This window comes from Streptomyces sp. NPDC058637 (genome assembly GCF_042717325.1).
Lineage (GTDB): Bacteria > Actinomycetota > Actinomycetes > Streptomycetales > Streptomycetaceae > Streptomyces.
Genome location: NZ_JBHXRD010000031.1, coordinates 1 through 96,269, shown reverse-complemented (window position 1 = coordinate 96,269; position 96,269 = coordinate 1). Strand labels below are relative to the sequence as shown.

Genomic DNA, 96,269 nt, shown 5'->3' with positions numbered 1-96,269 from the left:
TGTCCGGGGGTGCCGAACAGGTAGAGGATCAGGTCCTGGTCCAGGGTGATGCGTCCGAAGTCCATGGCCACCGTGGTGGTGGTCTTGTCCCCGGTATGGGTCAGGTCGTCGATGCCCGCGGACGCGGACGTCATCACGGCTTCGGTGCGCAGCGGGTTGATCTCCGAAACGGCACCGACAAACGTGGTCTTACCCACGCCGAAGCCCCCTGCCACCACGATCTTCGCCGAGGTAGTGGAGCGGGCCGCTCCGCCGCTAGAGCTTGCGAAGTCCACTGAGCACCCTTTCGAGCAGTGTCACATCTGGTTGGCCGCCGGCGGTCTCGTCGCCGCCGGGCTGATGGATAGCGACGAGTCCGGCCTCGGCCAGGTCGGCGACGAGGATCCGGGCAACGCCGAGAGGGATCGAGAGAAGGGCCGACACCTCGGCCACCGACTTGATCTCGATGCAGAGCCGGCAGATCCGCTGGTGCTCGGGCAACTGCCCTTGCAGCTTGGACAGATCCGCCGTGGTGCTGACCAGCGCCTCGATGGCGAGCTGGTAACGCGGCCGGGTCCGGCCGCCGGTCATGGCGTACGGACGGACCAGCGGGTTGTGCGCCGCGGGCCGCGAGGGCTCGGGCTCGTGCCGCTGGACCGGCTGGATGTGCGACGGCGGAGCGTCGTACCGCTGTGGCTGCTGCTGCGGCCACGACGGCTGCTGGGGCTGCTGCTGCGGCCACCCGCCCTGAGCGTCCTGCTGCTGGTACGGCCGGTACGGCTGATAAGAGTCGTTCGAACCTTGTCTGCCGGGTACGGAGGAGCTGCCGAAACGGTTGTCACCTTGCTCACCCGGGACCCGCTGACCACCCTCGTACGGGTGTCCACCTGTGGGTGCTGTCACGTTTCCTCCTCCGACTGCCGGTCGCCATCCCAGTGGTGCCGCGCCACCGCACCCTATGGGGCGGTGACGAGAAACGCACTGTCTGTCTATTAGTTAAGAAGACTTCCCTGGAGTTCGGCACGGAGATCCGGCGTGAGGACGCTCCCTGCGCGATCGACAAGAAGTGCCATTTCGTACCCGACCAGGCCGATATCGGCATCCGGGTGGGCGAGCACGGCGAGCGAGGATCCGTCGGAGATGGACATGAGGAAGAGGAATCCCCGCTCCATCTCCACAACGGTCTGATTCACGGCGCCGCCCTCGAAGATCCGGGAGGCACCCGCCGTCAGCGACGTCAGACCGGAGGCGACCGCCGCCAGCTGATCGGCACGGTCACGCGGGAATCCCTCGGACATCGCCAGCAGGAGTCCGTCGGCGGAGACCACCACCGTGTGCGACACCCCGGGGGTGTTGTCCACGAAGTTGGTGATCAACCAGTTGAGATTCTGCGCCGCCTGGCTCATCGGGCTCACACTAACGCTCCTGGTTGTAGGTATTACTGCTGTCCGAACCCGCGGTACGTCCCCGCAGCACGCCACGGCGCAGGTTGCTCAACCTGCCCCGTACGTCCTCGGGAGCGCGGGAGACCTGTGGGCCGCCCTGCTGGGTCTGCTCCGCGGTGCCCTCGACCAGGTTGGCCTTGGGTACGCGCCGGGGGAGCCCGGACGGGGTGATTCCGCCCGCCTTCGGCTCCTTGAGCTTCTCGGCCTGCTTCCAGCGTTCGTCGTTGGTCGAGCGCCAGTCGTCGGTGCCTTGCCCGTCCGCCTGCGGCTCCGGCTGCTGTTCCTGCTGCTGCGGGGGCCGCTGCCGCTGTTCCGGCGGGGCAGGCTGATCGTTTCCTCTACCGGTGGGCTGCCAGTGCTGCTGCCCGGCACCCCGGCGCGGGAGACCCGCGTCGGTCAACTCGGGGCCGGCCTTCGGCGCCGGGTCCGGACGGTCGAAGCCTACGTGCTCCTGCGGCTCCTGGGGAGCACTCGGCAGGGATTCCGCTTCGGGCTGCCCGAGGGCGTTGTACCCGCCCTGGTACGTGCCCTGATCCGCCCAGTCGCCCTGGTTGGGCGGGTCGGGCCGCGGCGCGAACGGGTCGGCGTACTGCTCCTGCTGGACCTCCGGAGCCGCGTACGCGGCTTCCGCATAGCCGTTCTGCTGGGGCTGCTGGGGCTGCTGCGGGGCCTGCTGCTGGTAACCGCCCTCGGGGGCGTACTGGTCGTAGCCGGCCTCGTACCCCTGTGGTGCGTAGCCCTGCTGCTGCTGGGCGTACGGCTCAGGAGCGTACTGCTGCTGCCCGAACTGCTCCTGGGCGTAGGGCTGTTGCACACCCTCGCCCGGGAACGCCGGACGCTCGCCGCCCGTCTGTGCCTCCAGCGCGGCCCGTCGCTCCTCACGCATCAGCGAGCGGTTGACCGGGTCCAGCTGCGGGGAGTCCGCCGCCGGGGTGTCGTAGCGCGAGTCGTCGAAGCCGAGCTCCGCCGCCGTACGCATCGGCAGCTGCTGCGGCATCGGGTCGAAGGCCTGCGGCTGCGGCTGCTGCTGCTCGGCCATGATCGAGGAGACGGTGAAGTCACCCTGCGGCGCGGATTCGCCACCGCCACCGTGGGTGATGGCGTCCGGCAGCATGACCAGCGAGGTGGTCCCCGCCTGCTCGCCCGAGGGGCGCAGCTGGACGCGGATGCCGTGCCGGTCGGCCAGCCGGCCGACCACGAACAGGCCCATGCGCTGGGACACCGCGGCGTCCACGGTCGGCGGATTGGCCAGCTTGTGGTTGATGTCCGCGAAGTCCTCGGCGGTGAGGCCGATCCCCTTGTCGTGGATCTCGACCATGACGCGGCCGTCGGGCAGCCGGGTCGCGGTCACGCGCACCTTGGTCTGCGGGGAGGAGAACGTGGTGGCGTTCTCCAGGAGCTCGGCCAGCAGGTGCACGAGGTCGGTCACGGCCTGGCCGTGGATCTCGCTCTCCGGTACGCCGGTGAGCTCGATGCGCTCGTAGGACTCCACCTCGGAGGAGGCGGCCCGCAGCACGTCGACCAGCGGCACCGGCTGGTTCCAGCGGCGGCCGGGCTCCTCGCCTGCGAGAACGAGGAGGTTCTCGCCGTTGCGGCGCATGCGGGTGGCCAGGTGGTCCAGCTTGAAGAGGCTCTCCAGCTGGTCCGGGTCGGCCTCGTTGTTCTCCAGGTCGGTGATGAGGGTCAGCTGGCCCTCGATGAGCGACTGGTTGCGGCGCGACAGGTTGGTGAAGATCGCGTTGACGTTGCCCCGCAGCATGGCCTGCTCGGCCGCCAGCCGGACCGCCTCGCGGTGCACCTGGTCGAAGGCGCGGGCGACCTCGCCGATCTCGTCCTGGGTGTTGATCGGGATCGGCTGCACCCGGGTGTCCACCCGGCCGGGCTCGGTCCGCGACAACTGGTCGACGAGCATCGGCAGGCGCTGCTCGGCGATACCGAACGCGGCGGAGCGCAGCTGCCGCATCGCGCGGCTCATCTGGCGGGCCATGAGACCGGCGATGACGAAGGCCGCCAGCAGCGAGATGATCACGATCGTGGCGTTGATGAACGCGTCGTTGCGGGCACTGGAGGAGATCTCCGCGGCCTCGGTCACGGCCTTGTCGACGAGCTCGTTCTCGACCGTGGTGTAGCCGTCGAACTTGGCGGTGGCCGCGGCCATCCAGGTCTCCGGGGTGATCCCCTTGGCCCGCAGCTGCTCGGGGTTCTTGCCCAGGCCGATCTGCTGGGCCATGCCGTCGAAGACCGAACCGTCGATGCTCGGCGGCATCACGAACGGCTCACCGGTCGCGTCGGCCTGCGCCTTGGCGGACTTGAGCTCCTTGGCGCCCTCGGCGGCCTTGCCGGCCATGACCTCCTTGAGCCGGGCCGCGTCGGCCTCCGTACCACCGGAGACGAACTCGCCGAGGGCGATCTGCTCCAGGTAGTTGTACGAGCCGAACGCCTTGACCTGGTCGTTGAACTTGCCCTGCTCCTGGCTCGGGCGCACCAGCAGGTGCATGCCGATGGAGCGCTGGAGCGACTCGGCGGCCTTGGCCAGCTCGATCGCGTAGACGGTCCGGCCGTAGCTGGTGATGTTGCCCGTACCCAGGCCGAGCTCGTTGGAGAACTCCATCAGCGAGTGCTGGACCTTGGTGTAGCCCTCTTCCGTCTTCACCGGGTCCATCGCCTCGGCGTAGGCGGCCTTGCGAAGCTCGGGGAGCAGCGGCTCCTCCAGCTGGAACAGCTTGAGGCGGCGCTCCAGGCCCTGCTTCTCCGGCATGCCCTTCACGGCGGAGGCGAACTTCTCCGCGGCGTCGTCCGTCGTGGCGCGCACCCGCTCCACCTCGGCGGCGGTGCGCTTGTTGGACAGCAGCGGCTGCGCGGTGAGGTCACGCTCGTTCAGCAGCGCCTGCCCGTACTCCGAGGCCGCGCGGACGACCTGCGCCGTCTTCTCGGCGTCCTGAGCCTCGTTCCAGGTGTCGATCGACCCCTTCACCTGGAAGCCGCCCATGATCAGGCCGACCAGGGCGGGTATCAGGAGGATCGCGTTCAGCCGGGTGGGCACCCGCCAGTTGCGCGGTGAGAGCCGACTGGTGCTGCCACCTGCCGGCGCCTCCTCGGACGTGCTCGCAGGCGACACCGCAGCGCGCGGCGGCGGGGTGAAGTTGCCCCGCTCCGGCTGCGCCGCGGAGCCCTCGTTGCTTCGCCTCACTCGACCAACAACCTCTCGGCGTCGGCACCAACGTTGTGCCGGATTATTCGTTCAGGGCCGTACTGCTCGGTAGTTCGAGGCATTGCAGCATGCGGAAGGGCCGCGTTCCAAACAGTCGGAATGCTCAATTCCGGGTGGCCTATGTCTCGCATAAAACGGGCATAAAGAGCGAGCCCCGTCAAAAGGCGGGGCTCAAGTGAGCGCAGTGGTACCGGCCGGATGCGTCGGGTGGTGTTGTGGTTCCAATTCTCTGTCGAAATGTTATGAACACGGGGGCGGATCGTGTCGTAGGACACAGCCCGCCCCCGCTTGACTACAACAACTTCCGTAGATCACTACCGACTTGCGGTCACTTGAGCCGGGCCATCAGCGCGTGCTCCACCAGCGTGATCAGACCGCTCTTGGCATCGGCGCGGTGACGGGCGTCCGTCGTGATGATCGGTGCGTCCGGCCCGATCTGCAGGGCTTCGCGCACCTCGTCGGGGGTGTAGGGCTGGTGTCCGTCGAAGCCGTTGAGGGCGATGACGAAGGGGAGGCCGCTGTTCTCGAAGTAGTCGACGGCGGGGAAGCAGTCGGCGAGGCGGCGGGTGTCGACGAGGACGACGGCGCCGATGGCGCCGCGGACCAGGTCGTCCCACATGAACCAGAAGCGGTCCTGTCCGGGGGTGCCGAACAGGTAGAGGATCAGGTCCTGGTCCAGGGTGATGCGTCCGAAGTCCATGGCCACCGTGGTGGTGGTCTTGTCCCCGGTGTGGGTCAGGTCGTCGATGCCCGCGGACGCGGACGTCATCACGGCTTCGGTGCGCAGCGGGTTGATCTCCGAAACGGCACCGACGAACGTGGTCTTACCCACGCCGAAACCGCCCGCCACGACGATCTTCGCCGAAGTGGTGGCGCGGCCCGTGCCGCCACTAGAGCTTGCGAAGTCCACTGAGCACCCTTTCGAGCAGTGTCACATCCGGCGCGCCGCCGGCCTCTCCGTTGCCCGGCTGGTGGATGGCCACCATGCCGGCTTCCGCCAGGTCTGCCACGAGGATCCTGGCCACACCCAGGGGCATGGACAGCAGGGCCGAGACCTCGGCCACCGACTTGACCTCGCGGCAGAGGTGGCAGATCCGCTGATGCTCCGGGAGCAGGGTCCCGAGGTGAGCGGGGTCTGCTGTTGTGCTGACCAGCGCCTCTATCGCGAGCTGGTAGCGCGGCCGGGTCCGGCCGCCGGTCATTGCGTAGGGACGGACCAGCGGCTGGTCGCCTTCACCGTCGTACGACGCGTGGTGCAGAGCGCCGTACGGATCAGGTGAGGCGGGTGGCGGGGTCATGAATCCTCCGGGCGTGACAGCAGGGTGTCGCCTTGCCGTCTGAAGGGGCCGGTGAGGGGGCTGAAGCGGCCGGACGGGTGAGGGTTTCGAGTAGTACCTGGGGGGAACGTGTCAAGTGTCCGCTGCATGGCCGCCTAGTGGAGCAGACTGCCTTGTAGTTCGGCGCGGAGGTCGGGGGTGAGGACGGTTCCCGCACGGTCGACGAGGAGGGCCATCTCGTATCCGACCAGGCCGATGTCCGCGTCCGGGTGGGCGAGGACCGCCAGCGAGGATCCGTCGGAGATGGACATGAGGAAGAGGAATCCCCGCTCCATCTCCACAACGGTCTGGCTCACGGCGCCGCCTTCGAAGATCCGGGAGGCACCCGCCGTCAGCGACGTCAGACCGGAGGCGACGGCCGCCAGCTGATCGGCGCGGTCACGCGGGAAACCTTCGGACATCGCCAGCAGCAGGCCATCCGCGGAGACCACCACCGTGTGCGACACCCCTGGGGTGTTGTCCACGAAGTTGGTGATCAGCCAGTTCAGATTCTGCGCGGCCTGACTCATGGGGCTCAACTAACGCTCCTGCTGGTGAGTGGGGCCGAGTTGGAAACTGCCGGTAGACGGACCGTTGTTGGCCTGTCGTCCCTGCTGGATGCCCCGGCGGAGATTGGTCAGACGGCCGCGTACGTCATCGGGCGCACGCGAAACCTGGGGTCCGGACTCATGATTCTGCTGCTGAGCAGTGCCCGGCACCAAATTGGCACGTGGAACACGGCGCGGAAGTCCGGACGTTGTGATGCCGCCCGCGGCGGGCTTCTTGACGCGTTCCGCCTGCCGGACGAGTTCGTCGTTGGGCGAAGCGCGCCAGGAACTGGTGGCGGCCGTGTCGGCCGCGCCACGGCGCGGCATGGGCGGAGCGGGGATACCCGCCGCCTCCTCGGGGGCGGCCGGTGCCTGCGGCTCCGCGGCGGGCGGCTGACCGCCCTGCTGCACACCGTGGAACCAGTTCGTCTCCAGCGTGTCGTACAGCGGTGTACGCCCGTCGCCCGGACCGGCCGGCGGCAGTGCCTCGGGCAGCGCCGGACGGTACTGCGGCTCGGGTGCGGCAGGAGCCGGCGGGCGCGGTGCGCCGAAGTCCGAGTCGTCACGGTGACGCGGCGCGGGCATCTGCTGGTGCTGCTGGGGCCGGTCACCGAAGCCCTGGTTCTGCGGCGGCGCGTTGAAGTCGGGGCGCGCGAACTGCGCGGTGCTCGCCGCGTCCGGTACCTGGGGTACCTGGGGCGCCTGCGGTGCGGAGAAGTCGGGGCGGGCGAACTCGGCCGTGGCACCGGGGCCCTGACGGTCGTTCATCGGCGGGCGCTGGTTCGGCGCGTCGAAGGAGTGCTGCGGGGCGGAGGTACCCGGGCGGGCGAACCTGCCGGAGTCGGGCTCCTCGTGACCACGCGGGGCGTCCAGCGGCGCACCCTGATCCTCGACGCCCCAGCTCGTGTTCTGCGGACGCTGCGGCTGGGGGTTGCCGCCGGGCAGCTCGGCCCGCGGCGCGCCGGGCGGCGGCAGCTGACGGCCGGGGCCGCCGGGCTGCTGGAAGCCGCCCTGGTCGCCCTGGCCGTGCTGGGCCTGCTGCGGCTGCGGAGCCTGCCGTGCCGGCGGACCGCTCTGCTGGCCGGGCCGGTTGGGCTGACCCGGACCGGAGTGACCGAACAGGTTGGGCCGGTTCGGGTCCGTACCCGCCGGGTCCTGCTGACCGCGTGCGCCCATCCGGGCACCGCCGCTGAAGGCACCGGAGAGTCCGCCGCCCTGACGCGGGCCCTCGGGCCTGCCCTGGTTCGGCAGACCGGGGGCCTGACCGGGGCCCTGGGTGCTCGGGCCGGGGAAGCCGCCCGGCTGCTGCGGCTGACGGGGACCGCCGTCGCGTGAGGGCAGCGCGGCCCGCGGACCGGAGCCCGCACCGACCTGCCCGCGCGGCCCGGAGGCGGAGCCCAGACCGTTGGCGGGTGCCGCGGGGGCACCGCCGAGACCGGGACGGCCCGCGCCGGGAGCGCCGCCGGCGAGGAGCCCGCCGGGAGCACCGGCCTGCTGGCCCGGGCCCTGCTTGGACGGCGGCTGCTTGCCGCCCTGCGCGACCTCCATGGGCAGCATGACCAGCGCGGTCGTACCACCGGAGTCGGAGGGACGCAGCTGGATCCGGATGCCGTGACGCAGGGACAGCCGGCCGACCACGAACAGACCCATGCGGCGGGAGACCGAGACGTCCACGGTGGGCGGCGAGGCGAGCCGCTCGTTGATGGCCGCCAGGTCCTCGGGGGAGAGGCCGATACCGGTGTCGTGGATCTCGACGAGCACACGTCCGTCGGGCAGGGCGTGACCGGTGACCCGGACCTTCGTCTGCGGGGAGGAGAACGACGTGGCGTTCTCCAGCAGCTCGGCGAGGAGGTGCACGAGGTCGTTGACGACCCGGCCGGCCACTTCGGTGGCCGGTACGGCGGCCAGTTCGATGCGCTCGTACTGCTCCACCTCGGAGGCGGCGGCACGGAGCACGTCGACCAGCGGCACCGGACGGGTCCAGCGGCGGCCCGGCTCCTCGCCCGCGAGGACGAGGAGGTTCTCGCCGTTACGGCGCATACGGGTCGCGAGGTGGTCGAGCTTGAAGAGCGAGGACAGCTGGTCCGGGTCGGCCTCGCGCGACTCCAGCTCGGAGATGAGCGAGAGCTGACGCTGGATGAGGCCCTGGCTGCGGCGCGAGAGGTTGGTGAACATCGCGTTGACGTTGCCTCGCAGCAGCGCCTGCTCGGCGGCCAGTCGGACCGCCTCGCGGTGCACGTCGTCGAAGGCCGCGGCCACCTGGCCGATCTCGTCCCGGGTGTGCAGGCCGACCGACTCGACGGAGGTGTCGACGTCCTGCGGGTCGGTCTCGGAGAGCTGCTTGACGAGCTCGGGCAGCCGGTCCTGGGCGACCCGGGTCGCGGTGTCCTGCAGTCGCCGCAGCGAGCGGATCATGGACCGTGCCACGACGAAGGCGCCGACCAGGGACACACCGAGGACGATGAGGATGACCGCACCGTTGAGGAGGGCGTCGCGCTGCGACTCGTCGCGCAGTTCGCGGGCCTTGGTCTCCATCTCACCGAGGAGGGTCTCCTCGATGGTGTTCATCGCCCCGATCTTGTTGGACGCCTGGTCGTACCAGTCCATGTACGTACGCCGGGTGCTGCCCTGCATGCCCAGCGGGCTGTCGAGCACCTTCTTCGCGTACATGTCCGCGGAGTTGATCTCGGGGTTGCCGTTGTCCAGCGAGGCGAGGAGGTCCGTGGCGTCGGCCCCGGTGCTGGCGTAGGTCGTCTCGAACGTCTTGCGCGTCGTGTCTTCCTTGTTGAGCGCGTTGCGTCCGAAGGTCTTGTCGTTCTCGTCGAGGTCCGCCTCGCCGTTGCCGTCCGGCAGGGCCGCGGCGATGATCGCGCGCTGGACCGACGCGTACTCCTTGGAGGCCGAGAAGGCCGCCAGGGCGCGGGTGCGCTTGATCATGTCCGGGTTGCTGGTCGCCTGCGCCATGTCCTGCGAGAGGCTCAGCAGCGAGGTGATCAGCTGGCTGTACCGGTCGATGGTGTTGAGGCTGGGGGCGCCCTCGGCGTACGCGTCCTTGCGGATGCTGACGATGTCGCCGAGCTGGTTGCCGATCTGGCTGACGCTGGAGTGGATGCTGTCCAGCGCCTCGTCGCCCGGCGTGTTGCCGATGTCGTCGGTGGCGGCGAAGAAGGCGTCCTTGGCCCGGTCGGTCCGCTTCCGGGACTCGCTGACCTTGAAGTCGGTGGCCTTCACGCCGTTCGACAGCGGGCCGGCCGACTTGTCGCGCTCCTCCTGGAGCGCGTTGGCGAGCGCGGTCGCCTGCTTGGTCATGTCGGTGAGGATCCGCATGTGCTCCAACTGGTCCATGTCGTTCATGGACTCGTTGATGCGCATGCCGCCCAGGGTGGTCGCCGCGACCACGGGGAGGGCCAGCAGGGAGACCAGACGCGTGCTGATGCGCCAGTTGCGCAGCGCCAGCCGGGAGCCGGTGCTGGTGGGGCCGGTGGCCTTGGCGGGTGTGGGCGTCTCCGCGCCCGCGCTCGTCGTGCCCGGTCGTTGTGCGCGGTCGCCGTTGTCACCGGCTGCGGCCGGCCCGGGGTTCTGGGCGTGCTGGGGCGAGGAACCGCGGTCCGTCACGCCGCGCGGCTCCTGTTCCGCCGGAGCGGTGCCATCCCTCTTGAAACGTCCCTGCACTAGCGTCGCAACCTCTGGACCAGGCGTCCCTCCGCGTACTGCGGGCGGAACGGTGTCGGCGTCGTGGGGCGCTGGACGCGCCCCATGGTGGTCGTGAGTGACCGGCGTACTTCCCCCTCCCGCCGCCACTCGGCGCTGCGTCGCGCCCTGCGCGCCGGGCCTGAAACCCGCGGCGGTGCGTGGAATTCCAGCACAGTGGGGGATCTCCAACAAGGCCCACGTACCGGGCTGTGACCTGGATGACACGGTGTGATGGGTGAGTAACAAGCAGTGGAGCGTGTTCAGGTGTAAATCGTACGAATAGGGTCGGGTGTTCCGGGGGTGCCTGGTGTCCCAGACGGCATGATCGGGAGCGGAATGAGAGATTCAATGACGCATTGTCTGATTTGTTTCAGGCGATCGACTGCCCGTAATGGCGTTTTTGTCCGCTACTTCGTGAGCAAACTCACATCATGATCGCCGTCTCATCCCCGCTTGTGCGGGGAATCGGATGTTTAGCCTGGCGCTTTACAGGGATAGCGAATCCGACAACCCGCGCCCCCTCCGGGCGGCGCCCCAGCGACAAGGGTCCATACGGCAGATGAAGACGACGATGACGTTCCGCAACATTGCCAACCCCCGGCGCACCACGCTGGTGCACCTCAAGGACGCCGAGGGGCTGCAGAGGCCGCAACAGCCGGAGCACGCCGTCGACCTGCCCACCCAGACGGCCAACCCCCGCCGCACCATCCTCATGGAGGCCCCCGCCTCCGCCGCGGCCGCGGGCTGACGCGCGAGGCTGTCCCCTCCCACCCGCGCGGGTGCCTCGCCCGACGCGGACCGCCCCGCCCCGCCCGACGCGGTCCGCCCCGCCTCGCGGACGAGGACCGCCCGTCCTGTCGCGCCGCCCGGCACGCACGCCGGCGGTGCCGGTCGGAAAGCCCTGGTGGCTCGACTGCGAGGGCTTCCGTCCGCCTCGCGAGCGCACGCCCCGGACGACGCTCCTCATGGGGGCGGTCCGCGCCGGGCGAGGCGCTAGCCTGGAGCGTCAGTCTTCAGCCAGCCAGCAAGTGAGGGGCGACAGCAACCCGTGCGCATCGCCAGGTTCTCCATCGACGGCAATGTCGCCTTCGGCGCGGTCGAGGGCGACAGCCCCGACAGCCTCGTCCTCGACATCATCAAGGGCATCCCGTACGCCGACTTCGAGCTCTCCGGGACCAAGGTCCCGCTCAGGAAGGTCCGGCTCCTGCCGCCCGTGCTCCCCAACAAGGTCGTGGCCATCGGCCGCAACTACGCGGAACACGCCGCCGAGCTCGGCAACGAGGTCCCGGATGTCCCCATCGCCTTCTTCAAGCCCACCACCTCGGTGATCGGCTCGGGCGACGCCATCGAGTACCCCTCCTTCTCCGAGGACCTGCACCACGAGGCCGAGCTGGCCGTGGTGATCGGCCGCATGTGCCGCGAGGTCCCGCGCGAGCGCGTCAAGGACGTCATCTTCGGCTACACCTGCGCCAACGACGTGACCGCCCGCGACGTCCAGCAGCGCGAGAAGCAGTGGGCCCGGGCGAAGGGCTTCGACACCTCCTGCCCGCTCGGCCCCTGGGTGGAGACCGACCTCGACCCCGGCAACCTGGCGATCCAGGCCACCGTCAACGGCGAGCAACGCCAGCTGGGCCGGACGAGCGACATGATCCGCTCCATCGAGGACCTGATCGTCCACATCACGGAAGCCATGACGCTGCTCCCGGGCGACGTGATCCTCACGGGAACCCCCGCAGGGGTCGGGCCCCTGCACGTCGGCGACGAAGTCGCCGTCACCATCGAAGGCATCGGCACTCTCACCAACAAGGTGATCAAGCGTGGATAACGGACCCGTCCCCAAGCTCTCGGCTTCGCTCGACCAGGGGAGGCCCCCTCGCGTACGTTTCTGTCCCTCCCCGACCGGCAACCCCCACGTGGGCCTGGTCCGGACAGCCCTCTTCAACTGGGCATTCGCCCGGCACCACCAGGGCACCCTGGTCTTCCGCATCGAGGACACCGACGCGGCCCGTGACTCCGAGGAGTCCTACGAGCAGCTGCTCGACTCGATGCGGTGGCTCGGCATGGACTGGGACGAGGGCCCCGAGATCGGCGGCCCGCACGCCCCGTACCGCCAGTCGCAGCGGATGGACCTCTACAAGGACGTCGCCGGGAAGCTCCTGGCCGCCGGTCACGCGTACCACTGCTACTGCTCCACCGAGGAGCTCGACGCCCGTCGTGACGCGGCCCGCGCGGCCGGCAAGCCGTCGGGCTACGACGGCCACTGCCGCGCGCTGACCGCCGAGCAGACCGCGGCGTACGAGGCCGAGGGGCGGACCTCCATCGTCCGCTTCCGGATGCCCGACGAGGCGATCACCTTCACCGACCTCGTCCGCGGCGACATCACCGTCCAGCCGGAGAACGTCCCGGACTACGGCATCGTCCGCGCCAACGGCGCCCCGCTCTACACGCTCGTCAACCCGGTCGACGACGCGCTGATGGAGATCACCCACGTCCTGCGCGGCGAGGACCTGCTCTCCTCCACCCCGCGCCAGATCGCCCTCTACAAGGCGCTCATCGAGCTGGGCATCGCCAAGGAAACCCCCGCGTTCGGCCACCTGCCCTACGTCATGGGAGAGGGCAACAAGAAGCTCTCCAAGCGCGACCCGCAGGCCTCGCTCAACCTGTACCGCGAGCGCGGCTTCCTGGCCGAGGGTCTGGTCAACTACCTGTCCCTCCTGGGATGGTCGATCGCCGAGGACCGCGACATCTTCACCCGCGACGAGCTGGTCGCCGCGTTCGACATCGCGGACGTCAACGCCAACCCGGCACGCTTCGACCTGAAGAAGGCCGAGCACGTCAACGCCGAGCACCTGCGGATGCTCGACGTGAAGACCTTCACCGAGGCCTGCGGCCCCTGGCTGAAGGCCCCCTTCGCCCCCTGGGCGCCCGAGGCCTTCGACGCGGCGCAGTTCGCGGAGATCGCCCCGCACGCCCAGACCCGCGTCACGGTCCTGTCGGACATCACGGCCAACGTGGACTTCCTCTTCCTGGACGAGCCCGTCGAGGACGAGGCGTCCTGGGCGAAGGCCATGAAGGAGGGCTCCGACGCCCTGCTCGTCACCGCCCGGGCGAAGCTGCTCGCCGCCGAGTGGAACGCCGAATCGCTCAAGGCCGCGGTCCTCGCCGCCGGTGAGGAGCACGGCCTGAAGCTCGGCAAGGCGCAGGCCCCGGTCCGCGTCGCCGTCACCGGCCGCACGGTCGGCCTGCCGCTCTTCGAGTCCCTGGAGATCCTGGGCCGCGAGAAGACGATCGGCCGCATCGACGCGGCGCTCGCGAAGCTCACCGTGTGACTGTTCGGCGCGCACCGGAGGCCGGGAACCCCTCGGGGGTCCCGGCCTCCGGCCGTTCACGGCACCGGCCCGGCGCGGCGGTAACGGAGTGTGGGTGTCCGGCATCACCGCGTTCCGGGGCGGGTAGATTCGAGGGCATGGCGATTCGCGGGGTCCTCTGGGACGTGGACGACACGATCTTCGACTACGCGGGGTCGGACCGCACCGGCCTGCTGCGGCACCTCCGGGCGGAGGGGCTGGCCGACAGTGACGAGGACCACCACAGCCGCTGGATGCGCATCGCCTCGGTCCACTGGGCGCGCGTGGCCGCGGGGGAGTCCGACTGGTACGCGCACTGCCGGGACCGGGTCCGGGAGTTCCTGGACGCGGAGCTGAGCGACGCGGACGCCGACGCGTGGTTCACGCGGTACGTCGGGCACTACGAGAGCTCCTGGGAGCTCTTCCCGGACACCGTGCCCGTGCTCGACGCGCTGGCCGGCACGCACCGGCACGCGATCCTGTCCAACTCCTCCGTCGACCACCAGGAACGCAAGCTGCGCGCCCTCGGCGTGCGCGACCGCTTCGAGGTGCTGCTGTGCGCGCGGGAGCTCGGCGTCTACAAGCCCGACGCCAGGGCCTTCCGCGCGGCCTGCGAGGCGCTGGAGCTCGACCCGCACGAGGTGGTCTACGTCGGGGACGAGCCGGACATCGACGCCGCCGGAGCCGTGGCGGCGGGCCTCACCGGGGTGTGGCTGGACCGGCGAGGGCGGGGCGGACGGCCCGAACTCGTACGGATCACCGGCCTCGACGAGCTCCCCGGGCTGCTGGCAGGCAATACCCGTTTTGGAGCGCCGGACACCTTCAGGTAATGTTCTTCCTGCGCCGCCCGAGCGGGCCGAAAGAACCGGCCGGGAAGCGCAGACAGAAACAGAACCCTCAGGGGTTGCGTTTCAGTGGGCTATGGTGTAATTGGCAACACTACGGTTTCTGGTACCGTCATTCTAGGTTCGAGTCCTGGTAGCCCAGCGCAAAACCAAGTAGCAAGCCCCCGTTGTGTAGCGGCCTAGCACGCTGCCCTCTCACGGCAGTAGCGCCGGTTCGAATCCGGTCGGGGGTACAGATCCTTCCCGCGAGAACATCTGGGTCGCACCCACGTACTCGATGCAGGATCGCTAGGGCCCCCGTTGTGTAGCGGCCTAGCACGCTGCCCTCTCACGGCAGTAGCGCCGGTTCGAATCCGGTCGGGGGTACTTGTCACACCATGGGCTATGGTGTAATTGGCAACACTACGGTTTCTGGTACCGTCATTCTAGGTTCGAGTCCTGGTAGCCCAGCGCAAGACCCAAGTAACAAGCCCCCGTTGTGTAGCGGCCTAGCACGCTGCCCTCTCACGGCAGTAGCGCCGGTTCGAATCCGGTCGGGGGTACGACAGCTCGACACGAAAAGGCCCTTCACCTCGGTGAAGGGCCTTTTCGTGTGCCCCTCAGCGCCTATACCGTTGCGCTGCCTCCTTCGCCTGGGCCGGCCGGCGCGACGCCGGCAGCGGCTCGGACAGCACGGCCGACGCGACGGCGGCCTCCACCCGCTCGCCCTCCGTGGGGAACTCCTCCACGGAGCCCAGGTCCCGCATCGCCACCCGCCGCATGACACGGGCCTGTTCGACGAGGTACTCACCGTCGCAGGGGTGGCCGAGCCGGATGAGCGTGGCCACCGAGCCGACCGGTGAACGGTGTGCGGGGGCGAGTTCGCCGAGTTCCTCCGCCGTCGGCCGGCCCAGCTCCGCGAGCATCGCGGCCACTTCGGTGCGCGCGGTGGCCGTCTCCGGGGCGTCCTCGTCCGGTGCCGGACCGTGCGGCAGGGCCCACAGGGCGGCGCCCAGGCGGATCGTCAGACCGAGGGACTCGTCGTCGACATGGGCGGGCACCTCGCGGGCCGTGGCCACCGGGAGGCGGCCGGCCTGGAGCAGCGCCCGCACCAGCCGCAGCCGGCGCAGAGGGCTCTCGTCGTAGTCGGCCTGGGTCGCGCCGATCCGGACGCCCGCCGGGAGCTGCCCCTCACGCAGGTAGTACTTGATCGTCGCGGTCGACACGCCGCTCCGCCCGCCGAGTTCCGGCAGTCGCACCCCTGCGCCCAGCGACACTCTCCGGCAACGGGGGTGCGGATGTTCGTGAAGCCGAATCCTGGCCGGACGACCGCGGGGGCCGAGCGCGAGGCAGTCGTCCTGCTGATCGGCATGCGATACCGCGCGTGCTCAGGGAGTTGGGCGGGGACCCGGGCCGGGGCCTGCTCGGCCACACACCGCTGTCCGGCCCGCGCCGGACGTACCGCGTCGTCCAGTGCAGGGAGGCGAGGGAGGCGAAGGAGAGGCCGTACGCGTAGGGGGAGAAGTCCCGCACCGCGTGGGGCTGTGGCACGAGAGCCGCATCGTGCCGGAGGGGGCGTACGAGTCGGTCCACGCCGACGTGCCGGCCTGGGCCTGGTCCTCGCGACGGGGGTCCTGCCGATCGAGAAGCGGAGCCGGCGGGCGGCGGACCGTCCCGCGCATCGCACGTCCGGGGAGTGGTCACCGGGACGTCGGGCGTGCGCCGGGAGGGGCGTCGGAAGTCGGGGGGCCGCCACGGCGTTGGGGCAGCCTTCGGAGAGGGGACGGGCGTGACCTGGGTGCTCAGCCGGTGCGGCGCAGGGCCTCGCTCAGGCGGGCGGCGGAGTCGATGACCGCCTGGGCGTGCATCCTGCCCGGGTGACGGGTCAGCCGCTCGATCGGTCCGGAGACGGAGACGGCGGCGACCACCCGGTTCGACGGCCCGCGCACCGGCGCCGAGACCGAGGCCACGCCCGGCTCGCGCTCACCGATCGACTGGGCCCAGCCCCGCCGCCGTACGCCCGAGAGGGCCGTCGCCGTGAAGCGGGCACCCTGGAGGCCGCGGTGCAGCCGCTCCGGCTCCTCCCAGGCCATCAGGATCTGGGCGGAGGAACCCGCCTTCATGGTGAGCGTGGAGCCGACCGGCACGGTGTCCCGCAGTCCGGACAGCCGCTCCGCCGCCGCGACACAGATCCGCATGTCGCCCTGCCGGCGGTAGAGCTGCGCGCTCTCGCCGGTGATGTCGCGCAGGTGGGTGAGTACCGGCCCGGCCGTCGCCAGGAGACGGTCCTCGCCTGCCGCGGCCGCGAGCTCCGCGAGCCGGGGACCGAGAATGAACCGGCCCTGCATGTCCCTCGCCACCATGCGGTGGTGTTCGAGTGCCACGGCAAGCCGATGTGCCGTGGGCCTTGCGAGCCCTGTCGCCGCGACCAGCCCGGCGAGGGTGGCCGGACCGGACTCCAGGGCGCTCAATACCAGAGCCGCCTTGTCGAGAACGCCGACGCCGCTAGAGTTGTCCATACGACGATACTCGCGTCTCACTCTGTGAAACGCAAGTTCAATTTTCCCCGGAAGTTGCGAACCTGTACGTGCGGCCACACGAAGGCCCGTAGCCACCGCCCCGCTCGGGGGTCCGGACGGCGGCGCACCGAATCTCTAGTTGGGCCGGCGAAGACGCCGGCCGGAGGGAAAGCGATGGGTAGGACACTCGCGGAAAAGGTCTGGGACGACCACGTCGTCCGGCGCGCGGAGGGCGAGCCCGACCTTCTCTTCATCGATCTGCACCTGCTGCACGAGGTGACCAGCCCCCAGGCCTTCGACGGCCTGCGGCAGGCGGGACGCCCCGTCCGGCGCCTCGACCTCACCATCGCCACCGAGGACCACAACACCCCGACCCTCGACATCGACAAGCCGATCGCCGACCCGGTGTCGCGCGTCCAGCTGGAGACCCTGCGCAAGAACTGCGCGGACTTCGGCGTCCGGCTGCACTCCCTGGGCGACGTCGAGCAGGGCGTCGTGCACGTGGTCGGCCCGCAGCTGGGTCTGACCCAGCCCGGCACCACGGTCGTCTGCGGCGACTCGCACACCTCCACCCACGGCGCGTTCGGCGCACTGGCCTTCGGTATCGGCACCAGTCAGGTCGAGCACGTCCTGGCCACCCAGACGCTGCCCCTGGCCCGCCCCAGGACCATGGCGATCACCGTCGAGGGCGAACTCCCCGACAGCGTCACCGCCAAGGACCTGATCCTGGCGGTCATCGCCCGGATCGGCACCGGCGGCGGCCAGGGCTACATCCTCGAATACCGCGGCTCCGCCATCGAGAAGCTCTCGATGGAGGCCCGGATGACCATCTGCAACATGTCGATCGAGGCCGGTGCCCGCGCGGGCATGATCGCCCCGGACCGGACCACCTTCGACTACCTGCGGGGCCGCGACCACGCCCCGCAGGGCGAGGACTGGGACGCCGCCGTGGCGTACTGGGAGACGCTGCGCACCGACGACGACGCCGTCTTCGACGCCGAGGTCGTCATCGAGGCCGCCGAGCTCGCGCCGTTCGTCACGTGGGGCACCAACCCCGGCCAGGGCGCGCCCCTGTCGGCCAACGTCCCCGACCCCGCTTCGTACGAGGACGCCTCGGAGCGCAACGCCGCGGAAAAGGCCCTGGAGTACATGGGGTTGACCGCCGGACAGCCGCTGCGCGAGATCAACGTCGACACCGTCTTCGTAGGTTCCTGCACCAACGGCCGCATCGAGGACCTGCGCAACGCCGCCGCGATCCTGGACGGCCGCAAAGTCGCCGACGGCGTACGCATGCTGGTCGTCCCGGGCTCCGTCCGGGTCGCCCTGCAGGCCGTGGAGGAGGGCCTGGACAAGGTCTTCACCGCCGCCGGCGCCGAATGGCGGCACGCGGGCTGCTCGATGTGTCTGGGCATGAACCCCGACCAGCTGGCTCCCGGCGAGCGCTCCGCCTCCACCTCGAACCGCAACTTCGAGGGCAGGCAGGGCAAGGGCGGACGCACCCACCTGGTCTCCCCGCAGGTCGCCGCCGCCACCGCCGTGCTGGGCCATCTGGCCTCGCCCGCCGACCTGTCCGACGCCCGTACGCCCGCCGGAGTCTGAGAGCCATGGAAGCATTCACCGCACACACCGGCCGGGCCGTCCCGCTGCGCCGCAGCAACGTCGACACCGACCAGATCATCCCCGCGCACTGGCTGAAGAAGGTCACCCGCGACGGCTTCGAGGACGGGCTCTTCGAGGCCTGGCGCAAGGACGAGAACTTCGTCCTCAATCGCCCGGAGCGCGAAGGCGCCTCGGTCCTGGTCGCCGGACCCGACTTCGGCACGGGCTCGTCCCGTGAGCACGCCGTCTGGGCCCTGCAGAACTTCGGCTTCAAGACGGTCATCTCGTCCCGTTTCGCCGACATCTTCCGCGGCAACTCGCTGAAGAACGGTCTGTTGACCGTCGTCCTCGACCAGCAGGTCGTCGACGCGCTGTGGGACCTGACGGAGGCCGATCCGACGGCCGAGATCACCGTCGACCTGGAGAAGCGCCAGGTCCTCGCCGAGGGAATCACCGTCGACTTCGAGCTCGACGAGAACGCCCGCTGGCGACTGCTGAACGGGCTCGACGACATCAGCCTCACCCTTCAGAACGAAGCGGACATTGCGACTTACGAGGCGGCCCGGCCGACTCACAAGCCGCGCACGCTCAACGCCTGAGCAGCGCTTTTCCCGAACTGCGCCCCCTGCCTCCCGGCAGGGGGCGCAGTCGCTTGTTGAGACCCCCTCGGGCGACAACTCGCCCCAGATGGCACAATCGGTGCATGGAACGCGACAGCCAACTCGAGCTCTATGGCCTCGTCGCCGACCGATTGAAGGAAGCGCACTCAAGAGTGCGCGCGCTGCAAGTCCCGGAGAGCGTAAGGATGGCGCTGTCCCGGAAGCTGCTGGTCGTCACGGCCGCGGCTAAGCACGATCTCCCGGACGCGGCAAGGCGTCTGGACCGGTTGATGAAGGACCTCGACGAGGGCCGATTCCCCGAAGGTGACTGACTCTGCGGAACAGCGCAGCGGTCGACTTCGTTGCGGCACTAGGGTGATTAGCCCGTTTCGTGTTTGATTTGCGGTATATATCTGCCTAACGTGCGAAAAAGCCTGGACAGTATCGTTCCGGCAATGTCTCCGAAGGGGAAGACGTGAACAAGGCGCAGCTCGTAGAAGCGATTGCCGACAAGGTCGGCGGCCGTCAGCAGGCCGCTGACGCTGTCGATGTGGTGCTCGACGCGATCGTCCGTGCGGTTGTCGCGGGGGATCGTGTCTCGGTCACCGGCTTCGGCTCGTTCGAGAAGGTCGACCGCCCCGCCCGGTACGCCCGCAACCCGCAGACGGGTGAGCGCGTCCGGGTCAAGAAGACGTCCGTGCCCCGCTTCCGTGCGGGACAGGGCTTCAAGGACCTGGTGAGCGGCTCGAAGAAGCTCCCCAAGAACGACGTCGCGGTGAAGAAGGCACCCAAGGGCAGCCTCTCCGGAGGATCTTCCACGCGTACGACGGCGAAGGCCGCGGCGAAGAAGGCCACCGCCAAGAAGGCCACGGCGCGCAAGACCACGGCGGCGGCAGCGGCGAAGAAGACCGCACCGCCCACGAAGAAGACCACGGCGCCCGCGAAGAAGACCACCGCCACGGCGAAGAAGACCACGGCGACGGCGACGGCGAAGAAGGCGACGCCGGCGAAGAAGGCGACGACCACCAAGAAGGCGGTCGCCACCAACACGGCGCCCGCCAAGAAGACCACGGCGAAGAAGGCGCCCGCGAAGAAGACCACGGCACGCTCGATCACAGCCAAGAAGGTCACCGCACGTAAGAAGTGAGACCGGGCACCGCTCGTTCCTCACACGCGCCGGGCCGGGCTCCCCTCGGGGAGCCCGGCCCGCGGGCTGTCCGGACACAGGAAGGGCGGTTCAGAAGGTCTGCAGCGTCACCAGGGTGATCCGCAGCGCCTCACCCGTGCCCTCGGTCTCGATCCGCACCCGCTGGCCCGGTCGCAGCAGCCGCAGACCGCCCGCGTCGAAGGCGGGGGCGTCGAAGTCCACCGGGGTGCCGTCGTCGAGCAGGACACTGCCGGTGCGGGTCTCGGAGTCGTACGTGAACGAGGTCGCCTGCACGGGCAGAACCCTATCGGTCCGCGACGTGCGCCATCCAGCGCTCAGCCCCGCGGTGTACGGCCCCACACCCAGCGCCAGCGCCGCCCGCAGGTCGTCGCCCGTGTCCACGTCCCTGCGGACCGAGTCGAGGCCGGGAGCCGAGATCTCCACCGCGCCCGACGCCAGATGCCTGGCACGCGACGGACCACCGAAAGCCGGCCGCAATTCCGCACCCGGAGCCGCCGCAAGAAATGTGGTGCCGATTTCCTGTGCATCGGTGACAAATGCGCGCGGGAATGCGGAGCTGAAATCGAGCACACGCGCCAATTCCTCCGGGCGCAGCGCGGGCAGATCCGCGTTGAGCGCCGCCACCGCGGCACCGGGGCGCCCCGCGCGCACCGACCGGGCACCGTGCTCCAGAGCCGCGTTGAGACCGGCCGCAGGCGCGTCCGCCACCGTGCGCGCGCCGAGGGCGGCCAGCGCGGCACCGGCCGCCGGGTCGTCCGTGACGACCACCACATCCCGCACCGCCGGGCAGGAGAGCGCGGCGGACACCGTGTCCTGGGCGAACGCCAGGGCCAGCCGCGGACGCAGATCCTCACCCGCCGCCCGCCCCAACCTGCTCTTGGCCCGTGCGAGCGGTTTCAGCGGGACGACCAGGGACCAGAAGCCGGTCGGGTCGGTGTTCGTGGCGATCTCCCCCTCCGTACGCGTCGAGACTTATTCTCGCCTGCCGGTACGACAACCCGGAGGTCCGCCCCCGTAGGCGAGGCGTACGGTGTTCTCCACACAGCAGGTCCCGGGCGTACGACATCACCACCGTGAGCCAGGCAGACAGGTCAGTTCCTAGAGAAAGGCGTCCGAGTGTCCCGCCGTAGAATCGGCTTCTGGTACCGGCTGGCGGCCGCCATCGCAAAACCGCCCCTGGTGGTTCTGTTCAAGCGGGACTGGCGAGGAATGGAACACATTCCCGTCGACGGCGGATTCATCACCGCGGTCAATCACAACTCGTATCTGGACCCGCTTTCGTACGGGCACTTCCAGTACAACACCGGACGGGTACCGAGGCTCCTCGCGAAGGCCGGACTGTTCAGGACGCCCTTTGTCGGAATGATGCTGCGTGGCACCGGACAGATCCCCGTGTACCGCGAGACGACCAATGCGCTGGACGCTTTCCGTGCCGCCGTCGCCGCCATCGAACGGGGCGAATGCGTCGCTTTCTACCCGGAGGGCACCCTCACCCGCGACCCCGACATGTGGCCGATGGCCGGCAAGACCGGCGCCGCCCGTGTCGCGCTGATGACCAAGGCCCCCGTCATCCCCGTCGCGCAGTGGGGCGCCAATCTCGCGATGCCGCCGTACGCCAAGGAGAACAAGCTCCGGCTGTTCCCCCGCAAGACCCTCCAGGTGCGGGCGGGACCACCCGTCGACCTCTCCCGCTTCCACGGGAGCGAACCGACACCCGAGGTGCTGCGCGAGGTCACCGAGGTCATCATGGCCGCGATCACCGCCCAGCTCGAGGTGGTACGCGGCGAGAAGGCGCCCACGGAGCTCTACGATCACCGCAAGGCCCGTGCTGAACAGCGGCGCAAGGCAGAAGGAAAGGGACCCACGTGACGCACCCCGTAAGAGCGGCCGTCTTCGGAACCGGTTCATGGGGTACGGCCTTCGCCATGGTGCTCGCCGACGCCGGCTGCGAGGTCACCCTCTGGGGCCGCCGTGCCGAGGTCGCCGAGGCGATCAACACGACCCGTACCAACCCGGACTACCTGCCGGGAATTGAGCTCCCCGCCACGGTCCGGGCCACCACCGACGCCGCCGAGGCGCTGCGCGGCGCCGACTTCGCGGTCCTGGCCGTGCCCTCGCAGACGCTGCGCGCCAACCTCGCCGCCTGGGCACCGCACCTGGAACCCCGCACCGTGCTCGTCTCCCTGATGAAGGGCGTCGAACTCGGCACGGCCAAGCGGATGAGCGAGGTCATCGAGGACGTCACCGGAATCACCCCGGACCGCATCGCCGTCGTCACCGGTCCCAACCTGGCCAAGGAGATCGCCGAGCGCCGGCCCGCCGCGGCCGTGGTGGCCTGCTCGGACGAGTCCGTGGCCCAGCGCCTCCAGGCCGCCTGCCACACCCCGTACTTCCGCCCCTACACCAACACCGACGTGGTCGGCTGCGAACTGGGCGGCGCCGTCAAAAACGTCATCGGCCTCGCCGTGGGCATCGCCGACGGCATGGGCCTCGGCGACAACACCAAGGGCTCGCTCATCACCCGCGGCCTCGCCGAGACCACCCGGCTGGGCGTCGCCATGGGCGCCGACCCGCTGACCTTCTCCGGACTCGCGGGCCTCGGCGACCTGGTGGCGACCTGTTCGTCCCCGCTGTCGCGCAACCACACCTTCGGCACCAACCTCGGCCGCGGGATGACGCTCCAGGAGACCGTCGCCGTCACCAAACAGACCGCCGAGGGCGTCAAGTCCTGCGAATCCGTAAGGGATCTGGCACGCAGGCACGGGGTCGACATGCCCCTCACCGAGACGGTCGTCGGCATCGTCCACGAGGGCAAGCCGCCGATGGTCGCGCTCAAGGAACTGATGTCGCGCAGCGCCAAGCCCGAGCGACGCTGACTCATCCCTTACCAGCAGGTACGCTCATCGCGATATGAGCAGCCAGAACCTCCCCCAGAGCCCTGAGAGCGCCGTGAGCTCCGAGCAGAGCTCCGAGCAGCGCCGTAAGCCGCGTGTGGCGGTCGTGTTCGGCGGCCGGAGCTCCGAACACGGAATCTCCGTCGTCACCGCCGGTGCCGTGATGAGCGCCATCGACCGGACGAAGTACGACGTCCTGCCGATCGGCATCACCACGGACGGCCGTTGGGCCCTCACGGCCGACGACCCTGCCCGCATGGCCATCACGGACCGGCGGGTACCGAACGTGGACGAGCTGGCCGAGTCCGCGCGCGGGGCCGTCGCGCTCTCCGTCGACCCCGGCAACCGCGAGGTCGTGTACAGCGAACCGGGCGCGGTGCCCACGGTGCTCGGCGAGGTCGACGTCGTCTTCCCCGTGCTGCACGGCCCGTACGGCGAGGACGGCACGCTCCAGGGGCTCCTGGAGCTCTCCGGAGTGCCGTACGTCGGCGCCGGTGTCCTCGCCTCGGCGGTCGGCCAGGACAAGGAGTACATGAAGCGGGTGTTCACCTCCTTCGGGCTGCCGGTCGGCCCGTACGAGGTCGTGCGCCCCCGCGAGTGGGAGTCCGACCGCCCCGCCGCCCGCAAGCGCGTCATGGAGTTCGCGGCCGAGCACGGCTGGCCGCTGTTCGTCAAGCCCGCCCGCGGCGGCTCCTCGATGGGCATCACCAAGGTCGACGACGCGGCCGGGCTCGACGAGGCGATCGAGGAGGCCCGCCGGCACGACCCCAAGTTCCTCGTGGAGTCCCTGCTGCGCGGCCGGGAGATCGAGTGCGGCGTGCTGGAGTTCGAGGACGGACCGCGCGCCAGCGTGCCCGCCGAGATCCCGCCGGTCACCGCGCACGACTTCTACGACTTCGAGGCCAAGTACATCGACTCGGCGGCCGGTCTGGTACCCGCGCCGCTCACCGAGGAGCAGACCGCCGAGGTACAGCGGCTCGCCGTCGAGGCCTTCGAGGCCGCCTCCTGCGAAGGCCTGGTGCGCGCCGACTTCTTCCTCACCGAGGACGGCACGTTCGTCATCAACGAGATCAACACCATGCCCGGTTTCACGCCCATCTCCATGTTCCCGCGCATGTGGCAGGAGACCGGGGTGGACTACCCGGAGCTGGTGGACCGGCTGGTCCAGGCGGCACTCGCCCGCTCCACCGGGCTTCGCTGACCCTCGACGCCCGCGCCTCCGCCCCCGCACACCCTGCGGGGGAGAGGCGACTAGAGGCTTTCGGGAACCGTCTCTTCCACAGGTACGGCGAACGCCGACAGCGGGGTGATGTCATGGGCGTACTCCACCCCGAGTGTCACCTCGACGTACGCCTTGCGGTACGTGGTCGTGAACCGCGGACCGGCGTCATCCGGCTGCTCCAGCAGCCAGTTGACGCCGTCCGCGTCGACGCCCTCGGACTGGGCGTCGTCCATCTTCGCGGGCCGGGGGACGCCGCAGCGCAGTACGATCGCCCCGTCCCCCCAGCCGGCGGTCAGCACCGAGTCCGGTCCGGGGTCACTCCGTTCCAGGCCGACGACGGTCTTCGGCAGCGCCTTGTGCAGCTCCCCGCAGTACGCGGCGGCCTCCGGCGACGGCGTGGGAACCGCGACCGAGGGCTGCCCGGCACAGCCCGCCGCGGCCAGGACGGCCAGGGCGGCGGACGGGACGAGAAGTGCGGAGCGGCGGGACCGGCGGCGGGTGTGCGTCACCGGACCAGCGTAGACGGGGGTCAGAGGTGAACGACCGGGCAGGTCAGGGTCCGTGTGATGCCGTCCACCTGCTGGACCTTGGCGACCACCATGCGGCCGAGCGCGTCGACCGTGTCGGCCTGCGCGCGCACGATCACGTCGTAGGGGCCTGTGACGTCCTCTGCCTGGATCACTCCCGGAAGTCTGGCGATGGTCTCGGCGACGATCGACGCCTTGCCCACCTCTGTCTGGATAAGGATGTACGCCTGTACCACGGAACCTCCAGGGCGGCCACGAGGATCATGTGGGGGAAAGGGACGCCACGTTATCGCGTCGCCGAGGGCCACGGGGAGACCTGCGGGCCGGTCGGCGCTCCCAGCGTGGCGCCCGCACCGCAGAAGTTGACGTATCTCCTGACGGTACCGACAGCAGTGAGGGCTCGCGACCGCGAGCCCACCGGAGCGGAAGAGGGACAGCGATGCCCGTACGTCCCCGGGCTGCCGGCTCCCGTCGTCAGCCTGTCCACGGTCCGGACCTCCGGCCGCTGAAGCAGCCCGGACAGGTGTCCGGTGCGATAAATGAGAGGTGAGTCTCGGTGAAGGGAACCGTGGGCGAGTTGGGGGAGTTCGGGCTCATCAGAGAGCTCACTTCCCGGCTCACCACCACTCCGGCGGTACGGCTGGGACCCGGCGACGACGCCGCGGTCGTGGCCGCTCCCGACCGCAGGGTCGTGGCCAGTACGGACATCCTGCTGGAAGGGCGGCACTTCCGCCGCGACTGGTCGACGGCGTACGACGTCGGCCGCAAGGCCGCCGCGCAGAACCTCGCCGACATCGCGGCCATGGGAGCCGTGCCCACCGCCCTGCTCCTCGGCCTCGTCGTCCCCGCCGACCTCCCGGTCACCTGGGCCGCCGAGCTGATGGACGGGCTGCGTGACGAGTGCCAGGTCGCCGGTGCGGCCGTCGTCGGCGGCGACGTCGTCGGCGGGGACACCATCACCGTGGCGATCACCGCGCTCGGCGACCTGCGCAACCACGAACCCGTCACCCGGGGCGGCGCACGGCCCGGGGACGTCGTGGCCGTCACCGGCTGGCTCGGCTGGTCCGCCGCCGGATTCGCCGTGCTCTCCCGCGGGTTCCGCTCGCCCCGCGCCTTCGTGGAGGCCCACCGGCGCCCCGAACCGCCGTACCACGCGGGCCCCGCGGCGGCCGGACTCGGCGCCACGGCCATGACCGACGTCAGCGACGGGCTCGTCGCCGACCTCGGGCACATCGCCGAGGCCAGCCAGGTCCGGATCGATCTGCGCTCCGGGCTGATCGACATCCCCTCGCAGATGTCCGACATCGGGCAGGCCGTCGGCGTCGACCCGCTGCAGTGGGTGCTCACCGGGGGGGAGGACCACGCGATCGTGGCGACGTTCCCGCCGGACGTGAAGCTCCCGGCCCGCTGGAGGGTGATCGGCGAGGTCCTCAACCCGTCCGCGCTGCCCCAGGTCACCGTCGACGGGGCGCCCTGGACGAGCAAGGGCGGCTGGGACCATTTCGGCTCCATCGAGGACGCCCAGTAGATTCCCGGACATGACCGCACCCACCGCCGTACCTCCCCGCGTGCTCACCGTCGCCGGATCCGACTCCGGCGGCGGTGCGGGCATCCAGGCCGACCTGAAGACGATGCTGGCGCTCGGCGCCCACGGCATGAGCGTGCTGACCGCGGTGACCGCCCAGAACTCCCTGGGTGTGCAGGGCGCGTGGGAACTCCCCGCCGAAGCCGTACGCGCCCAGTACCGCAGCGTCGTCGACGACATCGGCGTACAGGCCGTGAAGACCGGAATGCTGGCGTCGGCCGTCCTCGTCGACACCGTCGCCGGACTCCTCGCGGAGACCGGCGTCCCCGTCGTCGTCGATCCCGTCGGGATCTCCAAGCACGGGGACCCGCTGCTGGCAGCCGAGGCACTCGACTCCGTACGCACCCGGCTGCTGCCCGTCGCGACGGTGGCCACCCCGAACCTCGACGAGGTGACACAGCTCACCGGCCTCACGGTCACCGACGAGCCGGGCATGCGGCGGGCCGCCTCCGAACTGCTCTCCTACGGGCCGCGCTGGGTGGTCGTCAAGGGCGGTCACCTGCCGGGCGAGGCCGTGGACCTGCTGACGGACGGCAGCGAGGAGCACTGGCTGCGCGCCCCGAGGCACGACAACCGGCACACCCACGGCACGGGCTGCACCCTGGCCTCCGCGATCGCCTGCGGACTCGCCGCCGGCCAGGACGTGCCGACCGCGGTACGGGCCGCCAAGGCATACGTCACCGGAGCGATCGCGGCGGGATTCGCCCTGGGGGGCGGGATAGGCCCCGTCGACCACGGCTGGACGACCCGCGCCCGCTGACCGCCACCACGGCGCCGGGCTGCTCTGCGCCGGGCGGCCGGGCACAGCAAAAAGCCGGTCCACCGAGGTGGACCGGCTTTTTGGGCAACCGGAAGGCTGCGCTACGACGAGACGTCAGCGCGCGACCTTGCCGGCCTTGATGCACGAGGTGCAGACGTTGAGCCGCTTCGGCGTCCGACCGACCACGGCACGCACGCGCTGGATGTTGGGATTCCAGCGACGGGACGTACGGCGGTGCGAGTGCGAAATGCTGTTGCCGAAGCTCGGCCCCTTGCCGCAAACGTCGCAGTTGGCAGCCACGGGTCACTCCAAAGACTTCAGATGCACTTACAGTGAATTCCGGCGCGCCCGAATCATTTTACTGAAGTGGCGGCACCGGGGGAATGGCCCGGCTCTCACCGGGCAACCGAAGCAGCATACAACGCCTGCGTCGGGGATACGAAACTACCACGGGTTGCCGGGCCCCCCGCCCCACCCCTGTCCCCGCCCGGGGCATCGCGCGAGGACTACTCTGCGGTGCAGCCAGCCCCGCCACGGCCGTCCCGAGGAGGACCAACGGTGCCGCAGTCCCCCGACGATCTGGACGCCGTCGCGGTGCGCACCTGGTGCTCACTGGCGCTGGAGGCCCTGGGCCGTGAGCGCGAGGCGATCGACGCCATCAACGTCTATCCCGTCGCCGACGGGGACACCGGCACCAACCTCTACCTCACCGTGGAGTCCGCGGCGGCGGCCGTCGAAGCCGTCTTCGCCGCCCACGAGACCGGCTCCACCGTGCCCGCCCGCCCCGACGCCGTGCGCGCCATGGCGCACGGCGCCCTGATCGGCGCCCGCGGGAACTCCGGCACGATCCTGGCCCAGCTGCTGCGCGGCATGGCGGGGGTGCTGGCAGAGGCGGGTGACGCGGACCACCTGCGCAGGGCCCTCGCCGAGGCCGCCGCCGCCGCACGGTCGGCCGTCGCCCACCCCGTCGAGGGCACGGTGCTGACCGTCGCCACCGCCGCTGCCGAGGCCGCGGGGGCCACCGCCGCGACCGCCGGACTCACGGCAGTGCTCGAAGCCGCCCACGAAGGGGCGCGCACCGCGCTGGCCGCGACCCCGGGCCAGCTCGCCGTCCTCGGCCGCGCCGGAGTCGTGGACGCGGGCGGACACGGGCTCGTGACCGTGCTCGGGGCGCTCCTCGAAGCCGTCGGCGGACAGGCCCCGCCGCGCACCCCGCAGCTCGCCCCGGAGACCCTGCCCCCTACCGGCGACCGCGCCCAGGAGGGCGCGGCCAGCGGGCCCGCCTTCGAGGTGATCTACCTGCTGGAGGCCCGTGACGACGCCGTCGACCGGCTGCGGGCCAGACTGGACGCGCTGGGCGACTCGCTCGTCGTGGTCGGCGGCGACGGCCTGTGGAACGTCCACGTCCACGTCGACGACGCGGGGGCGGCCGTGGAGGCCGGGGTCGAGGCGGGCCGGCCGTACCGGATCCGCATCACCCACTTCGCCGCCGACCGCGTCCGGGCGCACCGGGAACCCGTCCAGCGCGCGGTCGTCGTCGTGGTCCCCGGCGACGGACTCTCCGCCCTCTGTACGGAGGCCGGGGCGACCACCGTGCTGGCCCGCCCCGGGGAGCCGCCCGCCAGCGGCGAACTGGTCGACGCGATCCGCCGGGCCCATGCCCGCGAGGTCGTCCTGCTGCCCAACGACGCGGACCTGCGCCACACCGCCGCCGCTGCCGCCGAACAGGCCAGGACCGAGGGCGTCCGCGTCGCCCTGGTCCCCACCCGCGCCGCCGTCCAGGGCATCGCCGCGCTCGCGGTCCACGAACCGGACCGCGGCTTCGACGAGGACGTGGTCGCGATGACCGCGGCGGCCGGTGCCACCCGGTACGCCGAGCTGGCCGTCGCCGAGAGGCAGTCGTGGACCATGGCCGGCATCTGCCAGGCCGGCGACACGCTCGGCCTGATCGACGGTGACGTCGCCGTCATCGGCGAGGAGGTCGAGGGCACCGCCCGCACCGTCCTGGACCGGATGCTGTCGTCGGGCGGCGAGCTCGTCACCCTCGTCCTCGGCGAGGACGTACCCGACGCGCTGGCCGACGCCCTGGGGGAGCACGTCCGTGAGGGCTACCCGGCCGTCGACACCGTGGTCTACCGGGGCGGCCACCAGGCCGCGCCCCTGCTGATCGGCGTCGAATAGCCGGTGCCCGGTGCGGCGCCCCGCGGCGGTGTCAGTGGCGTGGTGTGCAATGGACCACGTGTCCGCGTTCGATGAACCCCTCAAGAAACTGCTCGGCGGAGCCACCGCGAAGGTGATGGCCGAGCACCTCGACCTGCACACGGTCGGCGACCTGCTGCACCACTACCCCCGGCGCTACGAGGAGCGGGGCCGCCTCACGGCGCTCACCGACCTCCCGCTGGACGAGCACGTGACGGTCGTCGCCCAGGTCGTCGACGCGCGGATCATGATGTTCAACAACGGCCGCGGCAAACGCCTCGAAGTCACCCTCACCGACGGCAGCGGCAGACTCCAGCTGGTCTTCTTCGGACACGGCGTCCACAAGCCGCACAAGGAACTGCTCCCCGGCCGGCGGGCGATGTTCGCGGGCAAGGCATCCGTCTTCAACCGGAAGATGCAGCTCGCGCACCCCACGTACCAGCTCCTCGACGCGCGGGACGAGGACGAGGCGACCGAGGCCGTCGACGCCTTCGCCGGGCAGCTCCTGCCGATCTACCCGGCCTGCAAACAGCTCGACTCCTGGCGGATCGCCAAGGCCGTCGACACGGTCCTGCCCAGCGCGCGGGACGCCGTCGACCCGCTGCCCGGGACACTCCGGGAAGGACGCGGATTCGTCCCGCTGCCCGAGGCCCTGCTCAAGATCCACCGCCCGCACACCAAGGCGGACGTCACGGCCGCCCGGGAGCGGCTGAAGTGGGACGAGGCCTTCGTCCTCCAGGTCGCGCTCGCCCGCCGCCGCTACGCGGACACCCAGCTCCCCGCGGTGGCCCGCGGATCCGTCCCCGGTGGACTGCTCGACGCCTTCGACGCCAAGCTGCCCTTCACGCTCACCGAAGGCCAGCGGAAGGTCACCGGAGAGATCTTCGCCGACCTGGCGACGGAACACCCGATGCACCGGCTGCTGCAGGGCGAGGTGGGATCGGGGAAAGCACAGCCGTTCGACGCGCTGGTTCTGACCCCCGAGGGCTACAAGCCCATGGGGACCGTCGTGCAGGGCGACGAGGTAGTGGTTCCCACGGGGGAAGTCGCCGCAGTCGACGGGGTCTTTCCCCAGGGGGAGCGGGATGTCTGGCGGCTTGTTCTCTCCGACGACACGGTGGTCGAAGCCGATGACGAGCATCTGTGGATCGTCGGGACCAGCTGTGCCTGGGCACGCGGGGAAACGCCCAAGGTGATGACGACCCGCGAGATCAGGATGGACACGTCCAAGGCCAACGGGTCGTCCAAGTGGTATCTCCCGTCCGCCGCACCGGCGGATCTCACATCGGGGTCGGAGCCGCCCCTCGACCCCTATGTCTTCGGATTGCTGCTCGGGGACGGCTCGTTCCGTCACAACCTGCGTCTGCCCACGGCCGACGACGAGATCCTGATGGCAGCGCGATCCGCACTGGCACCGGACTGCGAGCTGCTACCCGTGCCGGGTTCGGCGTGTGACTACACCATCCGGATGACGGGGGTCAGGAGCGGATCGCGAAGGAACCCGGTCATCAGCGTGCTGCGTGCGCTGAATCTGTGGGGGGCTGCATCGCACCGCAAATTCATCCCACCAGTATTCAAGAACACGACGATCAAGCATCGGCTCGCTGTCCTGCAAGGGCTCATGGACACGGACGGGACCGTGGACGCTCAGGGGATGTGCGTCTCGTTCTGCTCGGCCTCGCGGCAGTTGGCCGACGACGTGGCCTGGCTCGTTCGTTCACTCGGTGGGCGCGCCAGGGTGCATCCGAAACAGTCGGCCTTCAACGTATCGATCGCCATGCCTGCCGAGTACGTGCCGTTCCGACTCACTCGCAAGGCCTCACGCATGCGGACCCGACCGAAGTCCAACACGTTCCTGCGTGGAATCCGCTCGGTCGAGTACGTCGGGCGAAAGCCGGTCCAGTGCATCAGCGTCGCCCACCCGAGTCACGCGTACGTCACCGATCACTTCACGGTCACCCACAACACGATGGTCGCCCTGCGCGCCATGCTCACCGTCGTCGACGCGGGCGGCCAGGCCGCGATGCTCGCCCCCACCGAGGTGCTCGCCCAGCAGCACCACAGGTCCGTCACCGAGATGATGGGCGAGCTCGCCGAAGGCGGGATGCTGGGCGGCTCCGACCGGGGCACCAAGGTGGTGCTGCTCACCGGGTCCATGGGTGTCCCGGCCCGTCGCCAGGCACTGCTCGACCTGGTCACCGGCGAGGCCGGGATCGTCATCGGCACGCACGCGCTGATCGAGGACAAGGTGCGCTTCCACGACCTCGGCCTGGTCGTCGTCGACGAACAGCACCGCTTCGGCGTGGAACAGCGCGACGCCCTGCGCTCCAAGGGCGAGCAGCCGCCGCACCTGCTCGTCATGACGGCCACACCCATCCCCCGTACGGTCGCGATGACCGTCTTCGGGGACCTGGAGACCTCCGTCCTGGACCAGCTCCCGGCCGGCCGCTCGCCCATCGCCAGCCACGTCGTCCCCGCCAAGGACAAGCCCCACTTCCTCAGCCGCGCCTGGGAACGCGTCCGCGAGGAGGTGGAGAACGGCCACCAGGCCTACGTCGTCTGCCCCCGCATCGGGGACGACGCCGACGAGGCCGCCGAGAAGAAGAAGGGGAAGAAGCGGGCCGACGCCCCGTCGGCCGCCGTCGACGCCGAGAAGCGTCCTCCGCTCGCCGTGCTGGAGATCGCTGAACAGCTCCGCGAGGGCGCTCTCGCCGGCCTCCGGATCGAGGTGCTGCACGGCAGGATGCACCCCGACGACAAGGACGACGTGATGCGCGGGTTCGCCGCCGGGCAGGTCGACGTCCTGGTCGCCACCACCGTCATCGAGGTCGGGGTGAACGTCCCGAACGCCACCGCGATGGTCATCATGGACGCCGACCGCTTCGGCGTCTCCCAGCTGCACCAGCTGCGGGGCCGCGTGGGGCGGGGCTCGGCACCCGGCCTCTGCCTGCTGGTCAGCGAGGCCCACGAGGCGAGCCCCGCCCGCGCCAGGCTCTCCGCCGTCGCCGCCACCCTCGACGGCTTCGAGCTGTCCAGGATCGACCTCGAACAGCGCCGCGAGGGCGATGTCCTCGGCCAGGCCCAGTCCGGCGTCCGCTCCTCCCTGCGCGTGCTCAGCGTCATCGACGACGAGGAGGTCATCGCCGCGGCCCGCGAGGAGGCCGTCCGCGTCGTCGCGGACGATCCCGCGCTGGAGCGGCTCCCCGAGCTGCGCACCGCGCTGGACGCGCTCCTGGACAAGGACCGGGAGGAATACCTCGACAAGGGGTGACCGGGGCCGGATCCGCACCGACGCCATATCGTGGGGAGTACGGCACGCGTCCCGTCCTGCGTGCCGCCCGCGACCCTAGGACCAGACACCCATGACCCGCGTGATCGCCGGATCGGCCGGCGGACGCCGCCTGGCCGTACCGCCCGGCACCGGCACCCGCCCCACCTCCGACCGTGCGCGCGAGGGCCTCTTCTCCACCTGGGAAGCGCTCCTGGGCACCCTCGACGGCATCCGTGTCGCCGACCTGTACGCGGGCTCCGGCGCCGTCGGACTGGAGGCGCTCTCCCGCGGGGCGGTCCACGCGCTGCTCGTCGAGCCCGACGCCAGGGCAGTCCGGACCGTCCGTGACAACGTCCGCACCCTGGGTCTCCCCGGCGCCGAGGTCCGTGCGGGCAAAGCGGAGCAGATCGTGACAGGACCGGCTCCCGCGGACCCGTACGACGTAGTGTTCCTCGACCCGCCGTACGCCGTCACCGATGGCGATCTTGGCGAGATACTGCTCACACTCCGTGCTCAGGGGTGGCTCACGGGCGATGCGCTCGTCACGGTGGAACGGAGCACCAGAGGCGGGGAATTCGACTGGCCCGAGGGATTCGAACCACTGCGGTCCCGCCGCTACGGCGAGGGGACGCTTTGGTACGGTCGCGCCGCCTCTACGTGCGAAGACGCACGATGACCGCATCGGAGAGCGAGGGAACCACGTTGCGCCGCGCCGTCTGTCCGGGGTCGTTCGACCCCATCACCAACGGACATCTCGACATCATCGGACGAGCCTCGAAGCTGTACGACGTCGTGCACGTCGCCGTGATGATCAACCAGTCCAAGAAGGGGCTGTTCACGGTCGACGAGCGGATGGAGCTGATCCGCGAGGTCACCGCCGACTTCGGCAACGTCGAGGTCGAGTCCTTCCACGGCCTGCTGGTCGACTTCTGCAAGCAGCGCGACATCCCGGCGATCGTGAAGGGCCTGCGGGCCGTGAGCGACTTCGACTACGAGCTGCAGATGGCCCAGATGAACAACGGGCTCTCGGGGGTCGAGACGCTCTTCGTGCCGACGAACCCGACCTACAGCTTCCTGTCGTCCTCGCTGGTCAAGGAGGTCGCCACCTGGGGCGGCGACGTGTCCCACCTGCTGCCGCCGCCGGTCCACACCGCCCTCGTGGAGCGTCTCGGCCAGAAGTGATGTGCTGACCGCCCGTCACCAGGTGTCGGACGGGCGGCGACTGGCCTTACAGTCGTCCCGTCCGTCTCCAACAGCAGCAGAGAGTGGCGAGCACACGGTGGACGTGCAGAAGAAGCTCGACGAGATCGTCGAAGCGGTCGGGAACGCCCGCTCCATGCCCATGTCGGCGTCCTGCGTGGTCAACCGCGCCGATCTGCTCGCGATGCTGGAGGAGGTCCGGGAGGCCCTGCCCGGCTCGCTCGCCCACGCCGAGGAGCTCATCGGCGGCCGTGAGCAGCTCGTCGAGCAGGCCCGGCAGGAGGCCGAGCGGATCGTCGAGTCCGCCCGGGCCCAGCGCGGCTCGCTGATCTCCGACACCGAGATCGCCCGGCGGTCCCAGGCGGAGGCCGAGCGGATCCTGTCCGAGGCCCGCAGGGAGGCCGACGAGGTCCGTGGTGAGGCCGACGAGTACGTCGACAGCAAGCTCGCCAACTTCGAGGTCGTCCTCACCAAGACCATCGGCTCCGTCGACCGCGGCCGGGAGAAGCTCCTGGGCCGCGGCGAGGGGCTCGACGCCCAGGGCTACGAGGACCCGGACTTCGCCGAGGCGCCCGAGCGCAGCGCGGACCCCGAGACGCTCAGGCGGCGCGCGGACGACTACGTCGACACCAAGCTCGGCGCCTTCGAGGCCGTCCTGGCCAAGACGCTGGAGGCCGTCGGCCGGGGCCGGCAGAAGCTGCACGGCCGGGTGGCCACCGACGACCTGGGCGCGCACATGGCGGCCCAGGACGCCGCGGGCGGGCACCTGCGCACCAGCGACGAGGACCACTGGGCGGGTCTGGCCGAGATCTCCACCCCGGAGCCCCCGCAGCCCGTCTACGCGGAGCCCGCGCAGCCGGACTACGCGCCGGTGGCGGACTACCGGGACCCGGCGCAGGCAGGGTTCCCGGTGCCGGCACAGCCGGACTTCCCGGTGCAGGCCCAGCCGGAGCCGCAGTACGCCCAGACGTACGCCTACCAGGACCAGCCGCTGCAGGCCGACCCGTACGCGGGCTACCAGCAGCAGCCCGACCCCTACGCCGGCTACCAGCAGCAGGGCTACGACCCGAACCAGCCGCAGCAGCAGGAGTACGGCTGGCAGCAGCAGGCCCAGGTGCCCGCGCAGGGCGAGAGCGCGCTCGACGAGACCAGCCTGTTCGACACCGGCATGATCGATCTGGAACAGCTCCGCCGGTACGAACAGGAGCGCTGAGCGCCGGCCGCCGGAGGGCGGCCGGACCGGATTGGGAGCTGGGCGTCACGTCAAGTATCCTGGATCCTCGGTCGCGCGTATGTCCGCGATCCCGGCTGCCCGCTTTCCCTCCGGATCGAGGGCGGTCGCTCCGGAAGCCGCACATTGCACATGATTTTCGAAAGCAGGAAAAGCCCTGAACGGTCACCTCGACCACCGCAACCCCCTCGTGTTCGATACGCGCGAGCTGGGTCGGCGTCCCGGTGCCCTCAAGCGGCTCACCCGCTCGGTGGAAGCACCCAAGGACCTCGGTATCGACGGGGTCATCGGTGTGCCGGAGAAGGCACCCCTGGTGCTGGACCTCCGCCTCGAATCGGTCATGGAAGGGGTGCTTGTCACAGGCACCGCCCGTGCGACGGCCGAGGGGGAGTGCGTAAGGTGTCTGGAGCCGCTGCGCCTTGAGGTCGAGGCGGACTTCCAGGAAATGTTCTCGTACCCTGACGCCGATGACCGGAACCGCAGCAGGACCGCGGATCCGGTCGACGACGCCGAGGACGACGAGGACAGGTTCTTCCTCGAGGACGGCTTGTTCGACCTCGAGTCTGTGCTGCGTGACGCGGTGGTGCTCGCACTGCCGCTGCAGCCGGTGTGCAAGGAGACCTGTGCCGGCCTGTGTTCCGAATGCGGAATCAGGCTGGACGAGAATCCGGGCCACCACCACGAAGCCGTCGACATACGTTGGGCGGCACTGCAAGGACTCGCCGATACCGTTCAGGACGGCGAGAAGGACAACATGGGCGGCGCCGAACCTGGCGTCGACGAGAAGCAGGAGAAGTAGCCGTGGCTGTTCCGAAGCGGAAGATGTCGCGCAGCAACACGCGCCACCGCCGGTCGCAGTGGAAGGCTGCGGTCCCCACCCTGGTTTCGTGCGAGCGTTGCCAGGAGCCGAAGCTCCAGCACATTGCGTGCCCGAGCTGCGGCACCTACAACAAGCGCCAGGTCCTCGAGGTCTGAGCGGCTGGTGAGAGGCACGATGTCTGAGTTGTCCAGCGCCAAGAAGCAGGCAGACAACGTCAACACAGCCTCGTCCCACACGCTTCTGGAAGGGCGGCTCGGGTATCACCTCGAGTCCGCCCTTCTGGTGCGTGCGCTGACCCATCGTTCGTACGCATACGAGAACGGCGGTCTGCCCACCAACGAGCGGCTCGAATTCCTCGGGGATTCGGTGCTCGGCCTGGTGGTCACGGACACGCTGTACCGCACCCACCCCGACCTGCCCGAAGGCCAGCTGGCCAAGTTGCGGGCCGCGGTGGTCAACTCACGTGCACTTGCGGAAGTGGGCCGCGGCCTAGAGCTCGGCTCCTTCATCCGGCTCGGCCGCGGTGAAGAGGGTACGGGTGGCCGGGACAAGGCTTCCATCCTCGCCGACACCCTGGAAGCGGTGATCGGCGCCGTCTATCTCGACCAGGGCCTCGATGTGGCCTCGGAGCTGGTGCACCGGCTCTTCGACCCACTGATCGACAGGTCCTCGAACCTCGGTGCCGGCCTGGACTGGAAGACCAGTCTCCAGGAGCTCACCGCGAGCGAGAGCCTCGGAGTCCCCGAGTACCTCGTCACGGAGACCGGTCCGGATCACGAGAAGACCTTCACCGCTGCCGCTCGCGTCGGTGGTGTCTCGTACGGCACCGGCACCGGCCGTAGCAAGAAGGAAGCGGAGCAGCAGGCGGCGGAATCCGCCTGGCGTGAGATCAGCGCCGCCGCGGAAGCACGGGAGGCCGTGGCGAAAGCCGCTGCCGACGGAGGGGCCGCCGACACCCCTGCCGACCCGTTGCCGACGACGGACGCAGCTCCTGCCTGAACCATTCGAGAGCCCCCCGGTGCCGTGTGCACCGGGGGGCTCTCGCTGTCTTCCCCGTGCCGAAGGAGTCACCGTGCCCGAACTGCCCGAGGTCGAAGTCGTCCGGAGGGGCCTGGAGCGCTGGGTCGCCGGCCGCACCGTCGACGACGTCGAGGTCCTGCACCCACGTGCGGTCCGGCGTCACCTCGCGGGCGGTGTGGACTTCGCGGCCCGGCTGCGCGGCCTGCGCTTCGGCACGGCGATGCGCCGCGGCAAGTACCTCTGGGTGCCGTTGGACGAGGCCGTGCCGTCGGACGACGCCGGGTCCTCGTTGCTGGGGCACCTCGGCATGAGCGGTCAGCTGCTCGTGCGGCCCGCCGGGACCCCCGACGAGAAGCACCTGCGCATCAGGGTCCGTTTCGACGACGCACTCGGCACCGAGCTGCGCTTCGTCGACCAGCGCACCTTCGGCGGGCTGTCGCTCCACGACAACACCCCCGACGGGCTGCCCGACGTCATCGCGCACATCGCCCGCGACCCCCTCGACCCGGCCTTCGACGACGTCGCGTTCCACACGGCGCTGCGCCTGCGCCGTACGACGGTCAAGCGGGCCCTGCTCGACCAGTCGCTGATCAGCGGCGTCGGCAACATCTACGCGGACGAGGCGCTCTGGCGCAGCAGACTGCACTACGAGCGGCCGACCGCGACGCTGACCCGGCCGGGGACGGCGGAGCTGCTCGGCCACATCCGGGACGTGATGCGCGAGGCCCTCGACCAGGGCGGCACCAGCTTCGACAGTCTGTACGTCAACGTGAACGGCGAGTCCGGCTACTTCGACCGGTCGCTCGACGCGTACGGCCGGGAGGACGAACCCTGCCACCGCTGCGGGACACCGATGCGCCGGAGGCCGTGGATGAACCGGTCCAGCTACTTCTGCCCTCGCTGCCAGCGTCCACCCCGCACGGGCTGACCCGCCCGGCCGGGACGGGCTCAGGCTTCGAGAGCCCCGTCGTACCGTCCGCGGGCGTCCAGCACCTCGGGCATCCGGCCCTCCACCAGCTGGATGAGCCCCGCCAGCCGCCCCGCGACCTCGTGGCCCAGCGGCGTCAGCTCGTAGTCGACGCGCGGCGGATTGGTGGGCTGTGCCTCACGGTGCACCAGACCGTCGCGCTCCAGCGCGTGCAGTGTCTGGGAGAGCATCTTCTCGCTGACCCCGTCGACACGGCGGCGCAGCTCGTTGAAGCGGAGCCTGTTCCCGTGCAACGCCCCCAGGGTCAGGCCGCCCCAACGGCCCGTGATGTGCTCCAGCGTCTCCCGGGAGGGGCACTGCCGGGAGAAGACGTCGAAGGGTGGGGTCCCGCCGTCGCGCTCCGTCGCCGCCTCCGCCTCGCTCATGTCCGTCAGCTTACGCCTGCGCAGCGCTTACCCGAGGTGAGCGCTGTACGGCCGTAATCGGATTGTCGGTGGCACGTACTAGCGTGCCCGCAGCGTCCCGTCGATCTTTGTACGCCTGAGGAGCCACGATGCCCGGAGCCGCAGCCACGATGCCCGGAGCCACACCTGAGCCGCCCGCCAGGGATCTGCTCACCCTCATACCCGAGTACGCGGGCCTTGCCCGGGAAGCCACGCTCCTCAACCCGGAACCCGGCGAGCCCGGGGTACGGGAGAGCTCGTTGGGAGGCGAGCTGCTGTGGCCTTCGGACGAGCCGTGGCCGTACTGCGCGCAGGAGGGCCACTGGACGGACGGGCCCGACCCGCGAGACCACACCGGGAACGACCCCGGAGCGGTGCCGATGGTGCCGGTCCTCCAGCTGTTCGCCCGGGACGTGCCGGGGCTGGATTTCCCGGAGGGGAAGGACCTGCTGCAGGTGGTGTGGTGCGCGCTGCTGCACGACGAGGGCCCGGGGCCGGTGGTGCCGCGGTTGTACTGGCGCGACGAGGCGGAGGTCGTGGCAGGGGGGCCGCTGTCCGAGACGCCCGGGGTGAGCGAGGGGGAGTACGACGAGGACAACATGCCGCAACCCTCCACCCTGTCACCGACCACCGTGGAGGACCTGCCGAGCCGGCTCGACCTGCCCAAGGACATGTGGGAGACCTGGGAACCCCGTCTCCGGTCGGCGACGGGCAACGCCACGTGGCCACCCGACTCCAACGTCATCGGGACGAAGGCCGGCGGATGGCCCGCCTGGACGCAGCCCGCGGACTGGCCGGACTGCGAGGCCGGACACCGGATGGAACACCTGCTGACCATCACCGGAGACATCCAGCTGGGCGACTGCGGCGGTGTCTACTTCTTCCACTGCCGTCGGTGCCCCGGCCTCCCGTGGGACTGGCGCTTCGACTGCCACTGACAGCGGCGGCCGGGGAGGCCTACAGGGGCTGTAAAGGTCCGCGGACCCCTCAGAAGCCGAAGTCCTGCGTCCACCAGGGGCCGCCCGAACCCTTGTGCACACCCACGCCGAGCGTCGTGTAGTCGCAGTTGAGAATGTTCGCGCGGTGGCCGTCGCTGTTCATCCACGCGTCCATGACCGCCTGAGCGTCGGCCTGGCCGCGGGCTATGTTCTCCCCGCCGAGACCCTCCACGCCGGCCTTCGCGGCGCGGTCCCAGGGGGTCGCCCCGTCCGGGTCCGTGTGGTCGAAAAAGCCGCGTGCGGCCATGTCCTCGCTGAAGTCCTGGGCGAGCGCGGTCAACGAGGCCCGGGGGGTGACGGGACTGCAGCCGACCTTGGCACGCTCCTGGTTGACCAGGGCGAGCACCTGCGCCTGCGCGGAGGTGTCGGCCGGGGCCTCGGTCGTACGGCTCGGCGAGGGGGAAGCGGTCTTCGGAGCGGCCGGGGCCCTGGTGGCCGGGGCCGAGCTCTTCTGCGACGCGGTCGGGGCCTTGGCCGGCGCCGGTGCCTTCGTCCTCTTCTTCTCGGCCTGCTTCGAAGCGGTGGGCGAAGGCTTCTTGCTCGGGGTGGCGGAGGCGGACTTCGAGGGCGCCGCGGAACGCTCGCCACCCCGGGTGGCCTGCGCGGACGCGGAGGCCGACGCCCGGTCGGTCGGCTCGGTGGAGGAGCCGCCCTGGGTCAGCAGGTCGGGGGCGCCGCCGGCGCGGACCTGGTCGGCGGAGGTGCCGCCGCTGACGCTGTAGGTGTCGCCGCCCGGCAGCAGACCCGATGCGACGGCGACCGCACCCACGGCCACCACCGCGGACACACCGAGAAGACCCGTGCGCAGGGGCGCTCCGGCCCGCTTCTTCCGGCGGGCACCACGGTGCCCGCCTGCCACGCCCGCCGTCTGCTCAGCTGCGGGGGCTGCGCCTGCGCGTCGATGGCGTCCCATGCGCGTGCCTTCCTCGTGCTCGGCGGCGTCGCTGCGACGTCACCGTGTTCACCGTCTGTCTCACCCGTTCGGGTGAGGCTATTGCGACGGGACTGTACGCCATGACGTATTGGGCCGACGTGCCCCTCGGGCAATTGGCCGGTTAGCGTTCGAGCATGAACGAAGACGCACGACTCGTCGTATGGGTACGCGGCCGAGTACAGCAAGTAGGCTTCCGCTGGTTCACCAGGGCAAATGCTTTGGAGATCGGAGGCCTCACCGGCTTCGCCCTCAATCTCGACGACGGGCGGGTGCAGGTTGTCGCCGAGGGGCCGCGTGAGAATTGCCACCGTCTCCTCGACTGGCTCGCATCCGACGACACACCCGGCCACGTGGACGGCGTGACTGAGATCTGGGACACCCCGCGCCGCGTTTACGAGGGATTCGCGATCCGTTGAGACCGGCCCGCGAAAGGGGGCCCGGATCCGTTCCGTATCCGGGGTGCGGTGAGGGGTGACGGAGAAGGCCCGGAAGGCCGCGCACCCGAAATGACCTGCGAAAGTCCCCGGCGGCGGGGCATGGTTGCCAAGAAGTGGATGTCATGCCAGGCTGCGGCATTGACGAAGATCTCCACACCCTTCGGGACCCCGCAGGAGAGTCGCGCCGCATGATCGTCCGGCCGCGCGCCCCCGGGACACCCGGCTACACGGCGTGTGATCGTGTTGACCGTCAAACTTTTTGGTGAGACGCTGAAAACCCCGCGCACCTTAGCTGTTCGGCAGTGTTGGTAGCAGTAGAACCGCAGTGGTGACAGAGCACTGCCGAGCACCGCGGGTGCGATTCCCTCACGACCCACACCGCATCGGTCGGTCACTCAGTGTGGAGGACCATCCATCATGGCAAAGGCGCTTCTCGGTTACGTCGGCGGTTCCGACCCGCGACTCCTCGCCGAGATGCGACGGCTCCAGAAGCGCGTCCAGGACCTGGAATCCGAGCTCGTACGGATCCAGGACGAGAACGACGCGCTCAACGCCGCCGCTCAGCACCAGGAGTCGCTGCTCGACAGCATCGACATCGACGTACCTCAGGCGGAGCCCGCGCTGACCTGACCCATCGCCCCGCCGGGGCCGGTCGGGCCGCTCGTGCCAGCCGCTTGAGATCACCGCCGGAATGTCTTCGTCACGGATCGCTGTCCTGGAACACACCGCCGTCCTCGAAAGCCGTGGACCGCACGTGAACCGGCCCGTCCGCGATCCGTCACGCAGGACTGTGTGAGATTCAACTGTGCGAGATCAAAAGGGACGCTTCGGCGTCCCTTCTTTCTTTCCCCCGGCCCGCCCCCGGTGTATCGCTCTTCGCTTACCGTCTGATGTGCCCTGCACCTTCATCAGCGAAACCGAGAGTGAAAGGTAGAGTCCGGCGGCGTGCACCTCAAGGCCCTGACCCTGCGTGGTTTCAAATCATTCGCCTCCGCCACGACCCTGCGGTTCGAACCGGGGATCACCTGCGTCGTCGGGCCCAATGGGTCCGGCAAATCCAATGTGGTGGACGCGCTCTCCTGGGTCATGGGGGAGCAGGGGGCCAAAAGCCTGCGCGGCGGCAAGATGGAAGACGTGATCTTCGCCGGCACCACCGGCAGACCACCACTCGGCCGGGCGGAAGTGTCGCTGACCATCGACAATTCCGACGGTGCGCTGCCCATCGAGTATGCCGAGGTGACGATCACCCGGATCATGTTCCGCAACGGCGGCAGCGAATACCAGATCAATGGCGACACCTGCCGGCTGCTCGACATCCAGGAACTCCTGTCGGACTCCGGCATCGGCCGCGAGATGCACGTCATCGTCGGGCAGGGCCGGCTGGACTCCGTACTGCACGCCGATCCGATGGGGCGCCGCGCCTTCATCGAGGAGGCGGCGGGTGTGCTCAAGCACCGCAAGCGCAAGGAGAAGGCGCTGCGGAAGCTGGAGGCGATGGGCGCGAACCTCGCCCGCGTCCAGGACCTGACCGACGAACTCCGGCGCCAGCTCAAGCCCCTGGGCCGTCAGGCGGCCGTGGCCCGCCGGGCCGCCGTCATCCAGGCCGATCTGCGGGACGCCCGGCTGCGGCTGCTCGCCGACGACCTGGTACGCCTCAGGGAGGCACTGCGCGGCGAGATCGCCGACGAAGCGGCCCTGAAGAAGCGCCGGGAGGCCGCGGAGGCCGACCTCAAGGCGGCGCTCGCCCGCGAGGCGGACCTGGAGGACGAGGTACGGCGGCTGGCGCCACGGCTGCAGCGCGCCCAGCAGACCTGGTACGAACTCTCGCAGCTGGCCGAGCGCGTGCGGGGCACGATCTCGCTCGCCGACGCCCGGGTGAAGAGCGCCACCGCCGCCCCGGAGGAGGAGCGGCGCGGGCGGGACCCCGAGGACATGGAGCGCGAGGCGGCCAGGATCCGCGAGCAGGAGGCGGAGCTGGCGGCCGCGCTGGAGGCCGCGGAACACGCGCTGGAGGATACGACCGCGCACCGGGCCGAGCTGGAAAGGGAGTTGGCCGCCGAGGAACGCAGGCTCAAGGACGCCGCCCGTGCCATCGCCGACCGGCGTGAAGGGCTCGCCCGGCTGAACGGGCAGGTCAACGCCGCCCGCAGCCGTGCCGGTTCGGCGCAGGCCGAGATCGACCGGCTGGCCGCCTCCCGCGACGAGGCACGGGAGCGTGCCGTTGCCGCGCAGGAGGAGTACGAGCAGCTGAAGGCCGAGGTCGACGGGCTGGACGCGGGCGACGCGGAGCTGGCGGAGCGGCACGACACGGCCAAGCGGGAGCTCGCCGAGGCGGAGTCGGCGCTCGGCGCCGCACGGGAGGCGGCCACCGCCGCAGAACGCAAGCGCGCCGCGGTCGCCGCCCGCCACGAGGCGCTCTCCCTGGGGCTGCGCCGCAAGGACGGCACCGGAGTCCTGCTCGGCGCGGGGGACCGGCTGCCGGGACTGCTCGGGCCGGCCGCCGAGCTGCTCACCGTGACTCCGGGGTACGAGGTCGCGGTGGCGGCCGCGCTCGGTGCCGCCGCCGACGCGATCGCCGTACGGGACCCGGCCACGGCGGCCGACGCGATCCGGCTGCTGCGCAAGCAGGACGCGGGCCGTGCGGCGCTGCTGCCGGCGGGCACGGGTGCCGGGCAGGTACCGGCTCAGGGCGACGGGCCGGATCCCGCGCACGCCGTGGACCAGGTGCCCGCGCGGAGTCCGGGAGCCCCGCACGGCACCACGGGCGAGGAGGCGCGGCGGCGGCAACCGGTTCCTGCCGTGGCCGCTCCGGCCGTCACCGCCGAGGGACCGGACGCGCCCGCCGTCTCCTCCCTGGTGCGGGGTCCCGCCGAACTGATGGGGGCCGTACGGCTGCTGCTCCGCGACATGGTCGTCGTCGGCACCCTGGAGGACGCGGAGGACCTGGTCGACGCCCATCCACAGCTGACCGCTGTGACCGGCGAGGGCGATGTGCTGGGCGCGCACTTCGCGCACGGCGGATCCGCCGGGGCACCCAGCCTGCTGGAGGTGCAGGCCTCGGTCGACGAGGCCGCCGCCGAGCTGGCCGAGCTCGTCGTGCGGTGCGAGGAGCTCGCCGGGGCCCAGCGGCTCGCCGCCGAACGGCGCCAGGAGGGGGCCGCCCGTGTGGAGGAGCTGGGGGAGCGGCGCGGGGCCGCCGAGCGGGAGAAGTCCGGGGTGGCCCAGCAGCTCGGCCGGCTGGCCGGGCAGGCCAGGGGTGCCGCCGGGGAGGCCGAGCGGACGACCGCCTCGGCGGCCAGGGCCCAGGACGCCCTGGAGCGGGCGACCGAGGAGGCGGAGGAGCTCGCGGAACGCCTGCTGGTAGCGGAGGAGACCCCGGTCGAGGAGGAACCGAACACCTCCGTACGGGACAGGCTCGCCGCCGACGGTGCCAACGCGCGCCAGACCGAGATGGAGGCCCGCCTCCAGGTCCGTACCCACGAGGAACGCGTCAGGGGACTCGCCGGGCGGGCCGACGCCCTCGACCGCGGCGCCCGCGCCGAGCGTGAGGCCCGCACCCGCGCCGAGCAGCGTCGCGCCCGGCTGCGCCACGAGGCGGCCGTGGCCGCCGCCGTGGCGTCCGGCGCCCGTCAGCTGCTCGCCCACGTGGAGGTCTCCGTCGTACGGGCGGGGGAGGAACGGGCCACGGCCGAGGGCGCGAAGGCGGAACGCGAACGGGAGCTGGCGGCCGAACGGGGGCGGGGCCGCGACCTCAAGCACGAACTCGACCGGCTGACCGACTCGGTGCACCGCGGCGAGGTGCTCGGCGCCGAGAAGCGGCTGCGCGTGGAGCAGCTGGAGACGAAGGCGCTGGAGGAGTTCGGTGTGGAGCCGGCCGGGCTGGCCGCCGAGTACGGGCCCGGCCAGCTGGTTCCACCGTCCCCGGCCGCCGACGGCGAGGAGCTTCCGGAGGACCCGGAGCATCCGCGCAACCAGCCGAAGCCGTTCGTCAGGGCGGAGCAGGAGAAGCGGCTCAAGGCGGCCGAACGGGCGTATCAGCAACTCGGGAAGGTGAATCCGCTCGCCCTCGAGGAGTTCTCGGCGCTGGAGGAGCGGCACAAGTTCCTCTCCGAGCAGTTGGAGGACCTGAAGAAGACACGGGCCGACCTGATGCAGGTGATCAAGGAGGTCGACGAACGGGTCGAGCAGGTCTTCACCGAGGCGTTCCGGGACACCGCCCGTGAGTTCGAAGGCGTCTTCTCACGTCTTTTCCCGGGCGGGGAGGGCCGGCTCGTCCTCACCGATCCGGACAACATGCTGACGACCGGACTGGATGTCGAGGCCAGGCCGCCTGGCAAGAAGGTCAAGCGGCTCTCGCTGCTGTCGGGAGGCGAGAGATCCCTTACGGCCGTTGCCCTCCTGGTCTCCATCTTCAAGGCCAGGCCGAGCCCCTTCTACGTCATGGACGAGGTCGAGGCGGCGCTCGACGACACCAATCTGCAGCGTCTGATCCGGCTCATGGAGGAGCTCCAGGAGAGCTCCCAGCTCATCGTGATCACACATCAGAAGCGGACGATGGAGGTCGCCGACGCGCTGTACGGCGTCTCCATGCAAGGTGACGGGGTCTCCAAGGTGATCAGCCAGCGGCTGCGCTGACGGCCTGCCGCGCCGGGTGTGGTGTGCTCACTCGATCTTCACCAAATCTTCAACACCTGAACGTACCTTGTGCGCGTTCCCGGGTATTCGTCAGTTCGTTCCGAGCCCACCCAGGTCTTGACTTCGAAACTTGAACGCATAACCTCGTCAATGTTGTTTTTACCTTCAAGTGGTGGTCGGTCGTAAGTTGTGCGCCACTGGGAGGGCTCACCCCCCACGCCTGACGTTGCGGCCAGGCATCAGGAGTTTCATGTGACCAGCACAGCGCGCGGACCGGAGTCCGGAGCCCGGGAGGCCCACCCGGACCATCTCGGCCATGTCATCTTCATCACGGCAGCCGCGGCCATGGGCGGCTTCCTCTTCGGCTACGACAGTTCCGTGATCAACGGTGCCGTCGAGGCCATCCGTGACCGGTACGACATCGGTTCGGGAACCCTGGCCCAGGTCATCGCCATCGCCTTGATCGGCTGTGCGATCGGAGCGGCCACGGCGGGACGCATCGCCGACCGCATCGGCCGCATCCGCTGCATGCAGATCTCCTCGGTGCTGTTCACCGTCAGCGCTGTCGGATCCGCGCTGCCGTTCGCCCTGTGGGATCTCGCCATGTGGCGCGTCATCGGCGGCTTCGCGATCGGCATGGCCTCGGTCATCGGCCCGGCCTACATCGCCGAGGTCTCGCCGCCCGCCTACCGTGGCCGCCTCGGCTCCTTCCAGCAGGCCGCCATCGTCATCGGCATCGCGATCTCGCAGCTGGTCAACTACGGCATCCTGCAGATCGCCGACGGCGACCAGCGCGGTGAGATCGGCGGCTTCGAGGCCTGGCAGTGGATGCTGGGCGTCATGGTCGTGCCCGCCATCCTCTACGGGCTGCTGTCGTTCGCGATCCCCGAGTCGCCGCGCTTCCTGATCTCCGTGGGCAAGAAGGACCGGGCCCGGAAGATCCTGGAAGAGGTCGAGGGCAAGAACGTCGACCTCGACGCGCGGGTCAACGAGATCGAGACGGCCATGCACCGCGAGCACAAGTCGAAGTTCAGCGACCTGCTCGGGAGTCGTTTCGGCTTCCTGCCGATCGTCTGGGTCGGTATCGGCCTGTCCGTGTTCCAGCAGCTCGTCGGCATCAATGTCGCCTTCTACTACTCCGCGACGCTGTGGCAGTCCGTCGGCATCGACCCGACCGACTCGTTCTTCTATTCCTTCACCACGTCGATCGTCAACATCATCGGCACGGTGATCGCCATGATCCTCGTGGACCGGGTGGGCCGCCGGCCGCTCGCGCTCATCGGTTCGACCGGTATGGCCGTGGCGCTGGCCTTCGAGGCCTGGGCCTTCTCCGCGAACCTGGTGGACGGCAAACTCCCGACCACCCAGGGCACGGTGGCCCTGATCGCCGCCCACGTCTTCGTCCTCTTCTTCGCACTGTCGTGGGGTGTCGTCGTCTGGGTCTTCCTGGGCGAGATGTTCCCGAACCGCATCCGTGCGGCAGCCCTCGGTGTCGCCGCCTCGGCGCAGTGGATCGCCAACTGGGCGATCACCGCGAGCTTCCCGAGCCTGGCCGACTGGAACTTGTCGGGCACCTACATCATCTACACCTGCTTCGCCGTGCTCTCGATCCCCTTCGTGCTCAAGTTCGTGAAGGAGACCAAGGGCAAGGCGCTGGAGGAGATGGGCTAATCCCCGCTGCCCCTCTCCTCGACACCGGGCACTGCCCCGGTCCGGCCCATGCCGGACCGGGGCAGTGCTGTGCCGGGGTGCCGTCAGTCGTCAGGTGCGTGGCTGGGTGTACGCGTCGGCGGTGCGACGCCGGTCGGTACGCGCGGTGGTCCGCCCGCCGGCACGTCGGAAGGCCACGGGCTCGCCGCCCGTGCGGTCGGCCGGGCGCGGCAGCGGCGCGTACACGCCCGCCGCGACGACGATCGTCGCGGCCCGGCCCGTCCCGCCCGATCCAGGTGGTGGCCGGCGGCCCGGTGAACCACTCGACCCCGGTCCGAAGGACAGCACGGGTGCCGTGGCCGCGACGGCCGGCACCTGCCAGAAGTTCAGTCCGTCGAGGACGGTGAGTCCCGCGCCCACCGTGAGGAGCAGCACCGTCGTGTCGGCCGCCACCCAGGTGGAGAAGAGACCGCGGACCCGGCCGGTGCGCCCGGTGCCGGGGACGGGATCCAGGCCTCGGTTCTCCACGGGCAGCAGCGTGCCTTTACCCCCAAAAGGCGCATAACACCCTTCCGTTCGGTCGGACGGACCCGGGAACCGCGCCCGGACCACGACCGTGGCCGATACTGGACAGGTTATGGAAATCGTCATCCTTGCTGTCATCATCGCCCTGGTCGCGGTCGGCCTGATCAGCGGGCTCGTGGTCAGCAGCCGCAAGAAGAAGCAGCTGCCGCCCTCGGCGCCGTCGAGCACGCCGACCATCACTCCTCCCGCCGAACCCTCCGCCGGTGAGGAAGCCGAGGCGCCGCGCGACGAAGCGCGGCGCACCATCGAGGAGGTCGGCCCGCCCGACGGGACTCCCGTCGGGGAAGCCCCCGTGGTCGTCGAGCCGGAGATCCCCGCGCTCGAGGTCCCCGAGCCCACCGCGGGCCGGCTGGTGCGGCTCCGCGCCCGGCTCGCCCGCTCGCAGAACTCGCTGGGCAAGGGGCTGCTCACGCTCCTGTCGCGCGACAACCTCGACGAGGACACCTGGGAGGAGATCGAGGACACGCTCCTCACCGCCGACGTCGGCGTCGCCCCCACCCAGGAGCTGGTGGAGCGGCTCCGTGAGCGGGTCCGTGTCCTCGGCACCCGTACCCCCGAGGGTCTGCGCGCGCTGCTGCGCGAAGAGCTCGTCGCCCTGCTCGGCCCCGGCCTCGACCGCGCGGTCAGGACGGAGGGGGGCGCCGAGACGCCCGGCGTCGTGATGGTCGTCGGGGTCAACGGCACCGGCAAGACGACCACGACGGGCAAGCTCGCCCGGGTGCTCGTCGCCGACGGCCGCAGCGTCGTGCTCGGTGCGGCGGACACCTTCCGTGCCGCGGCCGCCGACCAGCTCCAGACCTGGGGCGAGCGTGTCGGCGCCCGGACGGTCCGCGGCCCCGAAGGCGGCGACCCCGCGTCGATCGCCTTCGACGCCGTGAAGGAGGGCATCGCCGAGGGCGCCGACGTGGTGCTCATCGACACCGCCGGCCGGCTGCACACCAAGACGGGCCTCATGGACGAGCTCGGCAAGGTCAAGCGGGTCGTCGAGAAGCACGGGCCGCTCGACGAGATCCTTCTCGTCCTGGACGCCACGACCGGGCAGAACGGACTCGTCCAGGCACGGGTGTTCGCCGAGGTCGTCGACATCACCGGCATCGTCCTCACCAAGCTGGACGGCACCGCCAAGGGCGGCATCGTGATCGCCGTCCAGCGCGAGCTGGGCGTACCGGTGAAGCTCATCGGCCTCGGTGAGGGGCCGGACGACCTGGCGCCGTTCGAGCCGGAGGCCTTCGTCGACGCGCTGATCGGCGACTGACCGCGGACACTCACGCGTACGACGGAAGGGCGGTGGACCCGAGGAGGGTCCACCGCCCTTCCGCCGTCACGAGCGGTGGCATATGTACGCCAGGGTGCCGAGCAGCAGCCGTGCCTGCGGGGGAGTCGCGGCCGTGTCCGGGACCGGCGGGCGCAGCCAGCGCACCGGGCCGAGCCCGCCGAGGTCGGAGGGGGGAGCGGTGATGTACGCGCCCGGGCCGAGCGCCCGCAGATCCAGGCCCGCGTCGTCCCAGCCCATCCGGTAGAGCAGCCCGGGCAGACCGGTCGCGGCCCCGGGGGCGACGAAGAACTGCGTCCGGCCGGTCGGCGTCACCGTCACCGGCCCCAGCGGCAGTCCCATCCGCTCCATGCGGACCAGGGCGTTCCGGCCGGCGGCCTCCGCGACGTCGAGCACGTCGAAGGTGCGGCCCACCGGAAGCAGCATCGAGGCTCCCGGAACCTCCGCCCAGGCGTCCGCGGCGGTGTCGAGGGCGGCGCCCGCCGGTACCTCGCGGGCGAAGTCCAACGGATGCGCGCCGGGGGCGGGGCAGTGGGCGTCGCCGCACGAACAGGCTCCGCCCGAGGCCCGCGCACCCGGTGCCACCGCCCAGCCCCACAGTCCTGTGTACTCCGCCACCGCGGTCGCCCCGGCCGCCGCATGGCCGCGTCGCCGCGAGCCGGGACGCATCTCGCGGATGCCGCCGATCGTGAAGTCCATGCCCCCTCCAACGGGTCCGACTCACCGGTGGTTACGACCTGGAGGCACTGAACGTCCTCCGTCGCCACCGTGCACTCGGCAGTGCACGGTGCGGGCATGGGGTGCGCGACCCCGCCGCGCGCCCCTGAATGCTTCACTCCGCTCACCTCTGATCGCGGCATGTCAAGTGAATCGTGGACCGTGCCGAGCGGGTTCATCCGAAGGGGTGGCGAATGGTGGCGTTTCAGCAATCACACTCGCCGGGGCGGTGATCGTGGGATTACCGTCGGTACTCGAACCCTGCAATTGCATGCGCCGACGGGTATGCCCCAGGCAACCCGCTTCTCCGTTCGACGGCGCACAACGTCCGTACGGGCAGCACCGATGCACGGCATTCTGATAGAGGTTCGCGCGACAGGTTTCGGCGGGATGGGGGCGTTCCAGTGAGTGGCAGCGGCGCAGGCGAGACGAACGCCGGGAAGCGCCCCAACGGGCAATTGGGATCCTGGTTCGTGCGCAGCGGCTGGTCCAAGGGCGAGCTCGCACGCCAGGTGAACCGGCGAGCGCGCCAGATGGGCGCCCACCACATCAGCACCGACACCTCCCGGGTGCGGCGCTGGCTCGACGGCGAACAGCCCCGTGAGCCGATCCCGCGCATCCTCTCCGAGCTCTTCTCCGAACGCTTCGGCGCGGTCGTCGCCGTGGAGGACCTCGGGCTGCGCGCCGCCCACCAGTCGCCTTCGGTGGCCGGGGTGGACCTGCCCTGGGCGGGCCCCCAGACCGTCGCGCTGCTCAGCGAGTTCTCCCGCAGCGACCTCATGCTGGCCCGGCGGGGCTTCCTCGGCAGTTCCCTCGCCCTGGCAGCGGGCCCCACCCTCATCGAGCCGATGCAGCGCTGGCTGGTGCCCGTCACCCCTTCGGGGCAGCCCGAGCCGGCGCAGACCTCCACGGAGAGCCGCCCCTCACGGCTCTCCCGCCCCGAACTCGACCTGCTGGAGTCCACCACGGCGATGTTCCGCCAGTGGGACGCGCAGTGCGGCGGCGGTCTGCGCCGCAAGGCCGTCGTCGGCCAACTCCACGAGGTCACCGATCTGTTGCAGGAGCCCCAGCCCGCGGAGACCGCCCGGCGCCTGTTCCGCTGCGCCGCCGAACTGGCCGAACTGGCGGGCTGGATGAGCTACGACGTGGGCCTCCAGCCCACCGCCCAGAAGTACTTCGTGCTCGCCCTGCACGCCTCGAAAGAGGCCGGGGACAAGCCACTGGGTTCGTACATCCTGTCCAGCATGAGCCGCCAGATGATTCACCTCGGACGGCCCGACGACGCACTCGAACTCATCCATCTCGCCCAGTACGGCAGCCGGGACTGCGCCACCGCGCGCACCCAGGCCATGCTGTATGCGATGGAGGCCCGCGCGTACGCCAACATGGGCCAGCCCAGCAAGTGCAAACGAGCGGTCCGGATGGCCGAGGACACCTTCGCCGACGCCGTGCTCGACGACGAGCCCGAGCCCGACTGGATCCGCTTCTTCTCCGACGCCGAGCTGCACGGGGAGAACGCGCACTCCTACCGTGACCTGGCCTATGTCGCCGGCCGCAGCCCCACGTACGCCTCGCTCGCCGAACCCGTCATGTCCCGCGCCGTCGAACTCTTCGGTGACGACGACGAGCACCAGAGGTCCTACGCGCTCAATCTGATCGGCATGGCGACCGTCCATCTCATCAAGCGGGAGCCCGAGGAGTCGACCGTGCCGGCCACCGCGGCCCTGAGGATCGCCAAGAAGGTCAGGTCGGAGCGCGTCAACACCCGGCTCCGCAAGACCGTCGACACCGCTGCCAGGGACTTCGGTGACGTACCCGCGGTCGCGCGGCTCACCGACCTGCTCGCCGAACAGCTCCCGGAGACCGCCGAAGCGGTCTGACCGGCCCTCCTGCCACCGGCCACGACAGCCATCCCGTACAGCCCGACTCGGCTCCCCCATTGCCAGGTCAGCGGGTGGCCGTCGTGGCCGGTTCACCTTTTCGGGGTCATCGCCGCACCGTATGCGGCGCAGCCAGCATGGTAGGCAGCACAACGGCTCCGACACTCGCGGTTCATTCGGACGTAACACATCACGCTCCTTCGTCACTGCGGTGAAACATCGTGCGGCATTCGTGGAAACCGTGCTGCGCGAATCTCATGGCGCATAACCGGCCCGCACCTTTTCACCGTGGTCCCGCACCCCCGCACGTGGCCGCACCGACGACGAGGAGACGCCGATGCCCCCAGGCATCACGACGCTTGCCGCAGACGCCCCGACGCTGTCTGCCGCCAATACCGGGTTCATGCTCATCTGCACCGCGATGGTGATGCTGATGACCCCCGGCCTGGCCTTCTTCTACGGAGGCATGGTCCGCGTCAAGAGCACCCTGAACATGCTGATGATGAGCTTCATCAGCCTCGGGATCGTCACGATCCTGTGGGTGCTCTACGGATTCAGTCTCGCCTTCGGCACCGACGTCGGCTCCGTCATCGGCTGGAGCTCGGACTTCGTCGGCCTCAGCGGAATCGGCGTCACCGAACTGTGGGACGGCTACACCATCCCGACCTACGTCTTCGCGGTCTTCCAGCTGATGTTCGCCGTGCTCACCCCGGCCCTCATCAGCGGCGCCCTCGCCGACCGGGTCAAGTTCACCTCGTGGGCCCTCTTCATCACCCTCTGGGTCACCGTCGTCTACTTCCCCGTCGCCCACTGGGTATGGGGCGCGGGCGGCTGGCTCTTCGAGATGGGCGTCATCGACTTCGCCGGCGGTACGGCCGTCCACATCAACGCGGGTGCCGCGGCGCTCGGCGTGATCCTGGTCATCGGCAAGCGGGTCGGCTTCAAGAAGGACCCGATGCGGCCGCACAGCCTGCCGCTCGTCATGCTCGGCGCCGCCCTCCTGTGGTTCGGCTGGTTCGGCTTCAACGCCGGCTCGTGGCTCGGCAACGACGACGGTGTCGGCGCGGTCATGTTCGTCAACACGCAGGTCGCCACCGGTGCGGCCGTCCTGGGCTGGCTCGCCTACGAGAAGATCCGCCACGGCTCCTTCACCACCCTGGGTGCCGCCTCCGGCGCCGTCGCCGGTCTCGTCGCCATCACCCCCGCGGGCGGTGCGGTCAGCCCGCTGGGCGCCATCGCGATCGGCGTCATCGCCGGTGTCCTGTGCGCCATGGCCGTCGGCCTCAAGTACAAGCTCGGCTACGACGACTCCCTGGACGTCGTCGGCGTCCACCTCGTCGGCGGCATCATCGGCTCCCTCCTCGTCGGCTTCTTCGCCACCGGCGGAGTGCAGTCCGACGCCAAGGGCCTCTTCTACGGCGGCGGCCTCGACCAGCTCGGCAAGCAGGCCGTCGGAGTGTTCGCGGTCCTCGCGTACTCTCTGGTCGTCTCCGCGGCCCTCGCCTTCGTCCTGGACAGGACGATCGGGATGCGCGTCTCCGAGGACGACGAGATCTCCGGTATCGACCAGGTCGAGCACGCCGAGACGGCATACGACTTCAGCGGCGCCGGCGGCGGCGCGGCCACGCGCACCGCACCTCCGGCGCCCGGCGCCACGGCAGCCCCGACGAACAAGAAGGTGGACGCATGAAGCTCATCACCGCAGTCGTGAAGCCACACAGGCTGGACGAGATCAAGGAGGCCCTCCAGGCCTTCGGCGTCCAGGGCCTCACGGTCACGGAAGCCAGCGGTTACGGGCGGCAGCGCGGACACACCGAGGTCTACCGGGGCGCCGAGTACACCGTCGACCTCGTACCGAAGATCCGCATCGAGGTCCTCGTCGAGGACGAGGACGCCGAACAGCTCATCGACGTGGTCGTCAAGGCCGCCCGGACGGGCAAGATCGGTGACGGCAAGGTCTGGAGCGTCCCGGTCGAGACCGCGATCCGCGTACGGACCGGCGAACGCGGCCCGGACGCACTCTGACCGACGGTTCCAGTCAACGGAAAGGCAGCTGGGTGACGAGCACCGAAGTGACCACGGAATCCGAGGACTCGGGACCCAGCGGCTACGCGGCGGCCCGGCTGCGCCTTCTCCAGGAGAAGACGCAGTCCGGGCCGCCGCGCCGTGCGGCCCTCGCCCGCCTCACCGACGACTGGCTGACCGCCCTGTTCACCACGGCCGCCGAGGAGTCGGGCGTCCGGGGCGCGGCCCTCGTCGCCGTCGGCGGGTACGGCCGCGGTGAACTCTCCCCGCGCAGCGACCTCGACCTCCTGCTCCTGCACGACGGCAGCGCCGGCGCCGCGGCGATCGCGGCACTCGCCGACCGAGTCTGGTACCCCGTCTGGGACCTCGGGCTGGCCCTCGACCACTCCGTACGCACCCCCGGCGAAGCACGCGCGACCGCGGGGGAGGACCTCAAGGTCCAGCTCGGACTGCTCGACGCGCGCCCCGTCGCCGGAGACCTCGGCCTGGTCGCGGGACTGCGCACCACCATCCTCGCCGACTGGCGCAACCAGGCCCCCAAACGACTCCCCGCCCTCGACGAGCTCTGCCGGGAACGGGCAGAACGCATGGGCGAGCTCCAGTTCCTCCTGGAGCCCGACCTCAAGGAGGCCCGCGGCGGTCTCCGCGACGCCACCGCACTGCGTGCCGTCGCCGCCTCCTGGGTCGCCGACGCCCCCCGCGAAGGACTCGCCGAAGCCCGCCGCACCCTCCTCGACGCACGCGACGCCCTCCACCTCACCACCGGCCGGGCCACCGACCGCCTCGCCCTCCAGGAACAGGACCAGGTCGCCGGAGCCCTCGGCCTCCTCGACGCCGACGCCCTGCTGCGCCAGGTGTACGAGGCCGCCAGGACCGTCTCGTACGCCACCGACGTCACCTGGCGCGAGGTCAACCGCGTCCTGCGCGCCCGCTCCGTACGCCCCCGGCTGCGGGCGATCCTCGGCGGCGGCGCCAAGGTTGCCCCGGAACGCACCCCGCTCGCCGAAGGCGTCGTCGAGGCGGACGGCGAAGTCGTCCTCGCACGCACCGCCCGCCCGGAGAAGGACCCCGTCCTCACCCTCAGGGCCGCCGCCGCGGCGGCCGAGGCCGGACTGCCGCTCTCCCGCCACCTCGTACGCCACCTCAGGACCGCCGCCCAGCCCCTGCCCGTGCCGTGGCCCCCGGAGGCCCGCGAGGAGCTCGTCACCCTGCTCGGTGCCGGCGAACCCACCGTCGGCGTCTGGGAGGCACTGGAAGCGGAAGGCATCATCACCCGGCTCCTGCCCGACTGGGAGCGGGTCCACTGCAGGCCGCAGCGCAACCCCGTCCACACCTGGACCGTCGACCGCCACCTCGTCGAGACGGCCGTGCGCGCCGCCTCCCTCACCCGCCGCGTCGGCCGCCCCGACCTCCTCCTGGTCTCGGCGCTGCTCCACGACATCGGCAAGGGCTGGCCCGGGGACCACTCCGTCGCCGGTGAGGTCATCGCCCGCGACATGGCGGCCCGCATCGGCTTCGACAAGCAGGACGTCGGGGTGATCGCCACCGTCGTACGCCACCACCTGCTGCTCATCGAGACCGCCACCCGGCGTGACCTGGACGACCCCGCGACCGTGCGGTCCGTCGCCGACGCCGTGGGCAGCGCCTCCACGCTGGAGCTCCTGCACGCCCTCACCGAGGCCGACGCGCTGGCCACCGGCCCCGCCGCGTGGAGCTCCTGGCGCGCCTCCCTCGTCAGGGACCTGGTCAAGCGCGTCGCCGCGCTCCTCGCCGGCGAGGAGCCCGCCGAACCGGAACCGCTCGCGCCCAGCGCCGAGCAGGAACGCCTCGCCGTCGAGGCGCTCCGCACCGGTGAGCCCGTCCTGTCCCTGCACACCCACCCCCAGGCCGTCCCCGAGGACGGCGAACCGGAACCCGTCGGCGTCGAACTCCTCATCGCGGTCCCCGACCGTCCCGGCGTGCTGCCCGCGGCGGCCGGAGTGCTCGCCCTGCACCGCCTCACCGTCCGCGCAGCCGACCTGCGCGCCGTCGAGCTCCCCACCGAGCTGGGCGAATCGGCCGACCTGCTGGTGCTCAGCTGGCGGGTCGCCGCCGAGTACGGATCCCTCCCGCAGGCCGCCAGGCTCCGCGCCGACCTCGTACGCGCCCTGGACGGCTCCCTGGACATCCCGGCCCGTCTCGCCGAGCGCGAGGCCGCCTACCCGAGGCGCCGCGGGGTCAAGGCGCCGCCGCCCAGGGTCACCGTCGCGGCGGCGGGCTCGCGGCTCGCCACGGTGATCGAGGTACGCGCCCAGGACGCCCCCGGGCTGCTGCACCGGATCGGCCGGGCGCTGGAACAGACCGCCGTACGGGTCCGCAGCGCCCATGTGTCGACGCTGGGCGCCAACGCGGTGGACGCCTTCTACGTCACGGGCGCGGACGGCGCCCCGCTGGCCGGGGAACGGGCTGCGGAGGTGGCCAGGGAGGTGCAGAAGGCGCTGGGGTGAACCCCGGCACCGGCTCTTCACGCCATGTGTGACGGAGGCCCGGACCGGGCCGTTCGCCACGAAAAACGGGCGAGGTATTCGCGTTCGGCGGGGTCCGGATACCCTGGAGGGCGATTGACCTGCCACCCACCCCCGACCCTGAGGACCGACGAGCGCCGTGTTCGATACTCTCTCCGACCGCCTTGCCGCGACTTTCAAGAACCTCAGGGGCAAGGGCCGCTTGTCCGAGGCGGACATCGACGCCACGGCTCGCGAGATCCGTATCGCCCTGCTCGAGGCCGACGTCGCCCTGCCCGTCGTCCGGTCCTTCATCGCCAACGTCAAGGAACGGGCGCGGGGGGTCGAGGTCTCCCAGGCGCTGAATCCGGCGCAGCAGATGATCAAGATCGTCAACGAGGAGCTCGTCGGCATCCTCGGTGGCGAGACCCGGCGGCTCCGGTTCGCCAAGACCGCGCCGACCGTGATCATGCTCGCGGGTCTGCAGGGCGCCGGTAAGACCACCCTCGCCGGAAAGCTCGGACTCTGGCTCAAGGGCCAGGGCCACTCCCCGCTGCTCGTCGCCTGTGACCTCCAGCGCCCCAACGCCGTCAACCAGTTGAGCGTCGTCGCCGACCGCGCGGGTGTCGCGGTGTACGCGCCGGAGCCCGGCAACGGCGTCGGTGACCCGGTCAAGGTCGCCAAGGACTCCATCGAGTTCGCCAGGACCAAGGTCCACGACATCGTCATCGTCGACACCGCCGGCCGCCTCGGCATCGACCAGGAGCTGATGCGGCAGGCCGCGGACATCCGCGACGCCGTCAGCCCCGACGAGATCCTCTTCGTCGTCGACGCGATGATCGGCCAGGACGCGGTCAACACCGCCGAGGCCTTCCGCGACGGCGTCGGCTTCGACGGCGTGGTGCTCTCCAAGCTCGACGGCGACGCCCGCGGCGGTGCCGCCCTGTCGATCGCCCACGTCACGGGCAAGCAGATCATGTTCGCGTCGAACGGTGAGAAGCTCGAGGACTTCGACGCCTTCCACCCCGACCGCATGGCGTCCCGCATCCTCGACATGGGTGACCTGCTCACCCTGATCGAGCAGGCGGAGAAGACCTTCAGCCAGGAAGAGGCCGCCAAAATGGCCTCCAAGCTGGCGTCGAGCAAGGGCAAGGACTTCACGCTCGACGACTTCCTGGCGCAGATGGAGCAGGTCAGGAAGATGGGCTCCATCTCCAAGCTGCTCGGGATGCTGCCCGGCATGGGGCAGATCAAGGACCAGATCAGCAACATCGACGAGCGGGACGTGGACCGCACGGCCGCGATCATCAAGTCGATGACCCCGCACGAGCGAGCCGAGCCCACGGTGATCAACGGCTCGCGCCGGGCCCGGATCGCCAAGGGTTCGGGTGTCGAGGTGTCCGCCGTGAAGAACCTCGTCGAGCGGTTCTTCGAGGCCCGCAAGATGATGTCGAAGATGGCCCAGGGCGGCGGCATGCCCGGGATGCCCGGCATGCCGGGCATGGGTGGCGGCCCCGGTCGCCAGAAGAAGCAGGTCAAGCAGGCCAAGGGCAAGCGCAAGAGCGGCAACCCGATGAAGCGCAAGGCCGAGGAGCAGGCCGCGGCCGCCCGCCGCGAGCAGGCGGCGGCGCAGGGCGGCGCCTTCGGACTGCCGGCCCAGGAGGACAAGAACTTCGAGCTGCCGGACGAGTTCAAGAAGTTCATGGGCTGACCTGGCCTGCCTGCCACGGACACCGAAGGGGCGCCTCGCTCGGCGGGGCGCCCCTTCGTCGTGCCGTACGGGCCGTCAGGTCACGCACACCAGGTAGCGGAAGACGTTCGGCATCCAGACCGTGCCGTCGGGCCGCACGTGAGGATGCAGCGCCTCGGCGACCTCCTTCTCCGTCTGGGAGCGGTCCGTCGCCCGGATCGCCGCGTCGAACAGCCCGGTCGACAGCAGACCGCGCACCGCGCTGTCCACGTCCGCGTAACCGAACGGGCAGGAGACCCGGCCCGAGCCGTCCGGCTTCAGCCCGGCCCGCGCCGCCACCTCCTCCAGATCGTCCCGCAACGCCGGGCGCCAGCCGCTCCCGGAGCGCGCGGTACGCGACGACTCGGCGAGACGGGCCGCCACCCGGAGCACCGGTGCGGTGGCGCAGCGCTCCGGCGGTCCCCAGCCGGTCAGCACCACGCTGGCCCCACGCGCGGCCAGCGGGACGGCCGAGCCGATAGCGGGCGCGAGCCCCTCGGAGTCACCGGCCGCGCAGCCGATCGGATTGAACGCGGTGAGCAGGTTGTACGGCGCGTCCCCGGCCGGAGCCGCCGCCGACGGCACCCCGTCCACCAGCCTCGCCCGCGCCGGCGGGGCCGCTCCGGCCGGATCCTGCCCCGGACCGGACACCAGGCGCTCGCGCGCCAGGGCGAGTCGTTCACGGTCGGTGTCGCAGCCGGTGACGCGCGCCCCGCGGGAGGCCGCGATCAGCAGCGCCAGCCCGGAACCGCAGCCGATGGAGAGCATCCGGGTGCCGGCTCCGACCTCGAGCCGTTCGAACACCGCTTCGTAGAGCGGTGCCAGCATGCGCTCCTGGATCTCGGCCCAGTCACGGGCACGGGTACCGGCGTCCACCGTGGCGGACGAGTCCGCATACCTGTGGTGCCGGACGAGCGTTGGTGTCATGGAATGCGCCCCAATCCGCCGAGAGGTCGGTCGTGCCCGAGTGAGGTCCCCCATGTACAGGTGCGCCGTGCTCCGTGCGTCACATGGTGCGTGTGCCGCACTCCGTGCCTGCCGTGCCGTGCGCGCGCCACCTTCCCGTGCGCCCACAGCCCCCGTATGCCAGAGAACTCCGCATCCGCGGTCCCGTCCAGGGGTCGGCCGGGTCGGATGGCATTTGCTCGCGTGCTCCGGTCGTGCGCCCCGGCTCCCGGTCATGGTGGTGGCCGCCGGGAGCGGCACGCCTGCTGCTCGCTCCTCACAGTCTTACCCGACACGCGGGGCGCAGCACGTCGAAGGGCTCCGGGCCCGGTGCCGCACGGGTTCGTGGCGGCCTTTCCGGGCCGGGTAGTGTCGCTCACGGGGGCCCGTCCACAGGCGGTGCGTACGACACGCTACGTACCGTCTTGGTGTGAGCTGTGTGACTTCTCCGCAGATCTGCGCACCCGCCACCCTCCGGACGCATCAGCGGCAACTGACTGGTACGTGCAAATTATTTGGGATGCCCCGGAATAGGAACACCGGAGCCCCCAGGCTCGTTATCACGACGTGAGCACGACACCACCTGTACTTGCCGCAGAGCTGGCACAGGCGTGGGCCGACATTCAGCGGTACCACTCCGAGCTGCCCGATCTCGCCGCGCCAGAGTCCCTGATCGGAGAGTCCTCGTCCGCCTGTGGCGCCGAGCTCTCCTTCGAACGACTGCTCCACGAGGCAGTCCACGGCATCGCCGCCGCACGAGGTGTCCGGGACACCTCGCGGGCAGGCCGCTACCACAACCGACGCTTCCTCGCGATCGCCGAGGAGCTGGGCCTCGACCATGCCGAGGAGCCCCACCCCAGCAGCGGATTCTCGTTGGTGACGCTGAATCCCGAGGCCAAACGCAGATACCGCCCGACGATGGAACGGCTCCAGCGCGCTCTCAAGGCGCACACCGTGGCCACCGCCGCCGACACCAAGCGCTCCTTCCGCGGCCCCGCCGCCCGGCACGGCTCCTCCGGAGGGGGCGTGCGGGTCAAGGCCGTCTGCGACTGCGGACGCAATGTCCGCGTCGTTCCTTCGGTCCTCGCCCAGGCGCCGATCGTCTGCGGCGGGTGCGGCAAGCCGTTCCGTATCCCCGAAGCGGCGGTCGCGGTGGGGTGACCCGATGTGGTGTGGCACAATGGCTAGCTGTACTCGACAGTCGCATAGGACCCCTCTCTCCTCCGACTGACGCGTCCGTCGGGCACTCCGAGTACCGCAACCCCACGTGGCATCTTGTTGTGCCCAACCACGTCATAGACCAGGAGACACCACTTCCGTGGCAGTCAAGATCAAGCTGAAGCGTCTGGGCAAGATCCGTTCGCCTCACTACCGCATCGTCGTCGCCGACTCCCGTACCCGCCGTGACGGCAGGGCCATCGAGGAGATCGGCCTGTACCACCCGGTGCAGAACCCTTCGCGCATCGAGGTCAACGCAGAGCGCGCGCAGTACTGGCTGTCCGTCGGCGCCCAGCCGACCGAGCCCGTCCTCGCGATCCTGAAGCTCACCGGTGACTGGCAGGCCCACAAGGGTCTCCCGGCCCCCGCGCCGCTGCTGCAGCCGGAGCCCAAGGCTGACAAGCGTGCCCTGTTCGAGGCCCTCACCTCGGACGGCGACGAGGCCAAGGGTGAGGCCATCACCCAGAAGGCCAAGAAGTCGGACAAGAAGGCGGACGAGGCGGCCGACGCTGCCGCGTCCACCGAGTCGACCGAGGCCTGAGCATGCTCGAGGAGGCTCTTGAGCACCTCGTGAAGGGCATCGTCGACAACCCCGACGATGTGCAGGTCGCCTCGCGTGACCTGCGCCGTGGACGCGTGCTCGAGGTCCGGGTTCACCCCGACGACCTCGGCAAGGTGATCGGCCGTAACGGCCGCACCGCGCGCGCCCTGCGTACCGTCGTGGGTGCCATCGGCGGTCGTGGTATCCGTGTCGACCTCGTCGATGTGGACCAGGTTCGCTGAAAGAGTTGAACACCGGCCGGGGCCGGGGAGGGCTTTCGAGCCGTCCCCGGCCTTTGTCGTCCCTACATCATCACCGGGAGAAGTAGCGTGCAGTTGGTAGTTGCGCGGATCGGTCGCGCCCACGGCATCAAGGGCGAGGTCACCGTCGAGGTGCGCACCGACGAGCCCGAGCTCCGGCTCGGTCCCGGGGCCGTCCTGGCCACGGAGCCGGCACAGACGGGGCCCCTGACGATCGAGGCCGGCCGGGTGCACAGCGGCAGGCTGCTGCTGCGGTTCGCGGGCGTACGGGACCGTACGGCCGCCGAGGCGCTCCGTAACACCCTGCTCATCGCCGACGTGGACCCGGAGGAACTCCCCGAGGACCCCGAGGAGTTCTACGACCACCAGCTGATGGACCTCGACGTGGTCCTGGCGGACGGTACGGAGATCGGCCGGATCACCGAGATCACGCACCTGCCGTCCCAGGACCTGTTCATCGTGGAGCGTCCGGACGGCAGCGAGGTGATGATCCCGTTCGTCGAGGAGATCGTCAGCGAGATCGATCTGGAGGAGCAGCGGGCCGTCATCACACCGCCGCCCGGCCTGATCGACGAGAGCGAGGCCGTCGTCGCGTCCACGCGTGACGCGGAGGACGGGGCGGACGGCACGACGGCCGACGGGAGCGGCGACGCCGACGCGAACGGCGACGCGGCGAAGGGCGACGCGTGATGCGGCTCGACGTCGTCACGATCTTCCCCGAGTACCTGGAACCGCTGAACGTCTCGCTCGTCGGCAAGGCGCGCTCCCGGGGCAGCCTGGACGTGCGGGTCCACGACCTGAGGGACTGGACGTACGACCGGCACAACACGGTGGACGACACCCCGTACGGCGGCGGTCCGGGCATGGTCATGAAGACCGAGCCCTGGGGCGAGGCCCTCGACGAGGCGCTGGCCGACGGTTACGAGGCCGGGGCGCACTCCCCGGTGCTCGTGGTGCCCACACCCAGCGGGAGGCCGTTCACCCAGGAGCTGGCCGTCGAGCTCTCGGAACGGCCCTGGCTGGTCTTCGCCCCCGCGCGGTACGAGGGTATCGACCGCAGGGTGACGGAGGAGTACGCCACCCGGATGCCGGTCGTCGAGGTGTCCATCGGCGACTACGTCCTGGCCGGCGGGGAAGCCGCCGTCCTCGTGATCACGGAGGCGGTGGCCCGGCTGCTGCCCGGCGTGCTCGGCAACGCCGAATCGCACCGGGACGACTCCTTCGCGCCCGGGGCCATGGCCGACCTGCTCGAAGGGCCCGTGTACACGAAGCCCCCCGAGTGGCGCGGGCGCGGTATTCCGGACGTCCTGCTCAGCGGCCACCACGGCAGGATCGCCCGCTGGCGCAGGGACGAGGCCTTCCGCCGTACCGCCCTCAACCGGCCCGATCTCATCGAGCGTTGCGATCCTGCGGGCTTCGACAAGAAGGACCGCGAGATCCTCTCCATCCTCGGCTGGTCCCCGGAGCCCGGCGGACGATTTTGGCGCAGGCCCGAGGCCGTGGAAGAATAGCTACGCTGTACGTCCGGTGTGCGCCCCTGCCACAGGGGGAACGACGCCCGCCCGATGTGATCAGCATCCGAACTTCACCTCTCCCGTCGATGACCTGTGGCATCGGCGAAGAAAGCAGACAACATGGCTTCCCTGCTCGATGGCGTCAACGCCGCCTCGCTCCGTACCGACCTCCCGGCGTTCCGCCCCGGTGACACGGTCAACGTCCACGTGCGCGTGATCGAGGGCAACCGCTCCCGTATCCAGCAGTTCAAGGGCGTCGTCATCCGCCGCCAGGGCTCGGGCGTCAGCGAGACCTTCACGGTCCGCAAGGTCTCCTTCAGCGTCGGCGTCGAGCGCACCTTCCCGGTGCACAGCCCGATCTTCGAGAAGATCGAGCTCGTCACCCGCGGTGACGTCCGTCGCGCCAAGCTGTACTTCCTCCGTGAGCTGCGCGGCAAGGCCGCGAAGATCAAGGAGAAGCGCGACCGCTGATTCCCCTCCGGCGTCCACAGCGCGGCCGGATAGGATCCGGCTCCGATGGACACGGAAGCACAGCACACGGAGCGCGATCGCTCCTCAGCCCCCGCAGACGGGACGGAGGAGGGGTCGCGCTTCACGCATGTCACGGACCCCGCCGCCGAGACGATGTCCTGGGGGCGGGCGGTGTTCCTGGGGATGCTCTGCACGGTCGCCCTGCTGCTGTTCAGCGCGTTCGTACTGCAGCCCTTCCTCATTCCCAGCCGCTCGATGGAACCCACACTGAAGGTGGGGGACCGGGTGCTCGTCAACAAACTGGCGTACCGTTTCGGCTCCGAGCCACGGCGTGGTGACGTGGTGGTCTTCGACGGCACCGGCTCCTTCGTGCACGAGACGCCCGACGAGAACCCCGTCACCGCCCTGCTGAGCGGGGCGGCCGCGTCCCTGGGGCTGGCCGAACCCGCCGAGACCGACTTCGTGAAGCGGGTGGTGGGCGTGGGGGGCGATCGCGTGGTCTGCTGCGACGAGCGGGGGACGCTCGAGGTGAACGGCAGCCCGGTGGTCGAGGAGTACCTGTACCCGGGCGACAAGCCGTCCGAGGTCGCCTTCGACATAGTGGTCCCCGACGGCACGTTGTGGGTGATGGGCGACCACCGCGGCAACTCGCGTGACTCCCGCGACCACCTGGGACAGCCTGGAGGCGGCATGGTGCCCGTCGAGCGGGTGATCGGGCGCGTCGACTGGCTGGGCTGGCCGCTCGGCAGGATCGGCTCCCTGGAGGGCACCGGCGCCTTCACCGGCATACGGCCGGCGGGCGCCTCGCATGGGTAACCGGGGGCGCGGGCGCGGAGAGCCGGACCCGGACGTCCCGCTGCCCACCGGCAGCCGGCCGACCACGGCCCGCTCGCTGCCGACCCGTGCCGAACGCCGGAAACTGGCCCGCAAGGTGAAGCGCCGCCGCCGCAGGTCCGCGATCAGGGAGATACCGCTCCTCGTCCTGATGGCGCTGCTGATAGCCCTGGTGCTCAAGACCTTCCTCGTACAGGCCTTCGTGATCCCGTCCGGATCGATGGAGCAGACGATCCGGATCGGCGACCGGGTACTCGTCGACAAACTGACACCGTGGTTCGGCTCCGAACCACGGCGCGGTGACGTCGTCGTCTTCAAGGACCCCGGCGGCTGGCTGCGGCAGGAGAGCGCCGACACCCAGGACCCGCCGGTCGGCGTCAAACAGGTCAAGGAACTCCTGACGTTCATCGGACTGCTGCCCTCCGACGACGAGCAGGATCTGATCAAGCGTGTGGTGGCCGTCGGGGGCGACACCGTGAAGTGCTGCGGCACGGACGGGAAGGTCGCCGTCAACGGCGTACCGCTCGACGAGCCCTACCTGCATCCCGGCAACGAGCCGTCCACGCTCCAATTCGAGGTAAAGGTTCCGCAGGGCCGCATCTTCGTGATGGGGGACCACCGGTCCAATTCGGCCGACTCCCGGTTCCACCTCGACGGACCGGGCGGGGGCACGGTCTCGGAGGACGAGGTCGTGGGACGGGCCGTCGTGATCGCCTGGCCGCTCGGTCACTGGCGGAGGCTGGAGGAACCCGGAACGTTCGCCTCGGTCCCCGACGGGAGCGCCGGGACGACGGCTGGGGCCGTCCCGTCGAATAGTGTGTCCTCCCAGGATCGCAACGGAATGATCCTGCTCCCGACCCCTGCGGAACTCCCGCTCGTTATGGGAGTGGTGGGCCTGCGCCGAATCGCGCGTGGGCGGTGGCACGGAGTGAGGAGTGGATGTGGGGGATTTGGCGGTCGGCGCACGATCCGGACACGACGAACCCGAGGACCGGCCCTCGAACGGCGGGATCCCGGTGGACGCGGAGGGTGACGACGGCTCCCGGGACGGCGGTACGGCACAGAGGAAGCCGCGCTCCTTCTGGAAGGAACTGCCGATCCTCATCGGCATCGCGCTCATTCTCGCGCTGCTGATCAAGACGTTCCTGGTGCAGGCGTTCTCGATCCCCTCGGACTCCATGCAGAACACGTTGCAGCGGGGCGACCGGGTGCTGGTCGACAAGCTCACACCGTGGTTCGGCTCGGAGCCCGAGCGCGGCGAGGTCGTCGTCTTCCACGACCCGGGCGGCTGGCTCGAGGACACCGCGACGCCCGAACCGAACGCGGTGCAGAAGTTCCTGAGCTTCATCGGACTGATGCCGTCCGCCGAGGAGAAGGACCTGATCAAGCGTGTGGTCGCGGTCGGCGGCGACACCGTGCAGTGCAAGAAGAACGGGCCGGTGACGGTCAACGGCAAGGCACTGGACGACAAGTCGTTCATCTTCGAGGGCAACAGCGCCTGCGACGACGAGCCCTTCGGCCCGATCAAGGTGCCCGAGGGCCGGATCTGGGTGATGGGTGACCACCGCCAGAATTCGCTTGACTCCCGCTACCACCAGGAACTGCCCGGACAGGGCACGGTGTCCACGGACGAGGTCGTCGGACGGGCCATCGTCATCGCGTGGCCGGTCAACCGCTGGGCGACCCTGCCGGTCCCGAGCACCTTCGACCAGCCGGGGCTGAACGCCGCGGCCGCCGTGGTGCCGGGAGCACTCGGTGTAGCCGGAGCGCTGCCCCTCGTGTTCTGGCGTCGCCGGAGGCTGACCAGCGGGCGTACCGCCGGGTAGGGTGCCGACTCGGATCAGCGATTGTCGATCTTCGATGGGGGAGCGCTGGGATGAGCGGAACAGGACGTACGGACGGCGGCCGCGGCCGGCTCGGCACCATGTTGTCGAACCTGGCCGTGGCCGTCGGCTGTGTGCTCTTCCTCGGCGGCTTCGCCTGGGGAGCGGTGGTGTACAAGCCGTACACCGTGCCGACCGACTCGATGTCCCCGACGGTGAACGCCGGGGATCGGGTGCTCGCGCAGCGGATAGGGGGCGGCGACGTACGCCGCGGAGATGTGGTCGTCTTCACGGATTCGGCCTGGGGCGACGTGCCGATGGTGAAGCGGGTCGTCGGAGTGGGCGGTGACAAGGTCGCCTGCTGCGACGCCGACGGACGGCTGACCGTCAACGGCAAGCCGATCGAGGAACCGTACCTGCGGGCGAAGGGCGGGGCCGCGCTCGTCCCGGCCGACGGTGGGGGCCCCGCCTCCGTCCAGAAGTTCACCGCCGACGTGCCCGACGGGCAGCTCTTCCTCCTCGGGGACGAGCGGGCGACCTCGATGGACTCGCGGGTGCACCTGGAGGACCCGGGGCAGGGGTCGGTACCGCGCAGCGCCGTGGAGGCACGGGTGGATGCCGTGGCCTGGCCCGTGAACGGCATGCTCGACCGCCCGGCGGCCTTCGCGGCGCTGCCCGGCGGGGTGTCGTCCAGCGGGCCGCTGCCGCTGCAGATCGGCGCGCTGGTGGCGGGCCTGCTCCTCATCCTCGGCGGGGCCTCCTACGGGCCGCTCGCGGCCCGTTCCGCCGTCGGGAACCGGGCGGGGGTCTCCTCCGGTGACCGCTGAGGCGCGCGAGGTCGCACGGGTCGTGCTCCTGGACCCGGACGACCGGATTCTGCTGCTCCACGGTTTCGAGCCCGCGGACCCGGCGACGAGCTGGTGGTTCACACCGGGCGGCGGCCTGGAAGGCGACGAAAGCCGGGAGGCCGCGGCACTGCGTGAGCTCGCCGAGGAAACCGGCATCACGGACGTCGAGCTCGGCCCCGTGCTGTGGACGCGCATCTGTTCGTTCCCGTTCGACGGGCGACGCTGGGAGCAGGACGAGTGGTACTTCCTGGCTCGAACGGCACAGACCACCACGGACCAGAAGGGCCTCACGGAACTGGAGCGGCGCAGTGTCGCGGGTCTGAGGTGGTGGACTTCCGCCGAACTTCTCACGACGCGTGAGACGGTGTACCCGACCAGGCTCGCCGGGCTGCTGCGCACGCTGCTCGACGAGGGTCCCCCACGCGTTCCGCTGGTTCTCGCCCCCGAAATCGTCTAATAGGCCAGGGGTGCGGGCGGCTGACGCACAATGGGGGGACGCACGGCTGAAGGGGAACATGCCATGAGCGCCGAGGACCTCGAGAAGTACGAGACCGAGATGGAGCTGAAGCTCTACCGGGAGTACCGCGATGTCGTCGGTCTGTTCAAATACGTGATCGAGACCGAGCGGCGTTTCTACCTCACCAACGACTACGAGATGCAGGTGCACTCGGTCCAGGGCGAGGTCTTCTTCGAGGTCTCCATGGCGGACGCGTGGGTCTGGGACATGTACCGCCCCGCCAGGTTCGTCAAGCAGGTGCGCGTGCTGACCTTCAAGGATGTGAACATCGAGGAGCTCAACAAGAGCGATCTCGAACTTCCGGGCAGCTGAGATCCGGCCATCCGGCTTCCCCACGAAGGCCCCGGCCCGCCCCTGGCGACATGGCCGAATGGCAGGGCGCGGTGAGCTGACGGTCAGGCCCGTGCACGGATCCTCGATCACGACACGGATTCTCGACCACGGCACGGGATCCTCGACCACGGCACGGTCCCACCTGCCCGGGTCGGCCGCCGGCGGGTGAGATCGACCCGTGCGGCTCAGCGGGTCCGGTAGCGCGCGTAGATCAGTCCGCCGGCGAAGGCGCGCTCCTCGACCAGCTCGAGATCGAGGCGCACGCCGTCGGGGAAGAACCGCTTGCCGCCGCCGACCACGCTCGTGGTGATGAACAGGTGGTACTCGTCCACCAGACCGGCCGCGATCGCCTGGGCCGCGAGGTTCGGGCCGTCGACGGTGAGGTCGTGATCAGCCTCGGCCTTGAGCCTGCGCACCGCCTCCGGGTCGAAGGTTCGCTCGATCCTGGTCTTCGCGCTGGACACCGAATCCAGCGTCGTGGAGTACACGATCTTCTCCGCGGCCTGCCAGTCGCGGGCGTACCGCAGGATGTGCGGCGGCTGGTCGGGCTCGGTGTGCGCGGTCTCCCAGTAGGCCATCGTCTCGTACATCCGGCGGCCGTAGAGGTACGTGCCGACGGGGCGGAAGAGGTCGCCGACGAAGGTATGCACCTCCTGGTCCTCGGCCCCGGTGCCGAGGTCGCCCTGTGCCGCCTCGGCGTAGCCGTCGAGCGAGGTGATCATCGAGTAGATGAGCTTTGCCATGGGTCTCCTTCGGGTGCGAGCGCGTCAGGCTGCCTGCGGTCTGCGGTCTGCGGTCTGCGGGTCTGCGGGTCTTCGGGTCTTCGGGTCTTCGGGTCTTCGGGTCTTCGGGTCTGCGGTTCTGCGGTTCTGCGGTCTGCGGGCTGTGACCTCCGTACGGCCCGGAACTCATCGACCGATCGGCCAGCCGGCTGACCGGTCGGGTCCGTCAACCGTCAATCCCGGCTACGCGCAGCGAGTGGCCCACTACGGTCGGAGTTCATCATCGCGGCCGACGTGTCGTGGCCGCGCAGCGACTCACAAAACAATCCCTGGTCGCCTTCCGAGTGGCTGATCCGCCCTCGCGCGGACCTCCGTCCGGGGCTGCCTCACTCGTCCGGGTGGCCGGGATATACACAACGACCGGGTTATCCACCAAGATCCAACAGATCGGGCGGGGCACGTCAGAGTCGGTGCCGGAGGTGGTGCCGATATGAACGCACGGGGGGCACTCGGGCGGTACGGCGAGGATGTGGCGGCGCGGCTGCTGGCCGACGCCGGCATGTCCGTACTGCAGCGCAACTGGCGCTGTCGCACGGGAGAGATCGACATCGTGGCCAGGGACGGCGACGCGGTGGTCGTCTGTGAGGTGAAGACCCGCAGGGCGGGATCCTTCGAGCATCCGATGGAGGCCGTCACACCGGCCAAGGCCGACCGGCTGCGGCGGCTCGCCGAGGTCTGGCTGGACCGGCACGGCGGACCGCCACCGGGCGGGGTCAGGATCGATCTGGTCGGCGTGGTCCTGCCCAGGCGCGGGGCGCCGGTCGTCGAGCATGTGCGGGGCGTGGCCTGATGGGGTTCGCGCGGGCGTGTTCGGTCGCGCTGGTGGGCGTCGAGGGTGTGGTGGTGGAGGTCCAGGCCGACCTGGAGCCGGGCGTGGCGGCGTTCACGCTGGTCGGGCTGCCGGACAAGAGCCTGGTGGAGAGCCGGGACAGGGTCAGGGCCGCCGTGGTCAACTCCGGGGCGGAGTGGCCGCAGAAGAAGCTCACGGTAGGGCTGTCCCCGGCCTCCGTGCCGAAGAGCGGATCGGGTTTCGATCTCGCCGTCGCGTGTGCGGTGCTCGGTGCGGCTGAGCGGATCGACCCGGCGGCGATCGCCGATGTGGTGATGATCGGTGAGCTGGGGCTGGACGGCCGGGTGCATCCGGTACGCGGGGTGCTGCCCGCGGTGCTCGCGGCGGCGGAGGCGGGCTATCGCCAGGTCGTCGTTCCCGAGCACACCGCGGGCGAGGCCGCCCTCGTACCGGGCGTCTCCGTCCTCGGCGTGCGGAGCCTGCGCCAGCTGATCGCCGTGCTCGGCGACGAACCGGTGCCGGACGAGCCCGCCGCCGACCGGGGCCGTCCCGACGCCAGGCCGGCCGGGCTGATGGTGCCGGGTGCGTGCGTCGGCGCGGGACTCGCCGTGCTCGGTACCGCCGGCGCGGGGCACCGGCCCGATCTGGCGGACGTCGCAGGCCAGGCCAGGGCGCGCAAGGCGCTGGAGGTCGCGGCGGCGGGCGGGCACCACCTGATGCTCTCGGGGCCGCCCGGTGCGGGGAAGACCATGCTGGCCGAGCGGATCACGGCGATCCTGCCCCCGCTGACCCGGCAGGAATCCCTCGAAGTGACGGCGGTCCACTCGGTGGCGGGCATCCTCCCGCCGGGCGAACCCCTGGTCACCAGGGCGCCTTACTGCGCACCGCACCACTCGGCGACGATGCAGTCGCTCGTGGGCGGCGGCAACGGCCTGCCGAGGCCCGGAGCGGTCTCGCTGGCCCATCGGGGCGTGCTCTTCCTGGACGAGGCCCCGGAATTCTCGGGGCGGGCGCTGGACGCGCTGCGCCAGCCCCTGGAATCCGGGCACGTGGTGGTCGCCCGGGCTGCGGGGGTGGTGCGGCTGCCCGCCCGGTTCCTGATGATCCTGGCCGCGAACCCCTGCCCGTGCGGTCGGCACACACTGGCCGGTGCGGGCTGCGAGTGCCCGCCCTCCGTGATCCGCCGGTACCAGGCCAGGCTCTCCGGCCCGCTGCTGGACCGGGTGGACCTCCGGGTCGAGGTCGAGCCGGTCGACCGGGCGGACCTGATGGGGCGCGGCGGCCGGGGGGAGACCTCGGCCGAGGTCGCCGACCGGGTGCGGCAGGCCCGGGTGCGGGCCGCCGAACGGCTGGCGGGCACGCCCTGGACCACCAACAGCGAGGTGCCGGGCCATGAGCTCCGCACCCGGCTGCTCGCGGCTCCCGGAGCGCTGATGGCGGCCGAGCGGGACATGGAGCGGGGCATTCTCACCGCCCGTGGCCTGGACCGGGTCCTGCGCGTGGCGTGGACGGTGGCCGATCTGAGAGCCGCCGACCGCCCGGACGCCTCGGACATCGCGGTGGCCCTGGAGCTGCGCACCGGCATCCACCGCGGTGTCCCGATGCACGCCGGTGCCCGGTGAACGGCCGCCCGAGCGCCGAGGGCCTGCCGACTGCGGGAACGCGCACCGTCGAGGGTTCGCCGTCCGTCCCCGCCCCCGTACCCGTAGCCGGTCTGTCTGTCGCGAATGAACCGCCGGCCTCCGGCGTCGCGCAGGCCGTCAGTGACCCTGAGCGGCTGGCGCGGGCCGCCCTGACCCGCGTGTTCGAGCCGGGGGACGAACGAGGGGGCCGCTGGCTCCGGGAGATCGGTGCCGTCGAGCTGATACGGCGTCTCACCGGCGGCGACGGGTCGGCGCGGGCGCTGAGGGGGATGACCGCCGCTCGCCTCGGCGGGTACCGCCTGCGGGCCGCGACGGCCGACCCCGTCCGGGACCTCGCGGACGCGGCCGCTGTAGGCGCGCGGTTCGTCTGCCCCGGCGACCGGGAGTGGCCCACCCAGCTCGACGACCTGGGTGACGCGCGGCCCACCGGGCTCTGGGTGCGTGGGCGGCCGGACCTGCGGTTGTGGGCGCTGCGTTCGGTCGCGGTGGTCGGCGCCCGGGCCTGCACACCGTACGGGGCGCACATGGCGGCGACCCTCGGTGCGGGGCTGGCCGAGCGGGGCTGGGTGGTGGTGTCCGGCGCAGCCTTCGGGGTCGACGGCGCGGCCCATCGCGGGGCGCTGGCCGCGGGCGGGGCGACCCTGGCGGTGCTGGCGTGCGGGGTGGACGTCGCCTACCCCCGGGGGCACGCCGAGCTCATCGGACGGATGGTGGAACAGGGACTGGTCATCGGCGAGTTGCCGCCCTCGGACCATCCGACGCGCAGCAGGTTCATCCTCCGGAACAGGGTGATCGCCGCGCTCACCCGTGGGACGGTCGTGGTGGAGGCCGAATTCCGCAGCGGTTCGCTGGTCACCGCGAGGAACGCGCAGCGGCTTGGCAGGTTCACCATGGGCGTGCCCGGGCCCGCCACCAGCGAACTGTCGGCCGGGGTCCATGAACTCCTCCGGGGTGAGGGCGTCCTGGTCACCGGTGCCGCCGAAATCTGCGAACTGGTGGGTGAGATGGGTGACCTCGCCCCCGCCGGGAGGGGCCCCGTGCTGCCCCGGGACCTGCTCGACGACGTCTCCGCACGGGTCCTGGACGCGCTGCCCGGACAGGGGGCTATCCGCGGGCGGGACGTGGCCCGCGGATCGGGGACCTCGACGGACGAAGCACTCGGGCGGTTGTACGAATTGCACTCACTGGGGTTCGTCGAACGCGAGGGCGACGGATGGCGGTTGACGCGAGGACCGACACGCGATGGGGACGCGCGGCGAGGCGGTACTTGACCCGGGGCATTCGGGTGAAAAGGTGATGCCGACGACCTCGGCGACGCCTGGTCGGGCCTCCGGAGCCGGTGAACGGCGCCGGACCGGGAGGCCGGCCGTATCCGACGACGGAGGAAATGAAACGGAATCACACAGCGCGGATCCAATGTCCGGCGCGCACCGCAACACTTCAGTCACGCTACGCTCACAAGGAATCCGCCCCAGAGACACGTCCCAGCACTTCACGGCAGAACGGCTCAAGGCACCACATGCCCCAGCACACCTCCGGGTCTGACCGCGCGGCAGTACCACCGGCTGCGCGTGGCACTGTGCGCCCTCCAGCCCCTTCCTCGCTCGACGAGTTGTGGCGTTCCTACAAGACCACGGGGGACGAGCGGCTGCGGGAGCAGCTGATCCTCCACTACTCGCCGCTGGTCAAATACGTGGCGGGCCGGGTGAGTGTGGGCCTGCCCTCCAACGTGGAGCAGGCGGACTTCGTCTCCTCGGGCGTCTTCGGGCTGATCGACGCGATCGAGAAGTTCGACATCGAACGCGCCATCAAGTTCGAGACCTACGCGATCACCAGGATCCGCGGCGCGATGATCGACGAACTCCGGGCACTGGACTGGATCCCGAGATCCGTGCGGCAGAAGGCGCGCAACGTCGAACGCGCCTACGCCACGCTGGAGGCCCAGCTGCGGCGTACGCCGTCGGAGGCCGAGGTCGCCGCGGAGATGGGCATCGCGCTGGAGGAACTGCACGCCGTCTTCAGCCAGTTGTCACTCGCCAACGTGGTGGCGCTGGAGGAACTGCTGCACGTCGGCGGTGAGGGCGGCGACCGGCTCAGCCTGATGGACACCCTCGAGGACACCGCCGCCGACAACCCGGTCGAGGTCGCCGAGGGCCGCGAGCTGAGACGGCTGCTCGCCCGCGCCATCAACACCCTCCCGGAACGGGAGAAGACCGTGGTCACCCTCTACTACTACGAGGGCCTCACCCTCGCCGAGATCGGCAACGTCCTCGGGGTCACCGAGAGCCGTGTCAGTCAGATCCACACGAAGTCGGTGCTGCAGCTCCGAGCGAAGCTGGCCGACGCCGGACGCTGAGCCCGGGCGGCTTCGGCCACCCGATCGCGGACACGCACCTCCCGCCGAACACCTGCCGCCGTAGAGTGGAGGCGTGCCCAGGATTCGAGCGGCCTCCGTGGCCGAGCACCGGACCATGCAGCGCGGCGCCCTCCTGGACGCCGCGCGCTCCCTGCTGTCCGAGGGTGGTACGGAGGCGCTGACCTTCCCCGCTCTCGCCGAGCGCACGGGCCTCGCCAGGTCCTCCGTCTACGAGTACTTCCGGTCCCGCGCGGCCGTCGTCGAGGAGCTCTGCGCCGTCGACTTCCCCGTCTGGGCGGCCGAGGTCGAGGGCGCGATGGGCCGGGCCGGCAGTCCCGAGGAGAAGATCGAGGCGTATGTGCGCCGGCAGCTCGATCTGGTCGGGGACCGGCGGCACCGGGCCGTCGTCGCGATCTCGGCGAGCGAGCTGGACGCGGGCGCGCGGGAGAAGATCCGGGCCGCGCACGGCGGACTGATCGCCATGATCGTCGAGGCCCTGGGGGATCTGGGCCACACCGAGCCGAGGCTCGCCGCGATGCTGTTGCAGGGCTCCGTGGACGCGGCGGTGCGCCGCATCGAGCTGGGTGCGGAGGAACCGGGCCTCGTCGCCGACGCCGCCGTGGCCATGGTCCTGCGCGGTGTACGGGGCTGAGCCGGCCGGCACCCCGCACTGCCGCCGCCATGAGCAGCACCCCGAGCGGTCCGTACCCCGCCGATGCGTGCGCCCGCGGCCCGTACCCCGCCGGTCCGTACGCCTGCGCCTCGTACGCCCGCGCGCCGTAGCCCGCCGTGCCGCACCCGCCCATGCCGGGACCGGCCGTGCGTCGCGCCGCGGTGGTCCCCGGCAGCGGTACGCCGAACACCGGCAGCAGTCGGGACGGCCCCCTGTCCAGCAGCGACGGCGGCAGCAGTGACAGCGGATCCAGATAGACCTCGCCGCGCCGCAGCCCCCAGTGCAGACAGCCGGACGCGCAGTGGGACGGCCCCGGCCCCGTCACCCCCACCACCTGCCCCGCGACCACCTCGTCCCCCTGCCCGACCCGCGCCAGGACCGGCTCGTACGTGAAGCGCAGCGGGGGCTCGCCGCTCCCGGCCACCTCGACGGAGAGCACCCCGCGTCCCGCCACCCGCCCGGCGAACGCGACCCGGCCCGGGGCCGCGGCCCGCACCGGTGCACCCGGCGGAGCGGCGAGGTCGACGCCGCGGTGGCCAGGCCCGTACGGACCGGCGGGCGGCTCCCACCCCCGTACGACGAGGGGTCGCCCGGCGAGCGGCCAGGCCCGGTCGCCGACCGGTGCGGGTATCCCCGTCGCGGCCGCTGCCGCCCCGGTGCGAAACCCTCCGGACAGCACCACGAGCAGTGCCGCCAGCACGGTCAGCAGGGCCGTCGCGACCCGCCGGGCGGGCAGGCCGGTGCAGGGCCGTCGCGGGACGGCTCCAGGTGTGAGGTGCATGACGGAACGATCCCCCGGCCGCCCGTTCCGCGGGGATCATGGTCCGGATCTGTGGACAGCCGACCCGTTGTGGACATCGCCGTCACCCGGCACCCGACGGGTCCCGTACACTTCTTCTGGCGATCCGGGTCACCGGGTCGACTTCGCACGCCCCGCCACCTCCCTCTCTGTGGAAGTGGCCGCGCTCCTCGGTCCCTCGTGGCACGGCGCGTCGGGGCGTCAGGCGCGACAGCAATCCTGCGGTCGCGATAACCGAGTACCTCAAGGAGTACGGCCATGGCCGTCGTCACGATGCGGGAGCTGCTGGAAAGCGGCGTCCACTTCGGTCACCAGACCCGTCGCTGGAACCCGAAGATGAAGCGCTTCATCTTCACCGAGCGCAACGGCATCTACATCATCGACCTGCTCCAGTCGCTGTCGTACATCGACCGCGCCTACGAGTTCGTCAAGGAGACCGTCGCCCACGGCGGCTCCATCATGTTCGTGGGTACGAAGAAGCAGGCCCAGGAGGCCATCGCCGAGCAGGCGACGCGCGTCGGCATGCCGTACGTCAACCAGCGTTGGCTCGGTGGCATGCTCACCAACTTCTCCACCGTCTACAAGCGCCTTCAGCGTCTGAAGGAGCTCGAGGTCATCGACTTCGAGGACGTGGCCGCCTCCGGCCTCACCAAGAAGGAGCTCCTGGTCCTCTCCCGTGAGAAGGCCAAGCTGGAGAAGACCCTCGGTGGTATCCGCGAGATGCAGAAGGTGCCGAGCGCCGTCTGGATCGTCGACACCAAGAAGGAGCACATCGCCGTCGGTGAGGCGCGCAAGCTCCACATCCCGGTCGTCGCGATCCTCGACACCAACTGCGACCCCGACGAGGTCGACTACAAGATTCCGGGCAACGACGACGCGATCCGCTCCGTCACCCTGCTCACCCGCGTGATCGCCGACGCCGTCGCCGAGGGCCTCATCGCCCGTTCCGGTGCCGCCACCGGTGACTCGAAGCCGGGCGAGAAGGCCGCCGGCGAGCCGCTCGCCGAGTGGGAGCGCGACCTGCTCGAGGGCGAGAAGAAGGACGACGCCGAGGTTCAGTCCTCCGCCGAGACCGAGAAGGCCGCCGACGCCGAGCCGGCCACCGCCGCTGCCGAGCAGGACGAGGCCTCGGCTGCCGAGGCCCCCGCCGCCGAGACCGAGGCTCCGGCCGCGGACGGCGAGCAGGCCTGACACCCGTCAGTCACGGCTGAAGACGGCGGGGGCACCGGTGCGCAGGCACCGCCCCCGCCGTTCACCCGTGGATCTTTCAGACTTCGAGAGAGAAAACAGACTCATGGCGAACTACACCGCCGCTGACGTCAAGAAGCTCCGCGAGCTCACCGGCGCCGGCATGATGGACTGCAAGAAGGCACTCGACGAGGCCGACGGCAACGTCGACGGCGCCGTCGAGGCACTCCGTATCAAGGGCCAGAAGGGCGTCGCCAAGCGCGAAGGCCGTTCTGCCGAGAACGGCGCCGTCGTCTCCCTCATCTCCGAGGACAAGACGTCCGGCGTCCTGCTCGAGCTGAAGTGCGAGACGGACTTCGTCGCCAAGGGCGAGAAGTTCCAGACCGTCGCCAACACGCTCGCCGCGCACGTCGCCGCGACCTCCCCGGCCGACATCGAGGCGCTCCTCGCCTCGGAGATCGAAGCCGGCAAGACCGTCCAGGCGTACGTGGACGAGGCCAACGCCAACCTCGGCGAGAAGATCGTCCTGGACCGCTTCGCGCAGTTCACCGGCGGTTTCGTGGCTGCGTACATGCACCGCACGATGCCCGACCTCCCGCCGCAGGTCGGCGTCCTCGTCCAGCTGGACAAGGAGAACGCCGAGGTCGCCAAGGACGTCGCGCAGCACATCGCCGCCTTCGCGCCGAAGTACCTCAACCGCGACGAGGTCCCGGCCGAGACGGTCGAGAACGAGCGGCGTGTCGCCGAGGCCACCTCGCGTGAGGAAGGCAAGCCCGAGGCCGCCCTCCCGAAGATCGTCGAGGGTCGCGTCAACGGCTTCTTCAAGGATGTCGTCGTCCTGGAGCAGGCGTTCGCCAAGGACAACAAGAAGTCGGTCCAGAAGGTCCTGGACGAGGCCGGTGTCAGCCTGACGCGTTTCGCGCGCATCAAGGTCGGCATCTGAGTCCGTCCGTGAACAACGGTGGACCCCGATAGGGTCTGGTGCAGTCGTCGGCCGCACCCATGCCGGACGACCGCAGAACTGACGAGGAGGCCATTGCCGCTGAGGGACAACAGACCCACGGCAATGGCCTTCTTCGTATGTGCACGAGGAGAATCTCCATGAACAAGGGCGCGGACGCCACACAGGGTGACCACAAGCGCGACGACGGCAAGATTTCCGGACGCTTCATGCTGAAGCTGTCCGGCGAGGCCTTCGCCGGCGGCGGGGGTCTCGGTGTCGACCCCGACGTCGTGCACGCCATCGCCCGCGAGATCGCCGCGGTCGTACGCGACGGCGCGGAGATCGCGATCGTCATCGGCGGCGGCAACTTCTTCCGTGGCGCCGAGCTCCAGCAGCGCGGCATGGACCGGGCGCGGTCCGACTACATGGGCATGCTCGGCACGGTCATGAACTGCCTGGCGCTGCAGGACTTCCTGGAGAAGGAAGGCATCGACTCGCGCGTCCAGACCGCCATCACCATGGGTCAGGTCGCGGAGCCCTACATCCCGCTCCGTGCCGTACGGCACATGGAGAAGGGGCGTGTCGTGATCTTCGGTGCCGGTATGGGGATGCCGTACTTCTCCACCGACACGACGGCCGCCCAGCGCGCCCTGGAGATCGACGCCGAGGCGCTCCTGATGGGCAAGAACGGGGTGGACGGGGTCTACGACTCCGACCCGAGGACCAACCCCGGCGCGGTGAAGTTCGACGCACTGGAGTACGGCGAGGTCATCGCCCGCGACCTCAAGGTCGCCGACGCCACCGCGATCACGCTCTGCCGCGACAACCAGCTCCCGATCCTCGTCTTCGAGCTGACCACCGAGGGCAATATCGCCCGCGCGGTCAAGGGTGAGAAGATCGGCACGCTCGTGAGCGACCGGAGCACCCGGGCCTGACGGCCCTGAAGGATGGACAACGGCCTGCCGGTCGGACACCGTGCAGGTGAGGACGCGACGCAGGATCCGCAGGGCCCGACGACGCCGGGTCCACTCAAGACACGCAGGAGCACGTGGTGATCGAAGAAATCCTCCTCGAGGCCGAGGAGAAGATGGAGAAGACCGTCGTGGTCGCCAAAGAGGACTTTGCCGCGATCCGTACCGGCCGTGCGCACCCGGCGATGTTCAACAAGATCGTCGCCGACTACTACGGCGCGCTGACCCCGATCAACCAGCTGGCCTCGTTCTCGGTTCCCGAGCCGCGGATGGCCGTGGTGACCCCGTTCGACAAGACCGCGCTGCGCAACATCGAGCAGGCGATCCGCGACTCCGACCTCGGCGTCAACCCGAGCAACGACGGCAACATCATCCGAGTGACGTTCCCGGAGCTCACCCAGGACCGCCGCAAGGAGTACATCAAGGTCGCCAGGACCAAGGCCGAGGACTCCAAGATCTCGATCCGGGCGATCCGCCGCAAGGCCAAGGAGACGCTCGACAAGCTCGTCAAGGACAAGGAGTCCGGCGAGGACGAGGTCCGTCGTGCGGAGAAGGAGCTCGACGACACCACCGCGAAGTACGTCGCACAGGTGGACGAGCTGCTCAAGCACAAGGAAGCCGAGCTGCTCGAGGTCTGATGAACGACTCCTCCTGGGGCGCCCCGCAGGGAGCCGGTTACTGGGGTGCGCCCGAGATGGGGGCCGCTTCGGCGGGTCCTGCATACGATGTGCACGGCGCCCAGCAGACTCGGCCCATGCCCATCGTGCCGGACGTTCCCGACGCAGGTAGAGACGCTGACGACCGCGACGACCGGAACGGGGACGCCGCCGCGCGTGTCGGCGGCCCCCTGTTCCGTGACGAGAAGCCGCAGGAGCCCATGTCCGCCCCGTTGCCGTCACCCCCGCCGCATAAGAAGCGCGCGGGGCGTGATCTGCGTGCTGCCATAGGGGTCGGCCTCGGGCTCGGCGCGGTCGTCGCCGGATCGCTCTTCATCGTCAAGGCCGTCTTCGTCGGTGTCGTCGTGCTCGCGGTGGTGGTGGGGCTCTGGGAGCTCACCTCCCGTCTCAAGGAGCGCAAGGGGATCAACGCCCCTCTCGTGCCGCTCGCCGTCGGTGGCGCCGCCATGGTGGTCGCCGGCTACGTGCGGGGCGCGGAGGGTGCGTGGGTCGCCATGGCGCTCACGGCGCTCGCGGTCCTCGTCTGGCGGATGACGGAGCCTCCGCAGGGTTACCTCAAGGACGTCACGGCCGGTGTCTTCGCCGTGTTCTACGTGCCGTTCCTGGCGACGTTCGTCAGCATGATGCTCACCGCGGACGACGGTCCGTGGCGGGTGCTGACCTTCCTGCTGCTCACGGTGGTCGCCGACACCGGCGCGTACGCCGTCGGCTGGCGCTTCGGCACGCACAAGCTGGCACCGCGGATCAGTCCCGGGAAGACCCGCGAGGGCCTGTTCGGCGCGATCGGCTTCGCGATGGTCGCCGGCGCGCTCTGCACGCAGTTCCTGATCGACGACGGCAGATGGTGGCAGGGGCTCCTGCTGGGTTTCGCCGTGGCGGCCAGCGCCACGCTCGGCGACCTGGGCGAGTCCATGATCAAGCGGGACCTCGGCATCAAGGACATGGGCACGCTCCTGCCGGGTCACGGCGGCATCATGGACCGGCTCGACTCGCTGCTGCCGACCGCGCCGGTCGTCTGGCTGCTGCTGGTGCTGTTCGTCGGATCCAGCTGATCAGGCTCCGTACACACGCCGCCTGACCTGCGGTTCTTTCGGTTGAGGGTCCGTTGTCCACAGGGCGGCGGGCCCTTACTCGTATGTCTGCGACACTGGAAGAACCATGCCTAAGCCCGGAGAACTCCAGTTTGTCGCGCCCCGCGGAGCCAAGCAGCCGCCGCGGCACCTCGCCGACCTCACCCCCGACGAGCGCAAGGAAGCAGTCGCCGCGACCGGCGAGAAGCCCTTCCGCGCCAAGCAGCTGTCGCAGCACTACTTCGCGCGGTACGCGCACGACCCGGCCGAGTGGAACAACATCCCGGCCGGGTCGCGGGAGAAGCTCGCCGAGGCGCTGTTCCCGGACCTGATGTCCGTGGTGCGCCACATCAGCTGCGACGACGACACCACCCGTAAGACGCTCTGGAAGCTGCACGACGGGACGCTCGTCGAGTCCGTCCTCATGCGCTATCCGGACCGGGTGACGATGTGCATCTCGTCGCAGGCAGGGTGCGGGATGAACTGCCCGTTCTGCGCGACCGGGCAGGCCGGCCTCGACCGCAATCTGTCCACCGCCGAGATCGTGCACCAGATCGTGGACGGGATGCGGGCGCTGCGCGACGGCGAGGTTCCGGGCGGACCCGCGCGGCTGTCCAACATCGTCTTCATGGGCATGGGCGAGCCCCTGGCCAACTACAAGCGGGTGGTCGGGGCGATCCGACGGCTGACGGACCCGGAGCCGGACGGCATCGGACTCTCGCAGCGCGGGATCACCGTCTCCACGGTGGGCCTGGTGCCGGCCATGCTGCGATTCGCCGACGAGGGCTTCAAGTGCCGCCTCGCCGTCTCGCTGCACGCCCCGGACGACGAGCTGCGTGACACCCTCGTCCCCGTGAACACCCGCTGGAACGTCCGGGAGGTCCTGGACGCGGCGTGGGAGTACGCGGACAAGTCCGGCCGGCGCATCTCCATCGAGTACGCGCTGATCCGGGACATCAACGACCAGGCGTGGCGGGGCGACCGGCTCGGACGGCTGCTCAAGGGCAAGCGGGTCCACGTCAACCTGATCCCGCTGAACCCCACGCCCGGCTCCAAGTGGACCGCTTCGCGGCCCGAGGACGAGAAGGCGTTCGTCGACGCGATCGCCGCCCACGGTGTGCCGGTCACGGTCCGGGACACCCGTGGCCAGGAGATCGACGGAGCCTGCGGACAGCTCGCCGCCTCCGAGCGCTGAGACCCGGTACGGCCCGGCGAGCCCGGGCCGTACCGGCCGGGCGAGCCCGGTCGGCCGGGCCTCCGGAGAGCGTCGCGCCGCGCCGGTACACAGGGCGCGTCGCACCGGTACGGCTGGTTCACCAGCCGGAATCGGCCGGTGTAGCCTGGTCCGAAAATCAACTTCATATTCCGACAGGGGAGCGCCACAGCGCTGAGAGTGCGGCACCGAGGACAGGTCGGCCGCAGACCCTCTGAACCTCGCCCGGGTCATTCCGGGTAGGAAGTTCGGACATTACTCAAGCTGTTGCGCCCTGCCCGCTCACGGGGCGGTCGGGGCCGCGTCTCTTCCTGGTCAACTCCAGGAGGAATCACATGAACACCACCACGAAGTACGCCGCGACGGCGCTCGCCGCCGCGCTGGGCGTCACCGTGCTCGCCGGCTGCGGCGGCACCGACGGCGACGCCTCAAGCTCCGCGGACTCCAAGACCGTCACCCTGGTCAGCCACGATTCCTTCAGCGCTTCGAAAGCCGTCCTGGAGGCGTTCACGAAGGAGACCGGTTACGAGGTCAAGGTGCTGAAGAGCGGTGACGCCGGCGCCGCGCTCAACCAGGAGATCCTGACCAAGGGCTCCCCGCGCGGCGACGTGTTCTTCGGCGTCGACAACACGCTGCTCTCCCGCGCGCTGGACAACGGCCTGTTCACGCCGTACGAGGCGAAGGGCCTCGACCGGGTCGCGGCGGACACCCAGCTCGACTCCGCCGAGCACCGCGTCACGCCCGTCGACACCGGTGACATCTGCGTCAACTACGACAAGAAGTACTTCGCGGACAAGAAGCTCGACCCGCCACAGTCCTTCGACGACCTGCTGAAGCCCGCCTACAAGAACCTCCTCGTCACCGAGAACGCCGCGACCTCCTCGCCCGGCCTCGGCTTCCTCCTGGGCACGGTCGCCACCTACGGCGAGACCGGCTACCAGGACTACTGGAAGAAGCTGAAGGACAACGGGGTCAAGGTCGTCGACGGCTGGGAGCAGGCGTACAACGAGGAGTTCTCCGGCTCCGCGGGGGGCAGGAAGACCAAGGCCGACCGGCCGCTCGTCGTCTCCTACGCCTCCAGCCCGCCCGTCGAGGTGCTGTACGCCGAGCCGCAGCCCACCGAGGCACCCACCGGAGTGGCTACCGGAACCTGCTTCCGCCAGATCGAGTTCGCGGGCCTGCTGGACGGTGCGAAGAACGAGGCCGGAGGCAAGGCGCTGCTGGACTTCCTGATCGGCAAGCGCTTCCAGGAGGACATGCCGCTGAACATGTTCGTGAACCCGGTCGCGAAGGACGCGAAGCTGCCGGAGCTCTTCACGAAGTTCGGTGAGACCGTCGACGAGCCGACGACGGTGGCCCCGGAGAAGATCGCCAAGAACCGTGAGCAGTGGGTCCAGTCATGGTCCTCGCTCGTCGTGAAGTAGTCGCGCGTCCCCCGCGCGGGGGGAACGCGGTGCGGTTCGGCCTGATGGCCGTGCCCGTCGCGTTCTTCGCGCTGTTCTTCGCCTACCCCGTCGTCGCGATCGTCGGCCGGGGGCTCAGGACGGACGGCGTCTGGCAGTTCGGCCGGATCGGCGAGGTGCTGAGCCGGCCGGACATCCTCGGTGTCCTCTGGTTCACGACCTGGCAGGCACTCGCCTCGACCGCGCTCACCCTGCTGATCGCGCTGCCGGGCGCCTACGTCTTCGCCCGGTTCGACTTCCCGGGCAAGAACCTGCTGCGCGCCGTCGTGACCGTGCCGTTCGTCCTGCCGACCGTCGTCGTCGGCACGGCCTTCCTGGCGGTGCTGGGGCGCGGCGGATTCCTCGACGAGCTGTGGGGCGTGCGGCTCGACACCACGGTCTGGGCGATCCTGCTCGCCCACGTGTTCTTCAACTACGCGGTCGTCGTACGGACCGTGGGCGGTCTGTGGTCGCAGCTCGACCCCCGCCAGGAGGAGGCCGCCCGGGTACTCGGCGCCGGACGTCTCGCCGCGTGGCGGCGGGTGACGCTGCCCGCGCTGGCTCCGGCCGTGGCCGCCGCGGCCCTGGTGGTCTTCCTCTTCACGTTCACCTCCTTCGGAGTCGTCCAGATCCTCGGCGGTCCCGCGTACTCCACGCTGGAGGTGGAGATCTACCGGCAGACCGCGCAACTGCTCGACCTGCCGACGGCCGCCGTGCTGACCCTGGTGCAGTTCGCCGCGGTCGGCGGGATCCTCGCCGTGCACGCCTGGACCGTGCGGCGCAGGGAGACGGCGCTGAAGCTGGTCGACCCGGCGCAGACCGCCCGCCCGCCGCGCGGATTCGGGCAGCGCGCGCTGCTCGGCGGGGTGCTGCTGACGATCCTGTTGCTGATCGTGGTGCCGCTCGGCGTGCTGGTGGAACGCTCCCTGGACACCTCCGGCGGCTACGGCTTCGGTTTCTACCGCGCCCTGCAGTCCGCCGACGCGAGCGGCTCCACCTTCCTGGTCCCGCCGCTCGAAGCCATCGGGAACTCGTTGCGGTACGCGCTGGTCGCGACCGTCATCGCCCTGGTGATCGGCGGCCTGGCCGCGGCTGCCCTGACCCGGCGGGCGGGACCGCTGGTGCGCGGCTTCGACGCGCTGCTGATGCTGCCGCTCGGGGTGTCCGCGGTCACCGTCGGCTTCGGCTTCCTGATCACGCTCGACGAACCGCCCTTCGACCTGCGTACGTCCTGGATCCTCGTACCGCTCGCCCAGGCGCTCGTGGGCGTCCCCTTCGTCGTACGCACCATGCTGCCCGTCCTGCGGGCGGTCGACGGCCGGCTGCGGGAGGCGGCGGCGGTGCTCGGCGCCTCACCGCTGCGGGCCTGGCGCGAGGTCGACCTGCCGCTGGTGCGCCGGGCACTGCTGGTGGCCGCCGGGTTCGCGTTCGCCGTGTCGCTCGGCGAGTTCGGGGCGACGGTGTTCATCGCACGCCCCGACAACCCGACCCTGCCGGTCGCGGTGGCGAGGCTGCTGGGGCGGTCCGGCGAGCTCAGCTACGGGCAGGCGATGGCCCTCAGCACGATCCTGATGCTCGTCTGCGCGGTGTCGCTGCTCCTGCTCGAACGTATCCGCACCGACCGATCCGGGGAGTTCTAGAGATGCTGGCACTGGATTCGGCCACGGTCCGTTTCGGGGAGCGGACCGCACTGGACGCCGTGGACCTGGATGTCGCCGACCACGAGATCGTCTGTGTCCTGGGGCCGAGCGGCAGCGGCAAGTCGACGCTGCTGCGGGTCGTCGCCGGGCTGCAACGGCTGGACGGCGGACGGGTGCTGCTGGACGGCGCGGACCAGGCCTCGGTGCCCGTGCACCGGCGCGGGCTCGGCCTGATGTTCCAGGACCACCAGCTGTTCCCGCACCGGGACGCCGGGGCGAACGTCGCCTTCGGGCTGCGGATGCACGGGGTCTCCCGCGCGGAGGGCGACCGCAGGGCCGACGAACTCCTCGACTTGGTCGGCCTGCCCGGCGCCGGTCGCCGGGCCGTCGCCGCCCTGTCAGGCGGCGAGCAGCAGCGCGTGGCCCTCGCCCGCGCGCTGGCGCCCCGTCCGAAACTGCTGATGCTGGACGAGCCGCTGGGGCAGCTGGACCGCAGCCTGCGCGAACGCCTCGTCGTCGAACTCCGCACCCTCTTCGGCCGGCTGGGCACGACGGTGCTCGCCGTCACCCACGACCAGGGCGAGGCCTTCGCCCTGGCCGACCGGGTGGTGGTCATGCGGGACGGCCGGATCGCCCAGGTGGGCACCCCGCTGGAGGTCTGGCAGCGGCCCGCGTCCGCGTTCGTCGCCCGTTTTCTCGGCTTCGACAACGTGGTGGAGGCGACGGTGACGGGCGCCTCCGCGGACACCGTCTGGGGCAGGGTGCCGGTGCCGGACGGTTCGCCCACCGGCCGGTGCGAGCTGCTCGTCCGGCCCGCCGGGGTACGGATCGGCGGGCCGGAGGCCGGGCTGCGCTGCACCGTGGGCCCGCGCACCTTCCGGGGCCACCACGTCGCCGTGACGCTGCACCCCGGCGACGGGCCGGCGCTGGAGGCGGAGTGCGGGCTGCGGGACACGCCGGACGAGGGCGCCGTGATCGGCGTGACGTTCGACGCGGCGGAGACCGTGGTCCTGCCCCCGGCCTCCCCGCACTGATCCACACCGTCAGCGGGACGGCAGCCTCAGCGGGTGAAAGGGCTCCACAGGTCAGCAGGTCAGCGGCGGGCCGACGCGTCAGCCGGTCAGCCGGGCGAGCGCCTCCGGGGCCTCGTCGACCGTGTCGACCAGTGCGATGCGTGACTCCATCGCCCGCCCCGCCGCCAGCGCGCTCAGCAGCGGCCAGGCCGGCAGCTTCTCCGTCCAGTGGGCGCGGCCCACCAGCACCATCGGCGTGGGTGCCGAACGCGACTCGTAGTAGTTCGGCGTCGTGTTGTCGAAGATCTCCTGCACGGTCCCGGCCGCGCCGGGCAGGAAGATCACACCCGCGGTCGAGCGGGCCAGCAGCCCGTCCTCGCGCAGGGCGTTCGCGAAGTACTTGGCGATGTGGTCGGCGAACGCGTTCGGCGGCTCGTGGCCGTAGAACCACGTGGGGATCGCGACCGAGGAACCCCCGGCGGGCCAGCGCTCCCGGACGGCGAAGGCCGCCGTCGCCCAGTCGGTCACCGACGGGTCGAACGACGGTACCGGGGCCAGCAGCTCGCACGCCTTGACCAGCATCGCGTCGGAGTGCGGCGCCGCGTAGGCACCCAGGTTGGCGGCCTCCATGGCCCCGGGCCCACCGCCCGTCGCCACGGTCAGCCCGCTGCGGGCCAGTGCCCTGCCCAGCACGGCGGCCTCCCGGTACGCCTCGGTGCCGCGCGCCATCGCGTGGCCGCCCATGACGCCCACCACCCGCGCGCCGGTGAGGTGTTCGTCCAGGGCGTCGGACACCGCGTCGTCGTGGAGCGCCCGCAGCATCGAGGAGAAGACGTCACCGTCGGACTTCGTCCGCTGGAACCAGCGGTACGCGTGCGCGTCCGGCGTCACCTCGTAACCACCGTCCGCGAGACCCTCGTACAGCGCGTCGGGGGTGTAGAGCAGACCGCGGTACGGGTCGAAGGGCAGCCCGGGCACGGGCGGGAAGACGAAGGCACCGTCCGCCCGTATCTTCGCCTCCGCGCCGGAATCCATCCGGCAGCCGAGGAAGACCGCGCCCCGGGTGTCGGTCGCCAGCAGCGCCGCGCCGCGGTCCGTCAGGTCGACGGACTGGACCCGATGATCTGTCAGGGCCCCCGCGGCGACGGCCAGGTCGAATGCGGCGAGCGTCTCGATCTCGACGCCGGGTGCGTAGGTGTTCTGGTCCGGGTTCTCCACGCCGCCATGCTACGGATCGGCCGACAGGGCCGTCACCCCGTCAGCGGCAGCGCCGCGAGCTCCGCGATCACCCAGGTCAGCGGGGCGAACACGACCAGCAGCACCGCCGCGCGCAGGGCGGTCGCGGTGCGCAGGGCGGAGGCCGGAGCGCCCATCCGCAGCAGGGTCTCGGCCGTACGGGCCCGGGCCTGCTTCGCCTCCAGGGCCGAGGTCAGGAGCGTCGCCAGGGTGCAGCCCAGGACGAGTACGGCGCCGAGCGCGGTGAGGGGGCCGAAGGGACGCGGGCCACCCGTGTACAGCACCGAGGCCGCGATCACCCCGGACACCACAGCGCAGACGACCCCGAGCGGCCGTCCGATCCGGGACGCCTCGTCCATCAGGACCCGGCCCGCCAGCAGCCGTACGGCCCCGGGGCGCACGGCCTGGAGCAGCCGCCCGCACAGGTGGGTGAGGCCCGGACCCGCCATGGCCAGGCCGATCGCGGTGAGGGTCCAGCCGGCCAGCACGCTCGCCGGGGTGGAGTCGAGCCGGCCGGGCAGCGGGAAGGGGCTGCCCGCCGAGCCGCGGTTCGTGTACGCCTCGACCGCCAGGCCGGCGGCGGTGAGCGCCACGCCCCACGGCAGCCCCGTCGGCGCGGGCGCCGGGGCGAGCAGGTCCTCGGTCTCCTGGGCCTCGGACGGCGCGGCCGGCCTGGAGCGCAGGGCGAGTCCGCTGGCCGCCGCGGAGACCAGGGGCACGAGGGCCAGCAGCGTGAGCGCCGCGGCCAGTGGCAACGGGGTTCCCGCGCCCAGGAATTCGGCCGCGCCGCCGTCGAACGGCAGCCCCGTCAGATCGCCCCGCAGGTGGAGGAAGAAGAGCAGCGCCACCATCGAACCCAGCGTGGTGGACACCGCCGTGGAGACCGCCGCGAGCACGGTCAGCCGGACCGGCCCGAGCCCGGCGGCGAAGAGGCCGGGACGCGGGCGGGTACTCGGGTCCGTGCGCGCGACCGCGACCGCGAACTGGACGGTCGCGGCCAGCGGCACGGCGCACCAGAGCAGCCGCAGGACGGAACCGGAGGTGTGCGCCGGGTGCCCGGAGGCGTATCCCAGGGTGCACAGCAGCAGGAATCCGACGCCGGCCGACGCCGCGGCGAGGAGCAGCCGCCGCATCAGGACCACTGGACGGGATCCGCGGGTCAGACGGAGAGCGAGCACGCCGACCGGCCCTCCGGATCGGACACGGCGGGCAGGGCGACGGTGGTGACCTGGCGGCCGTCGAGCAGCGAGACCGCACGGTCGGCGAGGGTGGCGACCTCCGCGTCATGGGTGGCGAGCACGACCGTGATGCCGTGGGACCGGGCCGCCGTGGTGAGGGTGCGCAGCAGCTGTGAGCGTTCCGCCCGGTGCAGCGTCGCCGTGGGCTCGTCCGCGAAGAGCACGGTGGGCGCGGCGGTCAGCGCACGGGCCACGGAGACCCGCTGCCGCTGTGCCTGGAGCAGGGTGTGCGGCCGTTTCCTGGCCAGGGCGCCGATGTCCAGGCGCTCCAGCCACTCCGTCGCCGCCTTCTTCGCCGCCCGGTGCGAGACGCCCCGCAGCAGCAGGGGCAGGGCCGCGTTCTCCCAGGTGGTCAGCTCCGGTACGAGCTGGGGTTCGGCGGCGATCCAGGCGAACCGGTCGCGGCGCAGCTGTTCGCGCAGCCGCGGGCCCATGGTGTGCACGGGGACGCTGTTGAACCAGACCTCGCCCTGCTGCGGCACCAACTGGCCGGAGAGGCAGTGCAGCAGCGTCGTCTTGCCGCTCCCGCGCGGACCGGTCACGGCGAGGACCTCGCCGTCGCGGACCCCGAGGGAGACACCACCGAGCCCCGGGGATCCGTTGTGGGAGTGGTGCAGGGAACGAGCCCAGATCACGTCGTTGTCCGGCGGGGCCACCATGGCGTACACCTCGGTTCAGATCAGATTTCCCGTCCCCCGAACGGGGGAACCAAGACAGGGCCGATCGGTCACTCGGCACGCTAGGGAGTCGGACCGGGGTGTCGGGACAGCACGCGGCCCGGATCCACCCCTTCTCACTCGAACGGGTGGATCCGGGCCGCGTGGACCGTATGAAATGACTGCCGGAAGCGGTGCCGCCGGTGGCCGGGGCGTCGGTCAGAGCTTCGTCCAGGCCTCCGTCAGGACGGCCCGCAGAATGCCCTCGATCTCGTCGAAGGTCGACTGGTCGGAGATCAGCGGCGGGGCGAGCTGGACGACCGGGTCACCGCGGTCGTCGGCCCGGCAGTACAGACCGTTCTCGTACAGCGCCTTGGAGAGGAAGCCGTACAGGACGCGCTCGGTCTCCTCGTCGGTGAAGGTCTCCTTGGTCGCCTTGTCCTTCACCAGCTCGATGCCGTAGAAGAAGCCGTTGCCGCGGACGTCACCGACGATCGGCAGGTCGTGCAGCTTCCGCAGCGTGGTCAGGAAGGCGTTCTCGTTGTCCAGGACGTGCTGGTTGAGACCCTCGCGCTCGAAGATGTCGAGGTTGGCGAGACCGACCGCGGCGGAGACCGGGTGGCCGCCGAAGGTGTAGCCGTGCAGGAACGTGTTGCCGCCCTCGTAGAACGGCTCGGCCAGCCGGTCGGAGATGATGCAGGCGCCGATGGGGGAGTAGCCCGACGTCATGCCCTTGGCGCAGGTGATCATGTCCGGTACGTAGCCGAACTTGTCGCACGCGAACATCGTGCCCAGCCGGCCGAAGGCGCAGATGACCTCGTCGGACACGAGCAGCACATCGTGCCGGTCGCAGATCTCGCGCACCCGCTGGAAGTATCCGGGCGGCGGCGGGAAGCAGCCGCCGGCGTTCTGCACGGGCTCCAGGAAGACGGCGGCGACGGTGTCCGCGCCCTCGAAGAGGATCTCCTGCTCGATCTGGTCGGCGGCCCAGCGGCCGAAGGCCTCCGGGTCGTCGCCGAAGAGCGGCGCGCGGTAGATGTTGGTGTTCGGCACCTTGTGCGCGCCGGGCACCAGCGGCTCGAACGGGGCCTTGAGCGCCGGCAGTCCGGTGATGGACAGGGCGCCCTGCGGGGTGCCGTGGTAGGCGACCGCACGCGAGATGACCTTGTACTTGGTCGGCTTGCCCTTGAGCTTGAAGTACTGCTTGGCGAGCTTCCAGGCCGTCTCCACGGCCTCGCCGCCGCCCGTGGTGAAGAAGACCTTGTTGAGGTCGCCCGGAGCGTAGTCGGCGAGCCGCTCGGCGAGTTCGACGGCCTTGGGGTGGGCGTACGACCAGATCGGGAAGAAGGCCAGCTCCTGCGCCTGCTTGTACGCCGCCTCGGCGAGCTCGTGGCGGCCGTGTCCGGCGTTGACGACGAACAGGCCGGAGAGGCCGTCCAGGTAGCGCTTGCCCTTGTCGTCGTAGATGTAGGTGCCCTCGCCACGCACGATGGTGGGAACGGGCGCGTTCTCGTAGTCCGACATGCGGGTGAAGTGCATCCACAGGTGGTCGTACGCGGTCCGGCTGAGGTCCTTGCTCACGGCTATCGGGTTCCCCACATATAGGTCTGCTTCTTGAGCTTGAGGTAGACGAAGCTTTCGGTGGAGCGCACACCGGGTATGGCCCGGATGCGTTTGTTGATCGTCTCCAGCAGGTGGTCGTCGTCCTCGCAGACGATCTCCACCATGAGATCGAAGGAGCCCGCGGTCATCACCACGTACTCGCACTCGGTCATCGCCGACAGGGCCTCGGCGACGGGGTCGACATCGCCCTCGACGTTGACGCCGACCATCGCCTGACGCCGGAACCCCACCGTCAGCGGATCCGTGACGGCGACGATCTGCATCACGCCCTGGTCGAGCAGCTTCTGCACGCGCTGGCGCACCGCCGCCTCGGACAGGCCCACCGCCTTGCCTATCGCGGCGTACGGCCGACGGCCGTCCTCCTGGAGCTGCTCGATGATCGCGAGGGAGACGGCATCGACCGTCGGTGACGATCCGTTCCCGGTCCTGGAGTCTGCGCTACGACTGGCCACAGACCCACTCTGCACCGCGACTCGTCTGTCTGGCAAGCCTGAATCGATGAAATTCGTTGTCTGGGTGCCTTGATGTCACTGAATCCGAAGTTCGCGGCGGGTGGGTATGTCGAAAGCGTCACCGGAGCGTCTAGGGTGGATGTCTCACCCATCGGACAGCCGACAGGAGGGGTGGTTGTGACCACCGAGGTGCGCCGTCTGCGCAACTACATCAACGGAGAGTTCCGGGACGCCGCGGACGGGCGGACCATCGACGTGGTCAACCCGGTGACGGAGGAGGTCTACGCGACCTCGCCGCTCTCCGGGCAGGCCGACGTCGATGCCGCCATGGACGCCGCCGCGGCCGCGTTCCCGGCCTGGCGCGACGCGACGCCCGCCGAGCGCCAGAAGGCACTGCTGAAGATCGCGGACGCCTTCGAGGAGCGGGCCGAGGACCTCATCGCGGCCGAGTCGGAGAACACCGGCAAGCCGCTGGAGCTCACCCGCACCGAAGAGATCCCGCCCATGGTGGACCAGATCCGCTTCTTCGCGGGCGCCGCCCGGCTGCTCGAAGGCCGCTCGGCCGGTGAGTACATGGAGAACCTGACCTCGATCGTGCGCCGCGAGCCGGTGGGCGTCTGCGCCCAGGTAGCCCCGTGGAACTACCCGATGATGATGGCCGTCTGGAAGTTCGCCCCGGCGCTCGCCGCGGGCAACACCGTCGTCATCAAGCCGTCCGACACCACACCGGCGTCGACCGTGCTGATCGCCGAGATCATCGGGCAGATCCTGCCCAAGGGCGTCTTCAACGTCCTCTGCGGCGACCGGGAGACCGGCCGCGCGATGGTCGAGCACCCGACCCCGGCGATGGCCTCCATCACCGGCTCGGTGCGGGCCGGCATGCAGGTCGCCGAGTCCGCCGCCAAGGACGTCAAGCGGGTCCACCTGGAGCTCGGGGGCAAGGCGCCCGTCGTCGTGTTCGAGGACACCGACATCGCCAAGGCCGTCGAGGGCATCTCCGTCGCCGGCTACTTCAACGCGGGCCAGGACTGTACGGCCGCGACCCGCGTCCTGGTCCACGAGTCCATCCACGACGAGTTCGTCACGGCGCTCGCCAAGGCGGCGGCCGACACGAAGACCGGCCTGCCGGACGACGAGGACGTGCTGTACGGCCCGCTCAACAACGCCAACCAGCTGGCGCAGGTCAGCGGGTTCATCGAGCGGCTCCCCGCGCACGCCAAGGTCGAGGCGGGCGGCCACCGGGTCGGCGACAAGGGGTACTTCTACGCCCCGACCGTCGTCTCCGGCCTCCGGCAGGACGACGAGATCGTCCAGCACGAGGTCTTCGGGCCCGTCATCACCGTCCAGTCCTTCACGGACGAGGCCCAGGCGCTCGCGTACGCCAACGGCGTCGAGTACGCGCTGGCCTCCTCGGTGTGGACCAAGGACCACGCCCGCGCGATGCGGATGTCCAAGAACCTCGACTTCGGCTGTGTGTGGATCAACACCCACATCCCGCTCGCCGCCGAGATGCCGCACGGCGGCTTCAAGAGGTCCGGCTACGGCAAGGACCTCTCGGCGTACGGCTTCGAGGACTACACCCGGATCAAGCACGTCATGACGTCGCTGGACGGCTGACCGGCACGCGGTGTACGGACGGCCCCGGGCTCAGGCCCGGGGCCGTCCGCGTTCCCGGCGGGTTCTCCTCCGGCGCGTTCGGCGTCACGGACAGGATGTGCGGGCCGGGGCCGGTTCCGCCGGTCGGCCGGTCCGTCGTCCGGCGCCGCGCCGGACCGGCACCCTGCGCGAGTGCGCTCGATTCCGGCCACCTCATGTCCGTCGTTCCCTGCTGCCCTTCCGTGCTGCCCCTTCCCTGCTGCCCGGTCCCGGTGGCCCGGGAGGTCCTGGCCCTCCTCGGAGGACGAGGAGACCGCCGCGCTTGCCGAGGACCCACTCCCTCCCCGGACGACGCGATGCGCCGACGGCCGGCCGCGGGTGTCCCCGGCAGGCCGTCGGCACGATGCCCACCCCTGCTTTTGAACGTGTTCATGATGGGCGTACGCTGCTGACATGAGCGAGCGAGCCCTCTTGCGGCGCATACGCGTGTGGTTGGTCGTCTTCATCGTCTGCCTGGTGCTGAGCGGTCTGACCGCCTTCCCACTGGTGCACGAACTCCGTTGGGCGGAAGGCCTGTTGCAGTCCTCCGCCTCGCCCGTCCCCGAGCACTTCCCGGCCCTGATGGAATGGATCACCAGGGTCCGGACCGGTCTCGACGAGGCCGACGCGAGCTACCCCTTCGTGCTCTACGGCACCGACTGGCTGGCCTTCGCCCACCTGGTCATCGCCGTCGCCTTCTACGGCCCCTACCGCGATCCGGTCCGCAACATCTGGGTCATCGAATTCGGCATGATCGCCTGCGCCGGGATCATCCCGCTGGCCCTCATCTGCGGGCCGATCCGGGACATCCCCTTCTGGTGGACCGTCATCGACATGTCCTTCGGGGTCTTCGGCGTCATCCCGCTGTTGCTCGTCCACCGCATGATCAAGCGACTGGAATCGGTGCGGGAGGCGCCGCGGCACGACGCCCCGGTGCCGGCCTGACCCATCCGACCGGCGCCCGGACCGGCGGTCACCGCCGGTGGCTCAGCCGGCGGACGGGGCGCCGAAGGCCGCCACGACGATGTCCATCGCCGCGGCGTTCATGTCCTGGCCCTTCGCGTTCGTCGAGTTGACGCTGTACACGAGCGTCCGGGACAGATCACGGGTGGCCGCCACCAGCGAGTTGTACCCGTAGCGGCCACCCGTTCGCGTCCCGGCCGGTCTCCGAGATGGCGTCGAACGCGGCCTCCGCCCGCTCCGGTGCCGTACGCACCGCGACCGGGCCGGCCTCCGCCCGCACGGTCATCAGGCTCACGGCGTGGGAGAGGATGTCGTGCATCTCCCGGGCGATCCGGGCCCGTTCGCGCGCTGCGGCCTGCTCCGCCTCGATCCGGTGGGTCTCCTCCCGACCAGCGCAGCCACCGCCGCCCGCCGCCGCGGCGAGGACAGCTCGGCCACGGTGTAGAAGGCCACCAGCCCGGTGTACGGCAGGGGCTGTCCGGGGCCGTCGACGGAGAACCTGTACAGGGCGCCGGCCGCGAGCACCAGGAGCAGCACGGAGACCGGGGCGCGCCGACGGGCCACCAGCGGCAGAACGGTCAGCGTCGTCAGGCCTTACGAGGGCCAGGTGGCCGCCGGCAGTTCGGCCGAGCGGGGCACCACGAACGGGCATGGTGACGGCGGCCTGCACCAGAAGTGCGACGGTCACGTCGACGGCCCACGCCCGGCGCGGAAGCCACCGGCTGCCCGGTATCCGCATCAGGGCTTCCGGGCCACAGCCCCGAACTGGGCGACTTCGGGCCCTCCGGTGCGGGCGTCGGCGCGCCAGCGGGAGCACGACACGATGCCCGGGTCCAGGAGGTCGAGGCCGTCGAGGAACGAGGCGAACTCGGACCGGCCGCGGGCGGTGATCGGCGGGGTGGCGTTCTTGTTCCAGAAGCTCATCGCGGCCTCGTTCCCCTCGCCGCCCAGCTCCAGCGTGGGGTGGGTGAGCACCAGATGGCTGCCGGACGGCAGCGCGCCCATCAGCCCGTCCACGACGGAGCGCGCCTCGTCCGTGTCCAGGACGAAGTTGAGGATGCCGAGCATCATCACCGCTACCGGGCGCCGCAGGTCCAGGGTCCGCGACGCGGCCCGCAGGATGCGTTCCGGGTCGCGGGCGTCCGCGTCGAGGTATTCGGTGGTTCCCTCGGGCGAACTGGTGAGCAGGGCGCGCGCGTGCGCGAGCACGGTCGGGTCGTTGTCGACATAGACGACGCGGGCGTCGGGCGCCGTGTGCTGGGCGACCTCGTGGGTGTTGTCCGCGGTCGGCAGACCGGTGCCTATGTCCAGGAACTGCCCGATGCCGACGTCCCCGGCCAGATGGTGCACCACCCGGCCGAGGAAGGCGCGGTCGGCGCGGGCCACTTCGCCGATGCCGGGATACATGCCGGTGACCCGGTCGCCGACCACCCGGTCCACGGGGTAGTTGTCCCGGCCGCCCAGCCAGTAGTTCCACACCCGGGCGTTGTGGGCGATGTCGGAACGGATTCGGGCGGGTGCCGTGCGGGGGTCGGTCACGTCTGCTCCTCTGGTGCAGGTCCGGTGCGTCACGCGGCACCCATGATGCCGGACCGATCAAGAGGCGGCGCGGGACGGCGACTTGGCCAGCTGGGCGCGCAGGGTGTCGATCCGGTTGGTGGTGATCGAGTCGACGCCGTACGCGACCAGCCGGCGCATCGTGCGCCCGGTGTCGGCCGTCCAGGCGGAGACCAGCAGACCGTCCCGGTGGATACGGTCCGTCAGCTCGCGGCTCACCAGTCCGAACCGGTAGTTCAGCCAGTGCGGCCGCACCGCGTCGAGCAGGACCGGCCGGGGCGGGGCGAGTGTCGTCCAGGTCAGCGCGATCTCGGCGGACGGGTCCGCCGCGCGCACCCGCAGCATCGCTTCCGTGTCCGCGCAGTAGTACACGCGCCCGCCCGCCCCGCACTCGCGGACCACGCCCGTGACCGCCCGTACGGACGCGTCCGTCGAGCCCGGCAGGTCGATCATGAGCCGGTGGGGACCGGCGGCGGCCAGGGCCTCACGCAAGGTGGGGACCCCGCCGCCGGTCATCTCCACCAGCTCCCGGTGATCGAGCCGGTCGAGGCGGACGTCATGGCCCCACAGGCGTTCCAGGGTGGAGTCGTGGAGCAGGACGGGCACCTTGTCACGGGTGACGCGGACGTCGATCTCGACCGCGTCCGCCCCCCGCTCCACGGCGGACCGGATCGAGGGGAGCGTGTTCTCGCGGGCACGGTACGGATCGCCGCGGTGGGCCACGGCGGTGACGGTGAGGGCCATGGGTCCATTGTGACCACGGGGTCACCGGGCGGGGAGAGCCTCCAGCCAGTTCGTCGTGTACGTGTCGATCTCGGCGGCCAGCGACCGCTTCCCCGCCGCGTCGAGGAACGACGCCTCGACGGCGTTCTTCGCGAGGCCGGCCAGACCACGCTCGTCGAGGCCGAGCAGCCGCGCGGCCACCGCGTACTCGTTGTTGAGGTCGGTACCGAACATGGGCGGGTCGTCGCTGTTGACCGTGACGAGGACGCCCGCCTCCACCATCTCCTTCAACGGGTGCTGTTCGATGTCGGCGACGGCGCGGGTGGCGATGTTCGACGTCGGGCACACCTCCAGCGCGATGCGGTGCTCGGCGAGATGGGCCAGCAGCCTCGGGTCCTGGACGGAGCTCGTGCCGTGGCCGATGCGCTCGGCACGCAGCACGGTCAGCGCGTCCCAGACGGTCTGCGGGCCCGTGGTCTCCCCGGCGTGCGGGACGGAGTGCAGACCCTCGGCGATCGCCCGGTCGAAATACGGCTTGAACCGCGGGCGGTCCACCCCGATCTCGGGTCCGCCGAGACCGAAGGAGACGAGCCCCTCGGGCCGCAGGTCCACCGCGAGCCGGGTGGTCTCCTCGGCGGCTTCGAGACCGGCCTCGCCCGGGATGTCGAAGCACCAGCGCAGGACGACGCCCAGGTCCGCCTCGGCGGCCTTGCGGGCGTCCTCGATCGCCTCCATGAACCCCTGCTCGGGGATGCCCCGGCGGGTCGAGCTGAACGGGGTGACGGTCAGCTCCGCGTACCGGATGTTCTGCCGCGCCATGTCCCGGGCCACCTCGAACGTCAGCAGCCGGACGTCCTCGGGGGTGCGGACCAGGTCCACGACCGAGAGGTAGACGTCGATGAAGTGACCGAAGTCGGTGAAGGTGAAGAAGTCCGCCAGCGCCTCCGGGTCCGTGGGGACCTTGGAGTCGGGGTGGTGAGCCGCGAGCTCGGCCACGATGCGGGGCGAGGCGGAACCGACGTGGTGGACGTGGAGCTCGGCCTTCGGCAGCCCCGCGATGAAGGGGTGCAGATCGTTCATCGGATTCTCCCGGATCTCTGATATCGGCCGGGCACACCGGCCGCACCGATCATCGTAGGCGGGGCCCGGCGGCCCGCAGGCGGGCCGTAGCATGGCGGGACCACGATGGGGGAGGCCCATGTCAGACAACACGCAGCAGCCCGGGGGCGGGGCCGCGCCACGCGATCCGTGGGCGCCGCCGGACAGCAGGGTGGACCTCGGCAAGCAGTCCGAGGCCCGTCCGCCGACCGTGCACGACCAGCAGACGGTCACGTCCATGCCCAGCGCCGACTCGGGCAGCGGACCGATACCGAGTGCGGCCGGAGGGTTCGGCCCGCCGCAGGCCGACGTACCGCCGCCGCCCGTCGAGCCGAACGGCCCCGGTCACACCATGACGCCGAACGGACCCGCCGGCCCCATCGCGCCGCCCGCCGGCCAGTACGGCTACCCGGCGCCCACCCCGCCCGCCGGCCAGTACGGCTATCCGGCGCCCACCCCGCCCGCGGCCCCCTACGGTGGCTACCCGGGGTACCCCGGGTACGGCGGCCAGCCCGCCTGGGGCGGTCCGGCACCCGCGAACGGCCTCGGGACCGCCGCGATGGTGCTCGGCATCGTCGCGGTGGTCGGCTTCTGCCTCTACGGGGTCAACATCATCCTCGGGATCCTCGCGCTGATCTTCGGCATCATCGGCCTCGGCCGTGCCAAGCGCGGTGAGGCCACCAACCGGGGCATGGCGATCGCCGGGATCATCCTCGGCTCCGTCGGTGTGGTCCTCGGATCGGTGATCCTCGGCTTCATCATCTGGGCGGCCACGAACGCCGACAGCGACGAGGACTTCGGCGACTCCTACGACCCGTACTCCACCTCGCTGGTCGTCGGCGCCACGCGCTGACCGGAGGAGAACCGCCGCCCGTGGCGGGGTCCGGGAC

The 96,269-nt window shown here is 70.6% G+C and carries 88 protein-coding genes, 5 tRNA genes, 5 pseudogenes and 1 riboswitch; of the genes and pseudogenes, 67 read left to right on the top strand and 31 right to left on the bottom strand.

Features of this window, described 5'->3' with window-relative positions; all coding sequences use genetic code 11:
• The 8 genes from ACFWVP_RS27135 to ACFWVP_RS27100 all read right to left on the bottom strand — a co-directional run.
• The coding region (locus ACFWVP_RS27135; RefSeq protein WP_186343733.1) for an ATP/GTP-binding protein at positions 1 to 275 on the bottom strand (275 nt) is incomplete at its 3' end.
• Positions 256 to 882: a DUF742 domain-containing protein gene (locus ACFWVP_RS27130; protein WP_384500493.1), complete on the bottom strand. Its 627-nt coding sequence runs from the start codon at positions 880 to 882 to the stop codon at positions 256 to 258. The genes ACFWVP_RS27135 and ACFWVP_RS27130, both read right to left, overlap by 20 nt.
• Before the next feature lie 89 nt (positions 883 to 971).
• Positions 972 to 1,385, bottom strand: coding sequence for a roadblock/LC7 domain-containing protein (locus ACFWVP_RS27125; protein WP_030125847.1), 414 nt, complete (start codon positions 1,383 to 1,385; stop codon positions 972 to 974).
• Positions 1,386 to 1,395: 10 nt separating this feature from the next.
• The gene (locus ACFWVP_RS27120; protein WP_384500491.1) at positions 1,396 to 4,614 is read right to left on the bottom strand and encodes a nitrate- and nitrite sensing domain-containing protein; all 3,219 of its coding nucleotides are present in this window, start codon (positions 4,612 to 4,614) and stop codon (positions 1,396 to 1,398) included.
• A 349-nt stretch (positions 4,615 to 4,963) separates the two neighbouring features.
• A complete protein-coding gene (locus ACFWVP_RS27115) occupies positions 4,964 to 5,545 on the bottom strand; it encodes an ATP/GTP-binding protein (RefSeq protein ID WP_003966011.1) in 582 nt (193 codons plus the stop codon).
• The gene (locus ACFWVP_RS27110; protein ID WP_003966010.1) at positions 5,526 to 5,933 is read right to left on the bottom strand and encodes a DUF742 domain-containing protein; all 408 of its coding nucleotides are present in this window, start codon (positions 5,931 to 5,933) and stop codon (positions 5,526 to 5,528) included. Before ACFWVP_RS27110 ends, ACFWVP_RS27115 begins: the two co-directional genes overlap by 20 nt.
• 134 nt (positions 5,934 to 6,067) lie before the next feature.
• Positions 6,068 to 6,481 (bottom strand): roadblock/LC7 domain-containing protein, encoded by a 414-nt coding sequence (locus ACFWVP_RS27105; RefSeq protein WP_006127850.1) that lies wholly within the window; start codon positions 6,479 to 6,481, stop codon positions 6,068 to 6,070.
• 9 nt (positions 6,482 to 6,490) lie between these two features.
• Positions 6,491 to 10,171: a nitrate- and nitrite sensing domain-containing protein gene (locus ACFWVP_RS27100; RefSeq protein WP_384500489.1), complete on the bottom strand. Its 3,681-nt coding sequence runs from the start codon at positions 10,169 to 10,171 to the stop codon at positions 6,491 to 6,493.
• Between the two features lie 580 nt (positions 10,172 to 10,751).
• Here ACFWVP_RS27100 and ACFWVP_RS27095 point away from each other — a divergent pair.
• From ACFWVP_RS27095 to ACFWVP_RS27055, 9 genes are all read left to right on the top strand, one after another.
• Entirely contained in the window at positions 10,752 to 10,940 is a 189-nt protein-coding gene (locus ACFWVP_RS27095) for a hypothetical protein (protein ID WP_384500488.1), read from the top strand.
• Positions 10,941 to 11,240: 300 nt separating this feature from the next.
• Positions 11,241 to 12,017 carry a fumarylacetoacetate hydrolase family protein gene (locus ACFWVP_RS27090; RefSeq protein ID WP_384500486.1) on the top strand — a complete coding sequence of 259 codons (777 nt, stop codon included), beginning with the start codon at positions 11,241 to 11,243 and terminating at the stop codon, positions 12,015 to 12,017.
• Entirely contained in the window at positions 12,010 to 13,521 is a 1,512-nt protein-coding gene (gene gltX / locus ACFWVP_RS27085) for a glutamate--tRNA ligase (protein ID WP_384500484.1), read from the top strand. Before ACFWVP_RS27090 ends, gltX begins: the two co-directional genes overlap by 8 nt.
• Positions 13,522 to 13,658: 137 nt before the next feature.
• Complete coding sequence (locus ACFWVP_RS27080) at positions 13,659 to 14,369, top strand: HAD family hydrolase (RefSeq protein ID WP_384500482.1); 711 nt, start codon at positions 13,659 to 13,661, stop codon at positions 14,367 to 14,369.
• An 85-nt stretch (positions 14,370 to 14,454) separates the two neighbouring features.
• A tRNA-Gln gene (locus tag ACFWVP_RS27075) sits at positions 14,455 to 14,526 on the top strand.
• Between the two features lie 18 nt (positions 14,527 to 14,544).
• Positions 14,545 to 14,617, top strand: a tRNA-Glu gene (locus tag ACFWVP_RS27070).
• Between the two features lie 60 nt (positions 14,618 to 14,677).
• Positions 14,678 to 14,750, top strand: a tRNA-Glu gene (locus ACFWVP_RS27065).
• Between the two features lie 12 nt (positions 14,751 to 14,762).
• Positions 14,763 to 14,834 (top strand) — tRNA-Gln (locus ACFWVP_RS27060).
• A 19-nt stretch (positions 14,835 to 14,853) separates the two neighbouring features.
• Positions 14,854 to 14,926, top strand: a tRNA-Glu gene (locus tag ACFWVP_RS27055).
• A 57-nt stretch (positions 14,927 to 14,983) separates the two neighbouring features.
• Here the strand turns inward: ACFWVP_RS27055 and ACFWVP_RS27050 are convergent.
• On the bottom strand, positions 14,984 to 15,622 hold the full coding sequence (locus tag ACFWVP_RS27050) for a MerR family transcriptional regulator (protein WP_384500480.1): 639 nt from the start codon (positions 15,620 to 15,622) through the stop codon (positions 14,984 to 14,986).
• A gap of 543 nt (positions 15,623 to 16,165) precedes the next feature.
• Positions 16,166 to 16,882 (bottom strand): IclR family transcriptional regulator NdgR, encoded by a 717-nt coding sequence (gene ndgR / locus ACFWVP_RS27045; protein ID WP_014048551.1) that lies wholly within the window; start codon positions 16,880 to 16,882, stop codon positions 16,166 to 16,168.
• 174 nt (positions 16,883 to 17,056) lie between these two features.
• Between ndgR and leuC the strand changes: the two genes are divergently transcribed.
• The 4 genes from leuC (at position 17,057) to ACFWVP_RS27025 (ending at position 20,227) form a co-directional block, all read left to right on the top strand.
• The gene (gene leuC / locus ACFWVP_RS27040) at positions 17,057 to 18,481 is read left to right on the top strand and encodes a 3-isopropylmalate dehydratase large subunit (protein WP_384500479.1); all 1,425 of its coding nucleotides are present in this window, start codon (positions 17,057 to 17,059) and stop codon (positions 18,479 to 18,481) included.
• A 5-nt stretch (positions 18,482 to 18,486) separates the two neighbouring features.
• Positions 18,487 to 19,080, top strand: coding sequence for a 3-isopropylmalate dehydratase small subunit (gene leuD, locus ACFWVP_RS27035; RefSeq protein WP_384500478.1), 594 nt, complete (start codon positions 18,487 to 18,489; stop codon positions 19,078 to 19,080).
• A gap of 104 nt (positions 19,081 to 19,184) precedes the next feature.
• The gene (locus ACFWVP_RS27030; protein WP_384500477.1) at positions 19,185 to 19,412 is read left to right on the top strand and encodes a hypothetical protein; all 228 of its coding nucleotides are present in this window, start codon (positions 19,185 to 19,187) and stop codon (positions 19,410 to 19,412) included.
• Positions 19,413 to 19,555: 143 nt separating this feature from the next.
• Entirely contained in the window at positions 19,556 to 20,227 is a 672-nt protein-coding gene (locus ACFWVP_RS27025) for an HU family DNA-binding protein (protein WP_384500475.1), read from the top strand.
• Positions 20,228 to 20,539: 312 nt separating this feature from the next.
• Here the strand turns inward: ACFWVP_RS27025 and cofC are convergent.
• Positions 20,540 to 21,196: pseudogene (cofC, locus tag ACFWVP_RS27020) on the bottom strand (2-phospho-L-lactate guanylyltransferase); the annotation flags it as partial.
• A gap of 168 nt (positions 21,197 to 21,364) precedes the next feature.
• Here cofC and ACFWVP_RS27015 point away from each other — a divergent pair.
• Genes ACFWVP_RS27015 through ACFWVP_RS27005 form a run of 3 tightly spaced genes read left to right on the top strand, consistent with a single transcriptional unit; the run spans position 21,365 to position 24,343 of the window.
• A complete protein-coding gene (locus tag ACFWVP_RS27015) occupies positions 21,365 to 22,117 on the top strand; it encodes a lysophospholipid acyltransferase family protein (RefSeq protein ID WP_384500474.1) in 753 nt (250 codons plus the stop codon).
• The gene (locus ACFWVP_RS27010; protein WP_384500473.1) at positions 22,114 to 23,124 is read left to right on the top strand and encodes an NAD(P)H-dependent glycerol-3-phosphate dehydrogenase; all 1,011 of its coding nucleotides are present in this window, start codon (positions 22,114 to 22,116) and stop codon (positions 23,122 to 23,124) included. Before ACFWVP_RS27015 ends, ACFWVP_RS27010 begins: the two co-directional genes overlap by 4 nt.
• 34 nt (positions 23,125 to 23,158) lie before the next feature.
• A complete protein-coding gene (locus ACFWVP_RS27005) occupies positions 23,159 to 24,343 on the top strand; it encodes a D-alanine--D-alanine ligase family protein (protein WP_384500471.1) in 1,185 nt (394 codons plus the stop codon).
• 50 nt (positions 24,344 to 24,393) lie between these two features.
• Here the strand turns inward: ACFWVP_RS27005 and ACFWVP_RS27000 are convergent, their stop codons facing one another.
• Together ACFWVP_RS27000 and ACFWVP_RS26995 are read right to left on the bottom strand one after the other, a co-directional pair.
• Entirely contained in the window at positions 24,394 to 24,873 is a 480-nt protein-coding gene (locus ACFWVP_RS27000; RefSeq protein ID WP_384500469.1) for a DUF3515 domain-containing protein, read from the bottom strand.
• 20 nt (positions 24,874 to 24,893) lie between these two features.
• A complete protein-coding gene (locus tag ACFWVP_RS26995; RefSeq protein ID WP_384500467.1) occupies positions 24,894 to 25,127 on the bottom strand; it encodes an Lrp/AsnC family transcriptional regulator in 234 nt (77 codons plus the stop codon).
• A gap of 320 nt (positions 25,128 to 25,447) precedes the next feature.
• On the opposite strand from ACFWVP_RS26995, the gene ACFWVP_RS26990 reads away from it, so the two are divergent.
• Both ACFWVP_RS26990 and thiD read left to right on the top strand, forming a co-directional pair.
• Positions 25,448 to 26,419: a thiamine-phosphate kinase gene (locus ACFWVP_RS26990; protein WP_384500465.1), complete on the top strand. Its 972-nt coding sequence runs from the start codon at positions 25,448 to 25,450 to the stop codon at positions 26,417 to 26,419.
• 10 nt (positions 26,420 to 26,429) lie between these two features.
• The gene (gene thiD, locus ACFWVP_RS26985; protein ID WP_384500464.1) at positions 26,430 to 27,236 is read left to right on the top strand and encodes a bifunctional hydroxymethylpyrimidine kinase/phosphomethylpyrimidine kinase; all 807 of its coding nucleotides are present in this window, start codon (positions 26,430 to 26,432) and stop codon (positions 27,234 to 27,236) included.
• 114 nt (positions 27,237 to 27,350) lie between these two features.
• On the opposite strand, the gene rpmB is transcribed toward thiD, so the two are convergent.
• Positions 27,351 to 27,536, bottom strand: a complete 186-nt coding sequence (gene rpmB / locus ACFWVP_RS26980; RefSeq protein WP_003965989.1) for a 50S ribosomal protein L28 — start codon at positions 27,534 to 27,536, stop codon at positions 27,351 to 27,353.
• Positions 27,537 to 27,794: 258 nt separating this feature from the next.
• On the opposite strand from rpmB, the gene ACFWVP_RS26975 reads away from it, so the two are divergent.
• The 9 genes from ACFWVP_RS26975 to mutM all read left to right on the top strand — a co-directional run bounded on the left by ACFWVP_RS26975 (position 27,795) and on the right by mutM (position 37,905).
• Positions 27,795 to 29,417, top strand: coding sequence for a DAK2 domain-containing protein (locus ACFWVP_RS26975; protein WP_384500463.1), 1,623 nt, complete (start codon positions 27,795 to 27,797; stop codon positions 29,415 to 29,417).
• A gap of 49 nt (positions 29,418 to 29,466) precedes the next feature.
• On the top strand, positions 29,467 to 32,706 hold the full coding sequence (locus tag ACFWVP_RS26970) for a helicase-related protein (protein WP_384500462.1): 3,240 nt from the start codon (positions 29,467 to 29,469) through the stop codon (positions 32,704 to 32,706).
• A 91-nt stretch (positions 32,707 to 32,797) separates the two neighbouring features.
• Positions 32,798 to 33,382, top strand: a complete 585-nt coding sequence (gene rsmD / locus ACFWVP_RS26965) for a 16S rRNA (guanine(966)-N(2))-methyltransferase RsmD (protein WP_384500461.1) — start codon at positions 32,798 to 32,800, stop codon at positions 33,380 to 33,382.
• Positions 33,383 to 33,408: 26 nt separating this feature from the next.
• Positions 33,409 to 33,888, top strand: coding sequence for a pantetheine-phosphate adenylyltransferase (coaD, locus tag ACFWVP_RS26960; protein ID WP_384500502.1), 480 nt, complete (start codon positions 33,409 to 33,411; stop codon positions 33,886 to 33,888).
• 97 nt (positions 33,889 to 33,985) lie between these two features.
• Positions 33,986 to 35,119, top strand: a complete 1,134-nt coding sequence (locus tag ACFWVP_RS26955) for a cell division initiation protein (RefSeq protein WP_384500460.1) — start codon at positions 33,986 to 33,988, stop codon at positions 35,117 to 35,119.
• A 208-nt stretch (positions 35,120 to 35,327) separates the two neighbouring features.
• Entirely contained in the window at positions 35,328 to 35,936 is a 609-nt protein-coding gene (locus tag ACFWVP_RS26950; protein WP_384500458.1) for a YceD family protein, read from the top strand.
• 2 nt (positions 35,937 to 35,938) lie between these two features.
• Positions 35,939 to 36,112 carry a 50S ribosomal protein L32 gene (rpmF, locus tag ACFWVP_RS26945; RefSeq protein WP_003965982.1) on the top strand — a complete coding sequence of 58 codons (174 nt, stop codon included), beginning with the start codon at positions 35,939 to 35,941 and terminating at the stop codon, positions 36,110 to 36,112.
• Positions 36,113 to 36,131: 19 nt separating this feature from the next.
• Complete coding sequence (rnc, locus tag ACFWVP_RS26940; RefSeq protein ID WP_384500453.1) at positions 36,132 to 36,956, top strand: ribonuclease III; 825 nt, start codon at positions 36,132 to 36,134, stop codon at positions 36,954 to 36,956.
• Positions 36,957 to 37,029: 73 nt separating this feature from the next.
• Positions 37,030 to 37,905, top strand: a complete 876-nt coding sequence (gene mutM / locus ACFWVP_RS26935) for a bifunctional DNA-formamidopyrimidine glycosylase/DNA-(apurinic or apyrimidinic site) lyase (protein ID WP_384500451.1) — start codon at positions 37,030 to 37,032, stop codon at positions 37,903 to 37,905.
• A gap of 20 nt (positions 37,906 to 37,925) precedes the next feature.
• Here the strand turns inward: mutM and ACFWVP_RS26930 are convergent, their stop codons facing one another.
• A complete protein-coding gene (locus ACFWVP_RS26930) occupies positions 37,926 to 38,330 on the bottom strand; it encodes a winged helix-turn-helix transcriptional regulator (RefSeq protein WP_384500450.1) in 405 nt (134 codons plus the stop codon).
• A gap of 128 nt (positions 38,331 to 38,458) precedes the next feature.
• Here ACFWVP_RS26930 and ACFWVP_RS26925 point away from each other — a divergent pair, with 128 nt between their 5' ends.
• Positions 38,459 to 39,286 (top strand): hypothetical protein, encoded by an 828-nt coding sequence (locus ACFWVP_RS26925; protein ID WP_384500449.1) that lies wholly within the window; start codon positions 38,459 to 38,461, stop codon positions 39,284 to 39,286.
• Between the two features lie 49 nt (positions 39,287 to 39,335).
• On the opposite strand, the gene ACFWVP_RS26920 is transcribed toward ACFWVP_RS26925, so the two are convergent.
• Complete coding sequence (locus ACFWVP_RS26920; RefSeq protein ID WP_384500447.1) at positions 39,336 to 40,259, bottom strand: CAP domain-containing protein; 924 nt, start codon at positions 40,257 to 40,259, stop codon at positions 39,336 to 39,338.
• A 155-nt stretch (positions 40,260 to 40,414) separates the two neighbouring features.
• On the opposite strand from ACFWVP_RS26920, the gene ACFWVP_RS26915 reads away from it, so the two are divergent.
• The 4 genes from ACFWVP_RS26915 to ACFWVP_RS26900 all read left to right on the top strand — a co-directional run bounded on the left by ACFWVP_RS26915 (position 40,415) and on the right by ACFWVP_RS26900 (position 47,023).
• Positions 40,415 to 40,696, top strand: coding sequence for an acylphosphatase (locus tag ACFWVP_RS26915; RefSeq protein WP_384500445.1), 282 nt, complete (start codon positions 40,415 to 40,417; stop codon positions 40,694 to 40,696).
• Positions 40,697 to 41,134: 438 nt separating this feature from the next.
• On the top strand, positions 41,135 to 41,347 hold the full coding sequence (locus ACFWVP_RS26910; protein ID WP_033304037.1) for a hypothetical protein: 213 nt from the start codon (positions 41,135 to 41,137) through the stop codon (positions 41,345 to 41,347).
• Between the two features lie 315 nt (positions 41,348 to 41,662).
• The gene (locus ACFWVP_RS26905; RefSeq protein ID WP_384500444.1) at positions 41,663 to 45,352 is read left to right on the top strand and encodes an AAA family ATPase; all 3,690 of its coding nucleotides are present in this window, start codon (positions 41,663 to 41,665) and stop codon (positions 45,350 to 45,352) included.
• Between the two features lie 252 nt (positions 45,353 to 45,604).
• A complete protein-coding gene (locus ACFWVP_RS26900) occupies positions 45,605 to 47,023 on the top strand; it encodes a sugar porter family MFS transporter (RefSeq protein WP_384500442.1) in 1,419 nt (472 codons plus the stop codon).
• Between the two features lie 312 nt (positions 47,024 to 47,335).
• Here the strand turns inward: ACFWVP_RS26900 and ACFWVP_RS26895 are convergent.
• Positions 47,336 to 47,530 (bottom strand): annotated as a pseudogene (locus tag ACFWVP_RS26895) (cytosine permease); the annotation flags it as partial.
• 109 nt (positions 47,531 to 47,639) lie between these two features.
• Between ACFWVP_RS26895 and ftsY the strand changes: the two are divergent.
• Positions 47,640 to 48,842, top strand: coding sequence for a signal recognition particle-docking protein FtsY (gene ftsY, locus ACFWVP_RS26890; RefSeq protein WP_384500440.1), 1,203 nt, complete (start codon positions 47,640 to 47,642; stop codon positions 48,840 to 48,842).
• Positions 48,843 to 48,908: 66 nt separating this feature from the next.
• Here the strand turns inward: ftsY and ACFWVP_RS26885 are convergent, their stop codons facing one another.
• Complete coding sequence (locus ACFWVP_RS26885) at positions 48,909 to 49,559, bottom strand: bifunctional DNA primase/polymerase (RefSeq protein WP_384500439.1); 651 nt, start codon at positions 49,557 to 49,559, stop codon at positions 48,909 to 48,911.
• A 422-nt stretch (positions 49,560 to 49,981) separates the two neighbouring features.
• Between ACFWVP_RS26885 and ACFWVP_RS26880 the strand changes: the two genes are divergently transcribed.
• The 5 genes from ACFWVP_RS26880 (at position 49,982) to ffh (ending at position 57,676) form a co-directional block, all read left to right on the top strand.
• On the top strand, positions 49,982 to 51,457 hold the full coding sequence (locus ACFWVP_RS26880; RefSeq protein WP_384500438.1) for a hypothetical protein: 1,476 nt from the start codon (positions 49,982 to 49,984) through the stop codon (positions 51,455 to 51,457).
• A 337-nt stretch (positions 51,458 to 51,794) separates the two neighbouring features.
• Complete coding sequence (locus tag ACFWVP_RS26875) at positions 51,795 to 53,147, top strand: ammonium transporter (RefSeq protein ID WP_384500437.1); 1,353 nt, start codon at positions 51,795 to 51,797, stop codon at positions 53,145 to 53,147.
• The gene (locus ACFWVP_RS26870) at positions 53,144 to 53,482 is read left to right on the top strand and encodes a P-II family nitrogen regulator (RefSeq protein WP_014048583.1); all 339 of its coding nucleotides are present in this window, start codon (positions 53,144 to 53,146) and stop codon (positions 53,480 to 53,482) included. Before ACFWVP_RS26875 ends, ACFWVP_RS26870 begins: the two co-directional genes overlap by 4 nt.
• 32 nt (positions 53,483 to 53,514) lie before the next feature.
• Positions 53,515 to 55,968, top strand: a complete 2,454-nt coding sequence (locus ACFWVP_RS26865; RefSeq protein ID WP_384500435.1) for a [protein-PII] uridylyltransferase — start codon at positions 53,515 to 53,517, stop codon at positions 55,966 to 55,968.
• Between the two features lie 157 nt (positions 55,969 to 56,125).
• Positions 56,126 to 57,676 carry a signal recognition particle protein gene (gene ffh / locus ACFWVP_RS26860; RefSeq protein ID WP_384500433.1) on the top strand — a complete coding sequence of 517 codons (1,551 nt, stop codon included), beginning with the start codon at positions 56,126 to 56,128 and terminating at the stop codon, positions 57,674 to 57,676.
• 75 nt (positions 57,677 to 57,751) lie between these two features.
• Here the strand turns inward: ffh and ACFWVP_RS26855 are convergent, their stop codons facing one another.
• The gene (locus ACFWVP_RS26855) at positions 57,752 to 58,621 is read right to left on the bottom strand and encodes a methyltransferase domain-containing protein (protein WP_384500431.1); all 870 of its coding nucleotides are present in this window, start codon (positions 58,619 to 58,621) and stop codon (positions 57,752 to 57,754) included.
• A 585-nt stretch (positions 58,622 to 59,206) separates the two neighbouring features.
• Between ACFWVP_RS26855 and ACFWVP_RS26850 the strand changes: the two genes are divergently transcribed.
• The 12 genes from ACFWVP_RS26850 to ACFWVP_RS26795 all read left to right on the top strand — a co-directional run bounded on the left by ACFWVP_RS26850 (position 59,207) and on the right by ACFWVP_RS26795 (position 66,977).
• Positions 59,207 to 59,800 (top strand): hypothetical protein, encoded by a 594-nt coding sequence (locus ACFWVP_RS26850; RefSeq protein WP_267001366.1) that lies wholly within the window; start codon positions 59,207 to 59,209, stop codon positions 59,798 to 59,800.
• A gap of 157 nt (positions 59,801 to 59,957) precedes the next feature.
• Positions 59,958 to 60,398 (top strand): 30S ribosomal protein S16, encoded by a 441-nt coding sequence (rpsP, locus tag ACFWVP_RS26845; RefSeq protein WP_384500429.1) that lies wholly within the window; start codon positions 59,958 to 59,960, stop codon positions 60,396 to 60,398.
• 2 nt (positions 60,399 to 60,400) lie between these two features.
• Complete coding sequence (locus tag ACFWVP_RS26840; RefSeq protein WP_014153811.1) at positions 60,401 to 60,640, top strand: RNA-binding protein; 240 nt, start codon at positions 60,401 to 60,403, stop codon at positions 60,638 to 60,640.
• Between the two features lie 87 nt (positions 60,641 to 60,727).
• On the top strand, positions 60,728 to 61,348 hold the full coding sequence (rimM, locus tag ACFWVP_RS26835; RefSeq protein WP_384500427.1) for a ribosome maturation factor RimM: 621 nt from the start codon (positions 60,728 to 60,730) through the stop codon (positions 61,346 to 61,348).
• On the top strand, positions 61,348 to 62,169 hold the full coding sequence (gene trmD, locus ACFWVP_RS26830; RefSeq protein ID WP_384500501.1) for a tRNA (guanosine(37)-N1)-methyltransferase TrmD: 822 nt from the start codon (positions 61,348 to 61,350) through the stop codon (positions 62,167 to 62,169). Before rimM ends, trmD begins: the two co-directional genes overlap by 1 nt.
• 123 nt (positions 62,170 to 62,292) lie before the next feature.
• Positions 62,293 to 62,643 carry a 50S ribosomal protein L19 gene (rplS, locus tag ACFWVP_RS26825; RefSeq protein WP_056791121.1) on the top strand — a complete coding sequence of 117 codons (351 nt, stop codon included), beginning with the start codon at positions 62,293 to 62,295 and terminating at the stop codon, positions 62,641 to 62,643.
• Positions 62,644 to 62,688: 45 nt separating this feature from the next.
• The gene (lepB, locus tag ACFWVP_RS26820; protein WP_384500426.1) at positions 62,689 to 63,459 is read left to right on the top strand and encodes a signal peptidase I; all 771 of its coding nucleotides are present in this window, start codon (positions 62,689 to 62,691) and stop codon (positions 63,457 to 63,459) included.
• A complete protein-coding gene (gene lepB, locus ACFWVP_RS26815; protein WP_384500424.1) occupies positions 63,452 to 64,510 on the top strand; it encodes a signal peptidase I in 1,059 nt (352 codons plus the stop codon). Before lepB (ACFWVP_RS26820) ends, lepB (ACFWVP_RS26815) begins: the two co-directional genes overlap by 8 nt.
• Positions 64,428 to 65,303, top strand: a complete 876-nt coding sequence (lepB, locus tag ACFWVP_RS26810; RefSeq protein WP_384500499.1) for a signal peptidase I — start codon at positions 64,428 to 64,430, stop codon at positions 65,301 to 65,303. The genes lepB (ACFWVP_RS26815) and lepB (ACFWVP_RS26810) overlap by 83 nt, the downstream gene beginning before the upstream one ends.
• Positions 65,304 to 65,353: 50 nt before the next feature.
• On the top strand, positions 65,354 to 66,127 hold the full coding sequence (gene lepB, locus ACFWVP_RS26805) for a signal peptidase I (protein ID WP_384500423.1): 774 nt from the start codon (positions 65,354 to 65,356) through the stop codon (positions 66,125 to 66,127).
• Positions 66,117 to 66,605 (top strand): NUDIX hydrolase, encoded by a 489-nt coding sequence (locus ACFWVP_RS26800; protein ID WP_384500421.1) that lies wholly within the window; start codon positions 66,117 to 66,119, stop codon positions 66,603 to 66,605. Before lepB (ACFWVP_RS26805) ends, ACFWVP_RS26800 begins: the two co-directional genes overlap by 11 nt.
• Before the next feature lie 63 nt (positions 66,606 to 66,668).
• Positions 66,669 to 66,977, top strand: a complete 309-nt coding sequence (locus ACFWVP_RS26795; RefSeq protein ID WP_005311352.1) for a DUF2469 domain-containing protein — start codon at positions 66,669 to 66,671, stop codon at positions 66,975 to 66,977.
• 206 nt (positions 66,978 to 67,183) lie between these two features.
• Here the strand turns inward: ACFWVP_RS26795 and ACFWVP_RS26790 are convergent, their stop codons facing one another.
• Positions 67,184 to 67,741 (bottom strand): dihydrofolate reductase family protein, encoded by a 558-nt coding sequence (locus tag ACFWVP_RS26790; RefSeq protein WP_384500419.1) that lies wholly within the window; start codon positions 67,739 to 67,741, stop codon positions 67,184 to 67,186.
• Positions 67,742 to 68,210: 469 nt separating this feature from the next.
• Between ACFWVP_RS26790 and ACFWVP_RS26785 the strand changes: the two genes are divergently transcribed.
• From ACFWVP_RS26785 to ACFWVP_RS26765, 5 genes are all read left to right on the top strand, one after another.
• Positions 68,211 to 68,570, top strand: coding sequence for a YraN family protein (locus tag ACFWVP_RS26785; protein WP_384500417.1), 360 nt, complete (start codon positions 68,211 to 68,213; stop codon positions 68,568 to 68,570).
• Positions 68,570 to 70,192 carry a YifB family Mg chelatase-like AAA ATPase gene (locus ACFWVP_RS26780; RefSeq protein ID WP_384500416.1) on the top strand — a complete coding sequence of 541 codons (1,623 nt, stop codon included), beginning with the start codon at positions 68,570 to 68,572 and terminating at the stop codon, positions 70,190 to 70,192. The genes ACFWVP_RS26785 and ACFWVP_RS26780 overlap by 1 nt, the downstream gene beginning before the upstream one ends.
• Positions 70,193 to 70,284: 92 nt before the next feature.
• A complete protein-coding gene (gene dprA, locus ACFWVP_RS26775; protein WP_384500497.1) occupies positions 70,285 to 71,484 on the top strand; it encodes a DNA-processing protein DprA in 1,200 nt (399 codons plus the stop codon).
• Between the two features lie 248 nt (positions 71,485 to 71,732).
• On the top strand, positions 71,733 to 72,569 hold the full coding sequence (gene whiG, locus ACFWVP_RS26770; RefSeq protein ID WP_384500414.1) for an RNA polymerase sigma factor WhiG: 837 nt from the start codon (positions 71,733 to 71,735) through the stop codon (positions 72,567 to 72,569).
• 97 nt (positions 72,570 to 72,666) lie between these two features.
• Complete coding sequence (locus tag ACFWVP_RS26765) at positions 72,667 to 73,221, top strand: TetR/AcrR family transcriptional regulator (RefSeq protein ID WP_384500495.1); 555 nt, start codon at positions 72,667 to 72,669, stop codon at positions 73,219 to 73,221.
• A gap of 325 nt (positions 73,222 to 73,546) precedes the next feature.
• Here the strand turns inward: ACFWVP_RS26765 and ACFWVP_RS26760 are convergent.
• Positions 73,547 to 74,023: pseudogene (locus ACFWVP_RS26760) on the bottom strand (peptidoglycan DD-metalloendopeptidase family protein); the annotation flags it as partial.
• Positions 74,024 to 74,299: 276 nt separating this feature from the next.
• Between ACFWVP_RS26760 and rpsB the strand changes: the two are divergent.
• The 9 genes from rpsB (at position 74,300) to ACFWVP_RS26715 (ending at position 84,219) form a co-directional block, all read left to right on the top strand.
• Positions 74,300 to 75,232: a 30S ribosomal protein S2 gene (gene rpsB / locus ACFWVP_RS26755; protein WP_384500412.1), complete on the top strand. Its 933-nt coding sequence runs from the start codon at positions 74,300 to 74,302 to the stop codon at positions 75,230 to 75,232.
• A gap of 103 nt (positions 75,233 to 75,335) precedes the next feature.
• The gene (gene tsf / locus ACFWVP_RS26750; protein WP_384500411.1) at positions 75,336 to 76,172 is read left to right on the top strand and encodes a translation elongation factor Ts; all 837 of its coding nucleotides are present in this window, start codon (positions 75,336 to 75,338) and stop codon (positions 76,170 to 76,172) included.
• 158 nt (positions 76,173 to 76,330) lie between these two features.
• Positions 76,331 to 77,107: a UMP kinase gene (pyrH, locus tag ACFWVP_RS26745; protein ID WP_384500410.1), complete on the top strand. Its 777-nt coding sequence runs from the start codon at positions 76,331 to 76,333 to the stop codon at positions 77,105 to 77,107.
• A 116-nt stretch (positions 77,108 to 77,223) separates the two neighbouring features.
• The gene (gene frr / locus ACFWVP_RS26740) at positions 77,224 to 77,781 is read left to right on the top strand and encodes a ribosome recycling factor (RefSeq protein WP_056791162.1); all 558 of its coding nucleotides are present in this window, start codon (positions 77,224 to 77,226) and stop codon (positions 77,779 to 77,781) included.
• Positions 77,781 to 78,872 (top strand): phosphatidate cytidylyltransferase, encoded by a 1,092-nt coding sequence (locus tag ACFWVP_RS26735; protein ID WP_384500408.1) that lies wholly within the window; start codon positions 77,781 to 77,783, stop codon positions 78,870 to 78,872. The genes frr and ACFWVP_RS26735 overlap by 1 nt, the downstream gene beginning before the upstream one ends.
• 106 nt (positions 78,873 to 78,978) lie before the next feature.
• Positions 78,979 to 80,085, top strand: a complete 1,107-nt coding sequence (gene rlmN / locus ACFWVP_RS26730; protein ID WP_384500406.1) for a 23S rRNA (adenine(2503)-C(2))-methyltransferase RlmN — start codon at positions 78,979 to 78,981, stop codon at positions 80,083 to 80,085.
• Between the two features lie 165 nt (positions 80,086 to 80,250).
• Positions 80,251 to 80,367, top strand: a riboswitch (TPP riboswitch).
• A gap of 71 nt (positions 80,368 to 80,438) precedes the next feature.
• Entirely contained in the window at positions 80,439 to 81,527 is a 1,089-nt protein-coding gene (locus tag ACFWVP_RS26725; RefSeq protein WP_384500404.1) for a thiamine ABC transporter substrate binding subunit, read from the top strand.
• Between the two features lie 44 nt (positions 81,528 to 81,571).
• Positions 81,572 to 83,185 (top strand): ABC transporter permease, encoded by a 1,614-nt coding sequence (locus tag ACFWVP_RS26720; RefSeq protein WP_384500403.1) that lies wholly within the window; start codon positions 81,572 to 81,574, stop codon positions 83,183 to 83,185.
• 2 nt (positions 83,186 to 83,187) lie between these two features.
• A complete protein-coding gene (locus ACFWVP_RS26715) occupies positions 83,188 to 84,219 on the top strand; it encodes an ABC transporter ATP-binding protein (RefSeq protein WP_384500401.1) in 1,032 nt (343 codons plus the stop codon).
• Between the two features lie 78 nt (positions 84,220 to 84,297).
• Here ACFWVP_RS26715 and ACFWVP_RS26710 read toward each other — a convergent pair whose 3' ends face one another.
• The 5 genes from ACFWVP_RS26710 to ACFWVP_RS26690 form a co-directional block, all read right to left on the bottom strand.
• Positions 84,298 to 85,416: an LOG family protein gene (locus ACFWVP_RS26710; RefSeq protein ID WP_384500399.1), complete on the bottom strand. Its 1,119-nt coding sequence runs from the start codon at positions 85,414 to 85,416 to the stop codon at positions 84,298 to 84,300.
• Positions 85,417 to 85,448: 32 nt separating this feature from the next.
• On the bottom strand, positions 85,449 to 86,612 hold the full coding sequence (locus ACFWVP_RS26705; RefSeq protein WP_384500397.1) for a hypothetical protein: 1,164 nt from the start codon (positions 86,610 to 86,612) through the stop codon (positions 85,449 to 85,451).
• Entirely contained in the window at positions 86,594 to 87,331 is a 738-nt protein-coding gene (locus ACFWVP_RS26700) for an ABC transporter ATP-binding protein (RefSeq protein WP_384500396.1), read from the bottom strand. Before ACFWVP_RS26700 ends, ACFWVP_RS26705 begins: the two co-directional genes overlap by 19 nt.
• A gap of 216 nt (positions 87,332 to 87,547) precedes the next feature.
• Positions 87,548 to 88,927 (bottom strand): aspartate aminotransferase family protein, encoded by a 1,380-nt coding sequence (locus ACFWVP_RS26695; RefSeq protein ID WP_384500395.1) that lies wholly within the window; start codon positions 88,925 to 88,927, stop codon positions 87,548 to 87,550.
• Entirely contained in the window at positions 88,912 to 89,418 is a 507-nt protein-coding gene (locus ACFWVP_RS26690) for an Lrp/AsnC family transcriptional regulator (protein ID WP_384500393.1), read from the bottom strand. The genes ACFWVP_RS26695 and ACFWVP_RS26690 overlap by 16 nt, the downstream gene beginning before the upstream one ends.
• Positions 89,419 to 89,580: 162 nt before the next feature.
• Between ACFWVP_RS26690 and ACFWVP_RS26685 the strand changes: the two genes are divergently transcribed.
• Together ACFWVP_RS26685 and ACFWVP_RS26680 are read left to right on the top strand one after the other, a co-directional pair.
• Positions 89,581 to 91,020 carry a gamma-aminobutyraldehyde dehydrogenase gene (locus ACFWVP_RS26685; protein WP_384500391.1) on the top strand — a complete coding sequence of 480 codons (1,440 nt, stop codon included), beginning with the start codon at positions 89,581 to 89,583 and terminating at the stop codon, positions 91,018 to 91,020.
• Positions 91,021 to 91,452: 432 nt separating this feature from the next.
• Positions 91,453 to 91,983: a hypothetical protein gene (locus ACFWVP_RS26680; RefSeq protein WP_384500390.1), complete on the top strand. Its 531-nt coding sequence runs from the start codon at positions 91,453 to 91,455 to the stop codon at positions 91,981 to 91,983.
• Positions 91,984 to 92,025: 42 nt separating this feature from the next.
• Here ACFWVP_RS26680 and ACFWVP_RS26675 read toward each other — a convergent pair.
• The 5 genes and pseudogenes from ACFWVP_RS26675 to ACFWVP_RS26655 form a co-directional block, all read right to left on the bottom strand.
• Positions 92,026 to 92,190: pseudogene (locus ACFWVP_RS26675) on the bottom strand (peptidase); the annotation flags it as partial.
• Positions 92,189 to 92,740 (bottom strand): annotated as a pseudogene (locus ACFWVP_RS26670) (histidine kinase); the annotation flags it as partial. The pseudogenes ACFWVP_RS26670 and ACFWVP_RS26675, both read right to left, overlap by 2 nt.
• Entirely contained in the window at positions 92,740 to 93,540 is an 801-nt protein-coding gene (locus ACFWVP_RS26665; protein ID WP_384500388.1) for an SAM-dependent methyltransferase, read from the bottom strand. The gene ACFWVP_RS26665 and the pseudogene ACFWVP_RS26670, both read right to left, overlap by 1 nt.
• A 57-nt stretch (positions 93,541 to 93,597) precedes the next feature.
• Positions 93,598 to 94,302, bottom strand: coding sequence for a glycerophosphodiester phosphodiesterase (locus ACFWVP_RS26660; RefSeq protein ID WP_384500386.1), 705 nt, complete (start codon positions 94,300 to 94,302; stop codon positions 93,598 to 93,600).
• 21 nt (positions 94,303 to 94,323) lie between these two features.
• Positions 94,324 to 95,361, bottom strand: a complete 1,038-nt coding sequence (locus ACFWVP_RS26655; RefSeq protein ID WP_384500384.1) for an adenosine deaminase — start codon at positions 95,359 to 95,361, stop codon at positions 94,324 to 94,326.
• Between the two features lie 118 nt (positions 95,362 to 95,479).
• Here ACFWVP_RS26655 and ACFWVP_RS26650 point away from each other — a divergent pair, with 118 nt between their 5' ends.
• Entirely contained in the window at positions 95,480 to 96,232 is a 753-nt protein-coding gene (locus ACFWVP_RS26650) for a DUF4190 domain-containing protein (protein ID WP_384500382.1), read from the top strand.
• Positions 96,233 to 96,269: the final 37 nt, after the last annotated feature.

Coding starts and splice junctions, on each gene's coding strand:
- ACFWVP_RS27125 (WP_030125847.1), bottom strand. CDS start 1,385: ATGAGCCAGGCGGCGCAGAATCTCAACTGGTTGATCACCAACTTCGTG.
- ACFWVP_RS27110 (WP_003966010.1), bottom strand. CDS start 5,933: ATGACCCCGCCACCCGCCTCACCTGATCCGTACGGCGCTCTGCACCAC.
- ACFWVP_RS27105 (WP_006127850.1), bottom strand. CDS start 6,481: ATGAGTCAGGCCGCGCAGAATCTGAACTGGCTGATCACCAACTTCGTG.
- ACFWVP_RS27095 (WP_384500488.1), top strand. CDS start 10,752: ATGAAGACGACGATGACGTTCCGCAACATTGCCAACCCCCGGCGCACC.
- ACFWVP_RS27080 (WP_384500482.1), top strand. CDS start 13,659: ATGGCGATTCGCGGGGTCCTCTGGGACGTGGACGACACGATCTTCGAC.
- ndgR (WP_014048551.1), bottom strand. CDS start 16,882: ATGGACAACTCTAGCGGCGTCGGCGTTCTCGACAAGGCGGCTCTGGTA.
- leuC (WP_384500479.1), top strand. CDS start 17,057: ATGGGTAGGACACTCGCGGAAAAGGTCTGGGACGACCACGTCGTCCGG.
- leuD (WP_384500478.1), top strand. CDS start 18,487: ATGGAAGCATTCACCGCACACACCGGCCGGGCCGTCCCGCTGCGCCGC.
- ACFWVP_RS27030 (WP_384500477.1), top strand. CDS start 19,185: ATGGAACGCGACAGCCAACTCGAGCTCTATGGCCTCGTCGCCGACCGA.
- ACFWVP_RS27005 (WP_384500471.1), top strand. CDS start 23,159: ATGAGCAGCCAGAACCTCCCCCAGAGCCCTGAGAGCGCCGTGAGCTCC.
- thiD (WP_384500464.1), top strand. CDS start 26,430: ATGACCGCACCCACCGCCGTACCTCCCCGCGTGCTCACCGTCGCCGGA.
- ACFWVP_RS26970 (WP_384500462.1), top strand. CDS start 29,467: ATGGACCACGTGTCCGCGTTCGATGAACCCCTCAAGAAACTGCTCGGC.
- rsmD (WP_384500461.1), top strand. CDS start 32,798: ATGACCCGCGTGATCGCCGGATCGGCCGGCGGACGCCGCCTGGCCGTA.
- rnc (WP_384500453.1), top strand. CDS start 36,132: ATGTCTGAGTTGTCCAGCGCCAAGAAGCAGGCAGACAACGTCAACACA.
- ACFWVP_RS26930 (WP_384500450.1), bottom strand. CDS start 38,330: ATGAGCGAGGCGGAGGCGGCGACGGAGCGCGACGGCGGGACCCCACCC.
- ACFWVP_RS26925 (WP_384500449.1), top strand. CDS start 38,459: ATGCCCGGAGCCGCAGCCACGATGCCCGGAGCCACACCTGAGCCGCCC.
- ACFWVP_RS26920 (WP_384500447.1), bottom strand. CDS start 40,259: ATGGGACGCCATCGACGCGCAGGCGCAGCCCCCGCAGCTGAGCAGACG.
- ACFWVP_RS26915 (WP_384500445.1), top strand. CDS start 40,415: ATGAACGAAGACGCACGACTCGTCGTATGGGTACGCGGCCGAGTACAG.
- ACFWVP_RS26910 (WP_033304037.1), top strand. CDS start 41,135: ATGGCAAAGGCGCTTCTCGGTTACGTCGGCGGTTCCGACCCGCGACTC.
- ftsY (WP_384500440.1), top strand. CDS start 47,640: ATGGAAATCGTCATCCTTGCTGTCATCATCGCCCTGGTCGCGGTCGGC.
- ACFWVP_RS26885 (WP_384500439.1), bottom strand. CDS start 49,559: ATGGACTTCACGATCGGCGGCATCCGCGAGATGCGTCCCGGCTCGCGG.
- ACFWVP_RS26875 (WP_384500437.1), top strand. CDS start 51,795: ATGCCCCCAGGCATCACGACGCTTGCCGCAGACGCCCCGACGCTGTCT.
- ACFWVP_RS26870 (WP_014048583.1), top strand. CDS start 53,144: ATGAAGCTCATCACCGCAGTCGTGAAGCCACACAGGCTGGACGAGATC.
- ACFWVP_RS26855 (WP_384500431.1), bottom strand. CDS start 58,621: ATGACACCAACGCTCGTCCGGCACCACAGGTATGCGGACTCGTCCGCC.
- ACFWVP_RS26840 (WP_014153811.1), top strand. CDS start 60,401: ATGCTCGAGGAGGCTCTTGAGCACCTCGTGAAGGGCATCGTCGACAAC.
- trmD (WP_384500501.1), top strand. CDS start 61,348: ATGCGGCTCGACGTCGTCACGATCTTCCCCGAGTACCTGGAACCGCTG.
- rplS (WP_056791121.1), top strand. CDS start 62,293: ATGGCTTCCCTGCTCGATGGCGTCAACGCCGCCTCGCTCCGTACCGAC.
- lepB (WP_384500426.1), top strand. CDS start 62,689: ATGGACACGGAAGCACAGCACACGGAGCGCGATCGCTCCTCAGCCCCC.
- lepB (WP_384500424.1), top strand. CDS start 63,452: ATGGGTAACCGGGGGCGCGGGCGCGGAGAGCCGGACCCGGACGTCCCG.
- lepB (WP_384500423.1), top strand. CDS start 65,354: ATGAGCGGAACAGGACGTACGGACGGCGGCCGCGGCCGGCTCGGCACC.
- ACFWVP_RS26795 (WP_005311352.1), top strand. CDS start 66,669: ATGAGCGCCGAGGACCTCGAGAAGTACGAGACCGAGATGGAGCTGAAG.
- ACFWVP_RS26790 (WP_384500419.1), bottom strand. CDS start 67,741: ATGGCAAAGCTCATCTACTCGATGATCACCTCGCTCGACGGCTACGCC.
- ACFWVP_RS26785 (WP_384500417.1), top strand. CDS start 68,211: ATGAACGCACGGGGGGCACTCGGGCGGTACGGCGAGGATGTGGCGGCG.
- ACFWVP_RS26780 (WP_384500416.1), top strand. CDS start 68,570: ATGGGGTTCGCGCGGGCGTGTTCGGTCGCGCTGGTGGGCGTCGAGGGT.
- whiG (WP_384500414.1), top strand. CDS start 71,733: ATGCCCCAGCACACCTCCGGGTCTGACCGCGCGGCAGTACCACCGGCT.
- rpsB (WP_384500412.1), top strand. CDS start 74,300: ATGGCCGTCGTCACGATGCGGGAGCTGCTGGAAAGCGGCGTCCACTTC.
- tsf (WP_384500411.1), top strand. CDS start 75,336: ATGGCGAACTACACCGCCGCTGACGTCAAGAAGCTCCGCGAGCTCACC.
- pyrH (WP_384500410.1), top strand. CDS start 76,331: ATGAACAAGGGCGCGGACGCCACACAGGGTGACCACAAGCGCGACGAC.
- ACFWVP_RS26735 (WP_384500408.1), top strand. CDS start 77,781: ATGAACGACTCCTCCTGGGGCGCCCCGCAGGGAGCCGGTTACTGGGGT.
- rlmN (WP_384500406.1), top strand. CDS start 78,979: ATGCCTAAGCCCGGAGAACTCCAGTTTGTCGCGCCCCGCGGAGCCAAG.
- ACFWVP_RS26725 (WP_384500404.1), top strand. CDS start 80,439: ATGAACACCACCACGAAGTACGCCGCGACGGCGCTCGCCGCCGCGCTG.
- ACFWVP_RS26720 (WP_384500403.1), top strand. CDS start 81,572: ATGGCCGTGCCCGTCGCGTTCTTCGCGCTGTTCTTCGCCTACCCCGTC.
- ACFWVP_RS26715 (WP_384500401.1), top strand. CDS start 83,188: ATGCTGGCACTGGATTCGGCCACGGTCCGTTTCGGGGAGCGGACCGCA.
- ACFWVP_RS26700 (WP_384500396.1), bottom strand. CDS start 87,331: ATGGTGGCCCCGCCGGACAACGACGTGATCTGGGCTCGTTCCCTGCAC.
- ACFWVP_RS26680 (WP_384500390.1), top strand. CDS start 91,453: ATGAGCGAGCGAGCCCTCTTGCGGCGCATACGCGTGTGGTTGGTCGTC.
- ACFWVP_RS26660 (WP_384500386.1), bottom strand. CDS start 94,302: ATGGCCCTCACCGTCACCGCCGTGGCCCACCGCGGCGATCCGTACCGT.
- ACFWVP_RS26655 (WP_384500384.1), bottom strand. CDS start 95,361: ATGAACGATCTGCACCCCTTCATCGCGGGGCTGCCGAAGGCCGAGCTC.
- ACFWVP_RS26650 (WP_384500382.1), top strand. CDS start 95,480: ATGTCAGACAACACGCAGCAGCCCGGGGGCGGGGCCGCGCCACGCGAT.